Origin of the sequence: Mycolicibacterium neoaurum ATCC 25795, assembly GCF_000691525.1 — a bacterium.
Taxonomy (GTDB): domain Bacteria; phylum Actinomycetota; class Actinomycetes; order Mycobacteriales; family Mycobacteriaceae; genus Mycobacterium; species Mycobacterium neoaurum.
The window spans coordinates 1-115,343 of record NZ_JMDW01000016.1 but is presented as its reverse complement, the minus strand read 5'-3'; the positions used below and the strand labels follow the sequence as shown (position 1 = coordinate 115,343).

The following is a 115,343-nucleotide window of genomic DNA, read 5'->3' as shown; positions in this document are numbered from 1 at the left end:
CCGTCAGCGTACAAAGCCGTCCCGACCCGCCCCTGCCCGGCGCCACTGGTGCCATCATCGCCGTCGAGGCAGCGGCGATCTGCGGATCAGACCTGCACTTCCTGGAAGGCCACTACCCGCTCGTCGACCCCGTCGCACTCGGCCATGAGGCGATCGGAACCGTTGTCGAAACCGGTTCGGAGGTGGCCGGTTTCACCGTGGGCGATCGGGTACTGGTCTCCTCGGTCGCGGGCTGCGGTCAGTGTCCGGGTTGCGCCACCCGTGACCCCATCCGGTGCGTGCTCGGGCCCCAGATCTTCGGATCCGGTGCGCTCGGCGGCGCACAGTCCGACTTGCTCGCCGTACCCGCGGCCGAATTCCAGCTACTCAAGATGCCGGAGGGCATCAGTACCGAGCAGGCCTTGCTGCTGACCGACAACCTGGCCACCGGATGGGCGGCAGCACTGCGCGCTGACATCCCGGTCGGCGGCACCGTCGCAGTGATCGGCCTCGGCGCGGTCGGTATGTGCGCGCTGCGCAGCGCATTGACCCTCGGCGCAGCCACCGTATATGCGGTCGATCCGGTGCGGACCCGCCGCGACCGAGCCGCCGCATGGGGTGCCGTGACCATCGATCCTCCTGCCGTGCAATCCATTCGGGAAGCCACCGGTGGACTGGGAGTCGATGCCGTTATCGATGCAGTCGGTACCGACACCACCATCAGCGATGCTATCGACAGTGTGCGCACCGGTGGCACGGTGTCGATCGTGGGTGTGCACGATCTGCAGCCCTACCCGCTGCCCGCACTGGCCTGCCTGATCCGCAGCCTCACGATCCGGCTGACCACCGCCCCGGTTCAACAGACCTGGGCCGCACTGATCCCGCTGTTACAGGCCGGCCGGCTCGACGTCGACGGTATCTTCACCACCACATTGCCGTTGGACGATGCCGCCGCCGGATACGCGGTGGCGCTGGCACGGTCGGAGGACCATCTGAAGGTGCAGCTGATCCCCTGAGTCATCCGCGGCCGTCGGACGGCTGCAGATTATTCTTGCACACCTCCACATCGGGGAGTATTGTCGAACACAAGTGCTACTCCTCAGGTTTTCGTGGGGAGCTTGATGTGGAGTCCGCCGAGGCACAGGTAGATCATCGAGGTCAGTGTTTCGGCCGAGTGGTGGCCGTAGCCGCGGGCGTTGATGAGTCGGATTTTGGCGTTGATGCCTTCGGCGAGTGCGTTGGACAGTTTTAGTTCAATGGCCGCGAGGATGGGTTCGGTGTAGACCTCGAATCGTTTGCCCAGTGCTGTGAAGGCCGGGATGCGGGAGCGTTTGGCGGCGGTGATCCAGGCCCTGAGGAGTTGGCGGGCAGCGCCGGGTTCGTGGTCGTAGCGGTAGAGGTCGCGAGCTTGTTCTTTGAGCGCCCATGCGCGCCCGACGTGCCGGTTCTGTTTGGCGATCTCGTTGACCAGGGCGCGTTTGTCGTCGGGGAGTTTGTCCTCTCCGGTACGCAACGCCCAGCGGGTGGTCCGCCATTGCGTTGAGGACATATGGACTTTGTCTGGCCCGGCGGCGGCCTCGGAGAAGACACGGTCCAGTGCGCGGTTGACCCATTGCAAGATGTGGAATCCGTCGTAGCAGATTGTTGCCTGAGGTAGGTGTTCTTGGGTGGCTGCGGTGTAGACGCTGCTGACGTCCATGGTGACCGCTTCGACTCCGGCGAGGATCGAATCGGGTTGGCTTGTATAGAATTTAGCGAGTGATTCGCGGCTCTTTCCGGGTTGGACATCGATGACGGTGCCAGACGTGTGATCGCCGATGATGGTCAGATAGCGGTGCGGGTGGCGGTAACAGATCTCGTCGACGCCGATCCGATACAGGGCTGTGAGTCGACGTTGGTCGAGCAGTTGGGCGACTCCGCGTTTGATGATCGAGGTGACCGATTCCCAGGCGCAGCGCATCAGCGTGGACACTGTCGTGCGGTCGGTGCGCTGGGCCAGCCATAGCACGGTGTCTTCGAAGTCTCGGCTGAACCTGGCTCCCGGGCGGGCCCAGGGCACCTCTTCGGTGGTCACACCACAGTCCGGGCAGTGCAGTCGGCGGATGTGGTAGGTCAGCCACAGTCGTTTGGTGCCCAGATCGAGGTGTCGCCATCGTCGCCGGCGGCGGTCATAGACCGACCCGACGCGTTTGCTGCAAGGGCACCTCAGCAGCCGGGTTGTCGGGCGCAGGGTGACTTCGACATCGCGGTCGCCGATCGACACCTCGACCACGGATGCACCGGGAATCTGAAGAAGACGGTTAAATGCAGTACTGACGCGCACGCGGATCGTTCCTCTGGTTGAGGTTGGTGTGGTAACCCCGAAACCTAGAGGCACGCCGCGTGCGCGTCCTTCATTTCACCAACGACCCGCTGAACCTCTTGCACTGCACGACAAATCAACCCTGAACAGCACAAAAGCGCCCACTAAAACACTAGGAGCGCCACACAAGTTCGAAGCGTACGTGGCTCCCACGAGATACCCGGTGAGCCCGTGTCGGTGACCCCGTCACCGAGAGGTTTCTACAGCCCGACGAGGTCTGTGCAAACCGTCGTGCCCGAAGGGCATTCTGCTGGCCTTTTGCGAAAGGTTGGGTCCGGTATGTAGCCACCCATCATCTGCGATTCCACTCCGAACACACCGCCGCCTTGAGGCCATGTCCGACCAAAGTTGCTTCGTACCTTGACAACTACACAGTGAAACGCGTGCATGGTGGGACCCGGCGAAAGCGGCATCGCCGGTCCCACCAGGTCGAACACGCGGGCTGGCGCATGTCGACGGGCGGTTCGTCTCCGATCGAGGGCCGCGGACGCTAGACGAATGTCCGCTTCAAGTAACCCACGATCGCGTCGGCATCCAGCGTGCCGGAATAGCCCAAATGCCCGTCAGGACGCACCACGATGGCTGCCGGTCCGTCGACACCGTAAGCCGCGGCGAATTCGCCGAGTCCGTCGCACACCAACGGCAGCACGGTGGCCTCGACATCGGACTCGGGGTGCGCGATCACGTACACGTCGAGAAGCCCGTGCGCGGCACGTTCGGCGGCCTCCGCGGCGATCTCCAGTTCCTCGAAACCTGTTGTCGTGTCGGCATACAACAACAGTGTGTGTCGGGTGCCTGCCAACAGGGTGAACAGTCGCATCGGCTCGGTCTCGGCCGCTCGGGTCAACCCACGCGCATCGGGTGCCCGGCCGCCGGCACCGGCGGTCACGATGGGACTGTCCGCGTAGCTCACCAGCAGTTGTGCCTCCCGGCGGATGATGAAGTCGGGATCGGTCGAGTCGGCGCCGATCCCCTCGCGGGCGCTGCGCACGGTGCGTCCGACCACCTCCTCACCGATGGGGCGACGCTCCGCGTCGTAGCTGTCGAGAAGCCCGTCCGCCGCATCACGGGTCACGGCCAACGCCAGCTTCCATGCCAGGTTGTAGGCGTCCTGAATTCCGGTGTTCATTCCTTGCGCACCGGTGGGCGGGTGGATGTGCGCGGCGTCGCCGGCGACGAAGACCCGGCCGCGGCCGTAGGCGTCCACAATGCGGTGGCTGATCCGAAACACCGACGACCACCGCATGTTCCGCGCTGTGGTCGGCTCCGGTGACAGCCGGTCCAACACCGCCTGGATGTGGTGTAGCTCCGGCGTGCCCTCACCAAAACCGTGCTGCACCCCACCCTGGGTGGACAGCTCGGGCGGCACCAGCATCGACATCCGATAGCGCCCTCGCCCGGGCAGCGGTATGCACACCAGAAGGTCATCAACCTTGCCCTCGGAGTTGTGCATGGATCGCACCGTGTAACCGGGCGGTAGCGTCCAGTCCACCTCGACATCGGCGAGCATGTATTGCTCTTCGAAGGCGGCGCCTTCGAAACTCAGGCCGAGCGTCTTGCGGACTATCGAGTGTGCTCCGTCGGCACCGATCAGATACTGCGCCCGAACGGGTGTCGCGTTGTCGAGCATGGCGGTGACACCGTCGGAGTCCTGTTCGAAACCGGTCAACCGGACACCGCGTTCGATGCGGACACCGCGGGCCGTGAGCTCCCGGCGCAACACCCGCTCCGTGCTGTACTGGGGTATGCCGATGAAGCGGAACGGCACATGGTCGGGAAGCGTCAGCTCGATGTCACCGACCCGATCACCGTTGAGGTAAGCGATCTGCCCACGAAAATGCACGGCCGCATCGAGGATCTGGCGCACTACACCCATTCGCTCGAACACTTCGAGGGTCCGGGGTTGCACACCAACAGCTTTGGCGTACTGGGGCGGTTCGAGTAGCGGATCGATGATCCGCACGGCCACACCGCGGCGGGCCAGTTCGATAGCGGCGGTCAATCCGATCGGGCCGGCGCCCGCAATCAGTACGTCGGTCACGCCCGAGATTATGCCCGAGCGTCAGTTTTCGCGGACGTGCGATCGTAGATTGTCCCGCAACTTCACCATGCCCTTCTGGATGGCGCGCAGTTCGTCGGGCTCAAAACCGGTGGCGGCCATCAGATCCATTTCCACACCTTGCTCCCGTAGCGCGCGGCCGGCATCGGTCAGACTGACCAGCACCTGGCGCTCGTCAGCTGTCGAACGTTCCCGGCTGAGGTAGCCGGCACCCTCGAGTCGCTTGAGTATCGGGGTGAGGGTGTTGGACTCCAGGAAGAGCTTCTCGCCGAGGCCGCTGACGGTCTGGTGATCCGCTTCCCACAGGGCGACGATCACCAGGTACTGCGTGTAGGTGATACCGAGTTTGTCGAGGATCGGTTTGTACGCCTTTCCGTAGGCGAGGTTCGCCGAGTAGATGGCGAAGCACAGGAAATCGGAGAGCTGAGGAAGCTGCGGCTTCATGAGCATATTTTAGCGCGCGCGATTTAATCGGGAATGAAGTAAATCCCGGTCGGGGTTACAAGGATCAGTCGGAGCGAATGCACCGGCCGTCGAACCCTCGAAGGAGAAGACCATGTCCGTCGTCTACACCGCCGCAACCCACACCACTGGCGGACGTCAGGGCGAGTCCTATAGTTCTGACGGCAATCTGGACATCCAACTGACCGCACCGGGCGCCGAGGGCACCGGCACCAACCCCGAGCAACTGTTCGCCGCCGGCTGGTCGGCCTGCTATCTGAGCGCCATGGGACTGGTTGCCGGCCAACACAAGGTGAAGCTACCCGCGGAGACCGCTGTCGACGCAGAGGTGGACCTGGTGAACGGCGACGGCGGATTCTCGCTGCAGGCGCGTCTCAACGTCAGTATCCCCGGCGTGGACCCCGAGACCGCACGCCAGATCGTCGACGGCGCACACAAAGTATGCCCCTACTCGAAGGCCACCCGCGGCAACATCCCGGTGACCATCAACCTGGTCTGACCCGCAGCCCAACGGCCTGGGACACCGGTGGCACCCAGGCCGTTGGCGTTGTCAGCGTGGGGAGGGCTGCTGTTGGGTGATGCAGTGAATTCCCCCGCCGCGGGCGAACAACGGCCGGGCATCCACTGAAACGACCCGACGGCCCGGGTACTGCTCGGTGAGAATAGCCGCGGCATCGCGGTCGCGGGGATCACCGAACGCGCAGGCGATCACCCCACCGTTGACCACGAGGTGGTTGATGTAGCTGTAGTCGACGAAGCCTTCGTCATCGGTGAGGACCGTCGGGGCGGGCATCTCGACGATCTCGAAGCGCTCGCCGAGTGAATGCCGAATCTTGAGACATACCGCGGCATCCGGGTGGCTGTCGTCGGTCTGGGCATGCACGAGCAGGCGACCGGGCTCGGTGAATGTCGCGACGATATCGACATGCCCACGCGTGCCGAAACGTTGCGAATCCCTGGTGAGGCCCATCGGTAGCCAGACCACGTCGGTGGCCCCGATGGTGCGCAACAATTCACTCTCGACATCGACCTTGGTCAGACCCGGATTGCGGCCGGGGTCCAGCTGCACAGTCTCGGTGACCAGCACGGTCCCGCGTCCGTCGACATGGATGCCCCCACCCTCGTTCACCAGGGAGGATGAAACCAACGGCACCCCAGCCAGTTCGGCAACCACCGCACCGACCCTGCAGTCACGGTCCCAGCGCGCCCAGTCCTGGCCACCCCATCCATTGAACACCCAATCCACCGCGGCGACCGAACCGTCGTCGGCATGCACGAACGTCGGTCCGATATCGCGCATCCAGGCGTCGTTCAGCGGGACCTCGACCGTCTGGACGTCTTGCGACAGATAGTGTTTCGCGATGTCGATCTCGTCGGGGTCGACCAGCATCGTGACCGGTTCGAACTCCGCGATGGCGTGCGCGACGCCCGCCCACGTGGACCGAGCCTCGTGCTGTTCCTCGGCGGTGTCACCCAGGGAGTATCCGGCGGACGGGAAGGCCATCCACACCCGGTCCTGGGGCGCACCTTCCGCAGGCATCAGATGCTTCGGCTGATCGCTCATTTGACCACCGGCGTGGCCGCGTGCCCCGCGCCGTAGGGATGCGCGACGTCCACCGGCGCGGTCAGCGCGCCATAGCTGTCCGGTCGGCGCGTCAGCAGGAACGGGAAGAGCTCCAGCCAGTCACGCCGTTGATCGAGGTCCAGATCGGCGATCAGCACCGCCTCCTCGTCACGGGGCGCCGACACCAGCACCCGGCCATATGGGTCGGAGATGAACGAGGACCCGTAGAACGACAGGGCGCCCTCGTTCCCGGTCCGGTTGGGCACCACCATGAACAGTCCGTTGCTGATGCCGTGCCCGACGATCACATGCTGCCAGAGCGGCTGGGTGTCGAACGCGGGGAACACAGGTTCGGATCCGATGGCGGTCGGATAGACGACGATCTCGGCGCCGCCGAGCGCGTAACTGCGCGCCACCTCGGGGAACCATTCGTCCCAACAGGTCGGCAGGCCCACCCGCGCGCCGAGGCCCTCCGGCGCATACACCGGGTACGCGTCCTCGGCCGGTCCCTGACGGAAGTAGGTGTCCTCGTAGTAGCCCGCCGAGATCGGAATGTGCATTTTGCGGGTACGCCCGACCAAGTCACCCGCCGGCGAGACCAGGATCGCGGTGTTGAAACCGAGACCGTCGGTGTCCGGCGCCCTTTCGTACAGCGAGGCGTGCACGAAGATCCCGTGCCGCCGGGCCGCCTCGGCGGCCATCGCGAAGGTCGGGCCGTCCAGCAGGTTCTCGGCCGAGTCACCGGGATTCGCACCGGCCCGCGTGTCGGCGGGATAGCGCAGCAGGGTGATCTCGGGCAGGAACACCGCGGTCGCGCCGGCGTCAGCGGCACGGGCGATGCCGTCGTTGAGCACCCCGATCAGCTCGGCGGCATCGGCGCGCCACCGGTGCTGCACGAGCGCGACGCGCACCGGCGGCCGTCGCGACTCGGCGGTGCGGGACAGCGGTTCAGCGGGCTCGGCGGTGAGAACGAGCATGTCGACGCTCCTAAAACGAATTAGTTTCGTTTATTGTGGGATGCGGAGAAGCGGTTGTAAAGAGCCGAAGGGATATCGATCAGTGGGACGACCCAGGGTGGCGATACTGTCCACCGGCCGGATCACGGATGCCGCAATGGATCTGGTCGAGAGGACCGGCGGTTTCACCATCCCCGAATTGGCCCGCTCCCTCAAGGTGAGCCCGTCCTCGTTGTACAACCATGTCACCGGGCGCGAGCAGATCATCGAACTGCTCCGCGAAAAGGCCATGAGCGCAGTGACCCTTCCCGACTCCGACGGACCATGGATCGACGTCGTCGCCGACATCATGCGTTCCTACCGTCGCAGCTATGCCCGATACCCGAGGTTGATCCCCCTACTGACCGCCTACCCGGTCGCCAGCACGCACGCCGTCGCGATGTACAACGCGCTGGCACAAACGCTGGCCGCAGCCGGGTTCGATTCGGCCGACAGCCTGCGCGTCATCACGCTCATCGACTCCTTCGTCCTCGGCTCGGCGCTGGACGCGGCGGCGCCCGAGGCGCCCTGGGGGTCCAGTCCCGATGTCGGCCCGGAACTTGCGGCGGCGCTGGCAACCGGGTCGGGCCCGGACCGCGCGGAGGACGCCTTCGAGTTCGGTCTGGCGGTGCTCCTTCGCGGCCTGGCGCGGTAGGCCACGCCCACATGGACTCCGGCTGATCGCAACCCCTGACCACCCACCGTGCCGGCCATATCGTCGGCAGATGGCTCAACCCGTGAAGGTGAACGAGGACTGGCTGGCCGTCATCGTCGGCCTGACGCTGCTGGCGCTGGTACTGGTCGGCGCCATCCCGGGCAGCGTGATCCCGTGACCCACACCGAGGCCGTCGACCCGACCGCCGACGAGCAGACCGACCCGCGATCATCGAAACTGCCCTATGCGATCGCAGGCGTGCTGGTGGTCATCGCACTCGGCGCGGCCACCCGATTCTTGGAGCAGCAGGTACCCGGCTGGGCGGCCGACGGCCCGCTGGCCAAGGTTGCCAAGTCGATCGAGTTCCCGGTCTACGCCATCGCGCTAGGGCTGCTTGGCAACGTCATCCTGTCCAAAGTCGCTCTGCGAGAGGCACTCTCACGCGGCTTCCGAACAGAGTTCTTCATCAAGACCGGGCTGGTGCTGCTCGGCGCATCGATCAACCTGAAACTGCTGGTCACCGCGGCCGGCCCGGCGATCATCCAGGCGCTGCTGCTGATCAGCATCGTCTTCGGCTTCACCTGGTGGCTTGGCGGACGCCTCGGGCTGGATGACAAATTGCGCGCCCTGCTCGCCTCGGCGGTATCCATCTGCGGCGTCAGCGCCGCCATCGCGGCTGCGGGCGCGGTGCAGGCCAAACGCGAACAGCTGGCCTACGCCGCGTCCTTGGTGATCATCTTCGCCCTCCCGTCGATCTTCCTTCTGCCCTGGCTGGCAACGGTGTTCGGACTGTCCGATGCCGTGGCCGGAGCGTGGATCGGTGGCAATATCGACACCACCGCTGCGGTGGCAGCCGCCGGTGCGCTCGCCGGTGAGGATGCGCTGCAGATCGCGACCATCGTCAAGACCACCCAGAACGCGCTGATCGGCATCGTCGCGATCGCTTTGACCGCCTATTTCGCGCTGAAGGTGGAACGAAAGGCGGGCGCACAGGCCCGACCCTCGCTACGCGAGTTCTGGGACCGCTTCCCCAAGTTCGTACTGGGGTTCATTGCGGCATCGATCATCGGGACGCTGTATCTGCAGTTCGGCGGCGACAAGGTGAACATCGCCACCGTCAACGATCTGCGCACCTGGTTCCTGATCTTCGCGTTCGTCGCCATCGGACTGGAATTCTCGCTGCGCGGACTGCGCGAGGCCGGATGGCGTCCGATCGCCCTGTTCGCCTCCGCAACCGTGGTGAACATCGTGGCCGCCCTGGGTCTGGCTCTGCTGCTTTTCGGAAACTTCACGGTGTAGCCGGTCGGCACGCGGGTTACGCTCACGGCGTGCCGACACCCTGGTCCCGGCGAGGTTTCCTGCTGGCGCTTGCCGCCGGATCAGCGGCAGCCGCTGCTGCGTGCAGCGCCGAGCCCCGGCCGGGCGCCGTCGCCGACGACGGGTCCGTCACCGTCCGGCATGCATTCGGCGAAACCCGCGTTCCCGCTCCGCCGACCAGGGTGGTCAGCGCCGGGCTGACCGGTCAGGATTGCCTGATGGCCGTCGGCGTCATCCCCGTCGCGGTGACCGAATGGTTCGGTGGGCAGCCGTTCGCCACCTGGCCATGGGCGCTCCCGGCCCTCGGCACCGCCCAACCGGTGGTGCTCAACCTCGACAACGGTATCGACGTCGACGCCATCGCGGCACTCGATCCCGATCTGATCATCGCGACCAACGCCGGCCTGGACCGTGACACCTACGACCGGTTGTCCGATATCGCACCGACGATCGCCCAGTCCGGGACGCAGGCCTTCTTCGAACCGTGGAAGGAGCAGGCCGCAGCCATCGGCGCCGCAGTGTTCAAACACGATGAGATGACCCGGCTGATCGCCGACATCGACACCCGGTTCACGACCGCGGGTACCGAAAACCCCCAGTTCAAGGGCAAACGAGCGCTGCTCTTGCAGGGCAGCCTCGAGTCCGGCGACGTCGTGGTGACGCCACCGGGCTGGCGCACCGAGTTCCTGACCCAGCTCGGTTTCACCGTGGCCGATACCGACGCCACCGTGCCGCGCGATCGGATGGCGCAGGTGCTCGGCGCGGCCGATGTTCTCATCTGGTGCGCCGACGACGCCGAGACTGCGGTGCTGACCGCGGACCCCATCATCGCCGAACGGGGCGCACGCAACGTCTTCACCGGCCGCGACCTGGCCGCGGCGATCGCCTTCAGTTCGCCGTTGTCGCTGCCCGCGGTCGCCGACCAGCTCCCGGCCATGCTCAGGCCCGCGCTGGCCTGACAAGATATCCGGGTGAGCAGTCCGAACGACACCCAACATGGCCCGTCCTACGCGCAGGTCGGTTCGGCCTACTATCCGATCTTCGTAGCGGTCTTCACCGCACTGGTGATCATCTCCAACGTCACCGCCACCAAGGGCGTCGAGTTCGGCCCGATCATCACCGACGGCGGGTTCATCGTCTTCCCGCTGACCTATGTGATCGGCGACGTACTGTCCGAGGTCTACGGATTCAAGGCGGCCCGGCGCGCGATCCTCACCGGTTTTGCGATGAATGCCCTTGCCGCCGCAGCGTTCTGGGCAACCGTGTACCTGCCGGCCGCAGATTTCTACCCGAACCAGGAACACTTGGAGAACATCGTCAGCGCCTATACCGGGCTGATCATCGCGGGCATGGCCGGCTTTCTCGTCGGGCAGACACTGAACGCCTGGTCGTTGGTGCTCATCAAGGAACGGACCAAGGAAAAGCATCTCTGGGCACGTCTTGTCGGGTCGACCTTCGTCGGGCAGCTCGGTGACACGGTCGTGTTCTGCGCCATCGCGGCCAGCGTCATCGGTATCACCTCGTTCAGCGACTTCTTGATCTACACCGCGCAGGGATGGTTCTACAAGACCATCGTCGAGGTGGTGCTGCTGCCCGTCACCTACCGGGTGATCGCGATGGTCAAGCGTCGCGAACCGACCTATCAGCCGGTCGCGTGAACGCGCGTATGAACCTTTGTTAAGGCTCCTCTGGCAAACCCCTCAGACACGTCGAACGCCACGTTACCCGGCGGTAGCTTCGGTAGATGACGCTGACAACGGATGTCCACGTGCCCGGTGATCTGGGCACCGTTCGCGATTACGGTGATCAGGCGCTGCTGCTCGAGTTCGACGGCACCGCGGCGGTATTGGCCTGGACCGACACTCTGAAGAGCGCCGGGCTGCCCGGCGTCCTCGACATCGTGCCCGCCTCCCGGACGATCCTGGTGAAGTTGGCGGGCCCACGGTATCTGGCCCCCACCCGGCAACGGCTCAAAGCCCTGCGCCTGCAGCGTCCCGTCGATGAGTACGGCAAGGCGGCCCAACCCGACGTTGTGATCGGTGTGACCTATGACGGTGCCGACCTGGCCGAGGTCGCCGAGCTGACAGGTCTGAGTACCGCCGAGGTGGTCGCCGCCCACACCGACACCCTCTGGCAGGTCGGATTCGGCGGTTTCGCACCGGGATTCGCCTATCTGATCGGCGGCGACCCCAGATTACGAGTCCCCCGCCGGGCCGAACCACGGACCCGGGTTCCGGCCGGATCAGTCGGTCTGGCAGGCGAATTCAGCGGGGTATACCCTCGCGAGTCGCCCGGTGGCTGGCAGCTGATCGGGCGCACGTCGACGGTCCTGTTCGACGTCACCCGCGACCGGCCCGCCCTGCTCACGCCGGGGATGACCGTCGCGTTCCGGGCGGCATCATGAGCGTCACGCTGGAAGTTCTGCGCACCGGACCGCTTGCCCTGGTGGAGGATCTCGGCAGACCCGGTATGGCGCATATGGGGGTGACCACTTCGGGCGCCGCCGACCGGCGGGCGCACACCCTGGCCAACCGACTGGTCGCCAACCCCGGTGAGCACGCGACCGTCGAGGTCACCTTCGGTGGATTCTCCGCCCGCGTACACGGCGGGGATGTCACCATCGCCGTCACCGGCGCCGATACCGACCCGGCCGTCAACGGAGTTCCCTTCGGCACCAACAGCATCCACTACGCGCGCGACGGTGAGGTGATCTCATTGGGAGCACCGCACTCCGGACTGCGAAGCTACCTGGCGGTACGCGGCGGGATCGACGTGGCCCCGGTGCTCGGTTCACGCAGCTATGACGTGATGTCGGCGATCGGCCCGGCACCACTGCGCGTCGGTGACATGCTGCCGATCGGGGAACACAGCACCGACTTCCCCGAGCTCGACCAGGCGCCCGTGGGGTCCATCTCACCGGAGATCGTGGACCTCCAGGTCGTTCCGGGCCCGCGTGACGACTGGTTCGTCGATCCCGACATCCTGGTCCGCACCAACTGGCTGGTGACCAACCGCAGCGACCGGGTCGGCATGCGACTGGTCGGGATGCCGCTGGAGCACCGCCGACCCGATCGGCAGCTGCCCAGCGAGGGCGCCACCCGCGGGGCGATCCAGATACCGCCCAACGGTTTTCCGGTCATTCTCGGCCCCGACCATCCGGTGACCGGTGGCTACCCGGTGATCGGCGTGGTCACCGACGAGGACATCGACAAACTGGGCCAGGTGCGCCCCGGACAGACGGTCCGGCTGCACTGGTCGCGGCCGCGCCTCCCGCACGACATTTGATGGTAGAAACGGCTGTGTGCGCAGTCACACACCGGGACCGACCGCGGTCCGCGACGTCCACACCGCGCGGCTGATCCACACCGCCGACCTGGACGCCGAAACCCGCACGGACGCCCGCCGCATGGTCGTCGAGGCCTTCGCCGATGACACCGAGGACACCTTCGACGATTCGGACTGGGAGCACGCGCTCGGCGGCATGCACGCTCTGATCTTTCACCGTGGCGCGATCATCGCCCATGGAGCCGTCGTCCAACGCCGGCTGCTGTACCGCGATATGCCGCTACGGTGCGGCTACGTCGAGGCCGTTGCGGTCCGCGCGGACTGGCGTAGGCAGGGCCTGGGCACCGCCATCATGGATGCGTTGGAACAGGTGTTGCGCGGGGCCTACCAGCTGGGTGCGCTCGGCGCCTCGGAAGCCGGGATGCAGCTGTATCTGCCGCGCGGCTGGCAGCAGTGGCAGGGGCCCACCTCGGTGCTGGCGCCGAGCGGCACCACCCGCACCCCGGACGACGATGGTGGTGTGTACGTCCTTCCCGTCACTGTCGAAGTGGACACCAGCGCGGAGCTGAGCTGTGATTGGCGCGCAGGCGACGTCTGGTAATGCCTGGTCAGGACCTCACCGCCGGGTGGTTGCCGCGGTGAGCGGAAGTTCACGGCCGGGTTATCGACAGCAGCGCCCCCGCAACAAAGCGCTCATAGCCTCGGATCGATGTTGCCCGCAGCCACCGCAGCACGGCCTGCGGCGACACCCGCGCGCAATCGCGGAGTAACAGCCCCGAAACACCGACTGAATACACAGGTGACATGACTGGACCTGACTGGGCGCCGCTCACCGGGTTCCGGGTGGCGGTGACCTCGGCGCGACGCAGTGAAGAGCTGGCCGCCCTGCTCACCCGGCGCGGTGCCGACGTGACCAGTGCCGCAGCCATCACGATGGTGCCGCTACCCGATGACGACGAGCTACGGGCCAATACGGAGGCGCTGATCGCGTCCCCGCCCGATATCGTGATCGCGACCACCGGGATCGGGTTCCGCGGCTGGATCGCGGCCGCTGACGGCTGGGGCCTTGCCCATGATCTGACCGCCGCGCTCGGCAACGCCAGGATCGTCTCGAGGGGACCGAAGGCCACCGGCGCACTGCGCGCCGCCGGTCTGCCAGAGGAATGGTCCCCGGAGTCCGAGTCCTCCCGTGAGCTGCTGCACTACCTGTTGGAGGGCGGCATCGTCGGCATGCGCATCGCCGTGCAGTTGCACGGCACCAACGACGACTGGGACCCCTTCCCCGAGTTCCTCGACGAATTGCGCGCCGCCGGTGCCGACGTCGTGCCCATCCGGGTGTATCGATGGAACCCGGCACCGCGCAACGGTCCCTTCGATCAATTGGTGCTGAGCATTGCCGACCAGCGTTTCGACGCCGTCAGCTTCACCTCCGCCCCGGCGGTCGCTGCCCTGCTCTTGCGCGCGACCGACCTCGGCGTGGAATCGGCGGTGCTGGACGCCCTGCGCACCAACGTGCACGCGATGTGCGTCGGCCCGATCACCGCCCGTCCGCTGGTCCGCCTCGGGGTGCCCACCTCCGCTCCGGAACGGATGCGGCTGGGCGCCCTGGCCCGCCACATCACCGACGAGTTGCCGCTATTGCAGTCACGCCGGATGCGGGTGGCCGGGCATCTGCTGGAGATCCGCGGCACCTGCGTACTGGTCGACGATGTGGTCAAGGAACTACCGCCGGCGGGGATGGCCACCATCCGCGCCCTCGCACATCGGCCGGGCACGGTGGTGTCCCGCCAGGATCTTCTCGATGCGCTACCGGGCAGTGGCACCGACACCCACGCCGTCGAGACCGCAGTGCTGCGGTTACGAAATGCACTGGGTGACAAGAATATCGTGACAACCGTGGTCAAACGGGGCTACCGGCTGGCCGTCGATGAGTACCCGATGGGAGTGTCATGAATCGCGACGTCTCCGCGGTGCTGGTAGCCCACGGCACCCGCAAACCGGGCGGTGTCGACATGATCGGCCAACTGGCCGAACGTGTCTCGGATCTGCTGGATCGCGAGGTCCATGTGGCTTTCGTCGATGTATTGGGGCCGACACCGACGGAGGTCTTGGACAGAGTGCCCGCCGACCGGCCCGCTGTCGTGGTGCCGGCCTTCCTGGCCGGTGGCTACCATGTTCGCGCCGACGTCCCGGCGCACGTCGCGGCCAGCACACACCCGGCCGTGACAGTGACCCCACCCCTGGGCCCGTGTCATGGCACGGTGCGCGTACTCGCCGACCGGTTGCAGGAATCCGGCTGGCGCCCGGGCGATTCGGTGGTCATGGCCGCTGCGGGCACATCGGATCGCAGCGCACAATCCGACCTGCGCCAGACCGCGGCCATGCTGTCGGCGTTGATCGGCGACCGGGTGGAACTGGGCTATGCCGCCACCGGTGCGCCAACGGTGGCCGACGCGGTGCAGGCAGCACGAGCCCGTGGCGGCGAGGGACGGATCGCCGTGGCGTCCTACCTGCTGGCCGACGGGCTGTTCCAGGACCGGCTGCGCAACTCGGGCGCCGACCTGGTTGCCGACCCGCTGGGCATCCACCCGGGGATGGTCCGGCTGATCGCAAGCCGGTTCCGCCGCGCCGCCGCCTTCCGGTTGTCGACCGCCGCCTGACCAGCCGATTCGGGCCCGGCCCATCTGCTGGGCTAGGATCGTGCAAATGGCTTCGGTGGGGCAGAGTGAGCGTTTGCGCGCGCAGTTGGTGAGCGCGCTGCAACAGGAAAATCGGCCCATGACGACGGCCGAGTTGCGAGATTACGTTCTGCGACAGGGTGATTCGGTCGCGGTCATCGAGTCGGTGTATCGCAACCTGACCGTGCTACAGCGCCGCGGTGACGTGGTGCGCCATCCTGGTCCCGGCCGCGACGCCCAGTGGGCGGCCGCGGTCACGCAGCGATCTGCACAAGACCGTCCGGCGTGACCCTGGTCCGGTAGACCGGCAGCGATACCGCCGGATCGTCAAGGCAGACTCCGTCATCCAAGGCGAATGCCTGCTTCTTGATCGGAGTCTGCACGCAGGCCCGCCCGCCCCGATCCCCCACGATGCCGCGCGATATCACGGCCGCACCGGAGAACGGGTCGATGTTGCCCACCGCATGCAGCGAGCCGTCGTCGAGCCGGAACAGGGCCGCCTGCAGACCGCCGGGCAGTAACACCCCGACGCCCCGATTGGGCAGTAACCGGTCCAGCGGGCATGCTGTTGTCCAGACCGTATTCGAGTTGGCTGCAAGGTCTTTACGATCATCAGTGATGGTCATTTCGCATCCTCCTGCGGCGTGAACTTCGGCATACCGATGGCGACCGGTACCTTGCGTCCCGAGGACTCGGTGAACTCGATGGTCGGGTCGGCCACCTCGGGAGCGTTGACGAAGGACACGAAGCGCGAGAGCTTTTCCGGGTCGTCGAGAACGCCTTTCCATTCGCAGGCGTAGCCGGCCACGTGCCGGGCCATCGCCTCCTCGAACTCGGCGGCCAGGCCCAGCGAGTCGTTGCAGACCACGTCGCGGACGTGATCCAGTCCACCGTCGAGCGCCTCCAGCCACGGTGCGGTCCGCTGCAACCGGTCGGCGGTACGGATGTAATACATCAGGAACCGGTCGATGTAGCGGATCAGCGTCTCGTCGTCCAGATCGCCGGCGAGCAACTGGGCATGCCTGGGCGACATCCCACCGTTGCCACATACATAGAGGTTCCAGCCCTGCTCGGTGGCAATGATGCCGACGTCCTTGCTCTGCGCCTCGGCGCATTCGCGGGCACAACCGGATACCGCCATCTTGATCTTGTGCGGTGCGCGCAGACCGCGGTAGCGCTTCTCGATCTCGACAGCCATGTCGACCGAATCCTGTTGCCCGTAGCGGCACCAGGTACTGCCGACACAACTCTTGACGGTGCGCAGCGACTTACCGTAGGCATGCCCGGACTCCATGCCGCCCTCGACCAGACGCCGCCAGATCTCAGGCAGTTGGTCCACCCGGGCACCGAACATGTCGATGCGCTGGCCACCGGTGATCTTCGTGTACAGGTCGAAGTCCCTGGCGATCTCCCCGATCAGGATCAGCTGCTCGGGGGTGATCTCACCGCCGGGTGATCTGGGCACCACCGAGTAGCTGCCGTTCTTCTGGATGTTGGCCAGGAAATGGTCGTTGGAGTCCTGCAGCGAGGCCTGCTCACCGTCGAGCACATGGTCGGAACTGGTCGACGCGAGAATCGAGGCGACCGTGGGTTTGCAGATATCGCAACCCTTTCCGGTGCCATACTTCTCGATCAGCCCGGAGAACGTGCGGATCTCGGTGGCCCGGATGAGTTCGAACATCTCGGCGCGGGAATGGCTGAAGTGCTCACAGAGGGCCTTGGACTGCTCGACACCCTCGGCCTCCAGCAACTGCTTGAGTAGCGGCACGCAGGAACCGCAGGACGTGCCGGCCAGCGTGCACTTCTTCAGACCGGCGACATCGGTGCAGCCGCCACAGATGGCCTCCTTGAGATCGCCCTTGGTCACGTTGTTGCAGGAGCAGATCTGGGCGATATCCGGCAGCGCGCCGACCCCCAGCGCACCCGCACCACCGTCACCTGCGGGCGCGATCAACGACAGCGGGTCACCGGGCAGCTCACTGGCCACCATCGGGCGCAGCACCCCGTAGGAGGAGGCGTCGCCGACCAGGATCCCGCCCAGCAGGGTTCTGGCGTCATCGGAGAGCACCAGCTTGGCGTAGGTCTGTTTCACCGGATCGTTGACGACGACATCGAGGCTGTTGGGTGTGCGGCCCTGCGCGTCACCGAAACTGGCGACGTCCACGCCGAGCAGCTTGAGCTTGGTCGACATATCCGCCTCGCCGAATTCGGCGGCGCCGCCCAGCAACCGGTCGGCGACCACCTCGGCACTCGTGTAACCAGGTCCGACCAGACCGTAGCAGCGGCCCTCGATGGCGGCGACCTCGCCGATGGCGTAGATGTCGGGATCACTTGTCACACAACCACGGTCGGTCATCACACCACCACGCTGGGCGATGTCCAGACCGGCGGCGCGGGCCAGTTCGTCGCGGGGGCGCACGCCGGCGGCGAAGACGACCACACCGGCGTCGATGCTTGTCCCGTCGTTGAGAGTCAGGCGCACGGCATCGTCGTTCTGGGACTTGCGCAGCGGCTTGTTGCGTTGCGCCGGTGCGATGGTCTCGGTGCCGACACCGGTGTGCACCTCGATCCCGAGGCTGCGGATCATCCGATTCAACAGGGCGCCACCGGCCGGATCGAGCTGCGCCGCCATCAGATGCGGCGACATCTCCAGCACATGGGTCTGCAAACCGAAGGCGCGCAGCGCATTGGCAGCCTCCAGCCCGAGCAACCCACCACCGATGACCACCCCGACCGGGGTCTTCGACTTCGCCGCGGCGAGCGAGCCGGCGCGGATGGCATCCAGATCGTCCAGGGTGCGGTAGACGTGACAGTGCGGCAGGTCATGCCCCGGCACCGGGGGGACGAAGGCATACGAACCGGTGGCCAGCACCAGCGCGTCATAGCTCAGGCACTGCCCGTCGACGGTGGTCACCGTCTTGGCTTCCCGGTCGATGGCCTTGGCAGGCATGGCGAGGCGCAGCGCCACGGCGCCATCACCGGCATAGTCGTTGCCGGGCAGCGCCAGCTGCGCGCGGTCCCAGTGCTCGGTGTAACCGGTCAGACCGACGCGGTCATAGGCCGCATCGGCCTCCTCGGAGAGCACCGTGATCCGCCAGGCGCCCTCGGTGTCGCGGGCCCGCAGGGCCTCGACGAAGCGGTGTCCGACCATGCCGTGTCCGACCACGATCACATGCTTGGCTGCCTTCATACCGGAGACGGTAGAAAGCCGATATTGCCGCAATGTGCCCTCGTGTGAAGTGGCCGTCACGGCTTCCTCACATGTCCGGCGCGGAACGTGTGAGTGCTTCGCTGACGGTGAACGCCCAGTTGGAACTTAAGCGTCACCGACTCAAGTTCTCTATTCAGAGGACCGGCACAGGGCTGGTCACACCGACACCATCAGCACGAGGAACAGGAGACGATCCCGATGAGCAGCACCCCCGTACGTACCCGTCCCGCGTCGCCGGTCGATATCTGGCTGCGCGATTTCTTCGGCAACCCCGCGCCGGTCTCGGCGGACTTCCATCCGGCCGCCGAGGTGGTTCGTGACGGTGACGACGCGGTCGTCCGTCTCGAGCTGCCCGGCGTCGATGTGAACCAGGATGTGCACGTCGAGCTGGACCGTGGGCAACTGGTGATCCACGGCGAGCGCCGCGACGAGCATTCCGAGGGCCGCACGCTCTCCGAGGTCCGCTACGGCGCGTTCCGGCGGTCGTTCAAGGTACCCGCGCAGGTCACCGGGGAGGCCGTCACCGCGTCCTACGAGGCCGGGGTGCTGACAGTCCGGGTGGCCGGCGTGTACGCCGGTACCGAGCCCCAGCGCATCGCCATCACCACCAAGTAGGCAACACGAAACGAGGCCCCGCGACATGTCGCGGGGCCTCGCCGTGTTCTTTTCGGTTGGGCGGGAACTACTTCCAGGGGTCGACGAGCTCGGTGATGCGGCTCGTCAGCGCACCCTGCAGGAACGGGCCGAAGCTGATCCGGCCCACGCCCAGCGGTCCGAACCGAGCCGGGTCGTCCTGCCCCGGCAGCGCGATCGCGTTGACCGGCAGCGGTAATGCCTCGACGAGGCGGCGATAGGTGTCGTCGTCATGGCGGCCGACGGGATACAGACTGTCCGCCCCTGCCTCGGCGGCCAGCCTCAGCTTGTGCACCGCACGGTCGAACCGGTCGGCCTCGTCGCCGACCTGACGCAGGAACAGATCGGTGCGCGCATTGATGACGACGTGCACGCCGGCGGCGTCAGCGGCCGTGCGCAAATCACCGACCAACGCGGCGTGGTCCTCGTCGGACCGGATGCGCCCACCCTCGGAGTGCACGGTGTCCTCGATGTTGAGTCCGACCGCGCCGGCCGACAGCAGTCCCTCGATCAGACGAGCCGCCGACTCGCCGTAGCCGGATTCGATGTCCACCGAGATCGGGACATCGACCGCGCCGGTGATCTGGGCGACCCGGGTGACCAGATCGTCGTAACTCATCCCCTCGCCATCGGGCTTGCCGACGGAATCGGCGACGGGGTGACTGCCCACGGTCAACGCCGTGAAACCCGCTTCGACCACGGTTTTTGCCGACCAGGCGTCCCATACCGTCGGCAGTATCGCGGGGTCACCGGGGCGGTGCAGCGCCAGCAGCGCGTCAGCCTTCTGCTTGAGGTCGTCGTTCGACATTTACGAGCCTTTCTGCGATGTAGACGTGATCTGTCTCACTCTCAACTGCGTGTTGTGGCTAACATCGAATGCGTACTGTGATCCTTGACACCCTTCAGCCCAAGGAGGTCACCCTTGTCCACCACGACTGAGCTTGCCGAACTGCACGAACTCATCGGCAACCTTCGCCGCTGCGTCACATCGCTGCGCGCCCGATACGGCGACGCCCCTGCGATGCGCCGCATCGTCAACGACGCCGAACGCATGCTCAACGATATCGACCGGTTGGACATCGATGCCGCGGAACTGGAGATGCGTGGAGCCCCAGCGCACCCCCGCGCCGCCGAGAAGATCACCATCCCCGATCACGACTACTCCAGGGACTTCTGGAGCGGTGTCGATGACGAGGGTCTCGGCGGCAGCCGCTAGACCGCAGGGGTGAAGAGCCCCGACACAACAGAAGAAGAGGGAATCAGTGAGCGCACCGACCTCGAATCCTCAAGGTACCGGCGTCTTCTCACCAACCAGAGCGAAGATCAAGGAGCGCACACTACGCACTGATGCGTGGTGGAAGTCTCCGCTGATCACCGATCTCGGTTTCGCCGCGTTCGTGATTTACGCGACGGTGCGGGCGTTCATGCAGAACAACTACTACGTCGCCGAGTACGGATACCTGACCCCGTTCTATTCACCGTGCGTCAGTACCGGATGCGTGCCCGAGGCCAGCCACTTCGGCCAGTTCCTCCCGGATGTCTGGTGGTTGCCCTACGCGGCGGTGTCGTTACCGTTCCTGCTGCTGTTCCGGCTGACCTGCTACTACTACCGTGGCGCCTACTACCGTTCGGTGTGGCAGTCCCCCACCGCGTGCGCCGTCGCCGAACCGCACGCCAAGTACACCGGTGAGACGCGGTTCCCGCTGATCATCCAGAACACACACCGGTACTTCTTCTACCTCGCAGTGCTGATCTCGGTGATCAACACCTATGACGCGATCATCGCCTTCCACAAGCCCGGCGGCGGATTCGGTTTCGGTCTGGGCAACCTCATCCTCGTCATCAACGTACTGCTGCTGTGGACCTACACGGTGTCCTGCCACTCCTGCCGGCACGTCGCGGGCGGACGGCTCAAGCACTTCTCCAAGCATCCCGTCCGGTACTGGATGTGGACGCAGATCAGCAAGCTAAACACCCGGCACAAGCTGTACGCGTGGATCACCCTTGGCACCCTGATGTTCACCGACTTCTATGTCATGTCTCTGGCCGCGGGCTGGTTCCCCGACCTGAGATTCGTTGGCTGACAGCTCAATTACGGATTAGTGAGGATTTTCAATGGGTGACCTGGAACGGCACACCTACGACGTGGTCGTGATCGGTGCCGGCGGGGCGGGACTACGCGCGGTGATCGAGGCCCGCGAACGCGGCCTGCGCGTGGCGGTGGTGACGAAATCGCTGTTCGGCAAGGCGCACACCGTGATGGCCGAGGGCGGTTGCGCCGCGGCGATGCGCAACGTCAACACCAAGGATTCCTGGCAGGTGCACTTCGGTGACACCATGCGCGGCGGCAAGTTCCTCAACAACTGGCGGATGGCCGAACTGCATGCCCAGGAGGCCCCTGACCGGGTCTGGGAGCTGGAAACCTATGGGGCGCTGTTCGACCGCACCAAAGACGGCAAGATCAGCCAGCGCAACTTCGGCGGCCACACCTATCCCCGCTTGGCGCACGTCGGTGACCGCACCGGCCTGGAGATCATCCGCACCCTGCAGCAGAAGATCGTCTCGTTGCAGCAGGAGGACAAGCGCGAACTCGGTGACTACGACGCCCGCATCCGGGTCTTCCACGAGTGTTCGATCACCGAGATCGTCAAAGACGGCGACCGGGTGGCAGGGGCCTTCGGCTACTACCGCGAGACCGGCAAGTTCGTGCTGTTCGAGGCGCCGGCGATCGTGCTGGCCACCGGTGGGATCGGTAAGAGCTTCAAGGTGTCGTCGAACTCCTGGGAGTACACCGGCGACGGCCACGCCCTCGCGCTGCGCGCCGGGTCCGGCCTGATCAACATGGAGTTCATCCAGTTCCACCCCACCGGGATGGTCTGGCCGCTGTCGGTGAAGGGCATCCTGGTCACCGAGGGTGTGCGCGGCGACGGCGGAGTGTTGAAGAACTCCGAGGGCAAGCGCTTCATGTTCGATTACATCCCCGACGTCTTCAAGGGTCAGTACGCCGAGACCGAAGAGGAAGCCGACCAGTGGCTCAAGGACAACGACTCCGCGCGCCGCACCCCTGACCTGCTCCCCCGCGACGAGGTGGCCCGCGCCATCAACGAAGAGGTGAAGGCGGGGCGCGGTACTCCGCACGGCGGGGTGTATCTGGACATCGCCTCGCGCATGCCGGCCGAGGAGATCAAGCGCCGGTTGCCGTCGATGTACCACCAGTTCATCGAGCTGGCCGAGGTCGACATCACCAAGGACGAGATGGAGGTCGGTCCGACCTGTCACTACGTGATGGGCGGTATCGAGGTCGACCCGGACAGCGGTGGCGCCGCAACGCCGGGCCTGTTCGCCGCCGGGGAGTGCTCGGGCGGCATGCACGGCTCCAACCGCCTCGGCGGCAACTCGCTGTCGGACCTGCTGGTGTTCGGCCGGCGCGCCGGACTCGGTGCGGCCGACTACGTGCGGGCGTTGTCCGCGGACACCCGGCCGAAGGTGTCCGAGGATGCGCTCAACCGGGCGACCGAGCTGGCGCTGGATCCGTTCGAGCCCAAGGCCAACCCGGAGAACCCCTACACCCTGCATGCCGAGCTGCAGGAGTCGATGAACGACCTGGCCGGCATCATCCGCAAGGAGGGTGAGCTCCAGGAGGCACTGACCAAGATCGACGAGTTGAAGAAGCGCTACGCCAACGTCGCCGTCGAGGGTGGCCGCGTCTTCAACCCCGGTTGGCACCTGGCCATCGACCTGCGCAACATGCTGCTGGTCAGCGAGTGTGTCGCAAAGGCCGCACTGCAGCGCACCGAGAGCCGCGGCGGTCACACCCGTGACGACCATCCGCAGATGGACCGCAACTGGCGGAACAAGCTGCTGGTCTGCAAGACGGTCGACGGTGCGGGTGACAAGCCGGGCGACCCGGTGGTCCCCGACGTCGTCGTCACCCCCGAGGAACAACCGGTGATGCGGCCCGACCTGCTGGCCACCTTCGAACTGTCCGAGCTCGAGAAGTACTACACCGATGACCAACTGGCCGAACACCCGGACCGGAAGGGCTGATCATGGCTGCTTACAACGCAAAGCTACGGGTATGGCGGGGCGACGAGTCAGGCGGTGACCTGCAGGACTACACCGTCGAGGTGAACGACGGCGAGGTGGTGCTCGACATCGTGCACCGGTTGCAGGCCACCCAGGCCGGCGACCTGGCCGTGCGGTGGAACTGCAAGGCGGGCAAGTGCGGGTCGTGTTCGGCGGAGATCAACGGCCGGCCGCGGCTGATGTGCATGACGCGCATGTCGACCTTCGACGAGAACGAGACCGTCACGATCACGCCGCTGCGGACCTTCCCGGTGATGCGTGATCTGGTCACCGACGTGTCCTTCAACTACGAGAAGGCGCGCCAGATCCCGTCGTTCACCCCGCCGAAGGATCTGCAGCCCGGCGAGTACCGGATGCAGCAGGAGGACGTGAACCGCAGCCAGGAGTTCCGCAAGTGCATCGAGTGCTTCCTATGCCAGAACGTCTGCCACGTGGTGCGTGATCACGAGGAGAACAAGGAGAACTTCGCCGGTCCGCGGTTCCACATGCGCATCGCCGAACTCGACATGCATCCCCTGGACACCGTCGACCGCCAGGAGATGGCGCAGGACGAGTTCGGGCTGGGTTACTGCAACATCACCAAGTGCTGCACCGAGGTATGCCCCGAGCACATCAAGATCACCGACAATGCGCTGATCCCGATGAAAGAGCGTGTGGCCGATCGCAAGTACGACCCGATCGTCTGGTTGGGCAACAAGCTCTTCAGACGCTAGATCCTGCCGCCGAGCGTGCACTCAGATCGAATTTCTGGCCCATTCCGCGATCTCACTGCACCGTCGCGGTGACGCCCCGGCCAACTCGTCGACTCTGCGCTCACGGCGGGAAAGTGTGAGTAACCCGCACCCTGGGCGCAGAGTCACCGTGAATGAACCACCGCGGCGCGATACCTGGGCGGCGCGCGATATGGGGCGTACGGTTGGTGACACAGACCACAACCGTCCGATCAGCGATGAGAAGGCAACCTCATGTCACATCGAGAAACGATCAGCGTCAACGATATTCGCACCGCCATCCGCGAGCTCTCGGTCCGCGCTCAGCTTGCCCGCAAGGAGGGCCGCTCCGGTGACGCCGCCGAGTTGGATAGGCGGATCAGCGGATACCGCGAGCAGTTGGCAGTCAGGCCCTAATTACCGAGCTTGCGGAAAGTACTGCGATGGAACACGATCGGCGGCACGTCGTGGACGACGATATCGCTGACCTGTAGCACGACGATGGTGTGATCCCCGGCGGGTACTTCCTGGGTGATCGTGCTCTCCAGCCACACGCTGGTGCCGTGCACGAACACCGCGCCGGTCTCGCGTGACTGCGTCTCCAGACCGGCAAAACGATCACCGGTCTTGGCCGCCAGCGTGCGCGCTGCCGCGTCATGCGACTCGCCGAGCACACTGATGCCCAACGACGGCAGATTCTTCAGTTTGGGCCACGTCTCCGAGGAGTTCTGCACGCAGAACGACACCAGCGGCGGGTCCAGGGACACCGGTACGAACGTGCTGGCCGCCAGGCCTATCCGCACGCCGTCGACCTCGGCGGCGATGGCGATGACGCCGGTCGGGAAATGCCCGAATGCCTCACGCAGCGAGGCCGGGCTCAGTTCAGTGTCACTCATAACACTTCCATCTTCACATGTAACGGTGCGCCACGGCGTGGTCGGGGTGACCGCGCGAGGTGCCGCCGGGGTGATTGATGACCTCGATCGGCATGTCCGCACGCGACCGGAAATGCCACCTGCCGACACGACACCCCTTCATCTTGGCCCCGAGCCGCGCCAAGTGCCATGGTCACGCTCAGGCTGACCACAACCTTTGAGTAGCCTGACCCCCATGCCCAACGCGTCCATCCTGACCGTGCTGCGGGACCGCGCTGGTGACACACCTGACGGCCTTGCCTTCACCTTCACCGATTACGACCGTGATCCCGACGGTGTGCCCGAAACGCTGACCTGGGGTCAGCTCTACCGCCGCACCCGCAATCTGGCCGAGGAAATCAGTCAACACGGCGCACCCGGGGAACGCGCGCTGATCATCGCGCCCCAGGGCCTGCCGTACATCGTTGCGTTCCTGGGCGCCATGCAGGCCGGGTTCATCGCCGTACCGCTCTCGGCGCCGGTCCCCGGGTCACACGACGAGCGCACCAGCGCAGTTGTCGCCGACACCCAACCGGCGGTGGTGCTGACGACGGCCGCACTCTCGGATATCGCGACCCAGTACGTCGACGACGGGGCGGCGATGACCGCGGTGGTGTCGGTGGACACCCTGGATCTCGACGGCCGTGAGCCCACCGATACCGCGGACATCCCCGACGGCCCGGACATCGCGTATCTGCAGTACACCTCGGGGTCCACCCGCGCCCCGGCCGGGGTGATGATCAGCCACGACAATCTGGTCGCGAACTTCGATCAACTGATGCCCGATTACCTGCCCCAGTTCGGCGGCGTGTTCCCGCCGCACAGTGCGCTGGTGTCCTGGTTGCCCTTCTATCACGATATGGGCCTCATGCTGGGCGTGGCGGCCCCGATCCTGGCCGGCACCCAGGCCGATCTGATGAGCCCCATCGCGTTCCTGACCCGCCCGGTGCGTTGGCTGCAGGCCATGGCGCGACATTCCCATGTCGTAACCGGCGGACCCAACTTCGCGCTGGACCTCGCCGCCCGGCGCAGCACCGAAGCCGAGACCGAGGGCCTGGACCTTTCCGGTGTCCTCAGCATCATCTGCGGTGCCGAGCGGGTGCACCCGCCGACGGTCGCCCGGTTCACCGATCGGTTCGGCCCGTTGGGTTTCCCGCCGGAAGCGTTGATGCCGTCCTACGGTCTGGCCGAGGCGACGGTGTTCGTCGCCAGCGGTAGCCGTGGGCGGGCGCCGGAGGCCGTGGAATTCGACACCGATCAGCTGGCGCAGGGGCACGCGGTCCGCGCATCGGGCGGCACACCGCTGCTGCGCTACGGCCTGCCGGAATCCTCCCCCCTGGTCCTGATCGTCGACGCCGAGACCGGCACACCATGCCCGCACGGCACCGTCGGCGAGATCTGGACGCACGGCGCGAACGTGTCCGCCGGGTACTGGCGCAAGCCCGACCAGACCGGAACCGGTTTCGGCGCAACGCTTGTCGACGGCCCCACCGATACACCGGCGACGGATTGGCTGCGCACGGGGGACCGCGGATTCATCTCCGAGGGCGAACTGTTCATCGTCGGCCGCATCAAGGACATGCTCATCGTGCGCGGCCGCAACCACTACTCCGATGATATCGAGGCCACGGTGTCGGATCTGACCCGCGGTCGGGTGGCGGCGATCGCGGTGGCCGACGAACAGGCCGAGAAACTGGTCACCGTGGTCGAGCTGAAGAATCGCGATCAAGACCTCGATGAGCTGAAAAGCACCCTGACTGCCGCAATTTCACGCGCGCACGGTCTGCAGGTTGCCGATATCGTGTTGGTCGAGCCTGGCTCGATCCCGACCACCACCAGCGGCAAGATCCGCCGCTCGGCGTGTGTCCAGCTGTACCGACAGGGGCAGATCGTCCGGTTGGACGCGTAGCGCGACCCGATGTGGATCACCCTCCTGGTCATGGCTGTCGCGGTCAGCCTGGAGCCCTTCCGCGTCGGCATGTCGGTGGTGATGCTGAATCGACCACGCCCGCAACTACAGTTGGCCGCCTTCTTGACAGGCGGCTTCTCCATGGGCCTCATCGTCGGTGCGGTGGTGCTGCTGGTGTTGGATGCCCACCTGCCGGACTCCGCCCGGTTCACGCTGCCCAAGGTTCAGATCGTCATCGGGGTTGGCGCGCTGCTGGTCGCCGCGATCATCGCCGCCACCAAGGGCAAGCCGCGCACCCCGCCGGACTGGGTGCGTCGGGCCCTGGACGGGCGCTCCCTGTGGGTGGCGGGTGCGGCGGGCCTGGGGATCGCGCTGCCCTCGGTGGACTATCTGGCCGCCCTTGCCGTCATCGGTGCCGCCGACGTGAGCGTCGGAACCCAACTGGCCGCCCTGCTGGTGTTCAACACCGTGGCCTTCGCGCTGGTCGAAATCCCGCTGATCGCTTACGTTCTGGTACCTGAGCGCACCAGGGCCACGCTCGCCGGGTTCAACGACTGGCTGCGGTCGCAGGGCAGGCGCGCGGTGGCGGCACTGGTCGCAGTGGTGGGCCTGGTGCTGCTGGCGGTGGGGTTCGCCGGTCTGTAGCTGAGCGCTAGGGCTTGGGCGGCGGCTGGTTGTTCAGGACGTACTGCAGCCCGGCCATCAACTGCGATACCGGATCGGCCCCGCCACCGAATGCGGCCTGGGTGGCCGGCGCGGTGACCTCGGCCGGGTCGTACCCGTTCACCGGATCGACGGTGATCGGCGCCGTCGCCGGATTGTCGTTGCGGGTGTAACCGGCATCGACATAGGGCTGCAGGACCTTGTCCAGCTCGATCAGGGTCTTCTGGTCGACGCCGAGATACTTGAACGGCAACACCAGCGGCAGGTGCTCCTCGGGGATCATGTATGTCGTCGTGCGCGCCCCGCGCGAGTTCACCGTGGTACGGATGTTTTGCGGCGGAACCATTTTCGGGTTGGTGAAGGCGACGGCGGTGTGGCCGGTCGCCAGACCGACGATGGCGTTGGCCACCGAGATCCAGTTGTCCGAGCGTTGCGGCCAGTCGGCGATGCTGTCGTAGGCCGAGACGAACAGGTGGGTGTCGTACTGGCTCTCCACCTCGGGCGGCATCCGATAATCCAGTGACGGCACGACGCTGCCCACCGGGAAGTTCTGGCTCAGGAAGCTCTCACCGAAAGCGTGCTTGCCGACCGGGTTTCCATAGGTCGCGAACGCCAGCTGGTCCGGCGGCGGGGCGGTCGGGTCGTTGGCCAGCCTGATCTTGACGTCCTCAAGGACGGAGGCGCCCTCGGACAGGCCGATCGCCATGCCCGGGCCACCCTGGCGGATGGCGTTGACGAGGTTGGGTCCGCCGACATCGATGGACTCGCCGTAGCTCGGGCCGTCGATGCCCAGACCGGGGAACTGATCGTCCAGTCGCCCGATGCCGGGGAACAACCGCTCCAGGGTGTGGCCCTGGACCTGGCCGGCCGGGTAGTCGACGATCTGGCGCTTCAGGCCGGGGAACCACTCTGCGCCGGTGCGCATGATGTATTCGTCGTAGGGGATGCCGAGCACATGAGCACCGCCGAGCGCGTAGCCGCGACCCTCGATGGTGCGGGCGTTACCTGGACCTGCGGGGCCGGGCACCGCAGGGCTGGGAGCGGGCGGCGGCGGGGGTGGCTCGGCGGCCGCAATCCCGGCGGCCGACGGACCCGTCGCCGCGATCGTCAGAAGGGCGGTGGTCGCCGCGAGAAGTCTCCTCATGCGTTACCGCTCCCTCGTGCCGTGAGTCGAGATGGCCACCAGTTCGCCCGGCCGACCAACGTGGCCATGGCAGGCACGGTGACGGTCCGGACCAGGAAGGTGTCCAGCAGAATGCCGATGCCGATGACGAACCCGCCCTGCACCACAGTACCGATGCTGGAGAACAGCAGGCCCCACATCGACGCGGCGAAGATCAGACCGGCAGCGGTGATGACACCACCGGTCGAGCTGAGGGTGCGGATGATGCCGAATCTGCCCGCCGGGGCCTCGTCGCGCATCCGGGACACCAGCAGCAGGTTGTAGTCGGCTCCGACCGCCACCAACACCACGAACGCCAGTGGCGGCACCGACCAGTGCAGCTGCTGATCGAGGATCACCTGGAACAGCAGCACGCCGAGTCCCAGTGCGGCGAAGTACGAGATCACCACGGAACCAACCAGATACAGCGGCGCGATCAGCGCGCGCAGGAGCAGCATGAGGATGATCAGCACGACGATCACGGTGACGACCACGATGTAGCGGATGTCGCTCTGGTAGTAGTCACGGGTGTCGGCCAGTGCCACCGGGTATCCGCCCATCGACACCGAGGCGTCCGACAGCTCGGTGTTCGGCAGGGCCCCGCGCGCGGCGTCCTCGATGACCTTGACCTGATCCATCGCGGCCGGGCTGAACGGGTCGAGCTTGGTGAACACCAGATAGCGCGCCGTATGACCGTCTGGCGACACGTAGGCCTTGGTGGCCGCCTTGAAATCCTCCAGCTGCAGGACCTCGGGCGGGATGTTGAACCCCGACATGGCCGGTGAGTTGGCATTCTCCGCCATGGTCAGCAGGAAGGCCGCGGCCTGGTCCAGCCCTGAGCGCATCAGCTGGATCTGGTCGACGATCTGGTCCACGCCGTCGGCAACCTGCCTGCTGCCGCTGGCCGAACGCTCGGCACCCTGCTGCAGCTGGGCCAGCGTCGCTTCGGCGCCGGCCGGGCTGTCCAGGCCCATCGCCTGCATGGCCTTGGTCAACCGGGTGAATGCGGTGCCGACCTGTTGCAGTGCGGCGTTGAGGGACTGGCGGTCCTGCAACGACTCCAACTGGCCGGCCAGATCCTCGATCTCGTCCAACGTGCCATCGTTGCGTGCCGCGGCCAGCCGGGAGAGGTGGATGCGGGTCTGGCTGCACGAGACATCCAGATCGCAGACCACGTTGCCGTGCAGGGCTGCCAACACCGGAGGCACCCAGGCGAACATGTCCCTGGTCGCCATCAGGTTGACGCCCATGGAGTTGCCGAGTCGGTTGATGCTGGCCACCAGCTTGGCCGCCACATCGACGTTCTTGACCAGTTTGTCGCCACCGTACTGACCGCGCAGGGCGGCGAACGCGTCGACCATCTGCTTGAGACTGCCTGCGATATCGGTGATCTGCCCGCGGACATCGCCGAGGCTGCCTGCCAGGGTGTTCGCCCCACTGGAGAGCCGGTTGAGGTCCTTAGAGCCGTCGCTGATCATCTTGGCGCCATCGGCGAGCCGGGTACCGACGATGCCGGCCTGATAAGTGGCCCGGAACTCCGGCGGTACCGACCCCAACGGTCGGGTGATACCGGTGACCATCTGGATATCGGGCAATTGGGTGATGCGCTCGGCGAGCTGCTCCAGATCCGCCAACGCGGCCGGGTTGCGCAAGTCCTTGTCAGAGTGGATCAGCACATAGGACGGGATCGACTGGTTGATGTCGAAGTGCTTCTCCAGCGCCGCGTAGCCCAGCGAACTCGGCTCCGAATCGGCCACGGACTTGCGGTCGTCATAGTTGAAGGTGGCGAAACCGGACAGCCCGGCCAGCAGGAGCAGCACCAGCAGGCTGCCCACCAGATGAGTCCACGGCCGCCGCACGATGCGCGTTCCCGAACGGCGCCACAACCGCGAGGTCAACTCCTTGCGGGGCGCGATCCAGCCCCGTGGGCCCACGAGTGTCAGCAACGCGGGAAGCAGCGTCATCGCGGCCAGATAGGCCACGAAGACACCGACGGCCGAGGACACGCCGACAGTCGAGAAGATGCCCATCTCGGCGAAGCTGATCGCCAGGAAGGTCAGGCCGACGGTGGCCGCCGAGGCCGTGATGACCTTGCCGACCGAACCGAGGGCCGCGCGGACCGCGTCGGTCGAGTCCTCACCCTTGCGTACGAAATCGTGATAGCGACTGATCAGGAAGACGGCGTAATCGGTGCCTGCGCCGAAGATGATCGCGCTGAGCAGGATCATCGCCTGGTTGGACACCCCGAGACCGGTCAGTTCGGACAGCCCGGCCACCGAGGACTGGGCGATCAGCAACGACATACCGATCCCGGCCAGTGGCAGCAGCATCGTCACCGGGTTGCGGTAGACGATGAGCAGCACCAGCAGCACCAGCACGGCGATGGCGATCTCGATGGGCAGCCGGTCGTTCTCGCCTGCGACGGTCAGATCCGCCACGGTCGCGGCCGGCCCCGCCAGGTGTACCTCCAGCGGGCCGCCCGCGGTGGTCTGCTCGATGAGGTCGGAGACCTGCTCGAACGACCGATACGACTGCGGGGTGCCCAGCGCTCCGGCCAAACCGACCGGCAGCACCCAGGACTTGTTGTCCTTGCTGGTCAAAGTCGAACGCAGAGCGGGTGTTCCGATGAATTCCTGCAGCATCACGACGTTGGCCTGGTCATCGCGCAGCGCGTCGACCAACTTGCGATACGTCGCCTCGTGCTCGGGACCGAGACCATCCTCGTCGGTCAGCACGACCAACAGCAGGTCGTCGGTGCCCGGCTCCTGGAATGCCTCCTCCATCTGGCGGGCGGCGATATTCGACGGCGCGTCACCCGGCAGCATGGACAGCGGATTGCGCTGCGCCATCTCGTTGAGACTCGGGACGGCCAGTGGCAATGCCACCGCAAGCGCCACCCAGATACCGATGACGGCCAGCGGCCACCGCACCACAAAACCGGCTAACCGACGCACACGTCCCCCACTACTGCCCCTCACCGAACCGGCACACCGGCTTAACCAAAACGACCCCAGTCACCGGTCTCCGCCACCTGCTCGATCACCGATTTCATCGTCGCGATGTACCGGGTGACCGACTTCTGGGCGACCTCGTTGTCCGGGAACATCACCGCCATCGCGGTGCCCGCGTCGTAGCGGAACACATACACGGTCAACTGATAGGAGAACCGGCCGTCGGAATAGATGCCGATGTTGTTCGAGTAGCCCATCTCGGCCGCCGCAAGAACGGCGTTCAGGGGCGCGGCACCACCGTGCAGGAAGTTCGACACCGGGAAGTTCGGTCGCGGATTGTCCAACCAGGGCGCCAGTTCAAGCACCCGGTAATACGGGACACGGGCCAGCTCGAGACCCCTATCGAAGGAGGTCTGTGCCGACCACGCGGCCTCGGCGAACGTCGTCGCGGCGATCGGCACGGTCAACGGCACCAGACCGGTGAACCAGCCCTGCGTCATGAAGTTGTCCGAGGTCCGCCGGGTGTCGCGCGGTGTCAGACCGTAATACGTTGCCGCACCGGTCAGCTCATGTTCGACCATGGCGGTACAGGCGTACAGGCCACCGACGAACCGGACACCGGCGGCGACGCAGGCGGCGTCGAAACGGGCGGTCTGCTCGGCATCGAGCAGCATCTCCCCGACCATATCGGCGATCGTCGGCACCGACGGATCGCCCAGCGGCAGCGGGAACTCCGGCATGCTGTTGTTGTTGTTCTCGGCGAACTCGATCCAGGCGCGGACTTCGGGCGAGTCGACGGTCAGCGCGGCGGTACGTTCGCGTTCCTGTACGCAGAAGTCGTCGAAGTGACCGGCTTCTGGCAACGGCATGGGCTGACCCGTGGTGGTCAGCGAGGTGTACATGCCGTGCGCCTCGAGCATGGTGATACCGATCAGGGCGGCGTCCCCGTGGACATGGTCGATGCTGGCGTAGAAATCGAAATGATCCTCGCTCTGCACGATCCCGAACGAGAAGCACCCCCATTCCAGCGGCGACGGGATGTCCACGATGTGTTTGCGGGCGTCCTCGGTGGTGATCTCGCCGTGGACGACGGGTTCGAACTCGATATCGGCCGGGTCGGTGATGGTGTGGCGCACGATGTCGCCGGACCCGTCATAGGAGAACCAACTGCGGTAGGTGTCGTGCCTGCGCAGATAGGAGTTCAGGGCGTGGTTCATCGCGTCGATATCGCAGATGCCCGGGACCTCGCAGGTGGCGATGATCTGCCGGGAGTAGTCCAGCCCCTTGGCGGCCTGCTCGTAGACACCCCGGATGTGCTGGCCCTGCATATAGCTGACCGGGACCGTGCTGACCGGCGCCTGGCGGGCCTTTGCCATCGCCGCGCTGGTCGGATGCCAGGACGTCACGACACCTGGGGCCGGCGTCCAATCATCGATCGTTCCGATCGTGATCTTCCCGATGTGCAACCTGGTCCCTCCGGGGTCTTTGCGTCGACGGTCAGCGGATGGGCAAAACCGAAGGCGACTTCACGATAGCGGCTGTCGGCACGCGGGGCCGCCCGGCAGGGGCCCTCGACGGCGGTCATGAAACCGCGTGCGATAGCACGGTACATGCAATACTGACCGCCGAGTAAGGTACCGGCGGTGAATGCCGGCAGATGAGCGGCAGTGATCGTTGCACAGGCAACCACGGCCACTGCGCGGGGTCTGGATCCTGGCACCCATATCTCATCATCCACAGTTCATCAGACCGAAGCGGGGAGTACACCTGATGGCCGAGATCGAGCACGCCGAGCCGACGCGATTCGCGATCATCGGCTACGCCGCCCGACTGCCCGGAGCGACCGATGCATCCGCGTATTGGGACGTCCTGCGCAGCGGCCGTGACGCGGTATCCCCGATCCCCGAGGACCGCTGGGACATCGACGAGTTCTTCGATGCCGACCCAGGGGCGCCCGGCAAGGTCGTCACCCGGCGCGCGGGTTTCGTCGACGACGTGACCGGGTTCGACGCACCGTTCTTCGGCGTGTCCGCCCGCGAGGCCCGCCTGATGGACCCGCAGCACCGGCTGCTGCTGGAGACCTCTTGGCGCGCGGTCGAGCATTCGGGCACCGCGCCAACGGCATTGGCCAACACCAAGACCGGCGTGTTCGTCGGGCTGTCCACGCACGACTACCTGGCCATGGCCTCCTCGGAACTGAACTATCCCGAGGTCGAGGCGTACCTGGCCATCGGCACCTCGGGCGCGGCCGGCGCCGGGCGGATCAGCTACCGGCTCGGTCTGCACGGCCCGGCCGTCACCGTCGACACCGCCTGCAGTTCTTCCCTGGTGGCCATCCACCAGGCCTGCCAGGCACTCCAATTGGGCGAGTGCGATATGGCGTTGGCCGGCGGCGCGAACGTGCTGTTGAGCCCGGCCACCATGATCACCTTCTCGCAATCACGCATGCTCGCACCGGACGGCAAGTGCAAGACGTTCGACGCGGCGGCCGACGGATATGTCCGTGGCGAGGGATGCGGCGTCATCGTGATCAAGCGTCTTGAGGACGCGGTGCGCGACGGTGACCGGATCCGGGCCGTGATCCGCGGTAGCGCGGTCAATCAGGACGGTGCCTCGGGCGGCCTGACCGTTCCCAACGGCGTCGCCCAGCAACGCGTCATCTCCGAGGCGCTGCACCGCGCCGGTGTGGCCCCCGGGGATATCGATTACCTGGAGGCGCACGGCACCGGCACGTCCCTCGGCGATCCCATCGAGGTCCAGGCCGCCGCAGCCGCTCTCGGCAAGGATCGCGATCAGCCGCTGCTCATCGGCTCGGCCAAGACCAACATCGGCCACCTGGAGGCCGCCGCCGGTATCGCCGGGGTGCTCAAGGTGGTCTTGGCGCTGGAGAACCAGGAGCTACCCAAGCACCTGAACTTCCAGCACCCGTCTCCGCACATCCCATGGGATCGCATCCCGGTCCGCGTCGTCGAGGAGGCGACCACCTGGCAGCGCTCGGACCGGCCGCGTCTGGCCGGCGTCAGCTCGTTCGGGTTCTCAGGCACCAACGCCCACGTCATCCTCGAGGAAGCGCCCGAAACCGTGCCGGCCAAGGTCGCCGCCGGCGATGACCGGCGGTTCATGGTGCTGCCGCTGTCGGCGCGCACACCCGCCGCACTGGTGCAGGCCGCCGAGGAGTACCGCACCTGGCTCGGCGAGCATCCCGAGGCCACCCTGGCCGATGTCTGCCTGACCGCCGGTGCCGCCCGGGCTCACCTCGAGCACCGGGCCGCACTGGTGGTCAACTCGTTGGAGTCGGCGCGCGACCTGCTCGGCGCGTTGGCCGACGACCGCCCCGCACCGGGTCTGGTACGCGGTGACTGTGTCGACGCACCCAAGACCGCCTGGTTGTTCCCGGGCCAGGGCAGCCAGTACGCCGGAATGGCACGACAGCTCTTCGAGACCGAGCCGGTCTTCGCCGACACCTTGACCCGCTGCGCGGATGCACTCGACATCCCGTTGCTCGATCTGATCTTCGACGCCCCCGAGGGTGACGCGACCATCCGATTGACGCAGTACGCCCAGCCCGCGATCTTCGCGGTCGAGATGGGCCTGGCCAGGCTGTGGGAATCCTGGGGCCTGGAACCCGATATCGTGCTCGGCCACAGTGTCGGCCAGTATTCGGCGGCCTGTGTCGCCGGCGTCTTCAGCATGGAGGACGGCATCCGACTGCTCGCCGAACGCGGCCGACTCTTCGGTGAGCTGCCCGCCGGCGGCCGGATGGCGGCCATCTTCGCCGATCCCGATCGGGTCGAGCGACTCGTGGACGAGTATCCGAGCTTGTCGGTGGCCGCCTACAATGGCGCGAACACCGTGTTGTCCGGTCCTGCAACGGATCTGGAGAAGGCAATCGCCGGATTGGCCGATACCGGGGTACGTTGCGACTGGCTGGACACCAGCCACGCCTTCCACTCCGCGCTGCTGGACCCGGCGCTGGATGCTTTCGAGACGTTTGCCAATCAGTTCGAATACAAGGCGCCCCAACGTATTCTGGTGTGCAACCGCACGGGGGCCGCGCTCGGCCGAACCGCCAAGCTCGACGGCGCCTACTGGCGTAGGCACGCCAGGCAGCCGGTCGAATTCGCCAAGAGCGTGGCGACATTGGCCGAATTGGGATGCGCGGTGCTGCTCGAGGTCGGCCCGCAACCGGTGCTGACGGCCGCCGCCATGCGCGCCTGGCCGGATCCGGCCCACACACCGCGGGCGATCGCCTCGATGCGTCAGAACGGCGCCGATCATCGTCAGGTCATCGACGCATTGGCTCAGACCTACGTCGCCGGACACGTTCCCGATTTCGATGCCGTGGTACACCGGCCGGCACTCAAGCTCGATCTGCCCACCTATCCGTTCCAGCACCGCCAGTACTGGTTCAAGGACAAGCAGGCCGACAAGGGGCGGACGGGTTGGACCGATGACGCGCCGCGCACCGAAGCCGTTCGATTGCTCGAAGACGGCCGCATCGCCGAACTGGCCGCGCTGCTCGACGGCTCCGATGCCAATCAGGCAACCATCGATGCCCTGAGCAAGCTTGCCGCACAGCACAATCGACAACGCGATGCGCAATCGATCGCAGACGCCCGTTACGAGATCCGGTGGCAGCAGGGCGCGGCCGGTTCCGCGTCCACTTCGGATGCCGCCTGGGTGCTCATCGGCGACGACACGGCAGCCATCGGCGGTCTGGTCGATGCCGTGGCGGCCCAGGGCCACCGCCACCGGCTGCTGACGCTGCCGGTCTCCGATGCCGACGAGCAACGCCTGGTGACCGATCTGGCCGCGGCGGTGCAGGAGGAACCCGACGTGCGCATCCTGCATGTCGCCGCCCTGGACTCCCACACCACCCCGTCGATGCAGACCCTGCTGCGGATGCAGCACCGCGTCCTGGACGGAACCCAGCGGTTGTTCCGTGCGGCGGCCACCGCCGGCGTCCGCGCACCCATCTGGACCGTCTCACGGCAGGCACAGCGGGTCGCCGAGGTCGACAAGGTGGCACCCGAGCAGACCCTGCTCTGGGGATTCGGCCGCGCAGTCGCCCTGGAATACCCCCAGGTGTGGGGTGGGCTCGCCGATGTGAGCGGCGATGCCCAGGAGTGGGCGGAACTGGTCCGCCAGATTCCCGGCCTGCCCCGCGGTGAGGACCAGATCGTTCTCCGCGGTCGCCAGGTCTGGGTTCCGCGGCTGGTCCGGCGCACCGGTCAGCCAAACCCGAAGCCGCTGGAATTGCGTTCCGAGGCAACGTATCTGATCACCGGTGGGTTGGGCTCACTCGGTCTGGAGATCGCCGCGCACCTCGCCGCGCACGGCGCCAGGCAGCTGGTGCTGACCAGCCGGCGCTCCCCGAACGAGGCAGCGCAGAAGCGCATCGCTGATATCACCGCCACGCACGGTTGTGCCGTACGTGTGATGACCGCCGATGTCGCCAACCCGCACGACATCGCCCACCTGATCGCGACGGTGCGAGCCGAGTTGCCGGCACTCGCGGGCATCGTGCACGCCGCCGGCGAGAACAGCACGACACCGCTGGCCACCCTGGAGGCAGCCGAGTTGGATCGGGTGTTCGGCGGCAAGGTCTGGGGCGCTTGGTATCTGAGCGAAGCCGTCGAAGGTCTGCCGCTGGACTTCTTCGTCTCCACATCGTCGATCTCGTCGGTGTGGGGCAGCTACGGCCAGAGCGCCTACGGCGCGGCAAATGCCTTCCTCGACGGTCTGACCTGGCGACTGCGCGAGCAGGGCATCGCCGGTTACAGCGTGAATTTCGGCCCGTGGGCGGCCGGCATGGCCGACCCGCAGGCGCGCGCACAACTCGAACGCCGAGGGGTGCGGACCCTACCGCCGGCCGATGCGCTGGCCGGTCTGGCCGACGTATTGGTCGGTGCGAGCGTGCAATCCGTGCTCGCCCGCGTCGATTGGTCGAAGTTCCTGCCGGTGTACCTGCAGACCGGCTCGCGTGCGCTGCTGGCCGAGGTCGCCCGTGAGGTGCCCGAATCGGTGACCGCGCCTGCGCAAGCGTCGGGTGCCACCCCGCTGGTCGGTCAGCTCAGCACCGCACCGGTGCAGCAGCGCAAGAAGATCGTGCTGGAGTACCTGCGCAATGCGGTCGCCGAGGTGACCCAGGTCGATGCTGCCGATATTCGTGAGGAGGCCGGTTTCTTCGACCTCGGCATGGACTCACTGATGGCGGTCGAGCTGCGGCGCCGCCTGGAAGGGGCAGTGGGCCAAGAGCTTCCGGCGACGCTGGCGATGGATTACCCGCGCCTGTCCGACGTTGCCGACTACCTGCTCGGTGACGTCCTCAAGCTCAACGACCGGTCGGCTACCCGCACCGAGGCGCAGCCGGTCTCGCTGGCGTCGGCGGCCACCGACGAACCGATCGCGGTCATCGCGGTCGCCTGCCGGTTCCCAGGGGCACCGGACCCCGATGCGTACTGGGAGCTGCTCTCCGGCGGTGTCGACGCGATCCGGGAGATTCCCGAGGACCGGTTCGACGTCGACGAGTTCTACGACCCCGACCAGCAGACACCCGGCAAGATCTACACCCGCAACGGCGGATACCTCGACAGCGTCGACACCTTCGACCCCGAGTTCTTCGGTATCTCCCCCCGCGAAGCGATGTGGATCGACCCGCAGCAGCGGTTGATGCTCGAAATCGCCTGGGAGGGACTCGAACGCGCCGGATACGCGCCGTCCTCCCTGCGCGGCAGCCGAAGCGGCGTGTTCGTCGGCGTGGGCGCCAACGAGTACTCCCATCTGCTCTCGGGCGATTCGGTGGAGAACCTCGAGGCCCACTTCATCACCGGTAACGCGCTGAACGCCATTGCCGGCCGCGTCGCCTTCACCCTGGGCCTGGAGGGCCCGGCCATGGCAGTGGACACCGCCTGCAGTTCATCGCTGGTCGCCGTCCACCAGGCCGCCCAGGCCCTGCATTCCGGTGACTGCGATCTGGCCCTGGCCGGTGGGGTGAACGTCCTGCTCAGTCCGGCATCCATCGTCGCGGCATCGCAGGCCCGGATGCTGTCGCCGGACGGCCGCTGCAAGACCTTCGACGCCGCCGCCGACGGCTACGCCCGCAGTGAGGGCTGCGGCGTGCTGGTGCTCAAGCGACTCTCCGATGCCCAGCGCGACGGGGACCGGATCTGCGCGGTGATCCGCAGTAGCGCGGTCAACCAGGACGGTGCCTCCAGCGGGCTGACCGTCCCCAATGGTGGTGCCCAACAACGTCTCATCGCCTCGGCGCTGGATCGCGCCGGGCTCGGCGGTGGTGACGTGGACTACCTCGAGGCGCACGGCACCGGCACGCCACTCGGTGACCCGATCGAGGTGCAGGCTGCCGCGGCCGCGTACGGGCGCGGCCGTGACGCGCACCGTCCACTGCTGATCGGTACCGCCAAGACCAACATCGGGCACCTGGAATCCGCGGCGGGCGTCGCGGGCCTGATCAAGGTGGTGCTCTCGATGCAGCACGAGATGCTGCCGAAGACCTTGCATTTCAGCAATCCGTCACCGCACATCCCGTGGGACGCCCTCCCGGTCAAGGTCGTCGACGAGGCGACCCCATGGCATGCCAACGGTCGTCCGCGCCGCGCCGGGGTCAGCTCGTTCGGCTTCACCGGCACCAACGCCCACGTCCTGCTCGAAGAGGCACCGGCGACGCTGCCCGCCGAACAGCAGGTCGAGCCGGAGACCCCGGCCCGGGAAACGATGTCCGTGCTGCCGCTGTCGGCCCGGTCGGCGGCGGGGTTGACCGCGTTGGCACAGCAGTACGGGGGGTGGCTGGCCGCCAACCCCGATGCCGCGCTCGCCGATGTGGCCTTCACCGCAGGCGCGGGACGCTCGCACTTCGAGCATCGTGCCGCGGTGGTTGCCAGTAACACCGCCGAGGCCAAGATGCTGCTGGAAGACCTGGTGGCCAACCGGCTGCGACCGGGTGTGGTGCGTGGTGAGTGCACCGATCCCCCGACCACCGCCTGGTTCTTCCCGGGCCAGGGCAGCCAGTACCCCGGCATGGCTCGCGAACTCTTCGACACCGAACCGGTTTTCGCCGATACCGTGCGCAGTTGCGCGCAGGCCGTCGACGGGATCCTGCCGCAACCGCTACTCGAGGTCCTGTTCGGATCGGGCCGCGAGGCCGCCGAGACGCTCAAGCACACGTCGTTCGCGCAGCCGGCGATCTTCGCCGTCGAGATGGGCCTGGCCCGGCTGTGGCAGTCCTGGGGTATCGAGCCGGATGTTGTGCTCGGGCACAGCGTCGGTCAGTACGCGGCTGCCTGTGTCGCAGGGGTGTTCAGCCTCGAAGACGGTGCGCGGCTGATCGCCGAGCGCGGGCGACTGTTCGGCAGTCTGCCCGCAGGCGGCCGGATGGTGGCGGTATTCGCCGATCCGCAGTACGTCGAACGCGCCGCCGAAGCCTTCCCCCGGGTGTCCGTCGGGGCTTACAACGGCCGCAACACGGTGCTGTCGGGCCCTGGCGAGGACCTGGAGCAGATCGTCACCAATTGCAGTCAGGAGGGCGCGCGCTGCACCTGGTTGGAGACCAGCCACGCGTTCCACTCCGAGTTGCTGGATCCGGTTCTCGACGAGTTCGAGTCGTTCGCAGCGCAATTCGAGTATGCGGTGCCGTCTCGACCGTTGGTGTGCAACCGCACCGGTGCGGTTCTGAGCGCCGAGACCCCGATCGACGCGCTGTACTGGCGCCGGCATTCCCGCCAGCCGGTGCAGTTCACCGAGAGTGTGCGCACAGTGGCCGCGTTGGGCTGCACGGTGCTGATGGAGATCGGGCCGCAGCCGATCCTGACCGCGGCCGCCCTGCAGTCCTGGCCCGAGTCGGCGGCCACGCCGCGGACCATCGTGTCGCTGCGCAAGGGGGCCAACGCGCAGCGTCAGGTCGCCGATGCCCTGGCCACCGCCTACATCAGCGGCCACCGTCCGGATTTCTCGGCCCGATTCCACAGCCCGACACACCGACTCGAGCTGCCGACCTACCCGTTCCAGCGGCGCCGCTACTGGCCCAAGGCATCGGCGATCCTGAGTTCGGGTGGCACCGCCGCCTCGGGGATCCTCGGCAGCCCCAAGGATCTGGCGTCCGGGGACACCGTCTACAGCAATGTGTTCTCGGTGAAGACCCAGCCGTGGTTGGCCCATCACGTCATCTACGGGACCGTCGTGGTTCCGGGCGCCACCTATGCGTCGATGGCCCTGGCAGCCGCCGGTGCGCCGGCGCGGGTGAGCGATGTCTACTTCTACGAGCCGATCATCCTGCCGGACAAGGCGGCCCGTGAGGTGCAGCTGACCCTGCGCACGGTGGAGGACGGCTGGAAGTTCCAGGTGCACTCCCGGCCGTACGGGGTGCGGGAGGCCGAATGGTCGCTCAACGCCGACGGCACGTTGACCTCCGGTGTCGAGATAGATCAGCCGGACGACACGATCGCCGCGCCCGACGAGGCGATCGAGCACATGAACAGGACCCGTCCGCAGGAACTGTTCGACATCTTCAACGATCTCGAACTGGCCTGGGGCCCGACGTGGTCCAGTTCGCTGCGCTCGCTGTGGGTGGGTGACGGTGAAGCCATCGGCGATGTGTCCGTCGGCGATGAACTCGCCGAGCATCTCGGCAGCGAACCGATCCACCCCGTGTTGCTCGATCTGTGCACCGGTGTCGCGTTCCCGTCGTTCCCGGCCGTGCTGGCCGCCGAACAGGGCATCCATGATCTGTTCCTGCCGCTGCGATACGGGCAGGTGCAGCTGGCTGCCAAGATGCCGAGCCGGTTCTACTGCCGGGCTCGGTGGCATGAAGGTCCGCTCAACAGCGAAACACTGGTGTTCGACCTGGATTTCGTCGACCGTGACGGTCGCGTCCTTGGTGGTATCCGCGAGTTCACCGTCAAGCGCGCACCGCGTGAAGCGTTGCTGCGCGGCCTCGGTGGTGACTCGACCCGGTTGCTCTACACCCTCGGTTGGCATGAGGGCGCGGCACCGGAATCGGCCACCGAAGACACCGTGGGAACGTGGCTGATCGCCGGATTCGACGAGTTGGCCGCGCAACGGCCCGGTGCGGTCACCATCGATACGCCCACCGACCCGCAGGCCTGGCAGCAGGCCTTCGGCGGGGCCGCCGAGCGCGGGGCTGCCGTCACCGGGATCGTTTGGCGCAGCCGGACTTCAGCGCAATCCGATGAGACGACCGCGGAGCTGGCCGTCCGGCTTGAGGCCGAGGTGAGCGCATTGCTCGCGGCCACCCAGACGGCGCTGACCGAGCAGTCCAGCACCCTGGCGGGTGGTCTGTGGATCCTCACCGACGGCGCGGTAGCCACCGAACCCGGTGAGCCGGTCGATCCGGTGCAGTCCGCGCTCTGGGGATTCGGACGCACGTTGATCGCCGAGCAGCCGATGCTGCGGGTCCGGATGATCGACGGGGATCTCGCGGCGGACAGCTGGTTGCCCGCGGCGTTGGGCACCCCCGTCACCGAGCCGGAGATGGCCGTGCGGCAGGGCCGCTTCCTGGTGCCACGGCTGTTGCACTGGGCGCGTAACGGTTACCTGCCGATGCCGCGGTCGGAAGACTTCGTGCTCGCACCGACCGAGCGCGGGGCCATCGACAACCTGCGCCTGACCGAGAAGGACGTGACGGCACCCGAGCCCCACGAGGTGCAGGTCCGGATCGAGGCGGCCGGGCTGAACTTCCGTGACGTGCTCAACGTGCTCGGTCTGTACCCGGGAGATCCGGGGCCGATCGGTGGCGACCTGTGCGGCGTGATCACCGAGGTGGGCGAGGACGTCACCGAATTCGAGGTCGGGCAACGGGTGTTCGGCTCGATGCAGGGGGCCTTCTCCAGCCGGTTGAACGTGCCTGCGCAGCTATTGGCGACCGTGCCCGACGGCATCAGCTCGGTCGATGCCGCGACGATTCCCGCGGCGGCTCTGACGGTGCGGCTGGCCTTCGACTGGGCGCAGATCAAGCCGGGTGACAAGGTGCTCATCCACGCTGCCAGTGGTGGCGTGGGCCTGGCGGCGGTGCAGATGGCCCGCCAGCACGGTGCGACGGTGTTCGCCACCGCGAGCACCTACAAGCGGGCGACGTTGCGCGCCATGGGTGTCGAGTATGTGTACGACTCGCGCACCGTCGATTTCGCCGACCAGATCCTGGCCGACACCGATGGTGCCGGCGTGGACGTGGTGCTCAACAGCCTGACCAACGACGGTTTCATCGAGGCGACGGTCCGGGCGACGGCACTGGGCGGACGTTTCGCCGAGATCGCCAAGCGTGATATCTGGACCCCCGCCCAGATGGCCGCGGTGCGTCCGGATATCGACTACGAGATCATCGCGTTGGACGTGACGATGATGAGTGATCCCGACCACATCCAGCGTCTGATGTCCGAGGTCTCCGATGGTCTGGCCGATGGGGTGTGGACGCCGGTGCCCGCCGAGGTCTACCCGTTGACCGAGGCCAGGACCGCCTTCCGCCGCATGCAACAGGCTCGCCATATCGGCAAGATCGTCATCCAGATGCCCAAACCGCTGCAGCCCCAAGGCGATCGGACCTACCTGTTGACCGGCGGCCTGGGCGCGCTCGGTCTGCACACGGCTGGTTATCTCGCACAGCTCGGCGCCGGCGATATCGTGCTGACCAGTCGTCGCAGCCCCGATGCGGAGACCCAGCAGGCGATCGACGCCATCACCGAGCGCTATCACTGCCGGGTGCATGTCTTCTCGGCCGATATCGGCGACGAAGCCGAGGTGGCCGGGGTCCTGGAGCGCATTCGGCGGGAGCTGCCGCCGCTGGCCGGTGTCGCGCATCTGGCCGGTGTGCTCGATGATGCGCTGCTGCCGGATCAGAATCTGGACCGGTTCCGAACGACCTTGGGCCCCAAGGCGTACGGCGCCCACCATCTGCATCGACTCACTGCGGGCGAGGATCTGGATTTCTTCATCCTGTACTCCTCGGCCTCGGCGGTGCTCGGCTCGCCATCGCAGTCGAACTACGCGACCGCCAACGCACTGCTCGACGGGCTTGTCGCGCAGCGCCGGGCGGCCGGGTTACCGGCCACCGCGGTCAACTTCGGGCCGTGGGGCCATGGCGGCATGGCCAGCTCACAGGCCGCGGTGGCCAACTTGAGCGCCCAGGGCATGATGCCGCTGGAGCCGTCGGCCGCATTGGCCGCCCTCGGCGAGGCGATCCGGCACGGCGTCGGGCAGTCCACGGTGCTCAAGGCGAACTGGCAGCGGACCGCGAAGATGCTCGGCGGTATCCGTCCGCCGCTACTGGATCAGGTTCTGCCCAGCGGTGATTCGGCCGGTGGCGGCGACAGCGAGTTGCTCCGGCAGCTCCAGGAGCTTCCGGTGGCCGCGCGTGCGGGATTCGTCACCGAATTCCTGCAGCGCGAGGTGCAGGGCTTCCTGCGCCTGGCGCAGCCGCCGGCGGCCACCAGTCGATTCCTGGATCTGGGCACCGACTCGCTCATGGCGGTCGAGCTCCGCAACCGGTTGTTCGGGCAGTTCGGCGGCAAATTCGACATCAGCCCGACGGCGGTGTTCGACTATCCGACGATCGGTGAACTCGGTGAGCATCTGGTCTCGCAGCTGCCCGATGCCGACGCTCCTGCCGAGTCCGAGGCCAAAGCCGGCTGAGGTGCGGGCGCAGCGAGGTTCCGCTGGGGTGGACCGAGCCGAACCTCGCTGCGAGCCGTGATCTACCTGATTTCAGTCGGCACACCGGTCGTCCCGGCCCGGCTGCAACCAGGTAGGTAGGGCGACCAATTCACCTACCTCGGCGCAGCCACGACACCGGTTGTGGCGTTCTGGCTGAACTGGCGCACAGAACCCGGTCAGGCCCAGCGCACGGCCTCGGCCTCCGGTGCCAGCGCCGAGCGCAGCGGCACCTGCAGGCCGTCGTAGATCCCTGGCTTCTGTTCGGCCAGCCAGTTGATGGCTCCGAGTAGCCGGTTGGCCGCGGTGGTGTTGCCGCCATCGGCGCGGGTTCCACCGGGCACGTCGGCCCTGGTCGTGATGGTCAGCTGCGGGTCACCATCCACGATCACCCGGTGATCGCCGACGCCCTCGTCGGGTTGCGGCCATTCCGGTGCACAACTGGGATGGATCCGGGTGATGTGCTCGATGATGACCCGCCGCCTGCCCTGTGACCACCCGATCACCTTGAGGAAGAAGGCCCCCTGGGTCCCCTTCTCGAACGGTCCCATGACGGTGTCGACGGTCTGCTCCAGCGGCAGCCGTTCGACCTCCTCGGTGATCTCGTCGATCTCGATGCCCAGGCCGCGGCCGATCAACCGGACGTTGCCGCCCCACACCATCGTGGGGATGCTCGGCAGCAGCATCATCGGGGTGTCGTCCATCGAACCGCCGAAACCACAGGACACCTTCACGGCGAACGGCTGGTTGTAGGTCGAGTAGTCGAAGATCTCCTGGCAGGTGATCGTGTCGATACGGGTGCACAAGCTGGCCGCGGTCACCGCCAACGCATCATTACCCCAACCCGGATCGACACCGCTGACCAGCAGGGTGGCACCACCCTCCTCGGCGGCGGAGGTCAGCCGCTGCACCCACTCCGCCGGCGCCGAGACCGGATCGTAGAGCGAGTACAGCGACGGTGTGACGACGTGCTTCCCGGCCCGCAGGCACCGTTCGATATCGGTGATCGCCTCCTCGGGCCGGATATCACCGGAGGCCATGTAGGCGACCGCGTCGGCGTCGGCGAGCGCGGTGTCGACATCGGTGCTTGCCCGGATACCGGTGGGACCGGGCAGACCGGCGAACTCGGCGGCATCCCGGCCCGCCTTCTCGGCGCTGGAGGTGAGGACACCGGCCAGTTCCAGCCCCGGGAAGGCGACCGCCGAGCGGATCGCCGTCGAGCCCATGTTTCCCGTTCCCCATACCACCACACGCCTCATGCGCCTCACCTTAAAGGTTTGTTGGACGTCTCCGTGGCGAGCATCACATTTGACCTGAAATCGCAGTTCAGAGCAGGTCTCGGCGGCCGGGTACCGGCCCAATCAACCACCGGGTTGGTTCGCTGGCGACAATTTGCTCGTCACCCCTTTGAGATGTGGTTACCGAGCGGTATAGTTTGAGGCAGTTACTGGTGGGTAACTTAGCGCAGTCCGCACGAGAACCCAACCGACAGCTTCGATCTCACCGAGGAGAAACCGTGAGCCATTACAAGAGCAACGTCCGTGACCAGGTCTTTACCTTGTTCGATGTGCTCGGTCTCGACAAGGCGCTCGGCGAGGGCTCGTTCGCCGAGCTCGATGCCGACACCGCCCGCGAGATGATCAACGAGATGGCCCGGCTGGCCGAGGGCCCGATCGCCGAGTCGTTCGCCGACGGCGACCGCAACCCGCCGGTCTTCGATCCCGCCACCCACACGGTGAAGCTGCCCGAGTCCTTCAAGAAGTCGGTCAACGCGACCATCGAAGGTGGCTGGAACAAGGTCGCCCTCGACGAGGAGCTCGGCGGCATGCCCGCCCCCAAGGCTCTGCTGTGGGCCCTCAACGAGCACATCCTGGGCGCCAACCCGGCCGTGTGGATGTACGGCGGCGGCGCCGGCTTCGCGCAGATCTTCGCGCACAACGGCACCGAAGAGCAGAAGAAGTGGGCGGTCATCGCCGCGGAGAACAACTGGGGCGCCACCATGGTGCTGACCGAGCCCGACGCGGGTTCGGACGTCGGCGCCGGCCGTACCAAGGCCACCCAGCAGGAGGACGGCTCCTGGCACATCGACGGCGTGAAGCGCTTCATCACCTCCGCCGACGCCGATGACCTGTTCCCGAACATCGCGCACCTGGTCCTCGCCCGCCCCGAGGGCGCCGGCCCGGGAACCAAGGGTCTTTCGCTGTTCTTCGTACCCAAGTTCCTCTTCGACTTCGAAACCGGTGAGCTCGGCGAGCGCAACGGTGTGTTCGTCACCAACGTCGAGCACAAGATGGGCCTGAAGGTCTCGGCCACCTGTGAGCTGACCTTCGGTCAGCACGGCGTTCCGGCCAAGGGCTGGCTCGTCGGCGAGGTGCACAACGGCATCGCGCAGATGTTCGACGTCATCGAGCAGGCCCGGATGATGGTGGGCACCAAGGCGATCGCCACCCTGTCGACCGGCTACCTGAATGCTCTGGAGTACGCCAAGGAGCGTGTGCAGGGCGCCGACCTGACCCAGATGACCGACAAGACCGCGCCGCGCGTGACGATCACCCATCACCCGGACGTGCGTCGTTCGCTGATGACCCAGAAGGCCTACGCCGAGGGCATGCGCGCGCTGTACATGTACACCGCCACCTTCCAGGACGCCGAGGTCGCCAAGGCACTGCACGATGTGGACGCCGACCTGGCCGTGCGGGTCAACGACCTGCTGCTGCCGGTGGTCAAGGGCTTCGGTTCGGAGACCGCGTACCGGTACCTGACCGAGTCGCTGCAGACCCTGGGCGGTTCGGGCTTCCTGCAGGACTACCCGATCGAGCAGTACATCCGCGACGCCAAGATCGACTCCCTGTACGAAGGCACCACCGCCATCCAGGCGCAGGACTTCTTCTTCCGCAAGATCGTCCGCGACAAGGGACAGGCCCTGGCCTACGTCTCCGGCCAGATCGACACCTTCGTCAAGAACGAGACCGGCAACGGCCGCCTCAAGGCCGAGCGTGCACTGCTGGCCACCGCCCTGGAGGACGTGCAGGGCATGGCCGCCACGCTGACCGGCTACCTGATGGCCTCGCAGGAGGACCAGAGCGCCATCTACAAGGTGGGTCTGGGCTCGGTGCGCTTCCTGATGAGCGTCGGCGATCTGATCATCGGCTGGCTGCTGCAGCGCGAGGCCGCCGTCGCGATCGAGAAGCTCGACGAGGGCGCCACCGGTGCGGACAAGGCGTTCTACGAGGGCAAGATCGCGGCCGCGTCGTTCTTCGCCAAGAACTTCCTGCCGCTGCTGACCAGCACCCGCACGGTGCTCGACGCACTCGACAACGAAGTGATGGAGCTGGACGAAGCGTCCTTCTGATTCACCTGACCAAGAGCCCCCGGCGAATTCGTCGGGGGCTCTTGCGTTGTCGGGGCGGTCAGGCCGGCCACGAGCGTGCAGCCAGATCGTCGGGCGGGCGATTCGCGCGCTCTGTATGCACACTCGCAACCGTAGCTGTTCTGCTCAGAGCAGCGTGGACTGCGAAAAGGGCTCTACAGTAAGCAGAGTCACAGCCATGAATGACAAACCACCCCTGTTCGGTAGGCAACTGCGCGACGACCTGTACCGCAAACGCGTGCTCGTCCTCGACGGCGGCCTCGACGATGACAACGGCGCTGTGCTGGTGACACAACTGCTGACGCTGGCGGCCGACTCCGACGAGGACATCGCGCTGTGGATCCACTCCCCCGGCGGGTCGGTGCCCGCCATGCTGGCCATCCGCGACGTGATGCGGTTGATCCCCGCCGACGTCGCAACACTCGCTCTCGGGCTGGCCTGCAGTGCAGGGCAATTCCTGCTCTCGGCAGGCACTCCCGGTAAGCGCTTCGCACTGCCGCACGCGCGCATCCTGATGCACCAGGGCTCGGCGGGGATCGCCGGATCGGCCGTCGAGGTCGAGGTGCAGGCCGACGATCTGCGGCACACCCGCGATACCGTCCTGGGGCTCATTGCCGCCGATACCGGCCAACCGATCGACCGCATCTTCACCGACTCACTGCATGACCGGTGGTTCACCGCCGAGCAGGCCCGCGAATACGGTTTCGTCGACCACATCGTCGACGCGTTCGACCAGATCGCACCGAACCGCAAGCAGCGCATCGGGATCGGGGCCTGACAGATGAGTACCTACACCATCCCCAACGTCATCGCCCGCACTACCGGTGGTGAGCGCATCATGGACGTCTACAGCCATCTGCTCACCGAACGCATCGTCTATCTGGGCACCGCGATCGATTCCGGTGTCGCGAACGCGTTGATAGCGCAACTGCTGCATCTGGAGGCCGACAATCCCGAGCAGGAGATCGCGCTCTACATCAACTCCGAGGGCGGCGACCTGTCGGCGATGCTCGCCGTCTACGACACCATGCGCTTCATCAAGGCCCCGGTGGCCACGACGTGCGTCGGCCAGGCCGTCGCCACCGGCGCGGTGCTGCTGGCCGCGGGCGCACCGGGACGGCGTTCGGTGCTGCCACACTCGCGGGTGGTGCTGCACCAGCCTGCGGCCCAGGGCCGGGGCACCATCCCCGACCTGATCCTGCAGGCCGACGAGGTGGTGCGGACCCGCAACCAGCTGGAGATGATCCTGGCCCGGCACACCGGCCGTAGCACCGAGCAGCTACGCCACGACACCGACCGCGACCGGGTGTTCGACGCCGACGAGGCGGTGGCCTACGGGCTTGCCGACCGGGTTCTGCAGGAACGCGCCTAAGCAGCCATCCGGACGGTGCCGTCGCCCGGACGCCCCTTGGCACGGGTGAGATCGGCCGAGATCCCGCCGAGCAATCGACCCAACCCGACACCGAGCGCCCCGCACACCGCGGCGATCATCTCGCTCGACGGTTCCTTGCGGCCACGTTCCATCTCGGATAGGTACTGCGGGGACACCCCGGCGCGGGCGGCGACGTCCACCAGTCGCTCTCCCTTGGCGCGGCGGATGTCGCGCAGCCGACGACCCAGCACCTCGCGCCACAACGGCTCCGGTGTGCGGTCCGGCTCAGCGCGGTTGGGATCGAACGGGATGACCTGGCCCATGACCACATCCTCGCCACCGACACGGCGACGCGCGCGCGTGTTCACCACCGGCTGAAGACATGGGGGGCGGGTTCGGGAGGACATTCGGTTTATCAACCTGAGGGCGTCTACTCATACCTGGCGGTATCTCGCGCGGCCGGTGTTTCACCTCTTGCCCGGCTCTTTCGGATCAGTCACTCCCGAACCCGTCGTACCACCGACTGTACGCCCGTGACCAAGATCACACCATAGTGGATTTCAGGTGTTGTCGAGTGTGCGCAACAGAGCCCGGGTACGGTCCCTGACCTCGGGCGATCGGTCGAAAACGACACCGACATACTCGTCGACGCCGGCGGCGGAGAGCTCGTTGATCCTCGCGGTCACCGTGGCCTCGTCACCGATGAGCGCGGCGTCGGCGGGCCCGGCATAACCCTCGCGATCGAGCATGGCGCGGTAGGACGGGAGGTGGCCGTACATGGCGAACTGCTCGGCCGCCTGGGCCCGGGTCCCGTCGACATCGTCGGTGACGGCGACCGGCAGGGCAGCCACCACCCGAACCGGTCGTCCGTCGGCGGCTGCCCGCAGTCCGGGGCCGACATGTTCGGACAGTGTCTTGGGTCCCGTCATCCAGGTGACGGTGCCCGCGGTCCGGCGGCCCGCGATCTTCAGCAGCTGCGGGCCGAGGGCCGCGATGTACACCGGCGGAGCCGGCGCTGCGGGCACCTGCACCGCGCCCCGGGTGGTGTAGATCTCGCCGGCGGCGTCCGCCGGTTCACCGGCGAGCAGCGGCAGCAACCCGTCGAGGTACTCGTTGAGCCTGCGCACCGGACGATCCCAAGGAATCCCCCACATGCCCTCGGTGACGGCGGCATGGGTCATACCCAGCCCCAGGATGAACCGTCCCCCGGAGATCAGGCTCAGCGTCAGCGCCCGCTGCGCCAACTGCATCGGGTGCTGATTCTGGATCGGCACCACACCGGTGCCCACCTCGATGGTGTCGACCTCGCGCAGCGCCACTGCGAGCACCGTCAGCAGGTCGGGCTCGTAGGGCATCTGCGTCATCCAGATGCGACGGAACCCTTCGTCACGCAGTTGGGCGAATTCCGACACGACACCGTCGATGAGGGACGTGCCGCTCGATCCGGACAACGACCCGAGGATGCTGATCTCCATGACGCCAATCATGCCGGGTCGGTCGATCGCGGAATCTGGGACTCGGTTGGGAAACTTCGGCCCCAATTGGTTCTCCTCGGTGATGGGCACCGGGATCCTGGTCGTCGCGGGCGCCACGCTTCCGGTGCACGTACCGGGTCTGCGGGTGTTCACCGAGGTCGTCTGGGTGGCGGCCGCGGCGCTGTTGGTAACCCTGATCGTCGCGGTCAGCGTGCAGTGGTTCCGCCATCCCACGGTGGCCCGCGGACACGTCCGCAACCCGCAGATGGCGCATTTCTACGGCGCGGCCCCGATGGCGTTGATGACCGTGGGCAGCGCCACCATGCTGGTCGGTGCGGACCTCATCGGAGAACGGGTGGCCGTCGACATCAACTGGGTGTTGTGGTCGGCCGGGACGATCGGCGGGCTCTACACCGCGGTCTCGATTCCGTATCTGATGTTCACCCAGCTCAACGTCGGTCCGGACGCCGCATTCGGGGGGTGGCTGATGCCGGTGGTCCCGCCGATGGTCTCGGCGGCGGGCGGAGCGATGCTGTTGCCGCACATGGCGCCGGGTACCGGCCGAACCACGATGTTCTTCGGCTGTCTTGCCATGTTCGGACTGTCCCTGATCGCGGCACTGATCATCATCACGATGATCTGGAGCAGGTTGGCGCTGTACGGGACCTCGGGGACGGCGCGGGTGCCGACGCTGTGGATCGTCCTCGGTCCGCTCGGGCAATCGGTCACGGTGGCCGGGTTGCTGGCGACCCATGCCCATCTGGCGGTCGCGCCCGACCTGGCTGCCGGGGTCGGGATCTTCTCGATCCTGTTCGGTGTGCCGGTGTGGGGCTTCTGCGTGCTGTGGATCGCGCTGGCCACCGCCCTGACGATCCGCACCCTGCGCCGCGGGATGCCGTTCGCACTGACCTGGTGGAGCCTGACCTTCCCGGTCGGCACCTTCGTCACCGGCACCACCCAGTTGGCCATCCACACCGGACTGCCCGCCTTCGAGGTGGCGGCGGTGCTCGCTTACGGGGGGTTGCTGTGCACGTGGGCGCTGGTCGCGGTGCGGACCACCCGCGGCAGTCTGGCCGGAAGCCTGTTCGCGCCGGCCGGGGCGGGCCCGATCACGGCGTCGAAGGATCCCTAGCCGCCGAGAAAAGAAAGAAAGAGCCCCGTGTTGCCGTCGGGTCGGGGGGTCAGACGGCAACACGGAGCTATCCCATGTATCGACAGTCCTTCGGCGGGCGTTACAGCGACCGAAAAGTTTTTTCCGAAAAACTTTTCCCGGTGACCGACAGGAACCAAAACACCAGTTCATGCCGTGTATGCCCGCCCATTGGGTTCACGCCTCCAGGATGGCCGTCACGCCCTGGCCACCGGCGGCACACACCGAGATCAGGCCGCGGACCGGCTTCCCGGTCGCTCCCCCGTTTTCTTCCTTCCTCTGCCTGAGCTGTTTGGCGAGCTGAGCGACGATGCGCCCGCCGGTCGCCGCGAACGGGTGCCCTGCCGCCAGGGAGGAACCGTTGACGTTGAGCTTGGCGCGGTCGATGCTGCCCAACGCCTTGTCCAGGCCCAGCCGGTTCTTGCAGTAGTCGTCGGACTCCCAGGCGGCGAGGGTCGCCAGCACCACCGACGCGAACGCCTCGTGGATCTCGTAGAAGTCGAAATCCTGGAGGGTCAGCCCGTTGCGGGCGAGCAGTCGCGGGACCGCGTAGGTCGGCGCCATCAGCAGCCCGTCGGAGCCGTTGACGTAATCCACGGCGGCAGTCTCCCCGTCGACGAAGTACGCCAGCACCGGGATGTCGTGCGCAGCAGCCCACTCCTCCGAGGACAGCAGCGCCACCGATGCGCCGTCGGTCAGCGGGGTGGAGTTGCCGGCGGTCATGGTGGCGTCGCCGTTGCGGACCCCGAAGACGGGCTTGAGCTTCGCCAGCTTCTCGGCCGAGGAATCGGGGCGCAGGTTGTTGTCTCGGTAGACACCGAGGAACGGGGTGACCAGATCATCGAAGAACCCGCGGTCGTAGGCCGCGGCCATGTTGCGGTGGCTGGCGGCCGCCAGCTCGTCCTGGTCGACGCGCTTGATGCCCATCTGCTTGGCGGTGATCGCCGCGTGCTCGCCCATCGACAGTCCGGTGCGCGGCTCGCCGTTGGTGGGGATCTCGACGCCCAGCGCGGCAGGCAGTTTGCCGACGAGCTTCAGTCGATCGGTGGTCGACTTGGCACGGCGCAGGCTCAGCAGCACCCCGCGCAGGTCATCGCCGAAGGCGATGGGCGCATCGGAAGTGGTGTCGACACCACCGGCCGCGGCGACCTCGTAGCGGCCCATGGCGATGCCGTCGGCAGCAGCGATCGCGGACTGCAGGCCCGTGCCACATGCCTGCTGCAGGTCGAAGGCCGGTGTGTACGGCGACAGCGAGCTGCCGAGCACGCTTTCGCGCATCAGGTTGAAATCGCGGCTGTGCTTGAGCACCGCGCCGCCGATGACGGCGTCGAGCTTCTCCCCCTTGAGGTTGAAGCGGTCGGCGAGCCCGTCCAGGACGGCGGTGAACATGTCCTGGTTGGAGGCATTTGCGTAGGCGCCGTCGGAACGAACGAACGGGATCCGGTTTCCGCCGAGGACGGCGACGCGGCGAGAATTCGTGTTAGCCATATCCCAATGTTACCCACAGTTCTTACTCTGGAGTAAGTTAGTCCCCATGGCATCCGACCTGTTCTCCCAAGTGGTCAATTCCGGGCCCGGATCGTTCCTGGCCAAGCAACTCGGCGTCCCGCAGCCCGAAGAGCTGCGTCGCTACCGTCCGGGGCAGCCGCCGCTGAACGGCTCCCTGCTCATCGGTGGGTCGGGACGCGTCGTCGAACCCCTGCGCGCGGCGCTGGCCGACGACTACGACGTCGTCTCCAACAACATCGGTGGTCGCTGGGCCGACAAGTTCGGCGGCCTGGTGTTCGACGCAACCGGCATCAGTGAGCCCAAAGATCTCAAGGAGCTCTACGAGTTCTTCACCCCGGTGCTGCGCAACCTCGGCGCCTCGGGGCGGGTTGTCGTCGTCGGCACCACGCCGACCGAGACGACCGGCCCGCACGAGCAGATCGTGCAGCGTGCGCTGGAAGGGTTCACCCGCTCGCTGGGCAAGGAGCTGCAGCGCGGCGCCACCGTGTCGCTGGTCTACCTGGCTGCCGACGCCGCCCCCGGTGTGGGCGGTCTGGAATCCACCCTGCGCTTCATCCTCTCCGGCAAGTCCGCCTATGTGGACGGCCAGGTGTTCCGGGTGGGCGCCGCCGACTCGACCGCTCCCGCCGACTGGGACAAGCCCCTGGCCGGCAAGGTCGCCGTGGTGACCGGCGCCGCCCGTGGGATCGGTGCGACCATCGCCGAGGTGTTCGCCCGCGACGGTGCCGCCGTGGTGGCCGTCGACGTGCCCTCGGCTGAGGATGCGCTCAAGCAGACCGCCGAGAAGGTGGGTGGCACAGCGCTCGCACTCGATGTCACCGCCGCCGATGCGGTCGACCAGATCGTCGCCCACCTCCAGCAACATCACGGGGGCACGCTCGATGTGCTGGTGAACAACGCCGGCATCACCCGCGACAAGCTGCTGGCCAATATGGACGATTCCCGTTGGGATTCGGTGATCGCGGTGAATCTCGTTGCCCCACTGACCCTCACCGAAGGCCTGGTGGCCGCCGGTGCGCTCGCTGACGGCGGCCGGGTCATCGGGCTGTCGTCCATGGCCGGTATCGCGGGCAACCGTGGCCAGACCAACTACGCGACGACCAAGGCCGGCATGATCGGCATCGTCGACGCCTTGGCGCCGAGCCTGGCCGACAAGGGCATCACCATCAACGCCGTCGCCCCGGGGTTCATCGAGACCAAGATGACCGAGGCGATCCCGCTGGCCACCCGCGAGGTCGGTCGGCGACTGAACTCGCTTTTCCAGGGCGGCCAACCGGTGGATGTCGCTGAGGCGATCGCCTACTTCGCCAGCCCGGCGTCGAATGCCGTGACCGGCAATACGATCCGGGTCTGCGGCCAGGCCCTGCTGGGAGCGTGATGAGCGCTTGCGCGAAGAACCGAGAGCACCGATGAGCGCCTGCGCGAAGAACCGGAGGTACTGACGATGTCCCAGCCCAACGGTCTGTTGAACATGGCCCGCGCGGTCGCCGGGGCGCTACCGTTCGTCCCGCGCGCCGGCGGTCTCCCCGAGCGCACCGTGCACGTGCCGGAGTTGCGCATCGATCCGGCCAATGTGGCCGCCTACGCCGGGGTGACCGGGTTGCGCTTCGGCGATACGGTGCCGTTGACATACCCGTTCGCGCTCACCTTCCCCAGTGTCATGTCGCTCGCGACGGGTTTCGATTTCCCGTTTGCGGCAATGGGTTCGGTGCACACCGAGAACCACATCACCCAGTACCGGCCGATCTCGGTCAGCGACAGCCTGGACGTCCGGGTGCACGCGGAGAATCTGCGCGAGCATCGCAAGGGTCTGCTGGTGGACATCATCACCGAGATCAAGGTGGGCTACGACCTGGCATGGCGGCAGACCACGACCTTCCTGCACCAACAGCGCACCAGCCTGTCCGACGAGCCGCGCCCCGAGCCGCCCAAACAGCCGAAGCTGCCGCCGCCCAACGCGGTGCTGAGCATCTCGGCTGGGCAGATCCGCTCCTATGCGGCCATCGGCGGTGACCACAACCCGATTCACACCAGCACGGTGGGCGCCAAGCTGTTCGGCTTCCCGACCGCCATCGCACACGGGATGTTCAGTGCGGCTGCAGTACTGGCGAACATCGAGGGTCAGCTACCCGATGCCGTGACGTACTCGGTGCGATTCGGCAAGCCGGTGCTGCTGCCCGCGAAAGCCGGGTTGTATGTCGAGACCACCGACGGCGGCTGGGAGTTGGCCTTGCGCCACCTCTCGAAGGGGTACCCGCACCTGACCGCGACGGTCGCCGGGCTGTGAACCGACTGCGCCGAATCTGAGGACGATCGCGCGAAAGCATCGAATTCACGCCTTCGTCTTCGGATTCGGCGTCAGCCGGCCGTCGGCCTGCCCTTCAGGCCGCGCCAGAACAGGTTGATCATCAGCTCGGTCGCCTCGGCCACGTCGGCGTCCCCGGAGCTGACCCGGTCGGCGATCGCCTCACCCGCACCCACCAGCGCCACCGCCATCATGTTGAAGTCGGCATCCGGTTCCGGATTACGCGTCCCCGATTGCAGTAGCCTGCCGACCAGATCGATGATGCGCTCGCGGCCCTCCCGCACGGTATGAGCGAATGCCTGCGAGCTGGTGGCTTGGCTGTACAACACGATCCAGGACGCCCGGTTGGCGTCGATATAGCCGAGGAAAGCACGAACGGCATTGCTCAACATGTCTTTTGGGCTCAGCGTGAAGTCGATCTTGCCACGCACCTCGTCGACGAACCGGTTCAGCTCGCGGTCCAGGCACGCCCCGAACAGGTCCTCTTTGGACCCGTAGTAGAGATAGAGCATCGGCTTGGAGATCTGCGCCTCGGCCGCGATGGCATCCATCGACGTCTCGTGATAGCCGTTGATGGAGAACATCTGCACCGCGGCGTCGAGCATCTGCTGCTCGCGCACCGCGCGCGGCAATCGCTTCGTTCCTCCGGCCATCGGAACAGATTACGGCCGAATGGGCCTAGCAGTTGGGATTGGGGCCCTTGGATGCCGCCACCCGCCGCAGCGAATCGTCCACCTTCGCCTGCGACAGCTCACCCGAGGCGACGGCCTGTTCGAGGCGGTCCAGCACCGCGGGAACCTCGGCGGTGGTGATCCACAGGGCGATATCCGCACCCGCCTGCAGCGATTTCAACACCGCCTCGGCGACACCGTACTGCTGGTTGATCGCCGCCATACTCGACAGATCGTCGGTGAAGACCACACCGCCGAAACCGAATTCGTTGCGCAACAGGCCATAGGCCGCAGGGCTCAGGCTGGCCTGCTCACCGCCGGTCAGCCCGGGCACCTGCATGTGACCGACCATCACCGCCACCGGTGGTTGGTTGACCAGGGTGCGGTAGGGCACCAGATCGCTGGCCTGCAATTCGGCCAACGGCGGGGTCGACACCGCGCCGGTATGGGAATCACCCGCCGCGCGACCGTGCCCGGGGAAATGCTTGAGCACCGGCAGCACGCCGGCGTCGCGCAAACCGCGGGCGTAGGCGCCGGCGTAGGCGGTCACCGTCTCGGGATCGTCGCCGAACGACCGATCGCCGATCGCGGCGCTCTCCTGCGTCAGATCGACCACCGGCGCGAAATCGACGGTGATGCCCAGTCCACGCATTGCCCGGCCACGTTCCAGCGCGATGCCGTACACCTCGTCGGGAGTCTTGGTCTCGGCGAGCACCCGGGCCGGCGGCTGGCTGCCGATCAGACCGGACAACCGCGAAACCCGGCCACCCTCCTCGTCGACGCTCACCCCGAGCGGCAGGGCCGTCGCCGACGCCGCGATCTGTGCGAGCGGCGCACCGAGCATGGACTTGTCGGTCCAGCTGCCGATCATGATGCCGCCGACCTTGTGATCGGTCACCGCGGCCTGCGCGTCGGCGGCGTTGCTCACACCCACCATCAACAGCTGGGCCAACTTGTCGCGGGTGGACAGCGAGGCGATATCACCGCACACCTGCGGACCAGGCGCGGCCGGCAACGGCCTATCCAGCGAGGCATTGGTCGGTGTCGCGGCGCTGCTCTGCGGCTCGGGCGCCGTGGCGGTGTCCTGCGTGGCGGCCGGCGCGCAGGCCATCAGCAGCGCGGACAATGCGGTCAGGGCACCCAGGGTGCGTGACGTCGACATGGGTCCCCACAGTAACGGGGTGCCGCAATCCGGGGGCCCTGGCGGCCGGAACGCCGCTTCAGGCAGCACTCGACCGCTCGTTGCGGCGTGCTAGGTTGGCCGCATGGATCGGTTCGTCGTGCCCGCCGCTGCCAGCCTGGTGGTCGGCCTTCTCCTCGGCGCGGCCGCCATCTTCGGCGTGACCCTGATGGTCCAGCAGGACACCAAGCCCCCCGTGCAGTCCGGGGATCCGGCGTCGTCGGTGCTCAACCGCGTTGAATACGGCGACCGGGCCTAGCCCGGGCGCGCCCCTCGCCGACACAGCACTATCGCGGCGGTGGCTATGGCTGGTCGGAACGCTCTTCCTGGTTCTGACCTTCCTGCAGTCCCCCGGACGTATCGCGCCGGACACCAAACTCGATCTCACCGCCAACCCGCTGCGTTTCCTGGCCCGGGCCGGCGATCTGTGGAACAGCGAACTGCCGTTCGGACAGGCGCAGAACCAGGCCTACGGCTACCTGTTCCCGCACGGTGCGTTCTTCCTGGCCGGTGACGTCCTCGGCGTCCCCGGCTGGGTGACCCAGCGCTTGTGGTGGGCGTTGCTGCTGACGGTCGGATTCTGGGGTCTGCTGCGCGTTGCGGAGGCGCTCGGTATCGGCACGACCACCGCACGTGTCGTCGCTGCGGGCGCATTCGCCCTCTCTCCCCGGGTGCTGACGACCCTGGGCGCGATCTCCTCGGAGACGCTGCCGATGATGCTGGCTCCCTGGGTACTGCTGCCGGTGATCTACGTGCTGCGCGGCGATCCGCGGGTCCGATTGCTGGCGGCTCGCTCCGCGGCTGCCGTCGCCATGATGGGGGCGGTCAACGCCGTCGCGACGCTCACCGGGTGCCTGGCCGCCATCATCTGGTGGGCTGCGCACAAACCCAACCGACACTGGTGGCGATTCACCGGGTGGTGGTTGGGTTGCACCGTCCTCGCGGTCACCTGGTGGGCGGTCGCGCTGGTGCTGCTGGGCCGCATCAGCCCGCCCTTCCTGGATTACATCGAATCCTCGGGGGTGACGACGCGATGGTTGTCGCTGACCGAGATGCTGCGCGGTACCGACAGTTGGACCCCGTTCGTCGCGCCGACGGCGACGGCCGGTTCGCCGCTGGTGACCGGATCGGTCGCGGTGCTCGCCACCACGTTGGTCGCGGCCGCCGGGCTGGCCGGACTGGCGATGCGCAGCATGCCGTCCCGCGGCCGGCTGATCCTCATCCTCTTCGTCGGTGTCACTGCACTCGCCGTGGGCTATTCCGGTGGGCTGGGATCACCGATCGCCGCTGGCGTGCAACTGTTCCTCGATGCCGACGGCACCCCGTTGCGCAACGTGCACAAGCTGGAACCACTGCTGCGGTTGCCGATCGCCCTTGGCCTTGCGCACCTGCTGGGCCGGATCCCGCTGCCGGGCAGTGTGTCCCGCCGCGGCTGGGTCGACGCCTTCGCCCACCCGGAGCGTGATCGACGGGTCGCGGTGGGCATCGTGATCCTGACCGCACTGGCGGCGGGCACCTCTTTGGCCTGGACCGGCAGGCTGACACCGCCGGGAAGCTTCGAGGCGATCCCGGCGCACTGGCATGACACCGCGGCATGGCTGGATGAGCACAACACCGACGGGGGCCGGGTCCTGGTCGCGCCGGGTGCTCCGTTCGCCACCCAGGTGTGGGGCAACAGCCATGACGAACCGCTGCAGGTGCTCGGCCACAGTCCGTGGGGAGTGCGCGATTCCATCCCCCTCACGCCGCCGGAGACCATCCGCGCCCTGGATTCGGTACAGCGGCTCTTCGCGGCCGGAAGACCGTCAGCGGGATTGGCCGATATCCTTGCCCAGCAGGACATCTCGTTCGTCGTCGTCCGCAACGACCTGGACCCGGAGACCTCGCGCTCGGCCCGTCCGTTGCTGGTACATCGGGTGATGGACAACTCCCCCGGACTGACCAGGGTCGCCGAGTTCGGTGACCCCGTCGGCCCCGGCACCCTGGACGGGTTCGTCAGCGACAGCGGTTTGCGCCCGCGCTATCCGGCGGTCGAGGTCTACCGTGTCGATGGCGCCCGCCCAGGTCCGTATCTTGCCGATGCCGACGCGCTCGCGCGCGTCGACGGTGGCCCGGAAGCACTGCTGCGTATCGCCGAACGCCGCCGGTTGGCCGGTCGGCAGCCGCTCGGGCCGATGCTGCTGACCGCCGATGCCCAACGCGCGGGCCTGCCCACCCCGCTGGTCACCGTCACCGATACCCCGGTGGCCCGTGAGACCGACTACGGGCGGGTGGACAACCACTCCTCGGAGATGCGTGCCGCAGGCGATCTGCGGCACACCTTCAACCGGGTGATGGATTACCCCGCGGGCACCGACCCGTTGTACGCACGCTGGGAGGGCGGTCGGCTCAGCGTCTCCAGTTCCGCCGCGGATTCCACTGCGCTGCCCGATGTCTCGCCCGCCGCGGGCCCGGCTGCGGCAATCGACGCGGATTCCTCGACCAGCTGGGTGTCCAGTTCCCTGCAGAGTGCGGTGGGCCAGTGGATGCAGATCGATTTCGACAACCCGGTCACCAATGCCGCGATCACGATCACACCCAGCGCCACCGCCGTCGGCGCGCAGGTCCGCCGCATCGAGGTGTCCACCGTCAACGGCAGCACCACCCTTCGCTTCGATCAGCCGGGCAAGCCGCTTGCCGCCGCCCTACCGTTCGGCGAGACACCCTGGGTACGGATCACCGCCGTCGGCACCGACGACGGCTCACCGGGTGTCCAGTTCGGCATCACCGACCTGACCGTGACCCAGTACGACGCATCGGGTTTCGCGCATCAGATACCGCTTCGGCGAACCCTCGACGTGCCCGGTCCGCCCCCGGGAGCCGCGGTGGCCCAATGGGATCTGGGCTCGGAGCTGTTGGGCAGGCCCGGCTGCGCGGACGGCCCCGAAGCGGTGCATTGCGCCGCGACCATGGGCCTGTCACCCGAGGAACCGGTCAATCTCAGCCGTACCCTGACCATCCCGACCGACACCGAAGCCACCCCGACGGTGTGGGTGCGGGCCCGGCAGGGGCCGCGGTTGGCCGATCTCATCCATCAGCCGGGAACCACGAGGGCCTCGGGCGAATCCGATCTGATCGATGTTCTCGGCTCCGCCTACGCCGCGACCGACGGTGATCCGCGCACGTCCTGGACCGCGCCCCAGAACGGTGTCGCACTCCGCAAACCGGCGACCCTGACCGTATCGCTGCCCCGTCGCACCGAAGTCGCGGCGCTGACCCTCACCCCGAGTCGGGCCGATGTGCCTGCCCATCCCACCCTGGTCGCGGTCGATCTCGGTGCCGGACCCCAACTGCGCCGGCTGACCGGTGACGGACCCCAGACCATCGACCTCACACCCACGGTGACCGACACCGTGACGCTGTCGATACTGGACTGGCGCGATGTCATCGACCGCACGGCATTGGGATTCGATCAGCTCAAGCCGCCGGGGCTGGCCGAGGTGCAGGTGCGCGATTTGGCGGGCCGACCGATCGCCGCGGCCGATCCGGCCGACCGCGACAGGCCCATCGAGGTCCCGTGCGGACGCGGACCGATCATCGGCGTGGCCGGGCAGTTCGTCCAGACCTCGGTGCGCACCACCGTCGGCGCGCTGCTCGACGATGAACCCATAGCCGCCACGCCATGTCGAACGGGCTCCATCTCATTGCCCGAGGGTCAGCAGGAACTGGTGATCAGTGCCGGTGAGACATTCGTGGTGGACGGCATCGTACTGAGCACCCCTCGTGCCGCCGAAGTCCTTCCTGCGCAGGTGGTTCCGGTTGACATCGAGACCTGGTCCGCTGATCATCGCGAGGTTCAGGTGCCGCCCGCGGACCGAGACCGGATCATCGTGGTCCCCGAGAGCCGCAATCCCGGCTGGGTCGCTCACACCGAGGACGGGACCGCGCTGCGTGCGATCACCGTCAACGGATGGCAACAGGGGTGGATCGTCCCGGCGGGCGCGCAGGGCACGGTGAACATGACCTTCCCGTCGAACCTGACCTACCGGATCGGGCTGTTTGGCGGGCTGGCCCTGTTGCCGATACTGGCACTGCTTGCCCTGTTGCCGAGCCGGCGATCGGTTGCCGCCCAGCCCGTTTCGACCTGGCAGCCCCGGCCGGCGATCCTGATGGCGGCCGCGATCGGGGCGGGCACGCTGATCAGTGGTGTCGCCGGCGCGGTCGTGGTCGCCGTGGCGATCGGCGTGCGCTATCTGCTCGCCCGGCGGACCGAGCTGGCCGAGAAGGTGACCGTCGGATTCACCGCTGGTGGCCTCATCGCGGCGGGGGCGGTGCTGTCGCGCAATCCGTGGCGCTCGGTCGACGGGTACGTCGGCCACTCCGCAGGCGTGCAGCTACTGGCGCTGATCTCGGTGGCGGCGTTGGCCGCATCCACCGTGACGTTCCACCGCGGGCCCGGACGCGACGCCACGGGCTGATCACCCACGTCGAGGCCTGCTCCGGCGACAGGTGAGCCCTCAGAGATCGAGTACCAGGCGCCCGTTCGCCGAACGAGATACGCAGGCCAGCAGAGAATTCTCCCGCTCGGCGTCGGTGAGCCGTGCATCGCGGTGTTCCGGTGTTCCGGAGAGCACCCCCACCCGGCAGGTCCCGCAGAAGCCCTGCCTGCAGGAGTACGCGACATCGGGCCGCACCCGCACGAGCGCGTCGAGCAGCGACTCATCGGCGGCAACGGTGGCAACCTCACCGGTGCTGGCGATCTCTATCTCGAATGCGGTGCCATCGGTGACCGGCGGCGCGCTGAAACGTTCGAAATGCAGTGCCGAGGCAGGGGATCGGTCGAAGTTGCCGCGCACCGCCTCGATCATGGGCGGCGGGCCGCAGACGTAGACCGCACCACCGGGCGCGGCGTGCCACAGCAGGTCCGACGGCGTGGGAATCCCGTGTTCCTCGTCCAGTCGGACGGTGACCCGGTCCGGATCCCATTGCCATATCTCGTCGAGGAAAGGGATGGTATCGGCGTTACGACCGCAGTACACGAAATGCCAGTCGGTGCCCAGCCGTTGGGCCGCACGCACCATCGGCAGAATCGGCGTGATGCCGATACCACCGGCGATGTAGAGCGCCCGCTCGTACGGGATGAACGGGAAGCCGTTACGCGGACCGCGGACCGTGACCGTGTCACCGATACGCAGACCGTGCATCTCCAGCGATCCCCCGCCACCGCTGGGGATCTTGCGCACGGCGATACGGTAACGGTCCCGATCCTGCGGATCCCCGCACAGCGAGTATTGCCTGCGGCGCCCCGACGGCAGATGGAGGTCGAGATGACTCCCCGGCTGCCAGCCCGGCAGATCGCCGCCGTCCGGCGCGGAAAAGGTCAACGCCACAACGTCCTTGTCGTGCGCGACGATCTCCCGCCCGCGCAGTTGCAGCGTCATCGGATCGTGCGGGGTCCGATCGGCCCGCTCATCGGCATAATCGGCCTTGACCACCCGGTTCAACCAGAACCGATCCAGCAGGGTGACCACCAGATTGGTCGCCCTGTCATCGATCGGTGAACCCAGCGGCGGAGCGGTGCGCTTCACTTGACGGCGGCGCGCGCGGCGGGCGAAGAGGCCAGATAAGCCACCGCCTGTGCGGTGTCGCCGACATCACCGGGGTGATATCGCGGCGAGAAGTACTGCAGCCCACGCCATGTGGTGTGCATGACCGACGGTGTGACACCGCGTCGCCCGGATCGGATCAATCCGCGCCAGATCGCCTTGCGCTTGCGCGCCGGCATCTTCAGGTTCGGGTCGACCCGCATCAGGTAGCGGGTGGCCTGCCACAACAAATACAGCAGCATCGGTCCGGCGACGACCTGCGCCCAGGCCCGGCGGGCGTAGTTGTGATCGAAGTAGCGCAGCACGTCATGGGACACCATGCGGTGCTCCACTTCCTCGGCGCCGTGCCAGCGCAACAGGTCGACGATCGTGGGGTCGGCGGTCTCGGCGTTGAGGCGCTCGGCGTTGAGCACCCAATCGCCGAGGAAGGAGAAGATGTGCTCCAAGGCGGCCATCACGGCCAGCCGCTCGACCATGTAATTGTGCGCCTTGGCGCCCTTGGCGGCACGCGGCCCCAACAGGCTGCCGAAGACCCAATTGGCGCGATCGATCACCGGAGTCGGGTCGATACCGTGTCGCTCCAGATATTCGTAGATGCCGGAGTGGGCGGTGGCGTGCATCGCCTCCTGCCCCATGAAGCCGATGACATCCTCGCGCAGCTTCTCGTCGTGGATCTGTGGCAGCGCTTCCTTGAGAAGCTCGATGAACCATTCCTCGCCGGCGGGCAGCAGCAGGCTCAACCCGTTGTAGAGGTGGCTGGCGTAGGGGTCGTCATAGACGCACTGCGCGGGCACGGCGCTCAGATCGAACTGCACCGCGCGCGCGTGTAGCGCGATCTGACCGCTGTCCGGGGTATCGGTGTCCAACAGCTCCATTGGCGAAACGGTACCCCTGGTACCGGGTAGATGTCGATACGCGTGATCGGGCACGGGCATCGCGCCGGCCTCCTAGCATCGGCGAGGTGTCCAAGCTGAATACCGCACGCGGGCCCATCGAAACCTCCGGACTCGGCGTGACGCTCATGCACGAGCACGTTTTCATCATGACCACCGAGATCACCGAGAACTACCCACAGGCCTGGGGCGATGAGGCGCAACGCGAGCAGGACGCGATCGCTCGGCTCAACGAACTCAAGGCGCGCGGTGTGGACACCGTCGTCGACCTCACCGTCATCGGGCTGGGACGCTATATCCCCAGGATCGCCCGCATCGCCGCCGCCACCGAGATCAACATCGTCGTCGCCACCGGTCTGTACACCTACAACGACGTACCGTTCCGGTTCCACTTCCAGGGACCAGGCACCATGCTCGACGGACCCGAGATCATGACCGAGATGTTCGTCGGTGACATCACCACCGGGATCGCCGATACCGGGGTCAAGGCAGCCATCCTCAAATGCGCCACCGACGAGCCGGGCGTGACTCCCGGCGTGGAACGGGTGCTACGCGCGGTAGCCGCGGCACACCGCGAAACCGGTGTCCCGATCTCGACACACACCCATGCCGGCACCCGGCGCGGTCTGGAGCAGCAGCGCATCTTCGCCGAAGAGGGTGTGGACCTGAGCCGGGTGATCATCGGGCACTCCGGGGACACCACCGATCTGGCCTATCTGGAGGAGCTCATCGCCGACGGCTCCTACCTGGGTATGGATCGCTTCGGGGTGGATTCGATCCTGCCGTTCGAGGAGCGGGTCGACACCGTGGCGCAGATGTGCGAACGCGGGCACGCCGAGAAGATGGTGCTGTCCCATGACGCGTCGTGCTATTTCGACGCACTACCCGAGGACACCGTGTCCGCGCTGCTACCGAACTGGCACTACCTGCACATCCACAATGACGTGATTCCGGCGCTGAAGCAGCGCGGTGTCACCGACGATCAGCTGCACACCATGCTTGTCGACAATCCGCGCCGGATCTTCGACCACGGCGGCGGCTACTGAACGCCTGCGTCGGATATCGCGCTGTCCAGCGGGGCCGCCCGATGATGCCGGTTCTCCCACCGTCGCAACGCCTCCCGGCACGGTGACTCCACCAGTGCATAGCTGACCGCCGCGATGGCGAATCCGAAGATCAACGTCAGCACCAGCACCACCGGCATGTGTCCGTTGAACGGAAAGTAACCCATGATCGGGAAGACCATCGCCAACGCGGCCAGATGCCAGACGAACAATCCGTAGGACCACCGGCCCAGCGTCACCATCACCGCGCTGCCCAGAATCCGGTGCTCGGTGTCGGGTGCATCGAGCACCAACGGGGCCAGCAGCGCGCCGGCCACGATCGCGCCCATACTGATCTTGACGACGAACTGTCCCACGGTGCCCGGCGTGAGGCCCTCGGGACCGGCCAGCGGGGAGGCGGCCACGACGAATGCCACCGCGGCGATACCCGCCATCACCCACGGCCTGCGGGCCAATCGATGCAGCCACCCCACCGGGCTCACCGAGAGTTCGGCCAGCACGATGCCCGCCGCGAACCAGGAGAAGAACGCCGGCGGCCAGTTCAGAGGATTGACACCATAGGGCGGATCGAACGGGATCAGCCCCCACGCGAGACTCGCGGCGGCGACGCCGAGCACCGCCGGGACTCGCGCCGACACCGGGAGCCGCCGGGCCAGCATCGCCAGGAACGGCAGGGCCAGATAGAAGCTCACCTCGACCGCAAGGCTCCACATCTGGGTCAACCCCGAGGTGAGTGTCAGTGGGACGTAGATCTGGGTGAGCGTCAGGTTCGCCAGCCAGACTGTCAGGTTGGCGTTCGTGTCCGGCATCAGGGTGAGGATGACGATGACGGCCACCAGATAGCCCGGCATGATGCGCACCAACCGGGAGCGCAGATAGTGTCCCGTGGGCGGACGGTGGCGTAGTCCCCGTGCCGCGGCGGCGTGTCCGCGCCACAGCAGGAAACCCGACAGCGCGAAGAACACGGCGACGGCCAGATCGAAGCGGCCGAGCAGTCGACCCGACACCCCGCCGGTGTGCCCGGTCTGGAACGCGACATGGGTGATGACGACGCCGATGGCCGCGCAGGCTCGCATGCCCTCGACGGCGGGCAGGAAGCTACGGGTGCCACCGGAGGTCGACGGCCGGCCGGCTGGTGCGGGATCACCGCCGATCGCCGTCGATCGCTGGGCAGTCATGATGTCAGTGTGCCGCCACCGGGCGCCGACCTCACAACGACACCGTTGATAGGCACCGGTGAACGGCATCCGTGAAGGTCGTCATGAACATCGCACTTACCCTGTGCTGTTAGGGTCGTCCGTGACCGAAGGGAGCTTGGGTTGAACCGAGCAGTGGCCCTGCGCTTTGCCGCATGTGGACTTCTTGGGCTGGGCGCTGCCCTGCTCATAGCGGCATTGCTGCTGTCCACCTACACCCACGGCAAGATCGCCAAGATTCCGCTGAATCTGGACGCCGACCTCGTCAGCGAGGGTACGGCCACGGCGCTGGATCCGGCGTCGCTGTCCTCACCGGAACGATTCGTGATCAACCAGGACGTGCCGGTCGCGCTGCAGCAGCAGCTGTCGGTCGAGGCTCCGGCCAACGCCGACGTCGTGACCCTGCAGGTCGGTAGCTCGCTGCGCCGCACCGATCAGCAGCAGGACAAGGGTCTGCTGCTGGCGATGGTCGACACCGTGACGCTGGATCGCACCACCGCCGAAGCGGTCTCCAGCGACACCAACCCGGGCGGCGCGGTACAGAAGCCGCGCACCATCGAAGACGATGCGCCGCCCACCAACATCGCACTGCCGCACGAGGGGTTGTCCTATCGCTTCCCGTTCGGCACCGAGAAGAAGACCTACCCCTACTTCGATCCGATCGCGCAGAAGGCCTTCGACGCCAACTACGACGGCGAAGAAGATGTCAACGGGCTGACCACCTACCGGTTCACCCAGAACATCGGCTATGACGCCGACGGCAAGCTCGCCGATCCGCTCAAGTACTCCTCGCTCTACGACAACGACGAGGACTCCGAGGTGACTGCGCGGGCATCCCTGTGGGGCGTCGAGGCCGAGAATCCCGAAGACCCGATCACAATGAACCGCTATTACGCGGCCAAGCGGACCTTCTGGGTCGACCCGATCACCGGCACGATCGTCCGCGCCGAAGATCACGGCTTCCACTACTACTCGCGCGACGCGCTGCGGCCCGAGGTGACCTTCGCCGAGTTCGACGTGACCTCCACCGAGAAGACCGTGGAGTCACAGGTCGCGGCCGCCCGCGACGAGGCCGATCACCTGGCGCTGTGGACCCGGATCCTGCCGATCACCTTCACCGCGCTCGGCCTGGTGACCCTGGTGGGCGGAGCGTTGTTGGGATCGTTCGCGCTGCGCGCCGAGTCGACGCTGATCGACCCGGGCCTGGACGGCTCGGACCGCGGGTTCTTCGGACGCCGTGATGACGAGTCCGGGCCCATGCCCGCGGCCGAGGCGCAGACCGAGAAGATCCCGACTCGGCGGCCTACCGACCTGCCGCCGGACCGACCGGTCTGACGCGGACACTCCGGACATTTCGGACACCGCACCCCACTTCGCCCGTCACCGCCGGTGGGTTGCGCCGGTCTACTCGCTGGCGCTCAGTCTGGTCGTCACCGGTCCCCTGTTGGGTCCCGGATATCTGCTGCTGCGTGATGCCGTCTCGACACCTCGGTCATATCTGACCGATGCAGCCCTCGGCCTCACCGATGCCGCGCCGCGGGCCCTGCCGCAGGATTTCGCGATCGCGTTGGCCTCGCATGTGCTGGACGGCGGAATCGTCGTCAAGGTGCTGCTTGTCCTCGGGTTGACGCTCGCCGGCTGGGGATCGGCGCGCCTGGTCGCCCAGATTCTGCCCGATATCGCAATCGGCGGCAGGCTCGTGGCGGCAACGCTCGCGATCTGGAATCCGTATGTCGCCGAGCGTCTCCTGCAGGGTCACTGGAGCCTGCTGGTCGGATATGGCTGCCTGCCCTGGGTGGCGGCCGCCACGCTGGCGCACCGACGCTGGGCGCTGGCGTTCTGGATTGCGCTCGCCGGCCTGACCCCCACCGGGGTGCTGCTGGCCGCGGTGACGGCCTTGGCGTGTGCCCGCCGCTGGGGCACGGCCGCCGCGGCGCTGGCCGCGACCGTGGCGACCGCCCTGCCGTGGCTGGTGGCCACGGTGGTCTCGGCGTCGTTGAGCTCGACGGCGGGGGCCGGGGTTGACGCGTTCGCCGCCCGCGCCGAGCCGGGGCTCGGCACCCTCGGCAGCCTGGCCGGGCTGGCCGGGATCTGGAATGCCCAGGCGGTACCCGATTCGCGGACAACAGTTTTCGCGGTTGTCGCGACGTTGGTCCTGGTGGCTGTGGTCGCCGTCGGCGCGCCGGCGGCGGCGGCATCGCCGGTCGCCCGCCCACTGCTGGTGCTGGCGGCGGTGGCCGTGCTGGTGCCCGCGGCGTTGGCCACCGGCCCCGGACAGGCGGCGCTGGCCTGGGCGTCCGGTCAGCTGCCCGGCCTCGGCGTGCTGCGCGACGGGCAGAAGTGGGTGGCGTTGGCGTTGCCCGGCTACGTGCTGGCGGCCGCGGGTGTGGCGCGGCTCGGCCGGTCGGTTGCCGTGGTGTGCGGGGTGGCCCTGATCGCGGTGCTGCCGGATCTCGCCTGGGGGGTCGGCGGTCAGCTGCGCGCGGTGCACTATCCGCAGGCGTGGCCCGCGGTGGCCGCACTGATCAATGCCGATCCCCGGCCGGTGGCGGTGCTACCCCCGGACAGTATGCGGCAGTTCGACTGGGCAGGCCCCGCGCCGGTGTTGGATCCCCTGCCGCGCTGGGTGTCCGCCGATGTCCTGGTCAGTGGTGATCTGCTGATCGGCGGCCAGATCATCCCCGGGGAGGGGGCGCACGGACGCGCGGTCACCCAGATGTTGCTCGACGGGGCGCCACAGCGAGAGCTTGCCGACGCCGGCGTGGGCTGGGTGGTCGCCGAGGGTCTGGGCACCCCGCTGGACCTGCCGGTGGTCTACCGCGATGCAGATCTGACCCTGTACGAGGTGGGCGGCGCTACACCGCCCGCCGACGGGCGCGGTCTGCTGATCGGTGCGCACCTGGTGTGGTTGACGACCTTGTTCGGTGCCGGGGTGGCCGCAGTGCTCAGACGACGCCGCTGACGCGGCGGCCGCCGGCGACCTCCTGGAGCACCGTGCGCATGGAGTCGGCGCTGAGCGCCCAGGAGAACTCCGCGCTGCGGATGCGCGCCTTGGCCCCGAGTTCCTCGCGCAGCACCCGATCGGAGAGCAGCCTGCGCAGGCCGTCGGCCAATTCGTCGGGCCCGTCGACCAACAGACCGGTCACCCCGTCGACGATCGAGTCGGTGAGCCCGCCTGAGGCGCGGTAGCCGATGGTCGGCACCCCATGCTGAGCGGCCTCGATGACCGCCAGTCCCCAGCCCTCTTTGCGCGAGGGCATCAGGTGCACCCAACACTGCTGCACCACGGCATGTTTGGCGGCGTCATCGATATGCCCGTGGAAGGTGACGTGATCGGTGATGCCGAGCGCGGCGGCGTGTTCGACCAACCGTTGCTTCCACCAGCCACCGCCGACGATGTCCAGGTGCAGATCCGGGATATCGGTGCGCAGCGCGGCAACGGCGTCGAGCGCATCCTCGATCTGCTTGTGCGGCACCAACCGGGACAGCACCGCGACCCGCGGTGTCACCGATCGTGGCGCGCTGAGGGTGGCCGCGGGCGCCTCGTCGAGCCCGTTGCGCACCACCGCGATCCGATCCGGCGTGACACCGAGCTCGGTGAGTTCGCGCGCCGAGGGCAACGACACCGTGACGTACTGATTGCGTCGGTGCAGCCGCGGCGACAACCGGGATTCGACGAACCAACCGAATCGACCGGTCCGCTCGCCGGCCACCGGCCACTGCTCGCGGTGGCAATGGTGCACCAACAGCACCGAGCGTTTCCCATAGGCCAGCCTGGCCAGGAACGGAATACCGTTCTGGGTGTCGACGACCACATCGGGACGGGCCCGGCGCAACGGCCCGACACCGATCCGTGCCGCGACCATCGACAGCCCGGCCCATACGTACACCGAATAGGGACCTCCACCGCGGCTGACGGTGACGCCGTCGATCACGTCACGGCGCGCCGCGCCGGGGTAGCGCGCGGTGCGCAGGGTGACCTCGATACCGGCGGCGGCCAGCTGGCTGCCGATGCGCTGCAGGTAGGCCTCGCTGCCACCGCCCTGCGGGTGGCCGGTATCGCGCCAGCACAGCAGCAGGACGCGCTGCACGGGGGCGGGTGCCGAGCCTGAAGTCATAACTCGGCCAGCCTAGCCTGCGCACCGGTGAGGTCGATCCTGCGAGAAGACCGTGGCCAGGCCCCTGCGCGAGCCGAACACCTAGGGTGACAAGGTGCGGCCCACCTCCCTGCTCGCCCGTCGGGCCACCCTGCGGCGCTCCGTCGGGCTGCTGAGCTCGTTCCGGTTCGAGCAGTCCGACCCGGCACGCTTCTACGGGGCGCTGGCCGATGACACGGTGGACATGGTGTCCGATCTGTGGACGGGCCTGACCGCCTCGACCCCCGTCGGCCGCACCGTCGTCGATGTCGGCGGCGGCCCCGGCTACTTCGCATCGGCATTCAGCACGGCCGGGATGGCCTATATCGGGGTCGAACCGGACCCATCCGAGATGCATGCCGGACCGGCAGGGACGCCGGGCGGCGCGGGCACCTTCGTCCGAGCGTCGGGCACCGCGCTGCCGTTTGCCGACGACAGCGTCGACATCTGCCTGTCCTCCAATGTCGCCGAGCACGTGCGCCATCCCTGGCAGTTGGGCAACGAGATGCTGCGCGTCACCAGGCCCGGTGGCTTGGTGGTGCTGTCCTACACGGTGTGGCTAGGGCCGTTCGGCGGGCACGAAATGGGCCTGACGCACTATCTGGGCGGAGCACGGGCCGCCGACCGATATGCCCGCAGGCACGGACATCGGCCGAAAAACGACTACGGATCGTCGTTGTTCGCGGTCTCGGCGGCCGACGGGTTGCACTGGGGCCGCTCGACGGGCTCGCTGGTGGCCGCATTTCCCCGCTACCACCCACGATGGGCGTGGTGGATGACCGAGGTGCCAGGGTTTCGGGAGTTCACGGTGAGCAATCTGGTGCTGGTGCTACGGCCCTGACTGCAACAGGTTCTCGTTTCGGCCTTTTCTGGGTAATGTGACGCGTATGACACAGACGGCGTTCAAGACAACGTGGGACAAGCTGTTCATCGGAGGCCAGTGGGTCGAACCGTCGACCGCCGAGGTCATCGAGGTCCACTCCCCCGCCACCGAGCAGAAGGTGGGCCAGGTTCCGATGGCGGCCAAGGCGGATGTCGACGCCGCCTGCGAGGCCGCGCGCAAGGCGTTCGACGAGGGCCCGTGGCCCCGGATGTCACCCAAGGAGCGCGAGGCAGTCCTGGCCAAGGCGGTGGAGCTGATCGAGGCGCGCGCCGAGGAGTTCAAGCACCTGCTCAAGCTGGAGACCGGTCAGCCGCCGACCATCGTGGACATGATGCAGTTCGGCGCGGCGATGTCGACGCTGCAGTTCTACGCCTCCGGCGCCGACAAGTTCTCCTGGCAGGAGATCCGCGACGGGTTGTACGGCCAGACGCTGGTACTCAAAGAGCCCGTCGGCGTCGTCGGCGCGGTCGTGGCCTGGAATGTGCCGTTCTTCCTGGCCGCCAACAAGCTGGGACCGGCCCTGCTGGCCGGCTGCACCATCGTGCTCAAGCCCGCCGCCGAGACGCCGCTGACCACCAACCTGATGGCCGAGGTGTTCGCCGAGGCCGGCCTGCCCGAGGGTGTGCTCTCGGTGGTGCCCGGTGGTGTCGAGACCGGCCGCGCGCTGACCGACAATCCGGCACTGGACAAGTACACCTTCACCGGGTCCAGCGCCGTCGGCAAGGAGATCGGCAAGATCGCCGCCGAGAAGCTCAAGCCGTGCACGCTGGAATTGGGCGGCAAGTCCGCGGCGATCATCCTCGAAGATGCCGACCTGGACTCGACGCTGCCCATGCTGATCTTCTCCGGGCTGATGAACTCCGGTCAGGCGTGTGTGGGCCAGACCCGCATCCTGGCCCCGCGCTCACGTTATGACGAGGTCGTCGAGAAGGTCGCCGCCGCGGCGGCAGGCATGCAAGCCGGCCAGCCGGACGACCCGGCCTCCATGGTGGGCCCGCTGATCTCGGAGAAACAGCGTGAGCGCGTCGAGGGGTACATCAAGAAGGGTCTCGACGAGGGCGCCCGGCTGGTCACCGGTGGTGGACGGCCCGAGGGCCTGGACTCCGGCTGGTTCGTCCAGCCCACGGTGTTCGCCGATGTCGACAACTCGATGACCATCGCCCAGGAGGAGATCTTCGGACCGGTCCTCGTGGTGATCCCCTACGAGGACGAGGCCGACGCCGTGCGCATCGCCAACGACTCGGTGTACGGGCTGGCCGGATCGGTGTACACCACCGATTTCGCCAAGGCCGTCGAAATCGCCAAGCAGATCCGCACCGGTACCTACGGAATCAACATGTACGCCTTCGACGCCGGAGCCCCGTTCGGCGGCTACAAGAACTCCGGTGTGGGACGCGAGTGTGGTCCCGAGGGCATCGCAGGCTACTGCGAGTCCAAGAGCGTGCTGCTGCCGTTCGGGTACACCCCGGAGTAGCCACCGGCCTCCTCGCGAGCAGACGCAAAACTCCCCTAAAACGCGCAGTTTTAGGGGAGTTTGCGTCTGCTCGGCAGGTGAGACAGGTCATCCGGGCCCGGATAACCCTGGGGAGCACAGGTCAGAACGCCTCTTCGGGCAACTCCATGGTGTCCAGTCGCACCGACTCGATGACGGCGCGATCCGAACTCAGTCGCGGCAGGATGTGCCTGGCGAAGAACTCGGCGGCCCCGATCTTGCCCTGGTAGAACGCCCGGTCCTTGTCCGACGCCGACTCCAGTGCCGCGACGGCTATTTCGGCGTGCTCCAGCAGCAACCAGCCGATCAGCAGATCACCGATGGCCATCAGGAACGGCACCGAACCCAAGCCCACGCGGTAGAGCTCACGCGGTTCCTGTTGGGAGGCAACCAGATACCCGATGAGTGCGCCCACCATGGCCTGCGCGTCCCCGACAGCGGTGGCCAACGCCGTCCTCCCCTCGGCCAGTTCCGGGCGGGCGTCCTTGCGATCCAGGAAGGACTGCACCTGCCCCAGCAGATGGGTCAGCGCCGCACCCTGGTCGCGGGCGATCTTGCGGAAGAAGAAGTCCTGCGCCTGGATCGCGGTGGTGCCCTCGTACAGCGAATCGATCTTCGCGTCCCGGATGTACTGCTCGATCGGATAATCCTGCAGATAACCCGAGCCGCCGAAGGTCTGCAGCGAGTCGGTCAGGTAGCGGTAAGCCGTCTCCGAGCCGAAACCCTTGACGATCGGTAGCAGCAGATCGTTGATCCGCGCCGCCATGTCCGGATCGGCGCCGGAGACGATCTCGGCGACCACCGGGTCGTGATGCGCCGCGGTGTAGAGATACAGCGCCCGTAGGCCTTCGGCATAGGCCTTCTGAGTCAACAGAGAGCGCCGTACGTCGGGGTGATGCAGGATCGTCACCCGCGGCGCGGTCTTGTCGGTCATCTGCGTCAGATCGGCACCCTGAACACGAGTCTTGGCGTACTCCAGCGCATTCAGATAACCGGTCGACAAGGTCGCGATCGCCTTGGTGCCCACCATCATCCGCGCATACTCGATGATCTTGAACATCTGCGCGATCCCGCTGTGCTCATCACCGACCAACCATCCGACGGCCGGGCGGCCGTGCTGGCCGAAGGTCAGCTCGCAGGTCGCCGAGGCCTTCAGGCCCATCTTGTGTTCCAGGCCGGTCACGTATACGCCGTTGCGCTCCCCGATCTCACCGGTCTGCGGATCGAAGAGGAACTTCGGGACGAAGAACAGCGAAAGGCCCTTGGTACCGGGACCTGCACCCGCGGGCCGCGCTAGCACCGCGTGCACGATGTTCTCGTAGATGTCGCCGGTGTCACCGTTTGTGATGAAACGCTTGACGCCGTCCAGATGCCAACTGCCATCGGGCTGCTGGGTCGCCTTGGTACGGCCGGCGCCGACATCGGAACCGGCATCCGGTTCGGTCAACACCATGGTGCCGCCCCAGTTGCGCTCGGCCATCAGCGTCGCCCAGTGCTTCTGTTGCTCGTTACCCAGGCTGTAGACGATGTCCGACAGCACCGGCCCGGAATGGCAGATGTAGGCGGCGGGCTGGGCGCCGAGCGCAAACTCGGCGATGGCCCAGGTCAGGGCCGCAGGTGCGGGCATCCCGCCGACCGCCTCATGGAGCCCGACCCGGAACCACTCGCCGTCCTGCCAGGCCTGCAGAGCAGCCTTGAACGGTTCCGGATAACTCACGGTGTGCGTCTTGGGATCGAAAGTGGGTGGCTGACGGTCGGTTTCGGCGAAGGCCTCGGCCATCGGGCCCTCACACAGCCGTGCGGCCTCGGCAAGCATCTCCCGCACGGATGCGCCGTCGAGGTCGCCGAACTCGCCGGTCGCCAGCACCTTGTCGAGATTGAGCGCCTCGAAGAGGTTGAACTCGACATCACGAACGTTGGAAAGGTAGTGCCCCATCCGGTGAGGATAAACCGGCGGCGGAGCGCAGTCCCGCCCAACCGCCAGGTTCGACGGTGAGCGGATATTCATCAGTTGTTCACCGATCACCTGCCGATACACGAAATAGCCACGACATGCGCCGACGTTACTTTGCCTAAGCTGGACCTCACAGAAAGGAGGCGCACCGATGTTGCTGATCGAGCTCAACGTGGCAGGCCGTCGATTCACCGGGAAGCTCGGCGTTCCGCGGCCCACGATGCGCCGCCGCAATCCGCTCAGCCGGCCGCCGCGCACGGATCGGGCCGCCTGAGCCAGCGGGCGCAGACGAACTCACCGTTGCGGTCCACCTCGGCAAGTTCCCATTCCGAGCGCACCGGTAACAGCCGCGCACCGGTACCGAGACTGCACGGCGCGTAGCTGACCACCAACTCGTCGACCAGGCCGGCCGTCACGAACTGCGCGGCGGTCCGGCCGCCACCCATCACCCAGATGTCCTTTTCGGCGGCCGCCTCGACCAGCACCGAATACAGCTGTGTCACATCACCGTCGAATGTCTGTACCGGGTGCCCGGGCGCGATGACGCCATCCCGGCTGGTCAGCACCCAGCTGGGCTGGCGATACGGCCACTCGCCCGGCTGATTGTCGACTATCCATTCATAGGTGCTCGATCCCATAACCAGCGCGCCGACCCCGTCGGCGAACGCGTCGTAGCCGAACGGACCCTTGGCATCGAAATCGCGGCTCACCAACCAGTCCAGACTGTCGCGCTCGTCGACGACGAACCCGTCCAGGCTGGATGCTGTGAAGTACACGCACGCCATCTCAGTTACCTCTCATCCATTCCAGTGGGTCACCGCGATGCACCTGGACACCGAGGCGGGAAAGCATGGCGCGCACCAACTCCCGTCGGTGCGCGGAGTAGGTCAGGACGTGGGCGATGATGCCGTACAGCTGAAACGACTCGGGCGGATCGCACAGCGCGTCGATGACGGTGTCGCCGAGCCTGCCCTGTTCCCCGTACTCGCGCACCATTGCCGCCCACCGAGCGGCGATATCGTCGTGATCGGCGGCCAGCGCCCGTGCGCTGCGCAGCGCGGTGCGGGTCGGCTGATCGCGCCCCTCGATGCTGGCCAACCAGACCTCCTTGCTCCATACCAAGGCATCGAGCACCGCACCCACGCTCGGTTCCGGACCGTCCCAGTCCAGCACCACAAGTCCCGGTGAAACCTGTTGCGTCCATTGCTCTTCGGTGAGCCCGGCGGCAATACCGATGAGTGCCGCCGTATCGCCGATATCGTGGGCGATCATCAGCAACGAGATATCGGGCGCGGCGGTATCACCGGGCGAGTCCAGCCACAGCGACTCCGGCGGGTGGAAGTGCACCCCGTTGGGGGCCGGCAACCGGAAACCGACGGCGTCGGCCTGCGAGGGCGGCACCCCGAACGCCCGTCGGAAGGCACGGGAGAACACTTCCGGTGAGGACCAGCCCTCGGCCACCGCGACCGCCGCCACACCGGCACCGCGCTGCAACCGCCAGGCCGCACGCTCGAGCATCACGCGGCGGCGCAACGCCGCCGGTGGCTCACCGGTGAGCCGGCTGACCTCGCGGGAGAAATGGAACTCCGAGGCGAAACTGCTGCGCGCCATGCCTGCGACATCGGTGTTCTGCGCATCGATGACGGCGTCGAGCAGCTCACGCAACCGGTCACGACGAGGGGCATTCACGTTTCGGAGCGTATTGCGACCATGCCCGCGGCGACCATGACTTTTCCTGCTGGTTCTAGACTTGGCGATCGGTGAGTGAATTCGATGCGCTGTGCGCCAACGATGGGGACCTGGCCGAGTTGCGGTCCACGGTCCGGCAGTTCCTGGTGGCCGACAGAGACGCGTTCGGCTGGCAACCCGAGATCGACTCCTGGCTGACGAGTTGGGATGCCGCATTCAGTGAGCGGCTGGCTCGGGCCGGTTTCGTCGGGTTGACGATCCCGACCGAGTACGGCGGGCACGGCCTGGGTTTCCTGCACCGGTACGTGGTGACCGAGGAGCTGCTCGGCGCCGGCGCCCCGGTGGCCGCGCACTGGTTCGCCGATCGGCAGGTGGCCCCCTCGCTGCTCACCTACGGCACCGAAGAGCAACGCCGCCGATTGTTACCCGGAATCGCCGCGGGGACGTTGTACTCGGCGATCGGGATGAGCGAGCACGGCGCGGGGTCCGATCTGGCCGCGACCGCCACCAAGGCAACCCAGGTCGACGGCGGTTGGACCATCAGCGGCACCAAGGTGTGGACCAGCGGTGGGCACCGTGCACACTTTGCGATCGTGCTGGCCCGCACCAGCGCACTGGATCCCGAGCACCGGCACGCCGGGTTCAGTCAGTTCATCGTCGCGCTGGACTCCCCCGGCGTGACCATCAGCCCGATCGTCACCCTCGACGGGCACCATCACTTCAACGAGGTCACCTTCGATGAGGTGCGCGTCGATGACGCCGACGTGCTCGGCCAGATCGGCGACGGATGGCATCAGGTGACCGCCGAACTGGGCTTCGAACGCAGCGGGCCGGAGCGCATCCTGTCCACCGCGACGCTGATCATCGACGTCATCCGGTCGCTCGGCGCGCAGACCGTCGACGATCGCACCGCGGCCGAGGTGGGCGACCTGCTCGGCCGCGCGATGGCGTTGCGCCAATTGTCGGTCTCGGTGGCGCGCGCACTGTCCGCCGGTGAGGATGCGGCGACGCGGGCAGCGCTGGTCAAGGATCTGGGCACCCGCTTCGAGCAGCAGTCGGTGGAGCTGTGCGCGGAGTTGCTCGACTATGTCACCGATGCCGCGGCGGTCGATCGGTTACGCGCGGTGCTGGCCACGGCCCGGCAGCATTCGCCCATGTTCACCCTGCGCGGTGGCACCAACGAGGTGTTGCGCGGGGTCATCGCCAGGGGACTGGGGGTCCGATAGTGGATGAGCTCAGGCAACTGGTCGACGATATCGGCGCCAAGGCGGCACAGGCGCGGTTCGGCAACCGCCGGCTACCGGAGACCTTCGACGCCGATCTGTGGCGCGATCTGGCGGAGACCGGGCTGGCCCGGCTGACCACCGAGCAGGACGCCGGACCTGCCGAGGCCGCGGTGGTGCTGGCCGGTCTGGCCCGCCATGCCGCGGCCGTGCCCGTCGCCGAAACCGATCTACTGGCGGGTTGGCTGGCCGGGCAGGCGGGACTCGATGCGCCGGATGGGCCCCTGACGATCGCCATCGGCACCGACGGCGTCGCACGCGATGTGCCGTGGCCCGCGGATGCGGCGATCCTGCTGGCCGCACGCACCGACGACGGGCTGCACATCGGCTGGATCGACGATCCCGAATTCACCGCCGGTCACAACCTGGGCGGTGAACCACGCGGCACGCTGCGCTACGAGGCCCCCGGGCAGGCCCGCCTCGATGACTCGGCGCTCGAGGAACTGACGCGCCGCGGCGCGTGGGCCCGCTGTGTGCAGATCGTCGGAGCGCTGGACGCGGCGTTGGCGCTGACGGTGGCACACACCTCCGACCGGGTGCAGTTCGGTCGGGCGTTGAGCAAGTTCCAAGCCGTCCAACATTCGCTGGCATCGATGGCCGGCGAAATCGAACAGGCTAGGGCGGCAACAGATCTGGCGACCGCAGCGGTCACCGAGTACGGTTTCGCCGATCCCCGCGCCGACTACGCGGTGACGGTGGCGAAGGTGGCCGTCGGCCGCGCCACCACACCGGTCACGACGATCGCCCACCAGCTGCACGGCGCCATCGGGGTCACCATCGAGCATCCGCTGTGGTCGGTCACCATGCGGGCACGTAGCTGGGCCGATGAGTTCGGCAGCACCGCATCCCATGCGCGCCGGCTGGGTCGCTGGGCGCTGGATGCCGCCGACCCGTGGGATGTGTTCGTCAGTTCCCCAGCACGCGACTGATACCGGCCGCCACATCGCCGAGGCCGGTGAGATCCAGCCCGAACCGGCGCACCAGCTGATCGACGACCTCGTCGGCCCCGGCGAGTTCGATGCGTTCGGTGCCGTCCTTGCCGTGCACCGCGAGCTGTCGGCCGCGCAGGTTCCAGCGCGCGTCGTCGGTCACCAGCGCCGCCGACAACCCGGCAACGAACACCGACTTCGGGTAGGTCGAGACGTACCAGCTGCCGACCTCCAGATCGATGCGCGGTCGCGGCTGGGTGGTGAAGACATACAGGGCCTGCCACTTCTCGCGTACCAGGGCCTCCAACCGCAAGGCATCAGGACCGGTGGCGACCAGCCGGTAGGGCTCATGGCGGGTCTGTTGCACAGGTCCGGCCTCCAGCCGGAGCGGTGACGACAGCGTCTGGCCGCCGAACCCCACGTCACACAGGTAGCGACCGTCACGCCCGGGGACGCTCACGGCGAGCACGTTGTGCGTTTCGGCAGGCAGCGCAGCGCCCGGTTCCTGCATCCACACCACGCGCCCGGTCAGCCGCGCCACCCCGAACCCGAGCGCCTCGAGGACGTAGCCGAACAGTCCGTTCTGCTCATAGCAGTATCCGCCGCGGCGGCGGTGGACCAGTTTGGCGAACAGCGCGTCGGCACCGAGGTCCACCACGGGTGTGCCCAGCACCGGATCGAGGTTCTCGAACGGGATGCTCCGGTTGTGTGCGGCGTGCAGAATCTGCAGCGTATCCAGGGTGGGCGCGCCGTCGCCGGAGTATCCGACGCGGTCGAAGTAGGCGGCCACATCGACGGTCATGGCTCCATGATGCCTTTGACCGCGGACGGAATTACGTGCAAAATTAGAACACGTTCTATTTCGACCGCCGGAGGCATGGCCATGGGCTCGACCGATATCGAACCGACCGAGATCACCAAGTTCGATCCCGGACTCACCGAGCGGGTGATGGGGCTGCTGCGGCCGTTCCTGAAGGCCTATCACCGCTCCGAGGTCCGCGGACTGGAGAACTTCCCCGAGGGTGGTGCGCTGGTGGTGTGCAACCACTCCGGCGGGCTGTTCCCGATGGACGTACCGATCTTCGCGGCCGACTTCTACGAGCGCTACGGGTACGGCAGGCCGGTATACACCCTGAGCCACGCCATGCTGATGATCGGGCCGACCGGCGACTTCTTCAAGAAGACCGGTTTCATCCTGGCCAGCCACGAGAACGCCGACGAGGCATTGCGCTCGGGTGGCGTCGTGGTGGTCTTCCCAGGCGGTGACTTCGATGTCTACCGCCCCACCCTGGAGGCCAACAAGATCGACTTCGACGGTCGCCAGGGCTACGTCCGCGCCGCCATCAACGCCGGAGTGCCGATCGTGCCCATGGTCGGCGTGGGCGGGCAGGAGACCCAGTTCTACCTCTCCCGAGGAACCTGGCTGGCCAAACGACTCGGACCGATCGCGCGCCTGGCGCGCACCAAGATCGTCCCGGTGTCCTTCGGGTTCCCGTTCGGCCTGTCCGCGGTGGTTCCGCTGAACGTCCCACTGCCCGCCAAGATCACGATGCAGGTGTTGCCGCCGGTCCGCATCGAGGAACAATTCGGGGAGAACCCCGATATCGACGAGGTCGACGCCCACGTGCGCCATATCATGCAGGGCGCCCTGGACGAGTTGGCCGCCGAGCGACGGCTTCCGGTGATCGGCTGATGGGCCTGCAGGACATCCCCGGGCGCGTCGCCCGCCCCGTCGTCGACCGGGTCACCGCCACCGTCGGCCTGGTCGACACCATGGTCCGGGCCGGGGTCATCGCTCCCCTGCGCCCCGACAAGTACCTTCGCATCGCGGCGGCCATGGCGCGCGAGAACATGGGAATCACATCGGGTTTCGCCAGCGCGGCGCAACGCTGCGGTGATCGGCTCGGGTTGATCGACGAGCTCGGCGCGCTGACCTGGCGCGAGATCGACCAGCGCGCCGATGCGTTGGCGGCGGGGCTACAGCATCTCCCGTCGGGTCAGCCACAAGTCATCGGCATCATGGCGCGCAACCACCGGGGCTTCGTCGAATCGCTGATCGCAGCCAACCGGCTCGGCGCCGACGTCCTGTTGCTGAACACCGCGTTCGCCGGCCCCGCGCTGGCCGAGGTGTGGCAACGCGAAACCGCGGGCAGGCCCAGTGCGGTCGTCTACGACGAGGAGTTCACCTCGACGGTCGAACGAGCGATGGAGGATTCGCCGCAAACGACGCGTGTGGTCGCCTGGACCGACAGCGCGACGGCGTTGTTCACCGTCGAGAAGCTGATCACCGAGTACGCCGGTCGGGAACCACAGCGCGCCAAGGAGAAATCGAAGGTCATCCTGTTGACCTCGGGCACCACCGGAACACCCAAGGGGGCAAGGCATTCCGGCGGTGGTCCGGAGGTGCTCAAGGCGATCCTCGACCGCACTCCGTGGCGGGCCGAGGAACCCGTGGTCGTGGTGGCTCCGATGTTCCACGCCTGGGGCTTCTCCCAGCTGGCCTTCGCCGCATCGATGGCATGCACGATCATCACCAGGCGGAAGTTCGATCCGGAGGCAACCCTGGCGCTCGTGGACACCCACCGCGCCACCGGACTCTGCGTGGTGCCGGTGATGTTCGACCGGATCGTGGAGTTACCCGACGAGGTCCGCAACCGCTACAGCGGACGGACTCTGCGGTTCGCGGCCGCATCCGGATCGCGGATGCGTCCCGATGTCGTCATCAAGTTCATGGACCAGTTCGGCGACGTGATCTACAACAACTACAACGCCACCGAGGCCGGCATGATTGCCACGGCCACCCCGGCCGATCTGCGCGCGGCACCGGACACCGCCGGAAAACCGGCCGAGGGCACCGAGATCCGCATACTGGATCCCGAGCTGCGCCCGCTGCCTGCCGGCGAGGTAGGAACGATATACGTCCGCAACTCCACTCAGTTCGACGGTTACACCAACGGCAAGAACAAGGATTTCCACGACGGTTTCATGAACTCCGGGGATGTCGGCTACCTGGATGCGGCCGGCCGCCTGTTCGTCGTGGGCCGAGATGACGAGATGATCGTCTCCGGTGGGGAGAATGTCTATCCCATCGAGGTGGAGAAGACCCTGGTCGCCCATGACGATGTCGCCGAGGCCGCCGTCATGGGTGTCGACGACGAACAGTTCGGTCAGCGATTGTCCGCATTCGTGGTGCTGCACAACCCGGTCACCGTCGACGCACTCAAGGCGCATGTGCGCGACAACCTGGCCAACTACAAGGTCCCCCGCGACATCACGATCCTCGACGAGCTGCCCCGCAACAGCACCGGAAAGATCGACCGTCGCGCATTGCAAGACCGTCTCGGTGGGTAACCAGGACCGCATGCCCGTGCTTAAACCCCGTCCTGTGCTGGGCGCACTCGCCGAACTTGTCAATGCCGCCAATGCTGTACGACCACTCGGGCGTAAGGGCTACAGCACCTTGCCGACGTTCGCGTTCGGCTGGCCGACGTCGGAGAATGCGCCGCTGTTCCTCACCGGCTCACTGCTCGACGTGCTGCGCCGAACCGTGCTCGGCCATTACCGAACCCGCAACGGCCGCATCTCGTTGATCATCAAGGCACTGACCTGGGCCCTGCTCGTCGTGGTGCAACGCCGAGAGGAGACATCGAGGAAGTATTTCGAAGACCCGCTGCGCACGGCGCTGGGTCCGGATTATCCAGAGGCCAAGGAGCCCGAACGCAAACCCCGCGGCGTGTTCGGTACCGGCTGGACGCGTCGCCGGTACGTGCACGAGACGGTGCGGTACGGTCCGCATGGCCCCAACCTCGCCGACATCTGGATGCGACCGGACCTGCCACGAGATGGCAAAGCGCCAGTGCTGCTGCAGGTTCCGGGTGGGGCGTGGATGATCGGGATGCGCAGACCGCAGGCCTACCCGATGCTGAGCAGGCTCGCCGAGCACGGCTGGATCTGCGTGTCCATCGGTTACCGGATCAGTCCGAAGCACACCTGGCCGGACCACATCGTCGATGTCAAGCGGGCCATCGCCTGGGTCAAGGAGAACATCGGGGAGTACGGCGGTGATCCCGAATCGGTCTATATCACCGGCGGTTCGGCCGGCGGACACCTGACCGCGCTGGCGGCGCTGACCCCCAACGATCCGAAATGGCAACCCGGCTTCGAGCATGTCGACACATCGGTGGCGGCGGCGGTTCCGATCTACGGCCGCTACGACTGGTTCACCGACACGGGCTCCGGCCGAGGCGAATTCGTGAAGATACTGCAGAAGTTCATCGTCAAACTACCGTTTGCGACGAACCGGCAGGTTTACCTCGACGCATCCCCGATCACCCTCGTGCACGCCGATGCCCCACCGTTCTTCGTGCTGCACGGCACCGACGATTCGGTCATCCCGGTGCAGGAAGGCCGTGATTTCGTCGCCGCGCTGCAAGCGGTTTCGAAGGCCCCGGTCATATACGCCGAGATCCCGCACGCCCAACACGCTTTCGACTTCTTCGGTTCGGCGCACGGGCACAACACCGCGGCGGCGGTCGAGCGCTTCCTGAACTGGGTGCGCGGCTGAGGTTTACGGCGGCCGCCCGGTCAGCACAGCGGCGTGTTACCGCAGACACCGGCAGGCAGCGGCGGGAGCTGCGGGGCCGGTAGGGCCGGTGGCGGTGGCAGCCGCGGGGCCGGCAGCGCCGGCGGCGGCGGCAATCTGGGCGGAGGTGGCATCTGCGGTGGCGGGGGAAGCGCAGGGCCCCGGGGCGCGGGCGGCGGCAGCGGAGCCCCGCCATCGACGGACTCGTCCGGCGGTGCGCCGGACGGCGGCTCCGACGGTGGAGACATCGCGGCAGACGGCGGAGGCAGGGTGGCCGGCATCGCCCACACCGCGATCGGCGCCGGGGGCATCCCGAATCCTGCCGCTGCGGCCGTCAATTGCAGCTGTGTCGGCCGCATACCGGGCTTGAGAAGGAAGAACACCCAGCCGTCGGTGTCCGCGCGCACCCGTGCCGCCAACGGCACCGTCTTGCTCTCCAGCGGTCGCGATGTCGTGACCTGTTCCCCACCACTGAGATGTAGCCGAAAACCCCCGTCGGCACCGGTGGCGTCGATCGGGGTCGTGACACCGGTGAAAGACACATCGATACCGAGCTCGACCTCCTCCCCCGCGGTACGCACCACCGTCAGATTGTCCGCACGCGGTGTGATCGTGGCACCCTTGGCGGTCAGCGGTTGGCCGAGTGCGGCCGTGCCGGGCAGGATCGAGACCGCGCCGGCGCCTTCCGTTGCGCTCGGCTGGCCCACCGCACCGTCCGACGGTTTCGCCGGCCTCGTCGATGGCCCGTACGAGCAGCCTGCCAGGACCACCGACACGCCCATCAGCATCAGCGCAATCCGAGCGAGGGCCATCCGCGCCGGTCCCCTCAGCCATCGCATGTGGTCATTGTGAACCATCGCCGGGGTATCAGCAGTATCGCGAAGAACCGATCTCACGAGTCGACGGTGATCTCTCCGGAAAGCCCGGCCGCGATCCGGATGTCACGCAGTTCCTGCACCATCGCATCGGTGACCTCGTGCGGGTCCTGGACGGTCGCCGTATCGGACAACACCGAGATGTTCAGCTGGTCGACATAACTCCACACCGTGATGTTCAATCCGCTGGCCGCGGTGAGCGGACCCACCGAATAGATCTCCGAGACCGTCGCGCCACCGACCCGTCCGAGTTGGCGGGGGCCAGGGACGTTCGAGATGTTCAGGTTCAGGATCTTGTTCTGGCCGTCGACGTTGGACAGGCGGCGAAACAATGCCTCCACCCCGGCCGGGGGCATATAGGAAGCCCAGCGGGCCACCAATTCCGGGCCGATCAGCTGATTGCTCTCCTTGGCCAGCGAGGCCGTCTCACTGGCGCGGCGCACCCGGTCCAGCGGGTTTTCCAGATCGACCGGCAGCGCCATGAGCACCCCGGTGAACCGGTTACCGGAGATGCGGTCCGGGGAGAAGTCGAAACTCATCGGCACCGACGCGAGCAGGGGATGGTCTGCCTTGCCCTCGTAATGCAATTGGAGTTTGCGTAGAGCGCCCGACGCCAACGCAAGAACCATGTCATTGATGGTGGCGCCCAGGTGTTTTCCGGTCGATTTGACGTCGGCAAGAGACAGGCTGGCGGTGGCGAACTTGCGCTCGGGGGTCAGCACGTGGTTCATGAAGCTCGGCGGCGGGGTGAACGGGCGGGTCAGTTCGGGGCCCAGTTTGCGGCTGCTGCGCCGAACGCGACCGATCCCCTCGGCGGTGTACTTGACCAGACCCGGCACGCGGGCGATATGGCGCAGGTGATCCAGGAACGCCGTTCTGACGAGTTCACCCGTCGACGGAGCCGGATCGGTGGCGTAGGAGTCGCGGTCGCGCTGCGGTCCGTCCTGCAGATCCATTCCGCGGGCCAGCAGATTGGCGGATGCCACGCCGTCGGCCAGCGCGTGATGGATCTTGCCGACCACCGCAATCCGGTCGTCCGCCAGGCCCTCGATGAAGTACATCTCCCAGAGCGGGCGGGATCGGTCGAGCGGGGTGCTGGCGATCTCGCCGATGGCCTCGTCGAGTTCGCGACGCCCACCCGGCGCGGCGACCCGCCACGGCCGGATGTGGTACTCCAGGTCGACATCACAGTTCTCCCGCCACATGGGGTGGTGGAATTTGAACGGAATGTCGACCAGCTGGTAGCGAAAGGGCTCCAGCTTGTAGAGCCTGCTGTGCAACACATTCCGGAACTCTTCGACACCGAAGCTGCGGTCGCCGAGTCCGTGCAGGTCGATGACGGCGACCTTCAAGGTGTGCATGTGCACGTTGGGCGCTTCGGAATACAGCAGGAATGCGTCCCAACCGCTGAGCCTCTTCACGGCTAAATCCCTCCCTGGGTGGAGGAGTCTATATAACCGCCTTGGCCTGGCGTGCCGTCGAGTTTCGGTGGATCTGATCGAGGAACAGTCCGATGGCCTTGGCCATCGCGCCGGTGCGGGCACCGTCGGTCATGTCGAAACCGTGTCCGGCTCCGGGAAACTCGACATAGCTGACCGGCGCATCGGATGTCGCCTTCAACCGGTCGACGAAGCTGCGCGCCTGTGCCACCGGGATCACCGTGTCACCCGAACCGTGGATCACGAGGAAGGGCGGCGCGTCACGGTGCACCCGGGCGATCGGCGAGGCGGCGCGGAACAGATCGGGGTGACGCGAGATCTTGCGACCGACGACGACGCGCTCCAGGAAGTCCACGAAGCGGTCGCGCTCCTCGGTGGACCGGTCCTCCCAGTCATATCGCCCGTAGATTCCGACGACGGCGTCGACCGAGGTGTCGGCCTCGTCGTCCAATTCGGACTGCATGGCCGGATCGTTGGGGGTGAGCCCGGCAAGGGCCGCCAGGTGACCGCCGGCCGAACAGCCGGCCACCGCGACGAAATTGCGGTCCCCGCCGAACTTGTCGACGTTGGCCCGCGCCCATGCGATCGCAGCCTTGACATCGGTCAGGTGGCGCGGCCAGCGATGATGCGGTGCCACCCGGTAGTCGATGGACAGGCAGACCCAGCCCTGCCGGGCCAGATGGGACATCATCGCGTAGCCCTGCAGGACACGGCTGCCGTGCACCCAGGCACCGCCGGGGATGAACAGCAGTACCGGGGCGGGCTCACGCGGGAGTTCGGCGGGACGCCACACGTCGAGTAGCTGCATCGGGTGGTCGCCATAGCGCACCGAGCTGCGGAAGACATCGCGTCGGTAGGCCATGGTGTTCCACAGCGGCGGCATTGATTCCGGGGCGGGCCACTCCCCGGCAAGGTCCGCCGGATTCACCACTCCCCGCAGCCCTTCCTTGGCCACGTCGACCGTCTGTTCGCGCTCGGCCCTGCGGACCGGTGCGTTGCCGGGACTGAACCACGACTTCGCCGAGGCAGCGAACAGTTCGGGGAACTGACGAAAGCCCCACACCCCCATTGCCGCAAGGCCCCCGAGTGGTTCCAGCTGTTTGCCGACGATGGGCAGAGACGCCGATGCGATCGACAGTGCGAGCATGCGGTCGGCGTGGTCGGCGTTCATCAGCCACCGGGCGCGGCGCATAAGAGAAGGTCCGGGGCCATTTTCCACCGGTTGTGCCGTCATGGCGCGAGCGTACCCGCGCGAGGTCGGTCTTAAGCAGACATTTTGGAGGATCTGTCTACCTGTGGCTCTAATGTGACCTGTATCACTCTCTTGCGTCTCGGCGGCACCGGTAACTTCACAGAGTCATGAGCACGTCGGCGCTGGCCATCACCGAAGAACACCGCGACCTGGCGGCCGCGACCGTCGGACAGCTGCGCAGGGTCGACAGCCGCGCGAGCGCGCGGGCCGCGCTCACCGCTCCCGGCACCTTCCCCACAGACCTGTGGCGGGCCGGTGCCGACCTCGGTTGGAACGGCCTGGCCATCGCCGAGCAGTTCGGCGGTTCCGGTTACGGACTGGCCGAGCTGGCGGTGGTCGTCGAGGTCACCGGCGGCGAGCTCATGCCGGGACCATTTCTGCCCACGGTCGCCGCGGCGACCGTGATCGACCGCTGCGCGCCGGACTCGGTCCGCGCAAGGCTGCTGCCCGGGCTGGCCGACGGAAGCACCGTGGCCGCTCTCGGTGTGAACATTCGCGTCAACATGCAGACCGATATGACTGCCACCGCAGAATGGCCCGCGGTCCTCGGCGCCCCGGATGCCGATGTGCTGGTGCTCTCCGCCGGTGAGGATCTGTTGGTCGTGGACGCGCGAGCCGATGGCGTCACGGTCACGCCGCTGCCGACGCTGGACCCCACCCGATCCGTCGGGTCGGTATCGATGCGCGGTGCCAGCATCCCGGCGGACCACGTGTTGCGCGGGGCGTCCAGGAGGGCCAGGACGGTGCTGCGGATCCTGGCCGCCGCCGAGGCCGTCGGGGTCAGTTGGTCGACCCTGCACATGGCGGTGGAATACGCGAAGGTGCGCGAACAGTTCGGCCGCGCCATCGGCACGTTCCAGGCCGTCAAGCATCACGCCGCCGACATGCTCGTAGCCGTCGAGCAGACCGCCGCGGCGACCTGGACCGCGGCCCGATGCGATGCTCTCGATGAGGCTGCGCTCCCCGCAGCCGTGGCCGCAGCCCATGCCATCCGCGCACAGGTATTCAACGCGCAGAACAATATTCAGCTACACGGCGGCATCGGGTACACCTGGGAGCACGACGCACACCTGTACCTGCGGCGCGCCAGGACGATGTCGGCGCTGCTCGCCGACGGCAACGATCCGCTGGCCGAACTCGTCGATGCGACACGTACGGGCCTGACCGACGCGGTGTCGGTGCCCGTTCCCGCGGCCGCCGAACAGCATCGCTCCGCGGCGGCCGAGGCCGCCGCACGGGCTCGGGCGCTACCCGAGAGCGAGCGACGCCCGTTCCTTGTCGATTCTGGTTACCTGGTGCCGCACTGGCCACGGCCGTGGGGTCGAGCCGCCGATGTGCTCGAACAGCTGGTGATCGAGGAGGAGTTCCGCGGTATCGACCTGCCCGACCTGGGAATCACCGGCTGGGTGACGCTGACCATCGCCCAGGTCGGCACCGACGACCAACGGGCCCGCTGGGTCGAGCCGGTGCTGCGCGGAGAAGTGCTGTGGTGTCAACTCTTCTCCGAACCCGGTGCTGGATCCGATGCAGCCGCGGTGCGTACGTCGGCCAAGAAGGTCGACGGAGGGTGGCGGGTCACCGGGCAGAAGGTGTGGACAAGCCTTGCCCAGCACTGCCAATGGGGACTTGCGACGGTCCGGACCGACCCTGACGCACCCAAACACGCGGGGGTGACCATGATGGCGATCGATATGACGTCCCCGGGAGTGCAGGTCAACCCGCTGCGTGGCCTGACCGGAGACTCCCACTTCAACGAGGTGTTCCTCGATGACGTGTTCGTGCCGGACACCGATGTGGTGGGCGAGGTGAACAAAGGCTGGCTGGTCGCCCGCGCCACACTGGGCAATGAGAGGGTGTCGATCGGCGGCGGCTCGGGCGCTCCGACCTCGTTCACCATCTCCCACCTGGTCGAACTCCTCGACAGTGTTCCGACCGAGACCGCTGTGTGCCACCTGCACGATGCCGGCAGGATCATCGCCGAGACGTTGACCCTGCCGATGCTCAACATGCGGCGGGTCAGTCGCGCCATCGTCGGCGCCGAGCCTGGCCCGGAGGGCAATGTGACCAAACTCTTGGTGGCCGAGCAATCGCAACGGCTCACCGAACTGGGAATGACGCTGGCCGGACCGACTGCCGTGACCGGTGGCAACGAGCGGTTGACGAATGCCTACCTCGGAAACCGTGCGATGACCATCGCCGGTGGCACCTCGGAGATCACCCGCAACACCATTGCCGAGCGCATTCTCGGCCTGCCGCGGGATCCGCTGCTCAAGTGACCCTTGCCGATCCGGCGGGTCGGCCATACTGCTGAGGTGACCACCGCCGGGACCGCCTTCCACCCCGAACTCGCCCGCATCGGCAGGTTCATTCCGCGCAAGCTCGTCACCAAGGCGAATCTTGTTCTGCTGCAGCGAATGAGTATGTTGATGGAACGTCGGGTGCCGGACGGCGTGCTGCCACTGACCCTGAGCACAGGGGTTCGGGTGCGGTTGTATCGACCGCGAGAGTCGACCGCGTCCAGCCCTGCGCTGCTGTGGATTCACGGCGGCGGTTACGTGATCGGCAGTGCCGCGCAGGACGATGCATCCTGCCGCAGATTCGCCGATGCCCTCGGCGCCACGGTCGTGTCGGTGAACTATCGACTGGCGCCGCAGCATCCTTACCCAGCCGGGCTCGAGGACTGCTACGCCGCGCTGACGTGGCTGGCCGGTCTGCCCGGTGTCGATGCCGAGCGCATCGCGATCGGGGGCGCGAGCGCCGGCGGCGGATTGGCTGCCGCGCTGGCCCTGCTGGCCAGGGACCGAGGTGAGGTGCACCCCGCCGGCCAGTTGCTGGTGTACCCGATGCTGGATGACCGTTCGGTCGGCATCTGCCGCGATGATCCCGGCCATCGGTTGTGGACCCATGAGAGCAACCGGTTCGGTTGGTCGGCTTATCTCGGTACCGCCGATCCCGAGGTCGCCGTACCGGCGCGCCGAAAGGACCTGAGCGGCCTGCCGCCGGCCTGGATCGGGGTGGGAACGCTCGATCTGTTCCACGACGAGGATCTCGACTACGCGAGACGCCTTCGCGCCGCCGGGGTGGCGTGTGAAGTCACAGTCGTGGACGGCGCCTTTCACGGATTCGACGGCGTCGCGCCGAAAAGCACTGTCGCCCAGGCTTTTCACCGGAAGCAACGGGACTGGTTACACGATGTGTTCACGAACTCGGCGCCCGTACGGACGATCCGTGCGGGCGCCGAGAACGGTGCTGTCGATCAGCCGGCCATGAACTCCGAGTAGGCCGACGCGAGATCGGGCGGGAGTACCGAGACGTTGCACTGCCGCTGGGTGTCGCCGATCGGCGCCAAGATGCCGCGCAATTCGTAGTACTCCTGCGAGTTGGCGGTGAAATAGGCGCGGATGTTGGCCGCGGCGACATCGCGCGGCTGGGTGCGCGCCGCCTGGACCACCTGGTTGGCACCGGGATGGCTGTTCAGATAACTCGTTGCAGCGCCGGTGACCGAACTGACGGTGCCGGCCACCGCATCGGGGCTGCAATTCGGTGCCGCCGATGCCGCCGGTGCTGCGATGAGCGCCGTCGCAGCGGCACCCAGCAACGCACCCGCAGATGTCCGCCGAATGATCGTGATGGTGTTCTTCATGATGTGTTGTGTCCTTCGAGAATCGGACTTTCGCGCGCATGACCCTAGACGCGCCGGATGTCTTCCCAGACCCGAAAACCACGGTACGCGTGCTCCGTTGGCCGCCGTGGTCGGTGCCGATGCCGAACTACCCGTCAAGCGGCGGCGTTACACCGATTGCCGGTGATGTCCGTCGCAATCCGGCTCGATCCGCTCAGGATCGGGGCCGGATTCTTAACCACCCGGGCAAACCTTTAGATGATCGTGATCTTCGACCGTGACCGGATTGTTACCCGGTTACCGCGCCACCACCCGTATGGTGCGCAGTTCCGGATCGGCGGGGTCATGCAGGTGCATACCGGCTTGGACTCCGGAACGGAGATAATCCAGCACGGCGTCATCGAGCAGTTCGCCGGGAACCACCGCCGGGATACCCGGCGGATACGGGGTCACCTGCTCGGCCGCGATGCGACCGGCTGCTCGCTCGACCGGCACCGATTCGACCGGGCCGAAGAAGGCCTCGCGCGGGGCCATGACGCTGTCCAGTTCGATGTCCGTCGGTGCGGGTAGCCGGATCTGTGCAGGCCTGTGCGACTTATCGGCCGTGTTGCGCCACTGGGTGAGCGCACTGACCAGGCGTTGGGTGGTGTCGAGTCCGTCGGCGAAGGACAGGGTGGCCAGTATCCGACGGTGGTCCATCAGACCTACGTCGATGCGGGCGTGGCTGCGCAACCAGTCGCCCACTTGATAACCCGAGGCGCCGGTCCCTGAGACGTCGATCAGCACCTGCAACACATCCAGGTCGTGTGACGCCGACGCACCGAGCAATTCGTCGTGCATGACTTCCAGGTCGGGAATCCGCTCGATGTCGGAGCGTAGTCCACGTGCCAGAGATAGTGCCCCGGTCAGCAATTCGTGTCCGTTGTCGACCATGTGGCGGCGCCACCCGTCGATGGCCGCGTAGACCATCGCGCTCGGGCTCGTCGTCATCAGCAGGTCGGCGCACTCTGCGAGACGGTCCTTGTCGACGAGGTCGCCCTGCAGGTGGAAGACCGAGCCCTGCTCGAACCCGGCACCCATCTTGTGCACGCTCACCACGCACAGGTCGGCTCCCGCGTCCATGGCCCAGGTCGGCAGGTCCTCATGGAAGGGCAGGTGCGCACCCCACGCCTCGTCGACGATGAGCGGTTTGCCACGGGCATGACAGATCTCGGCCATCGCGCGCAGGTCGGCGCAGGTGCCGTAGGGGCTCGGGCTGACGATCAATGCGCCGGCAGCATCGGGGTGGCGGTCCCATGCCTCGGCGAGCTGCTGCGGTGACGGTGGGTGCGAAAGATGCCGGGCCGCATCCCATTGCGGTGAAACCCACCGCGGTTGCACGCCGGCGAAGATCAAACCCGCCACGATCGACTTGTGGCTGTCTCTGCCGACGATCAAGCTGCCGCCCCCACCCGCGACCGCCATCATGGCGGCCTTGACCGACAAGGAACTACCGCAGGTGGAAAACCAGGCATGCTCGGCTCCGACGGCATCGGCCATCAATTCCTCGGCGTGGCGGAGGTAACCATTGCTGGTATGCCAGTCGTCCAATCCGCCGGCGGCCAACACATCGTCGAGAAAGGGGTCGCGGCCCAGCACCCGCAGGGTCTGCGGATCGACCCCCCGCCCCTGCCGATGACCCGGCGGGGAGAACCCGTAGCGGTGCGACCGGTGGTAATCGGTCACGGCGTCGAGCATGGGAGCAACGTTCTGATCCATCATCTCCGGGTACCCGCGGCCCGTTTCACGCAACCGCGCACCGGGTAGCCAGGCCGGGCCCGAAAGGAGGAACACGATGCCAACTGGCAAGGGCGTATACGTCGATGACGAGAACGAGCCGGAGGACGAGTCCTCCAAGAAGACGGCGAGCGAGCGGGCCGAACGTGGGGACCCGACCCCCGATGTGCCCGACCAGGGGGCCGAGCCGCCGGACTGATCAGGGACGACGGTAGGCGAGTTCACCGCCGATGACGGTGGCGACCACCGACCGTCCGTCCAGCTCGGTCAGCACCCGCTCCGGCGGAGCATCGAGCACACACAGGTCGCCCGGCTGGCCCGGGTCGACGGTGCGCACATCGGTGGGTGCGGTGGCGGTGCCCAGGAACAACTCGAGGGCGCGGCGGGCCTCGATTCGTTCGGCTGCGCCCAGCACTGCCCCGGATGCGGTGCGGCGGTGGACGGCGGCCCGCATCGCGGCCCATGGATCGGCGCAGCCGAACGGGGCGTCGGTGGACAGCGCGACCGGGACACCTGCACGCAGCAATGACCGCACCCGCCACAGTTCGTGCTGTTCCTCGGCGGGCACGTCGACCAGGTACTGATCACCCCGCTCGGATACGAAGTTCGGTTGGGTCACCACCGTGACGGGGAGATCGGCCAGCTCGGCAATGCAGTCGTCGGGCACCACCGCCGCGTGCTCGATGCGGTCGCCGGGGTGGCTGCCCACCATACGTAGAGCGGAGATGGAGACGACCAACTGCGCCGCGGTCACACAGTGCAGTGCAACCGGTACATCGTCGTGGTGGCACCGCTCGATGAACGTGGCCAGCTCGGCGAGATCAAGACTGTCGTCGTGCAAGATGCGTTTACCCGGCGCCAGGTGGTGAACGGCCTGACGAAGGTCGCCATGCCGGTGCGTCTCCTCGAGTTCGACGATATCGACGATGTCGAGATCCGGTGTCGCATCGGTGATCCCGGTGACTCCGAGCGCGCTGAGCCGGCGGCTCAGGCCATCGAGGGCCGTATGGCGGCGCTGCAGCGCATCCGACCACGACCGATCAGCACTGCGCAGTCTGCCGTCCGGATGCCCGGACAGGCCGACGGCGTCCAGTCCGGCCGAATTCAGGATCCACAGCACGCCGCTGCGGTGCTGGACACGCACCGGCACCGGTGGCGAGATATCGTCCAGCACAGTTCGGTTCAGTGGCCCAGCCACGGCCTCGTGATAACCGACTGCACGGATCCAGCCGTCTGAACCGACGCTCGTGGCAGCCAGGATACGGGCCAGGTCGGCACGGTCGTGAACCTCGGCGGTGCCGACCCGCACTGAATCGGCCGCCGCAGCAGCGGAATAGATGTGCAGATGGTGGTCATGCAGGCCCGGAATGACGGCGCCCCCCGCCGCATCGATCACCCGCTCACCCGGCAACGGCGCCAATCCCGCGGCAACCTGGGTGATGGCGGGACCGGTCCGGATATCGGTGATCCGGCCGTCGAGCAGATGCGCCTGCCGGATCAGCATGTCACCGAGTGTCTTCGGTTCACCAACGAGCGCACAGCCGCATTGTCGGCACCCAGTGACGATGCCGCAGGTACGCTCGGCGGGACCGGAGGTTTCCGGCGGGCGCCGCCGACGAACGGCGCATATCCTGCCGATACCGCGGCCATCGACATCTCGATGAGTTCCCCGCCCCCGCGAGCCAGCGAATCCACCACCGCGGCTGCGGCGTGCAGGCCCGTCAGCGGATCGGCGATCGCGTCACCGACGAAAATCGGTCCCGTCGGGGTGTTTTCGACCAGTCCGCCCGCCACCGCGGCATCGTCGCCGAAGGCCACCCGCGCACCGGAATCACCCTCGGCCCCGTAACCGGTGATGCGCAGCCACACTCGGCCACCGCGGGCGGTGATATCCGATGGACCCAGCCGGCGTCTGCTCAACGCCGCGGGCCGCGACCCCTCGATGACGACGTCTGCGACCGTCAACAGCGAGCGCAACGCCTCCTCGTCATCGAAATCGATCGCGTACGAGAGCTTCCCGTGATTCATCCAGTCGAAGAACGGAGCCGGACCACGACGAGTACCGTCCGGCCGAGCCGGGCTCTCCACCTTGACAACGGTGGCACCGACTCGGCGCAACAGCTGCCCGCACAACGGCCCCGCCCACATCGATGACAGATCCGCCACCAACAGTGGCGCACCGGGCGCGCGCGCCGGCCCGTGTGGCAGCACCCGCGGGTCCGCACACTGCACCTCGCCGAGCACCGCCGCCGGGATCCCCAGCAACTGTGCCCGCTGTACGGCATCGACCGCGGACTGATGGGCCGCCCAGCCGCACACGGCCGCCCACGGGTCGCTGGGCGGTGCGTCGTGCTGAACCAGGGCGGCCACGGAGTCGACGTCATCGGGTCGCGACAACGTGACGGCACACCACGCGTCGGCGCAACGCAACAGGCGGGTCGCTCCCCCGGCCGACGTCCGGCCCGGCGCTGCCAGCCCGAGCAGGGTCGCGCGCCCGCCGATCAGTTCGGCGGAATCCAACCGCACACCGGTGCGGACGGTGAAGTCTTCAGCCACGGTCTGGGCACGCGTACACAGCGCTGACGGCAACTCCATGCCCTGCCCTCGCCGGTTCATCACCCAATTGTGGCCCAGCGACCGCATGCGGCGTCAGGCGTGCGGCGGTTCGCCGGTCACCCGGTGGTCGGCATGGTTCAGCCCCTCGCGTACCAGCCGGCCCAGGTGGCCGTCGCGCAACCGGTAATAGACACGGCGGCCGTCCTTGCGGGTGTCGACCAACCGGGCAAAGCGCAGTTTGGCCAGGTGCTGGCTGATCGAGGTGCGCGACCCGCCGGTGGCCTCGGCCAGCGCACTGACATCGGCCTCACCCTGGGTCAGCAGCCAGAGTAGGTGCAAGCGAGTCGGGTCGGCCAGCATCCGGAAGGTGTCGCTGGCCGCATCCAGACGGTCACGGTCCGGTGCGCTCTCGTGAACCAGACTGGGCCCCTCGGTCGCAGCGGTCGGCGTCCTGTCCATCGACGAATTGTCCCCTCCCACGGACCGTGATGCGAACCGCCGATGCAGCCGCCCCTGTTGCGAGGATAGCCAGGATCGTTGCGGCCAGCCCGTGATCGACGTTCGCGCCCACCCAACCAGCAATCGGATAGGTCAGCAGAAATCCGGCGTGCGAGAGCGAGAACTGGGCGGTGAACACCGCGGTGCGATCCGGTTTGGTGCGGGCCAACAACCGGCCGGCCGGGGTGGTGACCATTGCGGTGGCTGCACCGAGTGTGGCCCACAAGGCCATCAGCACCGGCGGGTCCGGGTTGGTCACAGTGAACACGGCGGCGGTCACGGCAAGACCGGTTGCTGCTCCGACCGCGCCGATAACCATCAGGGTGCGGTCGGCGAGTACGGTCAGCAACCAAGGTGTGAGCAGTGCGACGCCCATCGACCCGGCGCCGTAGACCGCCAATGTCACTGCCACATCGGCATCATCTCCACCCTGCAGCTCGCGGACGTAGACGACGGTGTTCACCAGGACCAGCGCGGTCGCCGAGGCGACCGCGAGGTTCATCGCAAGCAGTGCGCGTAACTCACTGCGGCCGAACATGATCCGCGCTCCTGCCAACACGCGGTCGCGCAACCCTGCACGCTCGGCTCTTCGCACCCCGGCAGGCACCGCCGTACGCCCCACCAGCAAGGCGGATATCAGGAATCCCACGGCGGTCGCGACGAACAGACCGGAGTAGGCCAGCACCGTGAGCAGCACGGCCGCGAGCAGTGGGCTCAGCACTGCCTCCAGGTCATAGGCCAGCCGGGACAGTGACAGCCCGCGGGTGTAGTGGCGTTCATCGACCAAGACGCTGGGGATGACCGCCTGGAAGGCGGGCGTGAACGTCGCGGAGGCGGCGTGCAGGACGAACACCAGCAGATACACCTGCCAGGTGTGCCCGACCAGCGGCAGCGATATCGCGACCGCGGCGCGCACAGCGTCGGCGCCGACCAGCACGGTCCGGGGATGCAGCCGCTCGGTGAGTGTCGACATGACCGGCGCCACCACGACATAGGCCACCATCTTGATCGCGAGCACCGTCCCGAGCACCGCGCCGGCCGCGCCGCCGGCCAGGTCATAGGCGAGCAGACCGAGGGCGACGGTCAGCAGTCCGGTCCCGGTCAGCGCAATGACCTGGGCGGTGAACAACCGGGCGAAGACGGACACAGCCCCAATATGCACTATATGTGCGCACGTGCGCACATATAGGTCAGATCCTGCGGCTGGCCGCCAGGCTGCCGAGCATCTTGACCGCATCCGCACTCGGCGAGCCGGGCGCAGCCTGGTAGACGACCAGTTCTTGGCCGGGCGCCGACCGCACCGCGAAAGTCTGCAACCCGAGTGTCACCATGCCGACCTCGGGGTGGCGGAACACCTTGGTGTCCTGCGTCTTTCCCCGCACGTCGTGGCGGGCCCACAACTGCGCGAAGTCCGCGCTGGTGGCCAGCAGTTCGGTGAGCACCGCGACAACGCGCGGATCATTGGGCTGCTCACCGTGATTTCGGCGGAAGCCGGCCACCGAGTTCGCCGCGATGCGCGGCCAGTCGGCGTAGAACTCGCGGGCCCGTGGCTCGTTGAACACCAGCGTCATCAGGTTGCCGTGCGCACCGAAATCCCCGAACAACGCCTCGGCGATCGGATTGGCTGCCAACACGTCGTACGCCCGGTTGTAGACCAGCGCCGGGTTGTCGGGCCATGCCGCCATGAGTTGGAGCAGGGCGGGATCCACCCGGTCGGGCACGTGCGGACCCGGCGCCGGTAGCGCTTGGCCGGCCAACCGGAAAAGATGTTCGCGGGCGTCGTCATCGAGTCGCAGCGCGGTCGCCAGGGCGTCCACCACCTGTACCGACGGCGACCGCTCCCGACCCTGTTCGAGCCGGATGTAGTAGTCGATGCTCACCCCGGCCAGTTGCGCCACCTCCTCGCGGCGCAGACCGGGCACCCGTCGCTGTCCGACGCTGACCAGTCCCACATCGGCGGGTCCGAGCGACGCCCGTCGGCTCCGTAGGAAATCCCCGAGTTCCGGCATAGGGCCACAGTAGGCGTGCGGGATGGCCGATGCCTGGGTGTCATGCACCCTGGCGGACGCGGCGCACTCGACCGACGGTGGAGCCATGACCGATAAGAAGATCGTCCTCGTCACCGGAGCCACGAGCGGGATCGGCGAAGCCATCGCGCGTCGGCTGGCCGCCCAGGGTCACCAGGTGGTGGCCGGAGCCCGCCGCACCGACCGGCTGGACGCACTCGCCACCGACAATCTGGCGGTGCGCCGCCTCGATGTCACCGACCGTACCGATTTCACCGGCTTCGTCGACTCGGCCGTCAGCCGGTACGGGCGCGTCGACGTGTTGATCAACAACGCCGGGGTGATGCCGCTGTCCCGGATGGACGCGCTCCTGGTCGACCAGTGGGACACCATGATCGACGTGAACATTCGCGGCGTGCTCAACGGCATCGCGGCAACCCTGCCGCACTTCCAACGGCTCGGCAGTGGACATTTCGTCACCGTCGCGTCCGTCGGTGCGCACGAGGTCGTCCCCACCGCCGCGGTGTACTGCGCCACCAAGCATGCGGCGTGGGCGATCACCGAGGGGTTGCGCCTCGAGCTGGACCCCTCGATCCGGGTCACCACCATCTCCCCCGGTGTCGTCGAATCCGAACTGGCCGAGACGATCACCGATCCCACAGCGGCTGACGCGATGCGGAGCTATCGCGCCGCGGCGATCGCGCCGGATGCCATCGCCCGAGCGGTCGCTTTCGCCATCGACGAGCCCGCGGATGTGGATGTCAACGAGATGGTGGTCAGGCCGGCTCGACAGCGCTGACGATCTCATCGACGAGGCCCCATGACAGTGCCGTCGCGGCGTCGATGGTCACACCGGTGAGCACCAGATAGGCGGTGCGCCAACGGCCTATCCGCCGCGTGATGCTCACGGTGCCGCCCGCCCCCGGGATCAGTCCGAGCGCGAGTTCGGGCAGTCCGATGGTGGCCGCGGGGTCGGCGCTGACATGGCCGCAGTAGGCCGCCATCTCCAGCCCGCTGCCGAGCACCTGGCCGTGTACATGCGCCCGGCAAGCCCGGCCCAATCGGGCGGTCAGCTCGTCCAGTGCCAGCGCAGGACTGTGCCGAGTCCTGGCCAGGTGCGCGCTCGCCGGATCCGCGAAGGTGCCGAACTCGGCGAGATCGCCTCCGCTGCAGAAGGATTTGCCGTTGCCGGTCAGCAGCACCCCGGTCACCGAATCATCGAGGCGCGCCACCTCGAGCGCCTCCAGCAGGGCGGCACGCGCATCGGTGGTGAAGGCGTTGTGCCGTTGCGGCCGGTTGAACTGGATGCGCAGCGTGTCACCGGTCCGCTGGGACAGCACCGGGTCGGCGATGCGCGGCAGCTCCGCGGGCCCGCGTTCGGCCAGCCAGCGCGCGAACTCGGGTCCAGACTGCAGTGTCGAGTACGCCAATGATTCGGTGATCACACCGGCGAAGGTCGAGCCGACCGGGTCGATGCTGCGCAGCACGTCATCGCATATCGCCGCCGACTGCGGCCAACGCTCTAGCCGGGTCCGCAGCTCGGCCACCGTGGCGTCCACCGAGGCCACGGTGACCGCCCGCCGGTCGTCGGTGTGATCCTCGGTGAGGGTTAACGTCGCCTCCTCGACCGGGTCGCCGACGCCGACGGTGATTCCGCCGGTGAGCTCGAGCACGGTCATGAGTACTTCTTGATCAGCTCCTGCTTGTACAACTTGCCGGTATCGGTGCGGGGCAGCTGCTCCTCGAACGCGATCGAGCGGGGGCACTTGTAGTGCGACAGCTGATCTCGCAACCAGGCCAACAGCTCGTCGGCGAATTCTGGTGTGGCATCGCCGGGATCGACGGTCTGCACCACACCCTTGACCGATTGGCCCATCTCGTCGTCGGGGATGCCGAACACCGCGGCATCCATCACCTTCGGGTGGGTGACGAGCATGTTCTCGGCCTCCTGCGGATAGATGTTCACCCCGCCGGAGATGATCATGTGGTGCCGCCGGTCGGTGAGGTACAGATAGCCGTCCTCGTCGAGATACCCGATATCACCGACGGTCTTCCAGCCGTGGGAATCCCGCGACGACGCGGTCTTCTCGGCATCGTTGAGATACTCGAAATCCTGTCCGCCCTCGAAGAAGATCTCACCCGGTTCGCCGGGGGGCAGCTCGTTGCCGTTCTCGTCGAGGATGTGCACGATGCCGGTCATGGCCTTGCCCACCGAGCCCGGGTGCGCCAGCCATTCCTCGGCACTGATCAGCGTGGCACCGATCGCTTCGGATGAGGCGTAGTACTCGTCGACGATCGGCCCCCACCAGTCGATCATCTGCTTCTTGATCTCGACCGGGCACGGGGCGGCCGCGTGCATCACCCGCTGCAGACTCGACACGTCGTAGGAGTTGCGCACCTGCTCGGGGAGCTTGAGGAAGCGGGTGAACATCACCGGGACGAACTGACCGTGCGTCACGCCGTACTTCTCGATCGCCGCGAGCGCGCCCTCGGCATCGAACTTCTCGAGCACCACGGTGGTGATACCGCCGGCAAGTGCCTGCATCGACCACACCGAGGGCGCCGTGTGATACAGCGGCGCGGGGCTGAGATACACCGCGTCGGGGTTCATCCAGAAGGAGACCAGGGCGGCCATCATGCCGGGGGTCTCCGACGGCGGCAGATGCGGTAGGGCCCGCTTTATGCCCTTGGGCCGGCCGGTGGTGCCCGAGGAATACTGCAGCAGGTCACCGTCCCACTCATCGGCGATGGGTGTGGTGGGCAGGTCGGCAACCGCCTCGGGGTACTTCGCCCAACCTTCGAGTTCACCAGTGGTCAGCAACACGGGCGGCAGGCCGCCGGGCAGGTGCTCGGCCAATTCCGCCAATACCGGGGTCAGCGCCGCGGACCCGACGATCGCCTTGGCCGCGCTGTTGTCGACGATGTACGCCGCTTCGGCCGCGGTCAGGTGGGTGTTGATGGGCACGTAGTACAGACCGGATCGGCGGGCCGCCCACATGACCACATGCATGTGCTCGTTGTTCTCGATGAGGATCGCCACCGCGTCCCCCTCGACCAGACCGTGATTGCGGAAGTAATGCGCCAGCTGGTTGGCCCGCGCTTCCATCTCTCCGAACGTCACCACAGTCCCGGACGGGTGGATGATGACGGCGGGCTTATCGGGGCTGGCTGTGGCCGTGTCACGGATCTGCATGAAGCGACTTTACGATGTCGCCCCGGCCCTTCGACCACGTAGTCGGCAAAAACTTGACATCCGTCAAGTTTCCCGTGGTCGCGGGCTTACCGGGCCCGGAAGGCTTGAAGACCCATCTGAGGGGGCATCTCCTCCGAATGAGCAATGTGGGTGCACTTCGGGTTCTCGTCACGGGAGCCACCGGCTACATCGGCGGGCGCCTGGTGCCCCGACTCCTGGAGGCCGGCCATCAGGTGCGGGTGCTGGTCCGCGATCCCGCCAAGATCCGCTCGGTGCCCTGGGCCGACGGCGTCGAGATCGCGCGCGGGGATCTGACCGACGCCGCCAGCCTGCGGGAGCCCTTCCGGGATATCGACGTCGTGTACTACCTCGTGCACTCCATGAACAGCGACGGTGATTTCGAAGAGGCCGAGCGGCGCAGCGCCGAGAACGTGGCATCAGCCGCCCGCGACGCCGCCGTTGGGCGCATCGTGTACCTGGGTGGTCTGCACGAACACTCCGATCGACTGTCGACGCATCTGCGGTCCCGAACCCAGGTCGGCGAGATCCTGATCGATTCCGGCGTCCCCACGATGGTGCTGCAGGCAGGCGTCGTCATCGGGGCCGGGTCGGCATCCTTCGAGATGATCCGGCACCTGACCAATCGTCTTCCGGTCATGACCACACCGCGCTGGGTCAACAACCACATTCAGCCCATCGCCGTCGGCGACGTCCTGCACTACCTGGCGGCTGCCGCCACCGCGGCGACATCCGAGAGCCGCACCTACGATATCGGCGGGCCCGATGTGTTGCGCTACGGCGAGATGATGCAGATCTACGCCGAGGTGGCCGGGCTGGCACGGCGCCGCATCCTCGTATTACCGGTTCTCACACCGAAACTCGCCGGAATGTGGATCGGCTTGGTCACGCCGGTACCACTGAGCATCGGTCGGGCGCTCATCGAGTCGCTCAGCACCGATGCCGTGGCCTACGAGCACGACATCGACGCCATCATCGCCGCGCCGAGCGGCGGGCTGACGCCCTACCGCGACGCCGTTGCGCTGGCGCTGCGCAATGCCGAGAACACCGAGGCCGGCTGGGACGGCGCCGCCGCCGATCCGCTGCCCACCGACCCGGCCTGGACGGGCGAGATCGTCTACACCGAGAGTCGCGATGCCGTTGTCCGAGCCGATCCGCAACGAGTGTGGGAGGCCTTGTTGCATTGGTCATCCCGTCACGGACACTGGACCGTCGAGAACAAGCAGGAACCCACGCTGCTCGAGCTGCACGGACCGGGCCGAGCACGGCTGCAATGGCGTATCGAGTCGGTCACGCCGGCGCGAACCCGGCTGCATCAGCATGCCAGCTACATTCCCAAAGGCCTACCCGGACAACTCTATTGGCTCGGCCTGAAACCACTGCACCGGATCGGTCTCCGGCGGGCGATGCAGTCCGTGATCAAGGAATCGGAGGGCCGACGGTGATCGAAGTACAGCGCGAGGTGGTCACCTCTGCAGATCCGCGCTCGGCGTTCGACTACCTCGCCGACTTCACCACCACCGAGCAGTGGGACGCCGGCTCGATCCGGACCATCCGAGTGCACGGCAACGGCGATATCGGAACGCACTACGCCAACAGCACCAAGCTCGCCGGCCGCACCAGGGACGTCGACTACGAGGTCGTCGCGCTGACACTGGGCGCCTCGATCGAGTTGCGCGGTAAGAACTCCGCGCTGTCCGCGCGTGACGTCCTCACCGTCGCACCGCATCCGAACGGGTCGACGGTGACCTACCGCGCGCAGTTCACCTTCCGCGGCTGGCTGCGCTACGCCGAGCCGATCTTGCGGCGCAGGATGTCGCATCTGGCCGACGACAGCGCGGCAGGCCTGCGCCGGGAGTTGGCCCGGCTGCAGGCCTGAACGCTTCGGCCGAGGTCAGTCGGATTCGGCCAGTCTGGTCTTGAGGGCGTCGAATTCGTCCTTGATACCGGTCGGCAGCTTCTCGCCGACGAACTCGAACCACTCTTCGATCAGCGGCAGCTCGGCACGCCATTCCTCGGCGTTGACGGCCAGCGCCTCGTCGACATCGGCCGGATCAACGTCCAGCCCCGACAGGTCCAGATCGGCGGCGGTCGGCACGATCCCGATCGGGGTGCTCTTGCCGTCGGCCTTGTGCTCGATGCGCTCGATGGCCCACTTCAGCACGCGGCTGTTCTCACCGAATCCGGGCCACAGGAAGCGGCCGTCGTCGCCACGGCGGAACCAGTTGACGAAGAACACCTTCGGCAGCTTGGACTCATCGGCCTGCTTACCGATGTTGATCCAGTGCTGGAAGTAATCGCCGACGTTGTAGCCCAGGAACGGCAGCATGGCCATCGGGTCGCGGCGCACGGTGCCGACCTTGCCCTCGGCGGCGGCGGTCTGTTCGGAGCCGAGGGTGGCGCCGATGAAGACGCCGTGCTGCCAGTCGCGGGCCTCGGTGATCAGCGGCACGGTGGTCTTGCGGCGCCCACCGAACAGGATCGCCGAGATCGGCACGCCCTGCGGGTCGTCCCACTCCGGAGCCAGCGTGGGGCACTGCGAGATCGGGGTGCAGTACCGCGAATTCGGGTGTGCGGCCTTGGTTTCGGTTTCGCGCAGGATCCAGTCCTGGCCCTTCCAGTCGATCAGGTGATCGGGTTCACCTTCCAACCCCTCCCACCAGACGTCACCGTCGTCGGTCTTGGCGACATTGGTGAACACGGTGTTGCCCGCGGCGATCGTCTTCATGGCGTTGGGGTTGGAGTCCCAGTTGGTGCCCGGTGCGACACCGAAGAAACCGAATTCCGGGTTCACCGCGTACAGCTGACCGTCCTTACCGAACCGCATCCAGGCGATATCGTCGCCGACGGTCTCGGCACGCCAGCCCGGGATGGTCGGCTGCAGCATCGCGAGGTTGGTCTTTCCACACGCCGACGGGAACGCGGCGGCGATGAAGTAAGCCTTGTTCTCCGGGGAGATCAACTTGACGATCAGCATGTGCTCGGCGAGCCAGCCCTCGTCGTGAGCCATGGCCGAGGCGATGCGCAGCGAGTAGCACTTCTTGCCGAGCAGCGCGTTGCCGCCGTATCCCGAGCCGTAGCTCCAGATCTCGCGGGTCTCCGGGAAGTGGGTGATGTACTTGGTGTCGTTGCATGGCCAGGGCACGTCCTTCTCGCCCTCTTCCAGCGGTGCGCCGATCGAGTGCAGCGCCTTGACGAAGAATCCGTCCTCGCCGATCTTGTCCAGCGCGGCCTTGCCCATCCGGGTCATGGTGCGCATCGAGACGACGACGTACTCCGAATCGGTGATCTCGACGCCCAGCTTGGGGTCCTCAGCGTCCAACGGGCCCATGCAGAACGGGACAACCCAGAGCGTGCGTCCCCGCATCGACCCGCGGTACAGGTCGGTCATGAGGCCGCGCATCTCGGCCGGGTCCATCCAGTTGTTGGTCGGGCCGGCGTCGATCTCGCGCTCGGAACAGATGAAGGTGCGCGATTCGACGCGCGCGACGTCGGAGGGGTCCGACAGTGCCAGGTAGGAGTTCGGCTGCTTCTCCTGGTTGAGCTTCTGGAAGGTGCCGGCCGCGACGAGCTGTTCGGCGAGGCGCTCGTACTCCTCCTGCGAGCCGTCTGCCCAGGCAACCCGGTCGGGTTGGGTCAGCTCGGCGACCTCGCGAACCCAGGCCAACAGCCCCTGATGCGTCGTCGGTGCATTGTCGAGACCGGGAATGGTCGCTGAGGTCATCAAAGTCTCCTGCGTTGTTTCCGTGCATGTGCCGTTAACCGGCAGGTCACGATCGTCCCTGAAATAGAGGTTAACGCGGGTGACTTTGGTCCGGAGAATCGGGACGATGTCCGATCACTCACAGGAACGATTCAGAAGTTCCTGCTACTCGACGGTAACCGAGTCCAGCTCGGCCCGCACCGCTCGCAGGGACTCGTGCAGGGTGGATAACCGCTGCTCAGCGGGTCCCACCTGAGTCGCGATGGCCAACGCTCGCGCCCGTAGCTGAGCATCGACTGCGACCAGCGTGGCGTTCGCTTCGGTGGCCATCCTTTCGCCCTCGACTGCGGATTCCGCAGCCAGTGCCGTCTCGGCGGACAGCAACCGGGACGCGACCAGCGCTTGGAGATCCGCACGCAGGGTGCCGACCACGGCGCCGGTCCACCGGTCCCACCGGGCACGGGCGTGCAACAACCCGCGGACGCGGACCACCCAGGCTGCCAACAACAGGCCGACCGTGGCACCGCCGCCCGCAGCGATTGTTGCTGCCCCGGGTGCCAGCCCGGCCAACAGCCGGGCCGCAGCGAGGGCTACCCCCAGTCCGAACCCGACGCCGAGCACGATCATCAGACGCCTCTCCAGGCCCGGCGCGAACGGCTCCGGTTCGCCGGGATCGGTCATCATCCGGCTCGGCTCGACAGACGGAGCCGACAACCCGAGCGCGCCGGCAATCTGACGCACCCGCGCGGTGACGGCCGCGTCCACCTCGGTCGCGATGAGGTCGGCGCGCTCGACTGCCGCGGCCCGGAGATCGACACCGCGACGCCAACCGGCTGCCTCCTCGGCGAGTGTGGCCCGCAGTTCCCCGCACCGGTGGTGGACCTGCTGGTTGAGGTCGATGCGGGCTTGTTGTACCCGGGTGCGCAGGTCACGCGCCTGCACTGCGTCCAGACGGCGCGCGGCGCGCAGGGCTTCATCGCGTCTGCGATGCAACGCGACGGCCACGGTATCGGGTGCGCCGAGCGCGTCGATCTGGTCGCACAACGCGCTTTCTGCGGCGCGCAGTCGGTTCCGCCGCGCCAACGTCGGACCGTCGAGTCCAGTCATCAGCAGGTCGACGAGCTCGTCGAGGACCGGGTGACCGGTACGCGGCTCGGCGGCCACACCGGTCCACGGCATCGACCGATAGCGCGCGGCATGTCTGTGCACGGCCTCGCAGGCATCGGCGGACACCGCCCGCCAATCCGCGTGGACATCGATCTTGGTGACGACTCCGATCACAAGGTCGCAGCGGCGACCCGCTTCGTCGAGGATCCGGAGATCGGAGTCGACCACCGGTGCCGCGGCAGAGACCGTGAACACGACGGCGTCCGGCTCGTCGGCATGCTCGACGATGCGGTGCCCGGGCAGGGCGTTGCGCAATGCCGACACGAGAGCGGACACCCCGGCGAAGGGCGGCCCGGTCACCAGCACGACGGGTGCGCTCACGTCGGTATGTCGTGTCCGGCTGCCAGCCGCAGCTGTCCGCGGGCGAGGTCGGCACCACAATCTCGGTGCAGCGGACTGACCGGACCCCGGCTGTAGTGCAGCCACCGCACCGCCGAGCGCACCGGTTCTGCCGCGGTGAGCCGCAGACCTGCCGCGCGGATCACGTCCTCGGCCGCTGCCGCCACGGTGAGCACGGTCGTGTCCGCGGCGAGCAGTTCGGCCAGCGCAGGATCGGTGGCGGCCAGGGCGTGCAATCTGGTGAGCCCCGTGCGCAGCCTGCGGTAGCGCAGTGGTGCCGAGAGTTCGGCGATCGCGTCCAGTACCGGCGCTGCGTCACCGGTGGCCAGCGCGCACATCGGGACGGTGCGCACACCGGTCTGCTCGGTGATCGTGGCGGCCCGTTTCGCCGGGTCGGTCAGTGCATCGGCCTTGTTGAGGACGATGAGTCGCGGTCGATCGCTATCTGGACCGGGACGATCCTCGGGTTTGACGGTCTCGACGATCACCAGCGCCACCACGTCGGCGACGGCACCCTCGGGGACGCAGTCCAAACCGTGGTTCCGCAACACCGCCGCCACCGACCGACATCCGACCCCCGGTCGACCCGTCACCGATACCCGCACCGGCCGCCGGAGCGCGGCGATGATCGGACTCAGGCGGGGCCGGGAACCGTCCTCGGCGAGCGCGGTCAGTTCGGAGATCAAACCCACCCGTTCATCGTGACACCGCTCGCACACCCCGGAACGCGGCGATTTGGGCCTTGACGTGGGTCACACGCCGGTCCAGGCAACTGTTGGGTATCAATATGTGCCGCGATGCGGGTACCCCGGCACCGATGAGCGACGATGGACCGATGTATGCCCAGGGGGAGGAGCCCGGGGGAGCTGATCCCGCGCCGGGTGCTCCCGCCCATCATCAACGCCGGGTGACGAGCTTCCGCACCCGCCGCTCCCAGCTGACCGGGGGTCAGCAGCAGACCTGGGAGCGTCGCTGGCCCGAGGTGGGCACCGAGGCGCTGGACGCCGATGGCCGTCCGGTCGCGCTGGATCCCGAGCAATGGTTCGGCAGGCGGGCACCGCTGATCGTGGAGATCGGCTGCGGCACCGGAACCTCGACCGCGGCGATGGCCCAGGCCGAACCCGAGCGCGATGTCATCGCCGTCGAGGTCTACAAACGTGGGCTGGCGCAACTGTTGTCGGCCATCGACCGCGAGGGGATCACGAACATCCGGCTGATCCGCGGTGACGGCATGGACGTGCTGGAACACCTGGTGCCCAGCGCGTCGCTGACCGGTGTCCGGGTGTTCTTCCCCGATCCGTGGCCCAAGGCCCGCCACCACAAGCGACGGTTCATCCAGACCGCCTCGGTGGCCTTGATCGCCGACCGTCTCCGACCCGGCGGGCTGCTCCATGTGGCGACCGACCACCAGGGTTATGCCGAGCACATCGCCGAGGTCGGTGATGCCGAACCGGCGCTGAGCCGCGTGGCCATGGACGATGAGCTGCCCATATCGGTGGCTCGGCCGGAGACCAAGTACGAGCGCAAGGCGCTGGCCGGACCGATCGTGACGGAGCTGCTGTGGCAACGGCGATGAGCGCTTGCACGAAGACCAGGAGGCCAAGGTGAGTATCGACACCGAGCCAGATCTCCCCGAGACGCCCGATGCCCCGGCCGAGCCGGTGTCCACCGTCCAGCGCGTGCTGCTGGTGTGGGATGCGCCCAACCTCGACATGGGGCTGGGCTCCATCCTGGGCGGCCGTCCCACCGCCGCGCACCGGCCCCGCTTCGATGCGCTGGGACGCTGGCTGCTGAGCCGGACCGCGGAGCTGTCCGGGCGCAGACAGGCAGAGGGTGGAGTCGTGCCCACCCTGGAGCCGGAGGCCACCGTCTTCACCAATATCGCTCCGGGCAGCGCCGATGTGGTGCGGCCCTGGGTGGAGGCGCTGCGCAATGTCGGCTTCGCGGTGTTCGCCAAGCCGAAGGTGGACGAGGACAGCGATGTCGACAGCGACATGCTGGAGCACATCGCGCTGCGCCGCAGCGAGGGACTGGCCGGCGTGGTCGTCGCTTCGGCCGACGGTCAGGCGTTCCGCACACCGCTGGAGGACATCGCTCACGACGGCGTTCCCGTGCAGGTGCTCGGATTTCGCGAACATGCCAGTTGGGCGTTAGCGTCGGATACCTTGGAGTTCGTCGACCTGGAGGACATCCCTGGTGTCTTCCGGGAACCGCTACCGCGAATCGGCCTTGATTCGCTGCCCGAGCAGGGCGCGTGGTTGCAGCCGTTCCGGCCGTTGTCAGCGCTGCTGACCTCGCGCGTTTGAACAATTGAAGCGACAATTCGCGCGCAACGAGAAAAGACCTGAAGAAGATTTAAGGAGCTGACGTGTTCGCCTGGTGGGGTCGAACGGTGTACCAGTACCGATACATAGTCATCGGTGTCATGGTCGCACTGTGCCTTGGTGGCGGGCTGTTCGGAGCGAGTCTCGGACAGCACGTCACCCAGAGCGGTTTCTACGCTGATACCAGCGAGTCGGTGCAGGCTTCGCTGATCGGCGACGAGGTGTACGGCCGTGACCGCACCAGTCACGTCGTCGCCATCCTCACGCCACCGGATGACAAGAAGGTCACCGACAAGGCGTGGCAGCGCGAGGTGACCGGCGAACTGGACAAGGTCGTCGAGGACCATCCCGACCAGATCGTCGGCTGGGTGGGCTGGTTGAAGGCACCCGATACCGACAATCCGACGGTCAGCCAGATGAAGACCGAGGATCTCCGGCAGACGTTCATCAGCGTGCCCCTCAAGGGTGACGATGACGACACGATCCTGAAGAACTACCAGGCCGTCGAATCCGATCTGAAGCAGGTCAACGGCGGTGACATCAAGCTCGCCGGGCTCAACCCGCTGGCCAGTGAGCTCACCGGCACCATCGGCACCGACCAGAAACGCGCCGAGATCGCGATTGTGCCGTTGGTCGCGGTCGTGCTGTTCTTCGTGTTCGGCGGCGCCGTTGCGGCCGCTCTGCCGGCCATCGTCGGTGGTTTGACCATCGCCGGTGCGCTCGGCATTTTGCGGTTCATGGCCGAATTCGGTCCGGTGCACTTCTTCGCCCAGCCCGTGGTGACGATGATGGGCTTCGGTATCGCCATCGACTACGGCCTGTTCATCGTGAGCCGGTTCCGCGAGGAGCTTGCCGAGGGGTACGACGTACCGGCGGCGGTACGCCGCTCAGTGATGACCTCCGGTCGCACTGTCGCGTTCTCCGCGGTGATCATCGTGGCATCGTCACTTCCGCTGTTGCTGATCCCGCTCGGGTTCCTCAAATCGATCACCTACGCGATCATCACGTCGGTGCTGCTGGCGGCATTCCTGTCGATCACGGTGCTGCCCGCGGTGCTGGGCATCCTCGGGGCGAACGTGGATGCACTCGGCGTCCGCACTCTGCTGCGCGTGCCCTTCCTGGCCAACTGGCCGTTCTCCCGCAAGATCATCGACTGGTTCATCGAGAAGACCCAGAAGACGATGACGCGCGAGGAGGTCGAGAAGGGCTTCTGGGGCAAGCTGGTCAACGTCGTGATGAAGCGGCCGATCGCGTTCGCCGCCCCGATCCTCGTCGTGATGACGCTGCTCGTCATCCCGATCGGTCAGATGGCGCTCGGCGGCCTGAGTGAGAAGTACCTGCCGCCGGACAATCCGGTGCGCATGGCCCAGGAGCAGTTCGACCGCGAATTCTCCGGATTCCGCACCGAACCGTTGACGCTTGTCATCCGCAGCGACAACGGCGAACCGCTGACCGATCAGCAGGTGGCGGCGATCCGCGCCGACGCCCAGACGATTTCGGGTTTCGCCGGCAGCGACAAGCCGTCGGAGATGTGGCAGGAACGGCCGGCGCAGGAGAGCGGGTCCAAGGATCCCTCGGTCCGGGTGATCCAGAACGGTCTGGTCGACAACAGCACCGCGCCCAAGAAGATCGAGGAACTGCGCGCGCTGACGCCGCCGCGCGGGACGACGATCCTGGTCGGTGGCACCCAGGCGTTGGCTCAGGACAGCATCCTGACGCTGTTCGACAAGTTGCCGTTGATGGTCGTGATCCTGGTCATCACCACCACGATCCTGATGTTCCTGGCGTTCGGGTCGCTGGTGTTGCCGATCAAGGCGGCGTTGATGTCCGCCCTCACGTTGGGCTCGACCATGGGCATCCTGACCTGGATGTTCGTCGAGGGCGGGCATGGCTCCGGCTTGTTCAACTACACGCCGCAGCCCCTGTTCGCCCCGATGATCGGCTTGATCATCGCGGTGATCTGGGGCCTGTCGACCGACTATGAGGTGTTCCTGGTCTCCCGCATGGTCGAGGCGCGCGAACGCGGGCTGTCCACGGCCGAGGCCATCCGCATCGGCACCGCCACCACGGGTCGCTTGATCACCGGCGCCGCACTGGTGCTGGCGGTCGTGGTCGCGGCATTCGCGTTCTCCGATCTCGTGGTGATGAAGTATCTGGCCTTCGGTCTGCTGATCGCGCTGCTGCTCGACGCGACCGTGATCCGCATGTTCCTGGTCCCGGCGATCATGAAGCTGCTCGGCGATGATTGCTGGTGGGCGCCACAGTGGATGAAGCGCGTTCAGGAGAAGATCGGCCTCGGTGAGACCGAACTGCCCGATGAACGCAAACGTCCCGGGTTCCGCGAACCCGATGACGAGCCGGCCGACGAGGCAGCTCTGGTGGGAGCCGGCGCGCCCGCGCGCCCACAGCACGATCCCGGGCATCCCATCGCGCCGCCGCCCCGCGGTCTGCCGCCGGTGCGTCCCACCGGCCCGTCCGCGGTCGGCACTAGTCGGATTCCCACTCCCCCGGTGGCACCCGAACCTCCGACGACGCGGTTTGCCGCGCAACCGGACTCGGCCGCAACGTCGGCGATCAACGCGGTCAACACACCGACCGAACGCCGTCCGCGCACCGAGCAGAATCCCGCACGGGAGAAGCGCGAAATCGAATCGTGGCTCGGCGAGTTGCGCGGTAGTGCCGCGCCCACCACGGCCATCCCGAGTGCAGGCCCGGGTGCCCAGCAGCCCGCCGCACCCGCCGGTGGCGACAGCGAAAAGACCACGGCGATTCCTGCACAACAGGATTCCGGAGACCCTGAGCCGACGGAGAAGCTCGACACCCGCGGCGCACGGGAAACGACCGACGATGCCCCCACCCGTCGTGGTGGTGGTGTCAGCGCGGCCGATCTGCTTCGCCGGGAGGGCCGTCTGTAAGGGCTTCGGGCTCCAGCTCGGCCACCACCTGCTCCTGCTCGGCCTCGGGATCGTCGGCCAGCAGGACCCGGATCGCGCTGTTGAGTACCGCCAGGATCGGGACCGCCAGCAGCGCACCGAGGATGCCGGCCAGTACGCCACCGGTGGCGATCGCCAGCACCACCGCGAGCGGATGGACCGACACCGCACGGCCCATCACCAGCGGCTGGAGCACGTGCGATTCGAGCTGCTGTACCGCGAGGATGAGCCCGAAGGTGATCAGCGCGTAGACCCAGCCCTTGGCGATCAGCGCGACGATCACCGCGACACCGCCGGTGAGCACCGCGCCGATCAGCGGCACGAAGGCCCCTAGGAACACCAGGGATGCCAGCGGTAGCGCCAGCGGGATACCCATGACGGCCAGGCCGGTGCCGATGCCGACCGCGTCGACGAGCGCCACCAGGCAGGTCGCCCGCACGTAGCCGGTGAGCGACCCGAATCCGGCGCGGCCTGCCTCGCGGACTCGTTCCCGCACCGTCGTCGGGAAGATCTTGGTGACGTAGGTGAAGATCTCTCGCCCACCCAGCAGTAGGAAGATCAGGGTGAACAGCACCAACAGCGCGCCGGTCAGGATCTCGGTGACGGTCGCCGCCGTTGACAGCGCACCGCTGGTGACCCGGGCCTGATTCTCCTGCAGGGTGCTGATCACCGCGTCGCCCGCGTGGTCGATCTGATCTCGGCTCAGGTGCAGCGGCCCGTCGATCAACCAGCCGCGAACACCATCCACGCTTGCCGACACCTGATCCACCAATGCCGGTGCACCGCTTATGAATTGGCTGACGACGAAGCTGAGCAATCCACCGACGATCGAGATGGAGCTCAGTAGCACCACCGCCACCGCCCAGCCTCGGGGCGCGCGACGCCGATGCATGAAATCGACCAACGGGGTCAGCAGTGCTGCGAACATCGTCGCCAAGGCCACCGAGACGACGATCAGCATCATGTGGCTGAACACCCACAGCAGCGCCACCACCGCCGACCCGATCACCAGCAGACGCCACGACCAGGCCGCGGCCTTGCGGACCAACGGATGAACCGACTGATCGGCGACCGGATCTAATGCCATGGGCTTACCGTACGCGCGACTCGCCGGGTTATCGCAGGTCATGCGCCACTTGGCCCGGCTACCCTTGATCATGTGTCGCATGACGCGCCGATGAGCGACGCCCACGACCGCGACGTCCGCACCCGCGGCAAATACTGGTGGGTGCGATGGCTGGTCATCGTGGTCGCGGTGACGGTGCTGGCCGTCGAGCTGACCCTGGTCTGGGATCAGCTGGCCAAGGCCTGGCGGAGCCTGCTCTCGGCGAATTGGTGGTGGGTGGTTGCGGCCGTCGTCGCGGCGATGGCCTCGATGCACAGCTTCGCCCAGATTCAGCGCACGCTGTTGCGCTCGGCCGGCGTGCAGGTCCACCAGTGGCGTTCGGAAGCGGCGTTCTACGCAGGCAACGCGCTGTCCACAACACTGCCGGGCGGTCCCGTGCTGTCGGCGACGTTCGTCTACCGCCAGCAGCGGTTGTGGGGAGCTTCCCCGGTGGTGGCGTCCTGGCAGCTGGTCATGTCGGGAGTTCTGCAGGCCGTCGGCCTTGCGTTGCTCGGTCTGGGTGGAGCATTCCTGTTGGGTGCCAGCCGGAATCCGCTGTCGCTGATCTTCACCCTGGGTGGGTTCTTTCTACTGCTGGTACTTGCGCAGTCGGTGGCGGCCAATCCACAGCAGATCGACGGTATCGGCGTGCGACTGCTGTCGTGGTTCAATGCGCTGCGCAACAAGCCCGCCGACACGTGGCTGGAAAAGTGGCGCGAACTGTTATGCCAGCTGGAGTCGGTGCGGTTGAGCCGACGGGCATTGGGCAACGCGTTCGGCTGGTCGTTGTTCAATTGGATCGCCGATGTCGCGTGCCTGGCCTTCGCCGCGTACGCCGCAGGTGGGCATCCCTCGCTGGCGGCACTGACGGTGGCCTATGCTGCGGCTCGCGCAGTGGGATCCATCCCGCTGATGCCCGGTGGTCTGCTGGTGGTCGAGGCTGTGTTGGTGCCCGGGCTGGTATCCAGCGGTATGTCGCTGGCCTCGGCCATCTCAGCGATGTTGATCTATCGGTTGGTCAGTTGGATCTTCATCTCCGCCATCGGGTGGGTGGTGTTCTTGTTCTTGTTCCGTACCGAGATGGACGTCGACCCGGACGCACCGGCAGAGCCCGAGGACAAGGAGTCCCGTGATACCTAGAACCGCCTGCACCGCCGTACTTTTCGCCGCAGCATTGACGGTGTCGGCGTGTTCGCCGACCACCGAGCAACCTGCCACGACTACCGAGGGTTCGCCGACCGTCTCCCCCACCGCGCCGGGCAGCGGCACCCCGACGACATCGCCCTCGCCCACTCCCGCGGCCGAAGCCCCCGTGGCCACCCCCGTGCTGGCCCGAGCTGTCGCAGCACCCGTCCCGGTCCCGGCCACCGATGGTCGGACGCATCTCGCCTACGAACTGCTGTTGACCAACGCGATGGATCAAGACATCACCGTCGATTCCCTCCAGGTCCGCGCCGGCGACGCCGGTGAGCCGCTGCTGACCCTCAGCGGTACCGATCTTGCCGAACGCACCCGGATTCTGGGCACCACTGCACCGACAGGCCGCCTAGGGCCGGCCCAGTCCGCGTTGGTCTGGCTCGATGTCAGTACCGACAAGGACGCTGCACCAAGCGAACTCGACCATCAGGTCCAGGTCACCCTCACCAAACCGATGCCGCCGCTGTTACCGCCGCAGCTGACTGAGACCGTAGCCCCGGTCACCGTGCAGTCACGTACACCGGTGGTCATCGCGCCACCACTGCGCGGCCCGCAGTGGTGGGATGCCAATGGGTGTTGTGGGATGACGCCGCACCGGATGGCGATCAATCCGATCGACGGTGCACTCTGGGGTGCCGAGCGGTACGCCATCGATTATGTGCAACTGCTGCCCGATGGTCGTTTGTTCACCGGTGACGTCGCAGATACCGCGTCCTACGCCTACTTCGGCGCCGAAGTGCACGCCGTGGCCGATGGCCCCGTGGTGGCGGTGCTCGACGGACTGCCCGAGCAGGTACCAGGCAAGAGCCCGACCGGGCTGCGCCTTGACCAGTACGGCGGAAACCATGTGGTGCAGGACATCGGCGGCGGGAACTATGCGTTCTATGCTCACTTGAAGACCGGATCGGTGGCTGTGAAACCCGGCGACCGACTGAGCACCGGTCAGGTGCTGGGCTCCCTCGGAAACAGTGGAAACACCGATGCTCCGCACCTACATTTCCACGTCATGGACTCCCCGGATCCATTGAAAGCCGACGGCCTGCCGTTCGTCTTCGACAGCTTCAGACTCACCGGACGCACCGACGACCGCCTCGGTCCCGATGGCGACGCCATCGACACCGCACAGGCCGGCAAGCCGGCACCCATGGTGCCGGACTTCACGGCCCGAGACGAAACCCAAGTCACACCACTGGTTTCCGATGTGATGGACTATCCTGGTGAGTGAGCGAACCGGAGTGCAGCCGACCAGACCGGCCATCGCACTACTCGTCGATGTGGCATGTGTGCTGGTGTTCTGCACCATCGGGCGGCGCAGTCACGCCGAGGGCTTGACCTTCACCGGTATTGCCGAGACCGCGTGGCCCTTCATCACGGGAACAGTGGCCGGTTGGCTCGCTGCCCGCGCCTACCCCGGCGCCTTCAGACCCTCGGCGATCTACCCCACCGGCCTTGTTGTCTGGGCCTGCACCGTGATTATCGGGATGCTGTTACGGAAAGCGACGTCGACGGGCACCGCTCCGAGCTTCATCGTCGTGGCCACACTGACGACTGCGGCGCTGCTCATCGGCTGGCGTGCTGTCGTAGCCGCTGTTACACGCCGCTAGAACATCGCAACACTCACGCTATCCTGCTGCACGCCAACATCATCCGAGACGCCGGCTTCACTGTGTAGTTGTCAAGGTACGTCTGAGCTGACTTGCCCTACATGTTCAACACTGTGGCACTACCTAGATCGTCTCAGTGCGCGGCAGAATAGGACGCCGCTGGGCCCCATCCGCTTGCCCGTCCCGGCGCTGCACGGACCGTAGTCGACCTGGTCACTCACGGAGCGCGCGCGCTGAACGGCCGGCCACCGCCGACGACACCGACCCGCATCCTGCGCCAATCGCCGAACATCGATGCGAGAGCGCCACCAGGAATCCGATCGGTACTGCGAGCGTAGAACTCCGAACCGGAACCCATTGCCTCCAGCAGCTTTTCAGCACCCTGCCTTCTCTCGGTCGACCGTGGCCCGAGGCCGCGCTGCACGTCTACCAAACACCCGAGATTGATGACATCCATCCTTGTACCCAACCTCCCGAATAAGGCCAGCACACATAGCCCAGAGGGCAATAAGACCCGCACAGCGTCAACGCGAGCAGAGTCACTCTCGACAGCACGAGAACCATCGAGACGGGCCCACCGGATCAACATGGCAAGCCGTCAGCAGTCGAACTTACGTTCGACCGTACGCTCGATAATAGGATCGCGCAAGGCCTACGCAAAACTCTTGCAGAGGTGCCGTATTCGGCGTAGTCTCGAACACAAGTTCGAATGCGCCGCGGTTCCCGATCCTCGGATTCTGGTGAG

General features: G+C 67.0%; 93 protein-coding genes (1 of these 93 running past the window's edge). 51 read left to right on the top strand and 42 right to left on the bottom strand.

Translation table 11 applies throughout. From position 1 onward, the window contains the following. Positions 1-995 carry the 3' portion of an alcohol dehydrogenase catalytic domain-containing protein gene (locus tag IC40_RS0122170; RefSeq protein WP_030136864.1) on the top strand. 31 nt of this gene lie to the left of the window's left edge, so 995 of the gene's 1,026 nt are visible here — the last part of the coding sequence; its start codon lies beyond the left edge, outside the window; the stop codon is at positions 993-995. An 83-nt stretch (positions 996-1,078) separates the two neighbouring features. On the opposite strand, the gene IC40_RS0122165 is transcribed toward IC40_RS0122170, so the two are convergent. The 3 genes from IC40_RS0122165 to IC40_RS0122155 all read right to left on the bottom strand — a co-directional run bounded on the left by IC40_RS0122165 (position 1,079) and on the right by IC40_RS0122155 (position 4,844). Further along, on the bottom strand, positions 1,079-2,302 hold the full coding sequence (locus tag IC40_RS0122165) for an ISL3 family transposase (RefSeq protein WP_169740081.1): 1,224 nt from the start codon (positions 2,300-2,302) through the stop codon (positions 1,079-1,081). 529 nt (positions 2,303-2,831) lie between these two features. Next, positions 2,832-4,382 (bottom strand): FAD-dependent monooxygenase, encoded by a 1,551-nt coding sequence (locus IC40_RS0122160; protein ID WP_030136862.1) that lies wholly within the window; start codon positions 4,380-4,382, stop codon positions 2,832-2,834. Between the two features lie 21 nt (positions 4,383-4,403). Then, the gene (locus tag IC40_RS0122155; RefSeq protein ID WP_030136861.1) at positions 4,404-4,844 is read right to left on the bottom strand and encodes a MarR family winged helix-turn-helix transcriptional regulator; all 441 of its coding nucleotides are present in this window, start codon (positions 4,842-4,844) and stop codon (positions 4,404-4,406) included. A 112-nt stretch (positions 4,845-4,956) separates the two neighbouring features. Between IC40_RS0122155 and IC40_RS0122150 the strand changes: the two genes are divergently transcribed. Beyond that, positions 4,957-5,361 carry an organic hydroperoxide resistance protein gene (locus IC40_RS0122150; RefSeq protein ID WP_030136860.1) on the top strand — a complete coding sequence of 135 codons (405 nt, stop codon included), beginning with the start codon at positions 4,957-4,959 and terminating at the stop codon, positions 5,359-5,361. A 51-nt stretch (positions 5,362-5,412) separates the two neighbouring features. On the opposite strand, the gene IC40_RS0122145 is transcribed toward IC40_RS0122150, so the two are convergent. Both IC40_RS0122145 and IC40_RS0122140 read right to left on the bottom strand, forming a co-directional pair. Continuing rightward, positions 5,413-6,426, bottom strand: a complete 1,014-nt coding sequence (locus IC40_RS0122145; RefSeq protein ID WP_030136859.1) for an agmatine deiminase family protein — start codon at positions 6,424-6,426, stop codon at positions 5,413-5,415. Further along, entirely contained in the window at positions 6,423-7,403 is a 981-nt protein-coding gene (locus IC40_RS0122140) for a nitrilase-related carbon-nitrogen hydrolase (protein ID WP_030136858.1), read from the bottom strand. The genes IC40_RS0122145 and IC40_RS0122140 overlap by 4 nt, the downstream gene beginning before the upstream one ends. An 82-nt stretch (positions 7,404-7,485) precedes the next feature. Between IC40_RS0122140 and IC40_RS0122135 the strand changes: the two genes are divergently transcribed. The 10 genes from IC40_RS0122135 (at position 7,486) to IC40_RS0122085 (ending at position 15,645) form a co-directional block, all read left to right on the top strand. Next, positions 7,486-8,076: a TetR/AcrR family transcriptional regulator C-terminal domain-containing protein gene (locus IC40_RS0122135; protein ID WP_030136857.1), complete on the top strand. Its 591-nt coding sequence runs from the start codon at positions 7,486-7,488 to the stop codon at positions 8,074-8,076. 174 nt (positions 8,077-8,250) lie between these two features. Next, a complete protein-coding gene (locus IC40_RS0122125; protein ID WP_030136856.1) occupies positions 8,251-9,375 on the top strand; it encodes a YeiH family protein in 1,125 nt (374 codons plus the stop codon). A 29-nt stretch (positions 9,376-9,404) separates the two neighbouring features. Further along, positions 9,405-10,352, top strand: a complete 948-nt coding sequence (locus IC40_RS0122120) for an ABC transporter substrate-binding protein (RefSeq protein WP_030136855.1) — start codon at positions 9,405-9,407, stop codon at positions 10,350-10,352. A 12-nt stretch (positions 10,353-10,364) separates the two neighbouring features. Then, complete coding sequence (locus IC40_RS0122115; RefSeq protein ID WP_019511707.1) at positions 10,365-11,051, top strand: queuosine precursor transporter; 687 nt, start codon at positions 10,365-10,367, stop codon at positions 11,049-11,051. An 86-nt stretch (positions 11,052-11,137) separates the two neighbouring features. Next, entirely contained in the window at positions 11,138-11,797 is a 660-nt protein-coding gene (locus IC40_RS0122110) for a 5-oxoprolinase subunit B family protein (RefSeq protein ID WP_030136854.1), read from the top strand. Then, complete coding sequence (locus tag IC40_RS0122105; protein ID WP_030136853.1) at positions 11,794-12,678, top strand: 5-oxoprolinase/urea amidolyase family protein; 885 nt, start codon at positions 11,794-11,796, stop codon at positions 12,676-12,678. Before IC40_RS0122110 ends, IC40_RS0122105 begins: the two co-directional genes overlap by 4 nt. A 16-nt stretch (positions 12,679-12,694) precedes the next feature. Continuing rightward, entirely contained in the window at positions 12,695-13,279 is a 585-nt protein-coding gene (locus tag IC40_RS0122100; protein ID WP_042509515.1) for a GNAT family N-acetyltransferase, read from the top strand. Between the two features lie 203 nt (positions 13,280-13,482). Next, on the top strand, positions 13,483-14,631 hold the full coding sequence (locus IC40_RS0122095) for a uroporphyrinogen-III synthase (protein ID WP_030136851.1): 1,149 nt from the start codon (positions 13,483-13,485) through the stop codon (positions 14,629-14,631). After that, the gene (locus IC40_RS0122090) at positions 14,628-15,338 is read left to right on the top strand and encodes a sirohydrochlorin chelatase (RefSeq protein ID WP_030136850.1); all 711 of its coding nucleotides are present in this window, start codon (positions 14,628-14,630) and stop codon (positions 15,336-15,338) included. The genes IC40_RS0122095 and IC40_RS0122090 overlap by 4 nt, the downstream gene beginning before the upstream one ends. A gap of 46 nt (positions 15,339-15,384) precedes the next feature. Next, on the top strand, positions 15,385-15,645 hold the full coding sequence (locus IC40_RS0122085; protein WP_051644414.1) for a helix-turn-helix domain-containing protein: 261 nt from the start codon (positions 15,385-15,387) through the stop codon (positions 15,643-15,645). Here IC40_RS0122085 and nirD read toward each other — a convergent pair. Beyond that, on the bottom strand, positions 15,611-15,982 hold the full coding sequence (gene nirD, locus IC40_RS0122080) for a nitrite reductase small subunit NirD (protein WP_030136848.1): 372 nt from the start codon (positions 15,980-15,982) through the stop codon (positions 15,611-15,613). The two genes, IC40_RS0122085 and nirD, sit on opposite strands and share 35 nt — an antisense overlap. After that, positions 15,979-18,546 (bottom strand): nitrite reductase large subunit NirB, encoded by a 2,568-nt coding sequence (gene nirB / locus IC40_RS0122075; RefSeq protein ID WP_030136847.1) that lies wholly within the window; start codon positions 18,544-18,546, stop codon positions 15,979-15,981. The genes nirD and nirB overlap by 4 nt, the downstream gene beginning before the upstream one ends. 219 nt (positions 18,547-18,765) lie before the next feature. Here nirB and IC40_RS0122070 point away from each other — a divergent pair, with 219 nt between their 5' ends. Continuing rightward, positions 18,766-19,182, top strand: a complete 417-nt coding sequence (locus IC40_RS0122070) for an Hsp20/alpha crystallin family protein (RefSeq protein ID WP_030136846.1) — start codon at positions 18,766-18,768, stop codon at positions 19,180-19,182. 67 nt (positions 19,183-19,249) lie between these two features. Here the strand turns inward: IC40_RS0122070 and IC40_RS0122065 are convergent, their stop codons facing one another. After that, positions 19,250-20,008: an isocitrate lyase/PEP mutase family protein gene (locus IC40_RS0122065; RefSeq protein WP_030136845.1), complete on the bottom strand. Its 759-nt coding sequence runs from the start codon at positions 20,006-20,008 to the stop codon at positions 19,250-19,252. Between the two features lie 114 nt (positions 20,009-20,122). Here IC40_RS0122065 and IC40_RS0122060 point away from each other — a divergent pair, with 114 nt between their 5' ends. From IC40_RS0122060 to IC40_RS28065, 5 genes are all read left to right on the top strand, one after another. Continuing rightward, positions 20,123-20,416: an Rv0250c family protein gene (locus IC40_RS0122060; protein ID WP_019511717.1), complete on the top strand. Its 294-nt coding sequence runs from the start codon at positions 20,123-20,125 to the stop codon at positions 20,414-20,416. A gap of 46 nt (positions 20,417-20,462) precedes the next feature. Further along, on the top strand, positions 20,463-21,284 hold the full coding sequence (locus IC40_RS0122055) for a succinate dehydrogenase subunit SdhC (protein WP_030136844.1): 822 nt from the start codon (positions 20,463-20,465) through the stop codon (positions 21,282-21,284). Positions 21,285-21,315: 31 nt separating this feature from the next. Next, positions 21,316-23,247 (top strand): fumarate reductase/succinate dehydrogenase flavoprotein subunit, encoded by a 1,932-nt coding sequence (locus IC40_RS0122050; protein WP_030136843.1) that lies wholly within the window; start codon positions 21,316-21,318, stop codon positions 23,245-23,247. Between the two features lie 2 nt (positions 23,248-23,249). Beyond that, on the top strand, positions 23,250-23,999 hold the full coding sequence (locus IC40_RS0122045; protein WP_030136842.1) for a succinate dehydrogenase/fumarate reductase iron-sulfur subunit: 750 nt from the start codon (positions 23,250-23,252) through the stop codon (positions 23,997-23,999). Positions 24,000-24,251: 252 nt separating this feature from the next. Next, positions 24,252-24,413 carry a hypothetical protein gene (locus IC40_RS28065; RefSeq protein ID WP_169740080.1) on the top strand — a complete coding sequence of 54 codons (162 nt, stop codon included), beginning with the start codon at positions 24,252-24,254 and terminating at the stop codon, positions 24,411-24,413. Here the strand turns inward: IC40_RS28065 and IC40_RS0122035 are convergent. Further along, positions 24,410-24,892 (bottom strand): flavin reductase family protein, encoded by a 483-nt coding sequence (locus IC40_RS0122035; protein ID WP_019511722.1) that lies wholly within the window; start codon positions 24,890-24,892, stop codon positions 24,410-24,412. The two genes, IC40_RS28065 and IC40_RS0122035, sit on opposite strands and share 4 nt — an antisense overlap. 214 nt (positions 24,893-25,106) lie before the next feature. Between IC40_RS0122035 and IC40_RS0122025 the strand changes: the two genes are divergently transcribed. Then, complete coding sequence (locus IC40_RS0122025; protein WP_030136841.1) at positions 25,107-26,819, top strand: fatty-acid--AMP ligase; 1,713 nt, start codon at positions 25,107-25,109, stop codon at positions 26,817-26,819. Between the two features lie 9 nt (positions 26,820-26,828). After that, positions 26,829-27,464 (top strand): GAP family protein, encoded by a 636-nt coding sequence (locus tag IC40_RS0122020; protein WP_030136840.1) that lies wholly within the window; start codon positions 26,829-26,831, stop codon positions 27,462-27,464. A 7-nt stretch (positions 27,465-27,471) separates the two neighbouring features. On the opposite strand, the gene pe is transcribed toward IC40_RS0122020, so the two are convergent. The 3 genes from pe to IC40_RS0122005 are packed head-to-tail and all read right to left on the bottom strand — an operon-like array spanning position 27,472 to position 33,061. Next, the gene (gene pe / locus IC40_RS0122015; protein WP_030136839.1) at positions 27,472-28,626 is read right to left on the bottom strand and encodes an acyltransferase PE; all 1,155 of its coding nucleotides are present in this window, start codon (positions 28,624-28,626) and stop codon (positions 27,472-27,474) included. Next, the gene (locus IC40_RS0122010; RefSeq protein ID WP_030136838.1) at positions 28,623-31,598 is read right to left on the bottom strand and encodes an MMPL/RND family transporter; all 2,976 of its coding nucleotides are present in this window, start codon (positions 31,596-31,598) and stop codon (positions 28,623-28,625) included. Before IC40_RS0122010 ends, pe begins: the two co-directional genes overlap by 4 nt. 41 nt (positions 31,599-31,639) lie before the next feature. Further along, entirely contained in the window at positions 31,640-33,061 is a 1,422-nt protein-coding gene (locus IC40_RS0122005) for a condensation domain-containing protein (RefSeq protein WP_030136837.1), read from the bottom strand. A gap of 304 nt (positions 33,062-33,365) precedes the next feature. On the opposite strand from IC40_RS0122005, the gene IC40_RS0122000 reads away from it, so the two are divergent. Next, complete coding sequence (locus IC40_RS0122000) at positions 33,366-44,255, top strand: type I polyketide synthase (protein ID WP_030136836.1); 10,890 nt, start codon at positions 33,366-33,368, stop codon at positions 44,253-44,255. A 197-nt stretch (positions 44,256-44,452) separates the two neighbouring features. On the opposite strand, the gene IC40_RS0121995 is transcribed toward IC40_RS0122000, so the two are convergent. After that, the gene (locus IC40_RS0121995; protein ID WP_030136835.1) at positions 44,453-45,532 is read right to left on the bottom strand and encodes an NAD(P)H-dependent amine dehydrogenase family protein; all 1,080 of its coding nucleotides are present in this window, start codon (positions 45,530-45,532) and stop codon (positions 44,453-44,455) included. Between the two features lie 257 nt (positions 45,533-45,789). Between IC40_RS0121995 and IC40_RS0121990 the strand changes: the two genes are divergently transcribed. The 3 genes from IC40_RS0121990 to IC40_RS0121980 all read left to right on the top strand — a co-directional run bounded on the left by IC40_RS0121990 (position 45,790) and on the right by IC40_RS0121980 (position 49,015). Continuing rightward, positions 45,790-47,625, top strand: coding sequence for an acyl-CoA dehydrogenase (locus IC40_RS0121990; RefSeq protein WP_030136834.1), 1,836 nt, complete (start codon positions 45,790-45,792; stop codon positions 47,623-47,625). A gap of 196 nt (positions 47,626-47,821) precedes the next feature. After that, complete coding sequence (locus IC40_RS0121985; RefSeq protein WP_030136833.1) at positions 47,822-48,421, top strand: ClpP family protease; 600 nt, start codon at positions 47,822-47,824, stop codon at positions 48,419-48,421. 3 nt (positions 48,422-48,424) lie between these two features. Then, on the top strand, positions 48,425-49,015 hold the full coding sequence (locus IC40_RS0121980; RefSeq protein ID WP_030136832.1) for a ClpP family protease: 591 nt from the start codon (positions 48,425-48,427) through the stop codon (positions 49,013-49,015). Here the strand turns inward: IC40_RS0121980 and IC40_RS0121975 are convergent. Beyond that, positions 49,012-49,338 (bottom strand): helix-turn-helix domain-containing protein, encoded by a 327-nt coding sequence (locus tag IC40_RS0121975; RefSeq protein ID WP_030136831.1) that lies wholly within the window; start codon positions 49,336-49,338, stop codon positions 49,012-49,014. The two genes, IC40_RS0121980 and IC40_RS0121975, sit on opposite strands and share 4 nt — an antisense overlap. Positions 49,339-49,575: 237 nt before the next feature. Next, entirely contained in the window at positions 49,576-50,490 is a 915-nt protein-coding gene (locus IC40_RS0121970) for a TIGR03564 family F420-dependent LLM class oxidoreductase (protein ID WP_030136830.1), read from the bottom strand. Between IC40_RS0121970 and IC40_RS0121965 the strand changes: the two genes are divergently transcribed. Beyond that, a complete protein-coding gene (locus IC40_RS0121965; protein WP_234411514.1) occupies positions 50,489-51,622 on the top strand; it encodes a TDT family transporter in 1,134 nt (377 codons plus the stop codon). The two genes, IC40_RS0121970 and IC40_RS0121965, sit on opposite strands and share 2 nt — an antisense overlap. Positions 51,623-51,817: 195 nt before the next feature. Here IC40_RS0121965 and IC40_RS0121960 read toward each other — a convergent pair whose 3' ends face one another. After that, positions 51,818-53,128 carry an acetyl-CoA C-acetyltransferase gene (locus IC40_RS0121960; RefSeq protein WP_030136828.1) on the bottom strand — a complete coding sequence of 437 codons (1,311 nt, stop codon included), beginning with the start codon at positions 53,126-53,128 and terminating at the stop codon, positions 51,818-51,820. Between the two features lie 46 nt (positions 53,129-53,174). Here IC40_RS0121960 and IC40_RS0121955 point away from each other — a divergent pair, with 46 nt between their 5' ends. Further along, entirely contained in the window at positions 53,175-54,527 is a 1,353-nt protein-coding gene (locus tag IC40_RS0121955; protein ID WP_030136827.1) for a 3-oxoacyl-ACP reductase, read from the top strand. Positions 54,528-54,593: 66 nt separating this feature from the next. After that, positions 54,594-55,436 carry a MaoC/PaaZ C-terminal domain-containing protein gene (locus IC40_RS0121950; protein WP_030136826.1) on the top strand — a complete coding sequence of 281 codons (843 nt, stop codon included), beginning with the start codon at positions 54,594-54,596 and terminating at the stop codon, positions 55,434-55,436. A gap of 71 nt (positions 55,437-55,507) precedes the next feature. Here IC40_RS0121950 and IC40_RS0121945 read toward each other — a convergent pair whose 3' ends face one another. Both IC40_RS0121945 and IC40_RS0121940 read right to left on the bottom strand, forming a co-directional pair. Next, positions 55,508-56,107 (bottom strand): TetR/AcrR family transcriptional regulator, encoded by a 600-nt coding sequence (locus tag IC40_RS0121945; protein ID WP_030136825.1) that lies wholly within the window; start codon positions 56,105-56,107, stop codon positions 55,508-55,510. Between the two features lie 25 nt (positions 56,108-56,132). After that, the gene (locus IC40_RS0121940) at positions 56,133-57,287 is read right to left on the bottom strand and encodes a glycoside hydrolase family 3 N-terminal domain-containing protein (RefSeq protein WP_030136824.1); all 1,155 of its coding nucleotides are present in this window, start codon (positions 57,285-57,287) and stop codon (positions 56,133-56,135) included. Between the two features lie 103 nt (positions 57,288-57,390). On the opposite strand from IC40_RS0121940, the gene IC40_RS27395 reads away from it, so the two are divergent. Both IC40_RS27395 and IC40_RS0121930 read left to right on the top strand, forming a co-directional pair. Next, on the top strand, positions 57,391-57,564 hold the full coding sequence (locus IC40_RS27395; protein ID WP_019511741.1) for a DUF2613 domain-containing protein: 174 nt from the start codon (positions 57,391-57,393) through the stop codon (positions 57,562-57,564). After that, positions 57,542-61,762 (top strand): alpha-(1->3)-arabinofuranosyltransferase, encoded by a 4,221-nt coding sequence (locus tag IC40_RS0121930; protein ID WP_191293459.1) that lies wholly within the window; start codon positions 57,542-57,544, stop codon positions 61,760-61,762. Before IC40_RS27395 ends, IC40_RS0121930 begins: the two co-directional genes overlap by 23 nt. A gap of 39 nt (positions 61,763-61,801) precedes the next feature. On the opposite strand, the gene IC40_RS0121925 is transcribed toward IC40_RS0121930, so the two are convergent. Together IC40_RS0121925 and IC40_RS0121920 are read right to left on the bottom strand one after the other, a co-directional pair. Then, a complete protein-coding gene (locus IC40_RS0121925) occupies positions 61,802-62,872 on the bottom strand; it encodes a PDR/VanB family oxidoreductase (protein WP_030136822.1) in 1,071 nt (356 codons plus the stop codon). Beyond that, complete coding sequence (locus IC40_RS0121920) at positions 62,869-63,765, bottom strand: metal-dependent hydrolase (protein ID WP_030136821.1); 897 nt, start codon at positions 63,763-63,765, stop codon at positions 62,869-62,871. The genes IC40_RS0121925 and IC40_RS0121920 overlap by 4 nt, the downstream gene beginning before the upstream one ends. 86 nt (positions 63,766-63,851) lie before the next feature. Here IC40_RS0121920 and IC40_RS0121915 point away from each other — a divergent pair, with 86 nt between their 5' ends. Further along, entirely contained in the window at positions 63,852-64,829 is a 978-nt protein-coding gene (locus IC40_RS0121915; RefSeq protein ID WP_030136820.1) for a phosphotriesterase family protein, read from the top strand. On the opposite strand, the gene IC40_RS0121910 is transcribed toward IC40_RS0121915, so the two are convergent. After that, the gene (locus tag IC40_RS0121910; protein ID WP_234411559.1) at positions 64,823-65,923 is read right to left on the bottom strand and encodes an acyltransferase family protein; all 1,101 of its coding nucleotides are present in this window, start codon (positions 65,921-65,923) and stop codon (positions 64,823-64,825) included. The genes IC40_RS0121915 and IC40_RS0121910 overlap by 7 nt on opposite strands. 243 nt (positions 65,924-66,166) lie before the next feature. Here IC40_RS0121910 and pgfA point away from each other — a divergent pair, with 243 nt between their 5' ends. Then, positions 66,167-67,378 (top strand): cell envelope lipid trafficking protein PgfA, encoded by a 1,212-nt coding sequence (gene pgfA / locus IC40_RS0121905; RefSeq protein ID WP_030136818.1) that lies wholly within the window; start codon positions 66,167-66,169, stop codon positions 67,376-67,378. A gap of 16 nt (positions 67,379-67,394) precedes the next feature. Further along, positions 67,395-69,005, top strand: coding sequence for an MmpA family trehalose lipid delivery protein (locus tag IC40_RS0121900; RefSeq protein WP_191293475.1), 1,611 nt, complete (start codon positions 67,395-67,397; stop codon positions 69,003-69,005). Here IC40_RS0121900 and IC40_RS0121895 read toward each other — a convergent pair. After that, positions 68,989-70,161 (bottom strand): glycosyltransferase family 4 protein, encoded by a 1,173-nt coding sequence (locus tag IC40_RS0121895; protein WP_030136816.1) that lies wholly within the window; start codon positions 70,159-70,161, stop codon positions 68,989-68,991. The two genes, IC40_RS0121900 and IC40_RS0121895, sit on opposite strands and share 17 nt — an antisense overlap. A 94-nt stretch (positions 70,162-70,255) precedes the next feature. Here IC40_RS0121895 and IC40_RS0121890 point away from each other — a divergent pair, with 94 nt between their 5' ends. Together IC40_RS0121890 and IC40_RS0121885 are read left to right on the top strand one after the other, a co-directional pair. Continuing rightward, entirely contained in the window at positions 70,256-71,020 is a 765-nt protein-coding gene (locus IC40_RS0121890; RefSeq protein WP_030136815.1) for a class I SAM-dependent methyltransferase, read from the top strand. A 46-nt stretch (positions 71,021-71,066) separates the two neighbouring features. After that, the gene (locus IC40_RS0121885; RefSeq protein WP_030136814.1) at positions 71,067-72,536 is read left to right on the top strand and encodes an aldehyde dehydrogenase; all 1,470 of its coding nucleotides are present in this window, start codon (positions 71,067-71,069) and stop codon (positions 72,534-72,536) included. A 121-nt stretch (positions 72,537-72,657) separates the two neighbouring features. Here the strand turns inward: IC40_RS0121885 and IC40_RS0121880 are convergent, their stop codons facing one another. The 3 genes from IC40_RS0121880 to IC40_RS0121870 form a co-directional block, all read right to left on the bottom strand. Next, a complete protein-coding gene (locus tag IC40_RS0121880) occupies positions 72,658-74,490 on the bottom strand; it encodes an acyl-CoA dehydrogenase (protein WP_030136813.1) in 1,833 nt (610 codons plus the stop codon). Between the two features lie 257 nt (positions 74,491-74,747). After that, positions 74,748-75,293: a dihydrofolate reductase family protein gene (locus IC40_RS0121875; protein WP_030136812.1), complete on the bottom strand. Its 546-nt coding sequence runs from the start codon at positions 75,291-75,293 to the stop codon at positions 74,748-74,750. A 1-nt stretch (position 75,294) separates the two neighbouring features. Then, positions 75,295-76,197, bottom strand: a complete 903-nt coding sequence (locus IC40_RS0121870; protein WP_030136811.1) for a helix-turn-helix domain-containing protein — start codon at positions 76,195-76,197, stop codon at positions 75,295-75,297. Between the two features lie 71 nt (positions 76,198-76,268). On the opposite strand from IC40_RS0121870, the gene IC40_RS0121865 reads away from it, so the two are divergent. Continuing rightward, positions 76,269-77,423: an acyl-CoA dehydrogenase family protein gene (locus IC40_RS0121865; protein ID WP_030136810.1), complete on the top strand. Its 1,155-nt coding sequence runs from the start codon at positions 76,269-76,271 to the stop codon at positions 77,421-77,423. Further along, a complete protein-coding gene (locus tag IC40_RS0121860; protein ID WP_030136809.1) occupies positions 77,423-78,409 on the top strand; it encodes an acyl-CoA dehydrogenase family protein in 987 nt (328 codons plus the stop codon). The genes IC40_RS0121865 and IC40_RS0121860 overlap by 1 nt, the downstream gene beginning before the upstream one ends. On the opposite strand, the gene IC40_RS0121855 is transcribed toward IC40_RS0121860, so the two are convergent. Further along, on the bottom strand, positions 78,387-79,211 hold the full coding sequence (locus IC40_RS0121855) for an arylamine N-acetyltransferase family protein (RefSeq protein ID WP_030136808.1): 825 nt from the start codon (positions 79,209-79,211) through the stop codon (positions 78,387-78,389). The genes IC40_RS0121860 and IC40_RS0121855 overlap by 23 nt on opposite strands. Before the next feature lie 81 nt (positions 79,212-79,292). On the opposite strand from IC40_RS0121855, the gene IC40_RS0121850 reads away from it, so the two are divergent. Genes IC40_RS0121850 through IC40_RS0121840 form a run of 3 tightly spaced genes read left to right on the top strand, consistent with a single transcriptional unit; the run spans position 79,293 to position 82,973 of the window. Continuing rightward, a complete protein-coding gene (locus IC40_RS0121850) occupies positions 79,293-80,102 on the top strand; it encodes a 1-acyl-sn-glycerol-3-phosphate acyltransferase (protein ID WP_030136807.1) in 810 nt (269 codons plus the stop codon). After that, positions 80,102-81,760, top strand: coding sequence for an acyl-CoA ligase FadD12 (gene fadD12, locus IC40_RS0121845; RefSeq protein WP_042509513.1), 1,659 nt, complete (start codon positions 80,102-80,104; stop codon positions 81,758-81,760). The genes IC40_RS0121850 and fadD12 overlap by 1 nt, the downstream gene beginning before the upstream one ends. 10 nt (positions 81,761-81,770) lie before the next feature. Further along, a complete protein-coding gene (locus IC40_RS0121840) occupies positions 81,771-82,973 on the top strand; it encodes an alpha/beta hydrolase (protein ID WP_030136805.1) in 1,203 nt (400 codons plus the stop codon). Between the two features lie 20 nt (positions 82,974-82,993). Here IC40_RS0121840 and IC40_RS26960 read toward each other — a convergent pair whose 3' ends face one another. The 3 genes from IC40_RS26960 to IC40_RS0121825 are packed head-to-tail and all read right to left on the bottom strand — an operon-like array spanning position 82,994 to position 86,539. Continuing rightward, positions 82,994-83,830, bottom strand: coding sequence for a hypothetical protein (locus tag IC40_RS26960; protein ID WP_138158136.1), 837 nt, complete (start codon positions 83,828-83,830; stop codon positions 82,994-82,996). Between the two features lie 53 nt (positions 83,831-83,883). After that, complete coding sequence (locus IC40_RS0121830; protein ID WP_030136803.1) at positions 83,884-85,287, bottom strand: WS/DGAT/MGAT family O-acyltransferase; 1,404 nt, start codon at positions 85,285-85,287, stop codon at positions 83,884-83,886. Positions 85,288-85,315: 28 nt separating this feature from the next. Further along, entirely contained in the window at positions 85,316-86,539 is a 1,224-nt protein-coding gene (locus tag IC40_RS0121825; protein WP_030136802.1) for an alpha/beta hydrolase, read from the bottom strand. 125 nt (positions 86,540-86,664) lie between these two features. Here IC40_RS0121825 and IC40_RS0121820 point away from each other — a divergent pair, with 125 nt between their 5' ends. Together IC40_RS0121820 and IC40_RS0121815 are read left to right on the top strand one after the other, a co-directional pair. Further along, entirely contained in the window at positions 86,665-88,833 is a 2,169-nt protein-coding gene (locus IC40_RS0121820; RefSeq protein ID WP_030136801.1) for an acyl-CoA dehydrogenase family protein, read from the top strand. A 36-nt stretch (positions 88,834-88,869) separates the two neighbouring features. Further along, positions 88,870-89,838, top strand: a complete 969-nt coding sequence (locus IC40_RS0121815; protein WP_030136800.1) for an alpha/beta hydrolase — start codon at positions 88,870-88,872, stop codon at positions 89,836-89,838. Here IC40_RS0121815 and IC40_RS0121810 read toward each other — a convergent pair. Beyond that, complete coding sequence (locus IC40_RS0121810; RefSeq protein ID WP_030136799.1) at positions 89,814-90,200, bottom strand: heme-binding protein; 387 nt, start codon at positions 90,198-90,200, stop codon at positions 89,814-89,816. The two genes, IC40_RS0121815 and IC40_RS0121810, sit on opposite strands and share 25 nt — an antisense overlap. Before the next feature lie 276 nt (positions 90,201-90,476). Further along, complete coding sequence (locus IC40_RS0121805) at positions 90,477-91,937, bottom strand: aminotransferase class I/II-fold pyridoxal phosphate-dependent enzyme (protein WP_030136798.1); 1,461 nt, start codon at positions 91,935-91,937, stop codon at positions 90,477-90,479. Between the two features lie 76 nt (positions 91,938-92,013). On the opposite strand from IC40_RS0121805, the gene IC40_RS27915 reads away from it, so the two are divergent. Then, complete coding sequence (locus tag IC40_RS27915) at positions 92,014-92,154, top strand: hypothetical protein (protein ID WP_157837334.1); 141 nt, start codon at positions 92,014-92,016, stop codon at positions 92,152-92,154. Here IC40_RS27915 and IC40_RS0121795 read toward each other — a convergent pair whose 3' ends face one another. Genes IC40_RS0121795 through IC40_RS0121775 form a run of 5 tightly spaced genes read right to left on the bottom strand, consistent with a single transcriptional unit; the run spans position 92,155 to position 97,018 of the window. After that, complete coding sequence (locus IC40_RS0121795; RefSeq protein ID WP_030136797.1) at positions 92,155-93,459, bottom strand: amidohydrolase family protein; 1,305 nt, start codon at positions 93,457-93,459, stop codon at positions 92,155-92,157. Beyond that, on the bottom strand, positions 93,453-94,571 hold the full coding sequence (locus IC40_RS0121790; RefSeq protein WP_042509623.1) for a CoA transferase: 1,119 nt from the start codon (positions 94,569-94,571) through the stop codon (positions 93,453-93,455). The genes IC40_RS0121795 and IC40_RS0121790 overlap by 7 nt, the downstream gene beginning before the upstream one ends. A 33-nt stretch (positions 94,572-94,604) precedes the next feature. Continuing rightward, positions 94,605-94,970 (bottom strand): ArsR/SmtB family transcription factor, encoded by a 366-nt coding sequence (locus IC40_RS0121785; protein WP_030136795.1) that lies wholly within the window; start codon positions 94,968-94,970, stop codon positions 94,605-94,607. Next, a complete protein-coding gene (locus IC40_RS0121780) occupies positions 94,903-96,156 on the bottom strand; it encodes an MFS transporter (RefSeq protein WP_234411513.1) in 1,254 nt (417 codons plus the stop codon). The genes IC40_RS0121785 and IC40_RS0121780 overlap by 68 nt, the downstream gene beginning before the upstream one ends. Before the next feature lie 43 nt (positions 96,157-96,199). Then, the gene (locus IC40_RS0121775; RefSeq protein WP_030136793.1) at positions 96,200-97,018 is read right to left on the bottom strand and encodes a helix-turn-helix transcriptional regulator; all 819 of its coding nucleotides are present in this window, start codon (positions 97,016-97,018) and stop codon (positions 96,200-96,202) included. Positions 97,019-97,103: 85 nt separating this feature from the next. On the opposite strand from IC40_RS0121775, the gene IC40_RS0121770 reads away from it, so the two are divergent. Next, positions 97,104-97,814 carry an SDR family oxidoreductase gene (locus IC40_RS0121770; RefSeq protein WP_030136792.1) on the top strand — a complete coding sequence of 237 codons (711 nt, stop codon included), beginning with the start codon at positions 97,104-97,106 and terminating at the stop codon, positions 97,812-97,814. Here the strand turns inward: IC40_RS0121770 and IC40_RS0121765 are convergent. Continuing rightward, on the bottom strand, positions 97,792-98,694 hold the full coding sequence (locus IC40_RS0121765; RefSeq protein ID WP_030136791.1) for an enoyl-CoA hydratase/isomerase family protein: 903 nt from the start codon (positions 98,692-98,694) through the stop codon (positions 97,792-97,794). The genes IC40_RS0121770 and IC40_RS0121765 overlap by 23 nt on opposite strands. After that, on the bottom strand, positions 98,691-100,208 hold the full coding sequence (gene fadD4 / locus IC40_RS0121760) for a fatty-acid--CoA ligase FadD4 (RefSeq protein WP_030136790.1): 1,518 nt from the start codon (positions 100,206-100,208) through the stop codon (positions 98,691-98,693). Before fadD4 ends, IC40_RS0121765 begins: the two co-directional genes overlap by 4 nt. 137 nt (positions 100,209-100,345) lie before the next feature. On the opposite strand from fadD4, the gene IC40_RS0121755 reads away from it, so the two are divergent. Both IC40_RS0121755 and IC40_RS0121750 read left to right on the top strand, forming a co-directional pair. After that, on the top strand, positions 100,346-101,671 hold the full coding sequence (locus IC40_RS0121755) for an SDR family oxidoreductase (protein ID WP_030136789.1): 1,326 nt from the start codon (positions 100,346-100,348) through the stop codon (positions 101,669-101,671). Beyond that, complete coding sequence (locus IC40_RS0121750; RefSeq protein ID WP_030136788.1) at positions 101,668-102,105, top strand: SRPBCC family protein; 438 nt, start codon at positions 101,668-101,670, stop codon at positions 102,103-102,105. Before IC40_RS0121755 ends, IC40_RS0121750 begins: the two co-directional genes overlap by 4 nt. Positions 102,106-102,120: 15 nt before the next feature. On the opposite strand, the gene IC40_RS0121745 is transcribed toward IC40_RS0121750, so the two are convergent. From IC40_RS0121745 to IC40_RS0121735, 3 genes are all read right to left on the bottom strand, one after another. Next, entirely contained in the window at positions 102,121-103,950 is a 1,830-nt protein-coding gene (locus tag IC40_RS0121745; protein ID WP_030136787.1) for a phosphoenolpyruvate carboxykinase (GTP), read from the bottom strand. A gap of 144 nt (positions 103,951-104,094) precedes the next feature. Beyond that, positions 104,095-105,417 (bottom strand): hypothetical protein, encoded by a 1,323-nt coding sequence (locus IC40_RS0121740; RefSeq protein ID WP_081843517.1) that lies wholly within the window; start codon positions 105,415-105,417, stop codon positions 104,095-104,097. Next, complete coding sequence (locus IC40_RS0121735) at positions 105,414-106,127, bottom strand: P-loop NTPase family protein (protein WP_030136785.1); 714 nt, start codon at positions 106,125-106,127, stop codon at positions 105,414-105,416. The genes IC40_RS0121740 and IC40_RS0121735 overlap by 4 nt, the downstream gene beginning before the upstream one ends. 125 nt (positions 106,128-106,252) lie before the next feature. On the opposite strand from IC40_RS0121735, the gene trmB reads away from it, so the two are divergent. From trmB to mmpL3, 3 genes are all read left to right on the top strand, one after another. Continuing rightward, positions 106,253-107,011 (top strand): tRNA (guanosine(46)-N7)-methyltransferase TrmB, encoded by a 759-nt coding sequence (trmB, locus tag IC40_RS0121730; protein ID WP_030136784.1) that lies wholly within the window; start codon positions 106,253-106,255, stop codon positions 107,009-107,011. Between the two features lie 34 nt (positions 107,012-107,045). Continuing rightward, positions 107,046-107,741, top strand: coding sequence for an NYN domain-containing protein (locus IC40_RS0121725; RefSeq protein WP_396869667.1), 696 nt, complete (start codon positions 107,046-107,048; stop codon positions 107,739-107,741). A gap of 62 nt (positions 107,742-107,803) precedes the next feature. Continuing rightward, the gene (gene mmpL3 / locus IC40_RS0121720; protein WP_030136782.1) at positions 107,804-110,674 is read left to right on the top strand and encodes a trehalose monomycolate exporter MmpL3; all 2,871 of its coding nucleotides are present in this window, start codon (positions 107,804-107,806) and stop codon (positions 110,672-110,674) included. Here the strand turns inward: mmpL3 and IC40_RS0121715 are convergent. Then, complete coding sequence (locus IC40_RS0121715) at positions 110,634-111,779, bottom strand: AI-2E family transporter (RefSeq protein ID WP_030136781.1); 1,146 nt, start codon at positions 111,777-111,779, stop codon at positions 110,634-110,636. The two genes, mmpL3 and IC40_RS0121715, sit on opposite strands and share 41 nt — an antisense overlap. Before the next feature lie 72 nt (positions 111,780-111,851). Between IC40_RS0121715 and IC40_RS0121710 the strand changes: the two genes are divergently transcribed. The 3 genes from IC40_RS0121710 to IC40_RS0121700 are packed head-to-tail and all read left to right on the top strand — an operon-like array spanning position 111,852 to position 114,598. Next, positions 111,852-112,937: a lysylphosphatidylglycerol synthase transmembrane domain-containing protein gene (locus tag IC40_RS0121710; RefSeq protein WP_030136780.1), complete on the top strand. Its 1,086-nt coding sequence runs from the start codon at positions 111,852-111,854 to the stop codon at positions 112,935-112,937. Further along, on the top strand, positions 112,927-114,219 hold the full coding sequence (locus tag IC40_RS0121705) for a M23 family metallopeptidase (RefSeq protein ID WP_162179285.1): 1,293 nt from the start codon (positions 112,927-112,929) through the stop codon (positions 114,217-114,219). Before IC40_RS0121710 ends, IC40_RS0121705 begins: the two co-directional genes overlap by 11 nt. Further along, positions 114,212-114,598 (top strand): DUF3054 domain-containing protein, encoded by a 387-nt coding sequence (locus tag IC40_RS0121700; protein ID WP_042509510.1) that lies wholly within the window; start codon positions 114,212-114,214, stop codon positions 114,596-114,598. Before IC40_RS0121705 ends, IC40_RS0121700 begins: the two co-directional genes overlap by 8 nt. Positions 114,599-115,343: the final 745 nt, after the last annotated feature.

Coding starts and splice junctions, on each gene's coding strand:
- IC40_RS0121840 (WP_030136805.1), top strand. CDS start 81,771: ATGCCCGTGCTTAAACCCCGTCCTGTGCTGGGCGCACTCGCCGAACTT.
- IC40_RS0121810 (WP_030136799.1), bottom strand. CDS start 90,200: ATGAAGAACACCATCACGATCATTCGGCGGACATCTGCGGGTGCGTTG.
- IC40_RS0121850 (WP_030136807.1), top strand. CDS start 79,293: ATGGGCTCGACCGATATCGAACCGACCGAGATCACCAAGTTCGATCCC.
- IC40_RS0121985 (WP_030136833.1), top strand. CDS start 47,822: ATGAATGACAAACCACCCCTGTTCGGTAGGCAACTGCGCGACGACCTG.
- IC40_RS26960 (WP_138158136.1), bottom strand. CDS start 83,830: ATGCGATGGCTGAGGGGACCGGCGCGGATGGCCCTCGCTCGGATTGCG.
- IC40_RS0122145 (WP_030136859.1), bottom strand. CDS start 6,426: ATGAGCGATCAGCCGAAGCATCTGATGCCTGCGGAAGGTGCGCCCCAG.
- IC40_RS0122065 (WP_030136845.1), bottom strand. CDS start 20,008: ATGTCGAACGACGACCTCAAGCAGAAGGCTGACGCGCTGCTGGCGCTG.
- IC40_RS0121880 (WP_030136813.1), bottom strand. CDS start 74,490: ATGGGGCACTACCTTTCCAACGTTCGTGATGTCGAGTTCAACCTCTTC.
- IC40_RS0122140 (WP_030136858.1), bottom strand. CDS start 7,403: ATGCTCGTTCTCACCGCCGAGCCCGCTGAACCGCTGTCCCGCACCGCC.
- IC40_RS0121820 (WP_030136801.1), top strand. CDS start 86,665: ATGAGCACGTCGGCGCTGGCCATCACCGAAGAACACCGCGACCTGGCG.
- IC40_RS0122050 (WP_030136843.1), top strand. CDS start 21,316: ATGGGTGACCTGGAACGGCACACCTACGACGTGGTCGTGATCGGTGCC.
- pe (WP_030136839.1), bottom strand. CDS start 28,626: ATGAGGAGACTTCTCGCGGCGACCACCGCCCTTCTGACGATCGCGGCG.
- IC40_RS0122110 (WP_030136854.1), top strand. CDS start 11,138: ATGACGCTGACAACGGATGTCCACGTGCCCGGTGATCTGGGCACCGTT.
- IC40_RS0121955 (WP_030136827.1), top strand. CDS start 53,175: ATGGCATCCGACCTGTTCTCCCAAGTGGTCAATTCCGGGCCCGGATCG.
- IC40_RS0122085 (WP_051644414.1), top strand. CDS start 15,385: ATGGCTTCGGTGGGGCAGAGTGAGCGTTTGCGCGCGCAGTTGGTGAGC.
- IC40_RS0121940 (WP_030136824.1), bottom strand. CDS start 57,287: ATGTCGACGTCACGCACCCTGGGTGCCCTGACCGCATTGTCCGCGCTG.
- IC40_RS0122045 (WP_030136842.1), top strand. CDS start 23,250: ATGGCTGCTTACAACGCAAAGCTACGGGTATGGCGGGGCGACGAGTCA.
- IC40_RS0121790 (WP_042509623.1), bottom strand. CDS start 94,571: ATGAACCGGCGAGGGCAGGGCATGGAGTTGCCGTCAGCGCTGTGTACG.
- IC40_RS0121980 (WP_030136832.1), top strand. CDS start 48,425: ATGAGTACCTACACCATCCCCAACGTCATCGCCCGCACTACCGGTGGT.
- IC40_RS0121855 (WP_030136808.1), bottom strand. CDS start 79,211: ATGACCGTCGATGTGGCCGCCTACTTCGACCGCGTCGGATACTCCGGC.
- IC40_RS0122070 (WP_030136846.1), top strand. CDS start 18,766: ATGAGCAGCACCCCCGTACGTACCCGTCCCGCGTCGCCGGTCGATATC.
- IC40_RS0122090 (WP_030136850.1), top strand. CDS start 14,628: ATGAATCGCGACGTCTCCGCGGTGCTGGTAGCCCACGGCACCCGCAAA.
- IC40_RS0121785 (WP_030136795.1), bottom strand. CDS start 94,970: ATGGACAGGACGCCGACCGCTGCGACCGAGGGGCCCAGTCTGGTTCAC.
- IC40_RS0122025 (WP_030136841.1), top strand. CDS start 25,107: ATGCCCAACGCGTCCATCCTGACCGTGCTGCGGGACCGCGCTGGTGAC.
- IC40_RS0121715 (WP_030136781.1), bottom strand. CDS start 111,779: ATGGCATTAGATCCGGTCGCCGATCAGTCGGTTCATCCGTTGGTCCGC.
- IC40_RS27395 (WP_019511741.1), top strand. CDS start 57,391: ATGGATCGGTTCGTCGTGCCCGCCGCTGCCAGCCTGGTGGTCGGCCTT.
- nirB (WP_030136847.1), bottom strand. CDS start 18,546: ATGAAGGCAGCCAAGCATGTGATCGTGGTCGGACACGGCATGGTCGGA.
- IC40_RS27915 (WP_157837334.1), top strand. CDS start 92,014: ATGCCAACTGGCAAGGGCGTATACGTCGATGACGAGAACGAGCCGGAG.
- IC40_RS0121970 (WP_030136830.1), bottom strand. CDS start 50,490: ATGGAGATCAGCATCCTCGGGTCGTTGTCCGGATCGAGCGGCACGTCC.
- nirD (WP_030136848.1), bottom strand. CDS start 15,982: ATGACCATCACTGATGATCGTAAAGACCTTGCAGCCAACTCGAATACG.
- IC40_RS0122000 (WP_030136836.1), top strand. CDS start 33,366: ATGGCCGAGATCGAGCACGCCGAGCCGACGCGATTCGCGATCATCGGC.
- IC40_RS0122155 (WP_030136861.1), bottom strand. CDS start 4,844: ATGAAGCCGCAGCTTCCTCAGCTCTCCGATTTCCTGTGCTTCGCCATC.
- IC40_RS0122020 (WP_030136840.1), top strand. CDS start 26,829: ATGTGGATCACCCTCCTGGTCATGGCTGTCGCGGTCAGCCTGGAGCCC.
- IC40_RS0121885 (WP_030136814.1), top strand. CDS start 71,067: ATGACACAGACGGCGTTCAAGACAACGTGGGACAAGCTGTTCATCGGA.
- IC40_RS0121755 (WP_030136789.1), top strand. CDS start 100,346: ATGAGCAATGTGGGTGCACTTCGGGTTCTCGTCACGGGAGCCACCGGC.
- fadD12 (WP_042509513.1), top strand. CDS start 80,102: ATGGGCCTGCAGGACATCCCCGGGCGCGTCGCCCGCCCCGTCGTCGAC.
- IC40_RS0121875 (WP_030136812.1), bottom strand. CDS start 75,293: ATGGCGTGCGTGTACTTCACAGCATCCAGCCTGGACGGGTTCGTCGTC.
- IC40_RS0121775 (WP_030136793.1), bottom strand. CDS start 97,018: ATGCCGGAACTCGGGGATTTCCTACGGAGCCGACGGGCGTCGCTCGGA.
- IC40_RS0121805 (WP_030136798.1), bottom strand. CDS start 91,937: ATGGATCAGAACGTTGCTCCCATGCTCGACGCCGTGACCGATTACCAC.
- IC40_RS0121975 (WP_030136831.1), bottom strand. CDS start 49,338: ATGGGCCAGGTCATCCCGTTCGATCCCAACCGCGCTGAGCCGGACCGC.
- IC40_RS0121770 (WP_030136792.1), top strand. CDS start 97,104: ATGACCGATAAGAAGATCGTCCTCGTCACCGGAGCCACGAGCGGGATC.
- IC40_RS0121910 (WP_234411559.1), bottom strand. CDS start 65,923: ATGCGAGCCTGCGCGGCCATCGGCGTCGTCATCACCCATGTCGCGTTC.
- IC40_RS0121765 (WP_030136791.1), bottom strand. CDS start 98,694: ATGACCGTGCTCGAGCTCACCGGCGGAATCACCGTCGGCGTCGGCGAC.
- IC40_RS0121920 (WP_030136821.1), bottom strand. CDS start 63,765: ATGGAGCTGTTGGACACCGATACCCCGGACAGCGGTCAGATCGCGCTA.
- IC40_RS0122095 (WP_030136851.1), top strand. CDS start 13,483: ATGACTGGACCTGACTGGGCGCCGCTCACCGGGTTCCGGGTGGCGGTG.
- IC40_RS0121945 (WP_030136825.1), bottom strand. CDS start 56,107: ATGGCCGGAGGAACGAAGCGATTGCCGCGCGCGGTGCGCGAGCAGCAG.
- IC40_RS28065 (WP_169740080.1), top strand. CDS start 24,252: ATGTCACATCGAGAAACGATCAGCGTCAACGATATTCGCACCGCCATC.
- IC40_RS0122105 (WP_030136853.1), top strand. CDS start 11,794: ATGAGCGTCACGCTGGAAGTTCTGCGCACCGGACCGCTTGCCCTGGTG.
- IC40_RS0121825 (WP_030136802.1), bottom strand. CDS start 86,539: ATGACGGCACAACCGGTGGAAAATGGCCCCGGACCTTCTCTTATGCGC.
- IC40_RS0122150 (WP_030136860.1), top strand. CDS start 4,957: ATGTCCGTCGTCTACACCGCCGCAACCCACACCACTGGCGGACGTCAG.
- IC40_RS0121895 (WP_030136816.1), bottom strand. CDS start 70,161: ATGACTTCAGGCTCGGCACCCGCCCCCGTGCAGCGCGTCCTGCTGCTG.
- IC40_RS0122035 (WP_019511722.1), bottom strand. CDS start 24,892: ATGAGTGACACTGAACTGAGCCCGGCCTCGCTGCGTGAGGCATTCGGG.
- IC40_RS0121960 (WP_030136828.1), bottom strand. CDS start 53,128: ATGGCTAACACGAATTCTCGCCGCGTCGCCGTCCTCGGCGGAAACCGG.
- IC40_RS0121965 (WP_234411514.1), top strand. CDS start 50,489: ATGACGCCAATCATGCCGGGTCGGTCGATCGCGGAATCTGGGACTCGG.
- trmB (WP_030136784.1), top strand. CDS start 106,253: ATGAGCGACGATGGACCGATGTATGCCCAGGGGGAGGAGCCCGGGGGA.
- IC40_RS0121950 (WP_030136826.1), top strand. CDS start 54,594: ATGTCCCAGCCCAACGGTCTGTTGAACATGGCCCGCGCGGTCGCCGGG.
- IC40_RS0121745 (WP_030136787.1), bottom strand. CDS start 103,950: ATGACCTCAGCGACCATTCCCGGTCTCGACAATGCACCGACGACGCAT.
- IC40_RS0121795 (WP_030136797.1), bottom strand. CDS start 93,459: ATGCTGATCCGGCAGGCGCATCTGCTCGACGGCCGGATCACCGATATC.
- fadD4 (WP_030136790.1), bottom strand. CDS start 100,208: ATGCAGATCCGTGACACGGCCACAGCCAGCCCCGATAAGCCCGCCGTC.
- IC40_RS0121995 (WP_030136835.1), bottom strand. CDS start 45,532: ATGAGGCGTGTGGTGGTATGGGGAACGGGAAACATGGGCTCGACGGCG.